Origin of the sequence: Kitasatospora sp. NPDC057595 (assembly GCF_042800875.1) — a bacterium.
Lineage (GTDB): Bacteria > Actinomycetota > Actinomycetes > Streptomycetales > Streptomycetaceae > Kitasatospora.
In genome coordinates this window covers 115,343-221,161 of sequence record NZ_JBHVGL010000016.1, presented here as the reverse complement: position 1 = coordinate 221,161, position 105,819 = coordinate 115,343, and the positions used below count along the sequence as shown (strand labels likewise).

Genomic DNA, 105,819 nt, shown 5'->3' with positions numbered 1-105,819 from the left:
GGCCGGGGCCCCGGCCCGGCGGCGCCCGCGCGGGCGCGTACGGCGGATCCCGGGGCCGGGCACCCGGCCGGGGGCGAACCCGCGAGCTGGCAGTACCGGCAGGCGCTGGTCGCGATGGGGGTGGCGGCGGTGTCGGGACCGGGGAGCATCGACGGTCTGCTGAGGAGCGGTCGCGCGCCGGCGGGTCCGGTTGCTCGGGCGGGGCGGACGGGGCGGCCCGCGCCGGGGGCCGCGGTGCCCCCGGCAGCCGGCCGGCCGCGGCCGCGACCCGGAGCAGAACCGGATGCGGAGGCGCGGCCGGGCCGGCCGGCGCTGACCACCGCCGAGCGGCGCGTCGCCGCGCTCGCCGCCGAAGGACTGGCCAACCGCGCCATCGCCGCCGAACTCTCGGTGACGCTTCGCACCGTCGAACTTCATCTGACCAAGGCCTACCGCAAGTTGGGCATATCCGGGCGGCCGGAGCTGGCCCCGGCACTGGCCTCGGAGCCGGCCCCGGTGCCGGGACGCGACGAAAGGACCGAGGATGGCGCGCCTGTTCGGCCGGCGGCGTGAACTCGCCGCACTCACCGCGGCGATGGAGGCGGCCGGGCGGGGCCGGGGCTCGCTGCTCGTCGTCACCGGCGGGATCGGGACCGGCCGGACGGCGCTGCTGAGGGCGCTGCCGCCGCTCGCGCGCCGGCGCGGTCTGCGGGTGCTCAGCGCCAGCGGGGCCGTCCTGGAACGCGAGCTGCCCCTCGGGGTGGTGGACCAGCTGCTGGAGCCGCTGCTGCCCGGGGCGGCCCTGGAACCGCCGCACGACGCCCGGTTCTTCGCGGAACTGCTCGCCTCGGTGGCCGGGTTCAGCGCCCGCGAGCCGCTGCTGCTCCTGGTGGACGACCTCCAGTGGGCCGACGCCGACTCGCTGCGCTGGTTCGGCCGGCTGGCGCGGCGGCTGGCGAGCCTGGGCATCCTGCTCGTCGTCGCCGTCCGCGACGGCGATCCGGACGCGGAGCAGCCGCGGATCCACGCGCTGTCCGACAGCGCCTCGCAGGTCCTGCGGCTGGAACCGCTCCTCGCGGCGGACACGGCGGCGCTGGTGGCCGATCGGCTGGACCGGCTGGCGGACCCGGCGCTGGCCGCCGCCTGCCACGAGGCCTGCGCCGGCAACCCGATGCTGCTGACCGCCGTGCTGGCCGAGCTGGTCGAGGCGGGCGGTGTGTTCGCCGACCCGGTGGAGGCGGTGGCGGGGCTGCGGCTGCCGGCCGTGCGCGAGCGGCTGCTCGTCGCGCTGGCGGCCCAGCCCGCACCCGTCGGCGCCCTGGCGAAGGCGCTCGCCGTGCTCGGCGAGGACGCGGACCCGGAACTCGCGGGCCGGCTGGCCGGGCTCGACGGCACCGGCTGCTCCGAGGCGGTCGGGGTGCTGTGCCGCCTCGGCCTGCTGAGCCGCGGCCGGACGCTGAACTTCGTCCACCGGTACGTCCGGGAGACGGTCGAGGAGTCGATGTCCCCGGCGGAGCAGGAGGACAGCCGCCGTCGCGCCGCCGTCCTGCTCCACGAAGCGGGCTACCCGGTCGAGCGGGCGGCGGCCCAGCTGCTGGCCACCACCTGGTGCCAGGACGGCTGGGCGGCCGAGGTCCTGCGCTCGGCCGCGGTGGCGGCGGTGCGCCGGGCCGCGCCGGCGGAGGCCGCGCGCTACCTGCGGCGGGTGCTGCTGGACGGGGCGGCGACCGGACCGGAGCGGGCCGCCCTGCTGCTGGACCTGGCCGCCATCGAACGGACCTTCGATCCGGCGGCGGCCATGCGGCACGTCGTACAGGCCCTGCTGCTGCTCCCGTCGGCCGAGCAACGGGCCCTGGCGGTACGGTGGCTGCCTCCCGCGCTGCTCGGCGGCTGCCCGCCGCCCAGCGTCGAACTGGTCGCGAAGGCGGCCGAGGAGCTGGCCGGGGCGCCCGCGCCGGCCGACGGCGACCGCGAACCGGCCCTGCGGATCGAGGCGCGGCTGCGGCACGTGACGGTGGCCGGCCCCGGACTGCTCGCCGGCTCCGTCGAGCGGCTGCGCGCGCTCGGCCCCACGCCGCCGCTGGAGACGGCGGCCGAGCGCGAGCTGGTCACCGTCCTGCTGCACGGCGCCACCGTGGCCCAGCGGCTGACCGCCGCGGAGGTCGCCCCGCTGGCGAACCGGATCCTGTGCTACGAGCCCGCCTCGCCGGCCCATGTGTACACCACTCTGCCGCTGCTGACCGACACCCTGATCGCGGCGGACTCGATCGAGACCCTCGGCCCCTGGCTGGAGGCCGCCGGGGAGGCGGCCCGCCGCGAGCGGGCCCCCGTGCCGCAGGCGCTCATCGGCCTGGAGCTCACCCAACTGCTGGTGGCTCAGGGCCTGTTCGCCCGGGCCCGGGCGCAGGCGCGCGAGGTGCTGGAGCTGGGGGCGGCGCGGTGGGCGCCGATCCAGTCGATGGCCGCCGTGGTCCGGGCCGCCATCGAGACCACCGACGGCGAGCTGACGGAGCGCCTGCTGGAGGCCTACGGCGAGAGCATCGACCACGGCCACAGTCCCTCGATGCTGCAACTGGTGCGCGCCTCGGGCGCGGCGGCCCGCGGCGACCTGCCCACCGCGCTGGAGTACGTGCTGGACTGGGGGCGTTCGGTCGAGCGGGCCGACTGGCGCAACCCCGCGGTGGTCCCCTGGCGGACCTGGGCGGCCGGCCTGTGGCTGCGGATGGGCCAGGGCGCCCGGGCCCACGAACTGGTCGACGAGGAACTGGCCCGGGCACTGGCCTGGGGCGCGCCCGGGCCGATCGGACGGGCGCAGCGGGTCAAGGGCGAACTGACCGAGGGCGAGGGCGGCATCGAACTGCTGCGGGCCTCGCTGGCCACCCTGGAAGGGGCGGTCAACGGCATGGAACGGGCCAGGACCGGCGTGCTGCTCGGCCGGCGGCTGCGGGCGCAGGGGCAGCCGGAGGCCGAGGCGCACCTGCGCCGGGGCCGGGAGCAGGCGCTGACCGGTGGCGCGCCCCGGCTGGCGGACCTGGCCGCGCGTGAACTGCGGGAGCTGGCCCAGTCGCTGGGGCCGGCCACGCTGACCCGGGCCGAGCGCCGGGTCGCCGCGCTCGCCGCCCAGGGGGTGTCCAACAAGGAGATCGCCGGCCGGCTGGAGGTGAGCACGCGGGCGGTCGAGAAGCACCTGACCCAGGCCTACCGCAAGCTGGACGTCGCGGGGCGGGCCGAACTCGCCGGGGTGGCGCACCTGCTGCCGAGTGACGCGGGGCCGCCGGCCTGAGCCGGTGGGACCCCGGTCACCCCGGGGCCGTACCGCACCGGAGCGCGCCGGGCCGCCCCGCGGCCGACCGTACCGAACCGAAGCGGCCCAGGTCACACCGTCCACCGACCGTACCGAACCGAACCGAAGTCCCCGCCGAACCCCCGGGTAACCGAACCCCGGCGCCGCCTCCACAGGGTTAGTGCCGCGGGTATTGGATTTCGTTGACAGTCTTCCTTTCGCCTTCATAGTGTCATGACCGCGGCTGACACGGCACATTGCGGCACGGGGTGAGGCGGCCCCCGTGCCCGTGCGAATCTTCGGGAACTCCTGGAAGGCGAAACATGACCGCGGCACAGCCCACGACTTTCACGACGGTCCGCGAGGGATTCTTCAATCCGCCGGCCGAGATCCGGAAACTGCGGGAAGCGGCCCCGATATCCCGGATGGCATTCGCGGACGGCCACCTCGGCTGGCTGGTGACCGGATATTCCACCGCCCGGGCGGTGCTCTCCGATTCCCGGTTCAGTGCCCGGGGCGAACTCAAGCACCCGCCGGTTCCGCGCTCCGCGGTGCTGGAGGAATCGCCGGCGGCCCCGCCCGGCATGTTCATCCAGCACGACGCCCCCGAGCACCAGCGCTACCGCAAGCTGCTCGTCGGCCAGTTCACCGTCCGCCGGATGCGCCTGCTCACCGAGTGGATCGAGCGGATCATCGAGGAGCGGCTGGACGAGATGGAGCGGATCGGCTCCCCGGCCGACCTCTTCGAGCACTTCGCGCTGGCGATCCCCACCCTGGTGATCACCGAACTGCTCGGCGTGCCCTACGAGGACCGCGCCAAGTTCCACCACGACGCCGAGGTGTGGAGCAGCTTCGGCGCCTCCATCGAGGACGTCACGGCGGCCTTCGGCAGCCTCGGCTCGTACCTGTACGGCCTGGTCCTGGCGAAGCGGGCCGAGCCCGGCGACGACCTGCTCAGCGGCCTGATCACCGGTGAGGGCGACCTCACCGACGAGGAGGTCACCTCGATCGCCTTCCTGCTGCTGGTCGCCGGGCACGAGACCACCGCCAACCAGATCGGTCTGAGCACCTTCGCCCTGCTCAACCACCCCGAGCAGCTGGCCGCGCTGCGCGCCGACCCCTCGCTCGTGGAGGGCGCGGTGGAGGAACTGCTGCGTTACCTGAGCATCGTGCACCACGGCCCGACGCGCGCCGCGCTGGAGGACGTCGAGATCGACGGCACCCTGATCAAGGCCGGCGAGGTGGTCATGATCTCCCTGGCGGCGGCCAACCGCGACCCCGAGCGTTACCCCGACCCCGAGGACCTGGACATCACCCGGGAGATGGCCAACCACCTCGCCTTCGGCCACGGCGTCCACCAGTGTCTGGGCCAGCAGCTCGCCCGGATCGAGCTGCGCTCCGGCCTGACCGCGCTGCTGCGCCGCTTCCCCGGGCTGCGCCTGGCCGTGCCGGCCGAGGAGGTCGGACTCCGCCACGACATGCAGGTCTACGGCGTCTACCGACTCCCGGTGGCCTGGTAGCCCGTCCGATGCGGATCGAGATCTCCGAGGACCTCTGCTGCAGCTCGGGCATGTGCACGCTGACCGCGCCCGAGGTGTTCGACCAGGACGACGCGGACGGCACCGTCGTCCTGCTCGACCCCGAGCCGCCCGCCGCCCTCCACCCCGCCGTCCGGGAGGCCGCGCACCGCTGCCCGTGCACGGCCATCACGGTGCACGAGAACGGCTGAACGCCGGCGGCCGAACGCCCAGACCCCGTTTCCACGAGGACCCGGTTCCCCGGGTCGGAAGGCCAGGTACCGAGAGCGTGTCCGAGAACCAGAGCCTGTCCCGTCGCCGCCTGCTCGGCATGGCAGCGCTGAGCGCCGCCGCCCTCAGCGGCACCACCACGATCGCCACCGGCCGGCGCGCCTTCGCCGCCCCGGCCTCCTCCTCCGGCACCGGCGCCACCTTCGTGCCGGCGGTGGTGATCGGCACCGGCTACGGTGCGGCGGTCTCCGCGCTGCGCCTCGGCGAGGCCGGTGTCCAGACGCTGATGCTGGAGATGGGCCAGCTGTGGAACCAGCCCGGCCCGGACGGCAACGTCCACTGCGGGATGCTCAGCCCGGACAAGCGCTCCAGCTGGTTCAAGACCCGCACCGAGGCCCCGCTGGGCTCCTTCCTCTGGCTCGACGTGGTCAACCGCGACATCGAGTCCTACGCCGGCGTGCTGGACCGGGTCGCCTACGACCAGATGTCCGTCTACGTGGGGCGCGGCGTCGGCGGCGGCTCGCTGGTCAACGGCGGCATGGCCGTGCAGCCGCGGCGCAGCTACTTCGAGGAGGTGCTCCCGCAGGTCGACGCCGCCGAGATGTACGCGCGGTACTTCCCGCGCGCCAACACCATGCTCAAGGTGAACCACATCCCGAAGGACTGGTTCGAGCAGACCGAGTGGTACCAGTACGCCAGGGTCTCGCGGGCGGCCGCCGCCCGGGCGGGCCTGGGCACCGTGTTCGTGCCCAACGTCTACGACTTCGGCCACATGCAGCAGGAGGCGGCCGGCACCGCGCCCAAGTCCGCGCTGGCCGGCGAGGTCATCTACGGCAACAACCACGGCAAGCAGAGCCTGGACAAGACCTACCTGGCCGCCGCGCTCGGCACCGGCAAGGTCACCATCCAGACCCTGCACCGGGTGCGGACGATCACCCGGCAGGCGGACGGCACCTACCTGCTCGGCGTGGACCGGATCGACACCGCCGGGAAGGTCCTGGAGACCAGGCAGGTCTCCTGTCGCCACCTCTTCCTGGGTGCCGGCAGCCTCGGCTCCACCGAACTGCTGCTGCGCGCCCGCGACACCGGCACGCTGCCGAACCTCAACGCCGAGATCGGGGCCGGCTGGGGGCCCAACGGCAACATCATGACCGCGCGCGCCAACCACCTGTGGGACACCACCGGCGCCCGCCAGTCCTCGATCCCCGCGATGGGCATCGACGACTGGGACAACGCGGCCGCCCCGGTCTTCGCCGAGATCGCGCCGATGCCGGCCGGCCTGGAGACCTGGGTCAGCCTCTACCTGGCGATCACCAAGAACCCCCAGCGCGGCACCTTCGTCTACGACGCCGCCACCGACCGGGCGAAGCTCCAGTGGACCCGCGCCCAGAACGCGCCCGCCGTGGCCGCCGCCAAGTCGCTGTTCGACCGGATCAACGCGGCCAACGTCACGATGTACCGCTACGACCTCTTCGGCGGCTCGGCGAAGAACTTCGCCGACGACTTCTGCTACCACCCGCTCGGCGGCTGCGTGCTCGGAAAGGCGACCGACGCGTACGGCCGGGTCGCCGGTTACCAGAACCTCTACGTCACCGACGGTTCGCTGATTCCGGGATCGATCGGCGTCAATCCTTTCGTGACCATCACCGCGCTCGCCGAGCGCAATATCGAGCGCATCATCCAGCAGGACATCACGGTCGTCTAGGCCGGCCGGCCTCGGCGGATTTCCTCCCGGGCGCGGCGCTGCGTCCGTGCGGAAAAGCACGGTTCTGGCTGTCATTCATCAGGTCGATGGAGCATGGTAATGAGCGAGTTCGATTCGGTTGTGCCCGCGTTCGGAACGGCGACCGGGGAAGCGATCGCGGTCATCGGTGCGGCCCGTCGCCCGGCGCGGCCGTCGGGCGAGATCGATGCGGAGTTCTTCGGCCTGCCGTCCGCCGGGCCCGCGGTGGCGGGCCCGGGCCGGGCCGTGCTGCTGGAACCGCTCTGGGAGGCCCTGGAGGACGCCGGTGTCGTCCCCGCGACGGCGGCGGGCGAGGGCGTCGGTGTCTTCCTCGCCCTGCCGCCGGCGGTGAAGGACGAGTCCGAGGTGTCGGACTCCGACCCCGACGTCGCCTCTGTCCTCGCCTTCGCCGAGCTGGTGGGCACCGTGCTGCGTTTGGCCGACGGCGGCGCGGCCGTCACCGTCACACGGTCCGCGCGGGCGGCCGTGGACGCCGCCCGCGCGAGCCTGCGGGGCGGCGGGCGCGGTCTCGCGCTCGTCGCGGGCCCGGACCCGCTGCTCCCCGGGGCGGAGGAGCCGGACGGGTCGTCGGAACCCGGCGGCCACGCTGCCGTCCTGCTCAAGCCGCTCGCCCGGGCGCTCGCCGACGGCGACCGGATCCACGCGGTGCTCCACGGGGACGGCCGCCTCGTGACGCCCGAGACCGACGCCACCGAGACCGGGGCCACCGAGACCGAGGCCACCCAGATCGGGGCCACCGAGACCGAACCCGCGGCCGCCCCGGCCCCGGTGGCCTGGGTCGTCTCCGCGGCGGACCCCGAGGCGCTGCGCGCCCAGGCACAGCGCCTCCACGAGCACCTGACGGCCCGTCCCGAGCTGCGCCCGGCCGACGTGGCCCACGCCCTCGCCACCACCCGCCACCGGTTCGCCCACCGCGCCGTCGTCCTCGGCGAGGACCGCGCTGAACTGCTCGCCGGACTGGCGGCCACGGCACACGGCGACCTCGCCGCCAACCTGGTCCGGGGCACCGCCGGCCCGGCGCGGACCGCCTTCGTGCTGCCGCCCCAGGGCGCGCAGTGGGTCGGCATGGGCGCCGGACTCCTCGACACCTGCGCCCCGTTCCGCGAGGCCGCCGAGGCGTGCCGGGAAGCCCTCGCCCCCCACCTGGACTTCGACGTGCTCGATGTGCTGCGCGACGCCCCCGGCGCGCGGCCCCTGGCGGGCGTGGACGTCATCCAGCCCGCGCTCTTCACCTTCCAGGTCGCCCTCGCCGAGACCTGGCGCGCCTGCGGAGTGCGGCCCGACGCCATCGCGGCGCACAGCCTCGGCGAGCCGGCCGCCGCCCACCTCGCGGGCGCGCTCACGCTGCCCGACGCGGCCCGGGTGATCGCCGTCTGGAGCCGCGCGGAGGCGACGCTGGCGGGCCGCGGCGCGATGGTCATGGTGCCGCTGTCCGAGGCGCAGCTGGCGCCCCGCCTGGCCCGGCACGACGGCCGCCTGGTGGTCAGCGCGTACAACGGCCCCACCTCCGTGGTGGTCTCCGGCGACACCGGCGCCGCCCTCGACCTGCTCGCCGAGCTGAACGCCGAGGGCGTGCGCGCCCGGCAGGTAGCCGTGGACGTCGCCGCGCACTCACCCCACATCGAGGAGCTCCGCGACCAGATGCTGGACGGCCTGGCCGACCTGCGCCCGCGCACCGCCCACACCCCCCTCTACTCCTCGCTGGACGGCGCCCGCATCGACGGCCGGGAGGCGGACGCCGCCCACTGGTACGCGCTGCTGCGCCGGCCCGTCCGCTTCGAGCGGACCACCGCCGCGCTGCTCGCCGACGGCCACGACCTGCTGATCGAGATCGGCCCGCACCCCTCACTGACCGCGGCGATGCAGGAGAGCGCCACCCTCGCCGACAGCCCGGCCGTCGCGCTCGGCTCGCTGCGCCGCGACCAGGGCGGGCCGCGCCGCCTGCACACCGCGCTCGCCGAGGCCCACGTCCGGGGCGCGGACGTCGACTGGACGGCGGCCTTCGACGCCCCGGCCCGGCGCCACGTCCCGCTGCCCACCTACGCCTTCCGCCGGCCCGGCGACGCTCCCGCCCCGGCGGCCGGGCGCCCGGGCCTGCGCGAGCGGCTGCTCGCCCTGCCCGCGAGCGAGCACGAGCGCGTCGCCACCGACCTGGTCCACGCCGTGACCGCCGCGCTGCTCGGCCGTGCCGCCGGCGGGGCCGGCGTCGACCGGACCTTCCGCGACCTCGGCCTCGACTCGGTCGGCGCCGTCGAACTGCGCAACCGGCTGGGCGAGGCCACCGGACTGACCCTCCCGCACACCGTGGTCTTCGAACACCCCACCCCCGGCTCCCTGGCGCGCCGCCTGGTGGCCGAGGCGCTCGGCCGGGGCGAGCGGACGGCCGACGACGAGACGGTGGCCGCCTGGGACGAGCCGATCGCGATCGTCGCGATGAGCTGCCGCCTGCCCGGCGGGATCGACACGCCCGAAGAGCTGTGGCGGGTGCTCAGCGCCGGCGAGGACACCGCCTCCGCCCTCCCGCGCGACCGCGGCTGGGACGTCGACGCGCTCTACGACCCCGAGCCTGGCCTGGCCGGGCACTACTACCAGCGCGAGGGCGGCTTCCTGCACGACGCCGCCGACTTCGACCCCGAGTTCTTCGGCATCTCGCCGCGCGAGGCGCTGGCCATGGAACCGCAGCAGCGCCTGCTGCTGGAGACCGCCTGGGAGACGTTCGAGCGGGCCGGCATCGTCCCGCGCAGCCTGCGCGGCAGCCGCACCGGCACCTTCGTCGGCGTCATGACCCCGGACTACGGCCCGCGCCTGCACCTGGCCGACGAGGAGCTCGGCGGCTACCTGCTGACCGGCAGCACCGCCAGCGTCGCCTCCGGACGCCTCGCCTACTCCTTCGGCCTGGAGGGGCCGGCGGTGACGGTGGACACCGCCTGCTCGTCCTCCCTGGTGGCACTGCACCTGGCCGCGCAGTCGCTGCGCTCGGGCGAGTGCTCGCTGGCACTGGCCGGCGGCGCCACCGTCATGCCCACGGTGGGCATGTTCCTGGAGTTCAGCCGTCAGCGGGCGCTCGCGCCCGACGGCCGCTGCAAGGCCTTCTCGGACCGGGCGGACGGCTTCGGCCTCGCCGAGGGCACCGGCATGGTCCTGCTGGAGCGGCTGTCCGACGCCCGGCGTAACGGCCACCCCGTGCTGGCGGTGCTGCGCGCCACCGCGATCAACCAGGACGGCGCCAGCAACGGGCTGACCGCCCCCAGCGGCAGCGCCCAGCAGCGCGTCATCCGCCAGGCCCTGGCCGGGGCCGGGCTCACCCCGGCCGACGTCGACGCGGTGGAGGCGCACGGCACCGGCACCACGCTCGGCGACCCGATCGAGGCGCAGGCGTTGCTGGCGACGTACGGTCAGGACCGGCCCGCGGACCGGCCGCTGTGGCTCGGCTCGCTCAAGTCGAACATCGGCCACACCCAGGCCGCGGCGGGCGTCTCCGGCGTCATCAAGACGGTCCTGGCGCTGCAGCACGGAGTCCTGCCGAAGAGCCTGCACGCGGCCGAGCCCTCCACCCGGATCGACTGGGCGTCGGGCGCGGTGCGGCTGCTGGCCGAGCCGGTCGACTGGCCCTCCCTCGACCGCCCGCGCCGGGCCGGCGTCTCCTCGTTCGGCATCAGCGGCACCAACGCCCACGCCATCCTCGAACAGGCACCGCCGGCCGACCAGGCCGACCAGGACGACCCGGACGACCCGGACGAGCCCGCCGAGCTTGCCGAGCTTGCCGAGCCCAACGAGCCCTCGGCCGAGGACGGCCCGCGGAGCGCGGCGCAGCCCGTGCCGTGGCTGCTGTCCGCCCGCGGCCCCGAGGCGCTCGCCGTCCAGGCCCGCGCCCTGCTCGCGTTCGCCGACGCCCACCCCGGGCTGCGCCCCGACGAGGTCGGCCACGCCCTGGCCCGCACCCGCACCGCCTTCGAGCACCGCGCGGTGGTGGTCGGCGCCGGACACGCCGAACTGACCGCCGGACTGCGGGCGCTGGCCGACGGCGGCGACGCCCCGAACACCGCCCGGGGCCTGGCCGTCGAGGGACGGCGGGTGGTCTTCGTCTTCCCCGGCCAGGGCTCGCAGTGGGCCGGCATGGCGGTCGACCTGCTGGACGGCTCGGCGGTCTTCCGCGAGCGGATGCGCGCCTGCGCCACGGCGCTCGCCCCGTACGTGGACTGGTCGCTGGAGGACGTGCTGCGCGGCGCGCCGGGCGCGCCGACGCTGGAGGCCGCCGCCGTCGTGCAGCCCGTGCTGTGGGCCGTCATGGTGTCGCTGGCGGAGCTGTGGACCTCCTGCGGCGTCCGGCCCTCGGCCGTCGTCGGCCACTCCCAGGGCGAGATCGCCGCCGCCTGCGTGGCGGGCGCCCTGGACCTCGACGACGCGGCCCGGGTCGTCGCGCTGCGCAGCCAGGTGCTGGGCCGGCTCGCCGGACTCGGCGGCATGGTGGCCCTGCCGCAGTCGCTGCCGGAGGTCACCGAGCGGCTGGCCCGCTGGGAGGGGCGGATCGGCGTCGCCGCCCTGAACGGCCCCCGCTCGGTCGTGGTCTCCGGCGACGCGGACGCGCTGGACGAATTGATGGCCGGCTGCGAGCTCGACGGCGTACGGGCCCGGCGGGTGCCGGTGGACTACGCCTCGCACTGCGCCCACGTCGAGGCGATCGAGGACGAACTCGCCGAGGCCCTGGCGGGCATCACGCCGCGCGCCCCGCAGGTGCCGTTCTACTCCACCGTCACCGGCGAGCCGGTCGAGGGCGCGCTGCTGGACGCCGCCTACTGGTACCGCAACCTGCGCCGCACCGTGCGGTTCGAGCCCGCCACCCGGCGGCTGCTGGACGACGGCCACCAGGTGTTCGTCGAGGTCAGCCCGCACCCGGTGCTCGCCATCGGCGTCCAGGAGAGCGCCGAGGCCGCCGGGACGCCCGTCGAGGTGGTGGGCTCGCTCAACCGTGGACAGGGCGGCCCGGACCGCTTCCTGCGGGCCCTGGGCGAGGCCCACGTCCGCGGGGTGGACGTCGACTGGCCGGCGGTCTTCCCCGGCAGTCCCGCCCGCACTCCCGCCCTGCCCACCTACCCGTTCCAGCGCCGGCGTCTGTGGCTGGACCCCGAGGCGCCCGCCAGCGCGGCCCCGGCGGTCCGCGACGCGGCCGAGACCCGCTTCTGGGAGGCCGTCGAGAGCGAGGACCTCCAGGCCCTGGCCGACACCCTGGCGCTGGACGCCGACGCCGCGCTCGCCGACCTGCTCGGCGGCCTGGCCGCCTGGCGCCGGCAGGCCGACGAGACCGCCACGGTCGACGGCTGGCGCTACCGGATCGACTGGCAGCGCCTGCCGCGCACCCCGGCGGCGGTGACCGGGAACTGGCTGGTCGTCGCCGCCGCGTCCGCGGACGAGCGGCCCCGGCTCACCGCGATCCGCGGCGCGCTGTCCGCGCACGGCGCGCGCAGCCACCTGCTGGCCGTCGAGGCGACCGAGGACCGCGGGCAGCTGGCGGCCCGGCTGGGCGCGCTGGACACCACCGGCTTCACCGGAGTGCTGTGCCTGCTGGCGGAGGAGGAGCACGAGCTGGCGGACCACCGGGTGACGGCCGGCCTCGCCGCGACCGTCGCCCTCGTCCAGGCGCTCGGCGACGCCGACCTCGGCGCCCCGCTCTGGTGCCTCACCTCGGGCGCCGTCTCCACCGGACCGGACGACCCGGTCCGCAGCCCGCTGCAGGCCCAGCTGTGGGGCCTCGGGCGGGTGGTGGGCGCCGAGTACCCGCACCGCTGGGGTGGGGTGATCGACCTGCCGGAGCAGCTGGACGACCGGGCGCTCGCCGTGCTGACCGGTGCCCTGGGCGGGTCGCGCGGCGAGGACGAGCTGGCGGTCCGCGACGGCGCCGCGCTCGGCCGGCGCCTGGTCAGGGCCGCCGCGAGCGCCGCCCCCGCCCGGGCCGGACTGCGCCCGCGCGGCACCGTCCTGCTCACCGGCGGCACCGGCACCCTCGGCGCCCACGTGGCCCGCTGGCTGGCGCACGAGGGGGCCGAACACCTGGTGCTGACCAGCCGCGCCGGTCAGGCCGCGCCGGGCGCCGCCGAACTGCGGGCCGAACTGGAGGCCGTCGGTACCCGCACCACGATCGTCGCCTGCGACGTCGCCGACCGGGAGCAGCTGCGCGAACTGCTCGACTCGCTCGCCGGGGAGCCGGGGGAGCGCGGGGACCTGGCGGTTCCGCCCCTCACCGGCATCGTGCACGCCGCCGGCGTACTGGACGACGGCGTGCTCGACGCGCTGACCGTCGAGCGCCTGGAGCGGGTCCTGCGCCCCAAGGTGGACGCCGCCGTCAACCTGCACGAGCTCACCGCCGACCGCGACCTGGACTTCTTCGTCCTGTTCTCCTCCGTCGCCGGCGTCGTCGGCAACGCCGGCCAGGGCGGCTACGCCGCCGCCAACGCCTTCCTGGACGCGCTTGCCCACCGCCGCCGCGCCCAGGGCCTGCGCGCCACCGCCGTCTCCTGGGGCTCCTGGGGCACCGGCGGCATGATGGGCAGCGCCGTCGAACAGCACCTCAGCCGGCGCGGCATCGTCCCGATGCGGGCCGATCTCGGCATCGAGGCGCTGCGCCGCGCCATGGAGCACGACGACACCGCGGTCACCCTCGCCGACATCGCCTGGGACCGGTTCGTGGCGGCCTTCGCCGTCACCGGCCGCTACCCGCTGCTGGACGACCTGCCCGAGGCGCGCCGGCTGCTGGACGGCGGCCGGGCCGCGGCGGACGCCGACGGCGGCGCCGGGGCGGCGGGCGGCGCGGGCCGGCCGGGGCTCGCCCAGCGGCTGGCGGGCCTGTCCGAGGCCGAAGGGGCGCGTACGGTCCTGGACCTGGTGCGGGCCCAGGCCGCCACCGTGCTCGGCCACGCCGGCCCGTCCGCCGTCCAGCCCGGGCGCGCCTTCCGCGAGGTCGGCTTCGACTCGCTGACCGCCGTCGAACTGCGCAACCGGCTGTCCGCGGCGACCGGCATGCGGCTGCCGACCACCGTCGTCTTCGACCACCCCACCCCCGCCGCCCTGGCCGACTACCTGCACGGCGAGGCCGGCGGGCAGCGGGCGGAGAGCAGCGGGGCGGCGCGCCCGGCGGCCCCGGGCGCCGACGGGGAGCCGATCGCGATCGTCGCGATGAGCTGCCGGTTCCCCGGCGGGGTCCAGTCGCCCGAGCAGCTGTGGCGGCTGCTGGCCGACGGCACCGACGCGCTGGGCGGATTCCCGGAGGACCGCGGCTGGGACCTCGACACCCTCTACCACCCCGACCCGGAACACCTCGGCACCACCTATGCCCGCGAGGGCGGCTTCCTGCACGACGCCGCCGAGTTCGACGCCGGCTTCTTCGGAATCTCGCCGCGTGAGGCGCTGGCGATGGACCCGCAGCAGCGGCTGCTGCTGGAGACCTCCTGGGAGGCCTTCGAGCGGGCCGGAATCGACCCGGCCACGCTCAAGGGGACGCCGTCCGCCGTCTTCGTCGGCTCCAACGGCCAGGAGTACGCCTCCGGCCCGGGCCGGACCCCGGAGGGTGTCGAGGGCTACCTGCTCACCGGACGCGCCGCCAGCGTCATGTCCGGCCGGCTGGCCTACGTCTTCGGCCTGGAGGGGCCGGCGGTGACGGTGGACACCGCCTGCTCCGCCTCGCTGGTGGCCCTGCACCTGGCGGTGCAGGCGCTGCGCTCGGGTGAGTGCTCGCTGGCGCTGGCCGGCGGCGCGACCGTGATGGCCGACCCCGGCGTCTTCGTGGAGTTCAGCCGGCAGCGCGGGCTGGCCGCCGACGGCCGCTGCAAGGCCTTCGCGGCGGCGGCGGACGGCACCGGCTGGGGCGAGGGCGTCGGCATGCTGCTGCTGGAGCGGCTGTCGGACGCCGAGCGCAACGGGCATCCGGTGCTGGCGGTGGTGCGGGGCTCGGCGATCAACCAGGACGGTGCGTCGAACGGTCTGACGGCGCCGAACGGGCCGTCGCAGCAGCGGGTGATCCGTGCCGCACTCGCGAACGCGGGACTGTCGGCGGCGGACGTGGACGCGGTGGAGGCGCACGGCACCGGCACCACGCTGGGCGATCCGATCGAGGCGCAGGCGCTGCTGGCCACGTACGGGAAGGACCGCGAACGGCCGCTGTGGCTCGGGTCGTTGAAGTCCAACATCGGTCACACCCAGGCGGCGGCCGGGGTGGCCGGCGTGATCAAGATGGTGCTGGCCCTGCAGCACGGGGTGCTGCCGAAGACCCTGCACGTGGACGAGCCGACCCCGCACGTGGACTGGTCGGCTGGCGCGGTGCGGCTGCTGACCGAGCCGGTGGAGTGGTCCCCGTCGGACGGCGACCGCCCTCTGCGGGCCGGCGTGTCGGCGTTCGGGGTCAGCGGGACCAACGCCCACGTCATCCTGGAAGCGGCTCCGGCCTCGGCCGTGGTCGACGGCGACGAGCCCCGGGAGCCGGTGGACCTCCCGCTGCCCTGGGTGGTGTCCGGAAAGGACACCGACGCCCTGCCGTCCCAGGCCCGGCGGCTCGCCGCCCACCTCGACGAGCACCCCGAGCTGGACCTCGCCGACCTGGCGTTCTCGCTTTCCACCGGCCGGGCCGCGCTGGAGCGGCGCGCGGTGATCGTGGGCCGGGACCGGGACGAACTGCTGGCCGGGCTGGCCGCGTTGGCGAACGAGCGGCCGGCGCCGCAGCTGCTGCGCGGCGCGGTCGGGCCGGACGGCGCCCGGGTGGCGCTGCTCTTCTCGGGGCAGGGGAGCCAGCGGCTGGGGATGGGGCGTGAACTGTCCGCGTCCTTCCCGGTGTTCGCGGAGACCTTCGACGAGGTCTGCGCCGCCGTGGACGCTCACCTCGAACGGCCGTTGCGTGAGGTGGTGTTCGGGGAGGACGCGGAGCTGCTCAACCGGACCGAGTTCACGCAGCCGGCGTTGTTCGCGGTGGAGGTGGCGCTGTTCCGGCTGGTGGAGTCGTGGGGTGTGCGGGCGGACTTCCTGGCCGGGCACTCGATCGGTGAGCTGGCCGCGGCGCACGTCGCGGGAGTTTTCTCGCTGGCCGATGCCGCCGAACTGGTGGTGGCGCGCGGCCGGTTGATGCAGGAGCTGCCGTCGGGTGGTGCGATGGTGGCGGTGCAGGCCTCGGAGGACGAGGTGGCGCCGCTGCTGGAAGGCCGTGCGGACCTGGTGGGCATCGCCGCCGTCAACGGCCCCACGTCGGTGGTCATTTCCGGCGCCGAGGAGACCGTGGCGGAGGTCGTCGACCTGCTCGCCGCCGACGGCCGGCGCACCAAGCGGCTCACCGTCTCGCACGCCTTCCACTCGCCGCTGATGGAGCCGATGCTGGCGGGCTTCCGCGCGGTCGCGCAGCGCGTGACCTTCGCCGCGCCCGCCCTGCCGATCGTCTCGACGCTCACCGGAAGGTTCACCACCGCCGAGGAGTTGGCCGACCCCGAGTACTGGGTGCGGCACGTCCGCCACGCCGTCCGGTTCGCCGACGCCGTCGGGACACTGGCGGCCGACGGCGCGACGGCCTTCCTGGAGATCGGCCCCACCGCCGTGCTGACCCCGATGGCCCGGGAGACGCTGGCGGACGGACCCGCAGTCCTGGTGCCCGCCCTGCGCAGGGACCACGCCGAGGCCGAGGCCTTCACCACCGCCCTCGCCCACCTGTACGCCAACGGTGTCGCCCTCGACTGGAACGCGGTCCTCGCCGACCGCGGCGCCCGACGCGTCGACCTGCCGACCTACGCCTTCCAGCGCCGGCACTACTGGCTCCGGATGCCGACGGCCGCCGACGCGACCGCGATCGGCCAGGCCGAGGCCGAACACCCCATGCTGGGAGCCGTGGTGGGCCTTCCGGACGGCACCACGGTACTGACCGGCCGGCTCTCGCAGGCCACCCACCCCTGGCTGACCGACCACGCCGTCTCCGGCGTGGTGCTGGTCCCCGGCACGGCCTTCGTCGAACTCGCCGTCCGCGCGGGCCGGCAGGTCGGCCACGAGCGGGTCGAGGAGTTCACCCTGGAGGCCCCGCTGGTGCTGCCGGAACACGGCGGCGTCCAGCTGCGGCTCACCGTCGGCCCCGAGGACCACGACGGGCGACGCTCCCTCGACCTGCACTCCCGGCCGGAGGACCGGCTCGACGAGCAGGAGTGGACCCGCCACGCCGCCGGGACGCTCGCGAGCGGGCCCGCGCCGGCCGAACCGTTCGACCTGAGCGCCTGGCCGCCCCCGGGTGCCACCCCGGTCGACACCGGCGACCTCTACGACCGGCTGGCCGAGCTGGGCTTCGGCTACGGCCCGGTGTTCCGCGGCCTGCGCGGGGCCTGGCGGCAGGGCGAGCACCTGTTCGCCGAGGCCGCCCTGCCCGCCGTGGCCGCCGCGCAGGCGGGCGCCTTCGGCCTTCACCCCGCCCTGCTCGACTCCGCGCTGCACGCCTCCTGGCTCGGCCTGCTCTCCGGCACCGAGACCGGACAGGGCCTGCTGCCGTTCTCCTGGGGCGAGGTGGACCTGCGGGCCGGCGGCGCCGCCGTCCTCCGCATCAAGCTGACCCCGGCCGGACCGGACACGGTGTCGGTGCTCGTCGCCGACGGCGCGGGCCTGCCGGTCGCCACGGTCGGCCGCCTGGTCCTGCGCCCGGTCGACGCCGAGCAGCTGCGTGCTGCGGCCGGGGCCCGCCAGGACGCGCTGTTCCGGCTCGACTGGGTGAGCGCGCCGCCGAGCGAGGCGGTCCCCGCGTCGGCGGTCCTGACGCTGGAGGCCTCCACCGCCGAGGCCGAGCTGTCCGCGCTCGCGCGGGCCGTCGACGGCGGAGCGCCGGTGCCCGCCTACGTGGCGGTCGTCTCTGCGGCGCCCGACACGACCGAACTGCCGGACGTCGCAGACCTGGCCGACGCCGTCCGCGCGGCCGCCCACCGCACGCTGCGGCTCGTGCAGAGCTGGCTCGCCGACGAACGGTTCAGCGCCGCCCGTCTGGTGGTGGTGACCCGTCACGCCACCGCACCCGACGGCGCACCCGACACGCTCGACCCGGCCGAGGCCGCCGTCTGGGGCCTGCTGCGCTCGACCCAGTCGGAACACCCGGACCGGTTCGTGCTGGTCGACCTGGACCGGGACACCGAAGCGGCCGAGGCGCTGCCCGCCGCGCTGGGCAGCGGTGAGCCGCAGCTCGCCGTGCGGGCCGGCGGCCTCCTGCTGCCCCGCCTGGCGAAGACCGCCGACCCGGGACCGGACACCGGCCGGGCATTCCGGGCCGACGGCACCGTACTGATCACCGGCGCGACCGGAACGCTCGGCCGCCTGGTGGCGCGCCACCTGGTCACCGAGCGCGGCGTCCGGCACCTCCTGCTGGTGGGCCGGCGCGGACTCGCGGCCGAGGGAGCGGAACAGTTCGAGGCGGAGCTCGCGGCCCTCGGCGCCGAGCCCGTCACCGCCGCCTGCGACGTGGCGGACCGCGACGCGCTCGCCGCACTGCTCGCGACCGTCCCCGCCGACCGCCCGCTGTCGGCCGTGGTGCACGCGGCCGGCGTGACGGACGACGGCGTCGTCTCCGCCCTCACACCCGAACGGATGGACCGGGTGCTGCGCCCCAAGGTGGCGGCGGCGCTCAACCTCCACGCGCTGACCCGGCACCTGGACCTGTCCGCGTTCGTGCTGTTCAGCTCGGTCTCCGCCACGCTCGGCGGCGCCGGGCAGGGCAACTACGCGGCGGCGAACGCCTTCCTGGACGCGCTCGCGCAGCGACGCCGGGCGGCCGGACTGCCGGGCGTCTCGCTGGCCTGGGGCCTGTGGGCCGAGGGCAGCGGCATGACCGGCAAGCTCGCCACCGCCGACCTCGCCCGGATCCGGCGGATGGGCCTGGCCGCGATGGACTCCGCCGACGCGCTCGCCCTGTTCGACGCCGCGTGCGCGACCGACGGCGATGTGCTCTTCCCGGTGCGGCTGGACACCGCCGGGCTGCGCGTCAGGGCGGCGGACGGGGAGGTCCCGGCCCTGCTGCGCGGGCTGGTCAGGGCCGGCGGCCGGCGGAGCAGGGCCGTCGACGCCCCGGCCGTGGGCGACTCCGGCACGCTGGCCGGCCGCCTGGCCCCGCTGGCCGAGGCCGAGCGGCTGCGCGTCCTGCTGGATCTGGTCCGGCTGCAGATCGCGACCGCGCTCGGCCACGCCTCCCCGGAGCAGGTCGATCCCGAACGCGCCTTCAAGGACCTGGGCTTCGACTCGCTGACGGCGGTGGAGCTGCGGAACGCGTTGAACGCGGTCTGTGGGGTGCGGTTGCCGGCGACGCTGGTGTTCGATCATCCGACGCCGGGGGCGTTGGCGCGGTACCTGCTGGCCGAGTTGGTGGGCGCGTCGGCGGGCGAGCGGGAGGTTTCCGGTTCCGCTCTGGCGTCGGTGGACGGTGAGGCGATCGCGATCGTCGGTATGAGCTGCCGCTACCCGGGCGGGGTCGCCTCGCCGGAGGAGTTGTGGCGGTTGGTGGCTGAGGGTGGTGACGCGATCGGGGGGTTCCCGGCGGACCGTGGCTGGGATCTGGAGGGGCTGTACCACCCGGATCCGGAGCATGCCGGTACGAGTTACACGCGTGAGGGTGGATTCCTCTATGGGGCCGGGGAGTTCGATCCGTCGTTCTTCGGGATCTCGCCGCGTGAGGCGCTGGCGATGGACCCGCAGCAGCGGTTGCTGCTGGAGACGTCCTGGGAGGCGTTCGAGCGGGCGGGCATCGACCCGACCTCGGTGAAGGGCTCGCGGACCGGCGTCTTCGCCGGCGTCATGTACCACGACTACGGCTCACGCCTGCCCGTCGCACCCGAAGGCTTCGAGGGGTACCTGGTCAACGGCAGCGCGGGGAGCATCGCCTCCGGCCGGGTGGCCTACACCTTCGGCCTGGAGGGGCCGGCGGTGACGGTGGACACGGCGTGCTCCTCGTCGCTGGTGGCGCTGCACCTGGCGGCGCAGGCGCTGCGCTCCGATGAGTGCTCGCTGGCGCTGGTCGGCGGTGTCACCGTGATGGCCACGCCGAGCATCTTCGTGGAGTTCAGCCGGCAGCGCGGGTTGTCGGTCGACGGCCGCTGCAAGGCGTTCGGCGCCGGGGCGGACGGTACCGGGTGGGCCGAGGGTGTCGGCATGCTGCTGGTCGAGCGGCTGTCGGACGCGCGCCGCAACGGGCATCCGGTGCTGGCGGTGGTGCGGGGTTCGGCGGTGAACCAGGACGGTGCGTCGAACGGGCTGACGGCGCCGAACGGGCCGTCGCAGCAGCGGGTGATCCGCCAGGCGCTGGCGAACGCGGGGCTGTCGGCGGCGGACGTGGACGTGGTGGAGGCGCACGGGACCGGGACGACGCTGGGCGATCCGATCGAGGCGCAGGCGCTGCTGGCGACGTACGGGCAGGGCCGCGAACGGCCGCTGTGGCTCGGGTCGTTGAAGTCGAACATCGGTCACACCCAGGCCGCGGCGGGTGTGGCGGGTGTGATCAAGATGGTGATGGCGATGCAGCACGGGGTGCTGCCGAAGACCCTGCACGTCGATGAGCCCTCGCCGCACGTGGACTGGTCGGCGGGCGCGGTGCGGTTGCTGTCGGAGCCGGTGGAGTGGCCTTCCGGCGATCGTCCGCGCCGGGCCGGGGTCTCCTCGTTCGGGGTCAGCGGCACCAACGCGCACATCGTGCTGGAGCAGCCCCCGGCGGCGGTCGTCGACCAGCGGCCGGAGGACGAGCCGGCGTCGGATCTCGCCGTCGCCTGGCCGCTGTCGGCGAAGGATCCGGCCGCGCTGCGGGGCCAGGCCGAGCACCTGCTCGCACACCTCGCCGAGCGTCCGGAGCTGGGACTCGCCGAGGTCGGCCGGTCGCTGGCCACCTCGCGCGCCGCGCTGACGCACCGCGCGGTGGTGGTGGGTCGGGACCGGGAGGAACTGCTGCAGGGCCTGTCGGCGGTGGCGGAGGACCGGCCGTCGGCCGCCGGCCTCGTGACAGGCGAGGCAGGGGCCTCGGGCGGCCGGCTGGCGTTGCTCTTCTCGGGGCAGGGGAGCCAGCGGCTGGGGATGGGGCGTGAGCTGCACGCGTCGTTCCCGGTGTTCGCGGAGGCCTTCGACGAGGTCTGCGCCGCGGTCGACGTCCACCTCGAACGGCCGTTGCGTGACGTGGTGTTCGGCGAGGATACGGAACGTCTCAACCGGACCGAGTTCACCCAGCCGGCGTTGTTCGCGATCGAAGTCGCGCTGTTCCGGCTCGTCGAGTCGTGGGGCGTGCGGGCGGACTTCCTGGCCGGTCACTCGATCGGCGAGTTCGCCGCCGCGCACGTCGCGGGCGCCCTCTCGTTGGCGGACGCCGCCGAACTGGTGGTGGCGCGTGGCCGGTTGATGCAGGAGCTGCCGTCGGGGGGTGCGATGGTGGCGGTGCGGGCCTCGGAGGACGAGGTGGTGCCGCTGCTGGAAGGCCGTGCGGACCTGGTGGGCATCGCGGCCGTGAACGGGCCTACGTCGGTGGTGCTTTCGGGCACGGAGGAGGCCGTGGCGGAGGTCGTCGAGCTGCTGGCGGCCGACGGCCGGCGGACGAAGCGGCTCACCGTCTCGCACGCGTTCCACTCGCCGCTGATGGAACCGATGCTCGCCCGCTTCCGTGGGGTCGCCGAGCGCGTCACGTTCGCCGAGCCGACCCGCCCGATCGTCTCGACCCTCACCGGACAGGTGGTCACCGCCGAGGAGTTGGCGGACCCGGAGTACTGGGTGTGGCACGTCCGGCACGCGGTCCGGTTCGCGGACGCCGTCCAGACGCTCGCCTCGAACGGTGTGACGGCGTTCCTGGAGGTCGGCCCGGGCGGTCTGACCTCGATGGTTCAGGAGACGTCGGCGGACGCCGTCGCCGTCCCGGCTCTGCGCGCCGACCGCGCCGAGGCCGAGGCCTTCACCACCGCCCTGGCCCAGCTCCACACCCACGGCATCACCCTCGACTGGGACGCCGTCTTTGCCGGTCGCGGCGCCCGACGCGTCGACCTGCCGACCTATGCCTTCCAGCGCCGCCACTACTGGCTGGAGGCGCCCGCGACCGCCGGGGACGTGACCTCCGTCGGCCTGGCCGCCGCCGAGCACGCCCTGCTGGGTGCGGCGGTGAGCCTGCCCGACGGCGGCGTTCTGCTCACCGGCCGTCTGTCGCTCCCCACCCACCCCTGGCTGGCCGACCACGCCGTGTCCGGTGTGACCCTGCTGCCCGGCACGGCCTTCCTGGAGATGGCCGTCCGGGCCGGCGACGAGGCCGGGTGCGACCGGGTGGACGAACTGACCCTCGCCGCACCGCTGGTGCTCCCCGCGCGGGACGCGGTGCAGCTGCGGGTGACCGTCGGAGCCGCCGACGCGACCGGGCGGCGGGCACTGGAGATCCACTCGCGCTCCGAGGACGGCGCGGCGGCGGATGCCCCGTGGACCAGCCACGCCACCGGCCTCCTCGCGCGGGCCGTGGACGCGGTCTCGCCGGACACCGTCGACGCGGCCGTCTGGCCGCCCGCCGGTGCGACGGCGGTGGACATCGACGGCTGCTACGAGCGACTGGAGGAGGCCGGCTTCGGCTACGGCCCGGTGTTCCGGGGCCTGCGTGCCGTGTGGCGGCACGGGTCGGCGCTCCTGGCCGAGGTCGCGCTGCCCGAGGACGTCCCGGTGGCCGGCTTCGCCCTGCACCCGGCCCTGCTCGACTCCGCCCTGCACGCGATGGGCCTGGGTGGGTTCCTCGCCGACGGCCCCGAGGGGCGGCTGCCGTTCTCGTGGAGCGGGGTGGGCGTGTCCGCCACGGGCGCGACCGCGTTGCGGGTCCGGCTGGCCCCGGTGACCGGCTCCGCTTCCGGAGCGCACGGCGTGTCGCTGTCGATCGCGGACGGCGAAGGCCGGCCGGTGGCCTCGGTGGAGGCGCTGGGCCTGCGGTCGGTGACGGGCGAGCAGCTCGCGGCCGCCGGATCGGCGGTGGCGGGCTCGCTCTACCGGGTGGAGTGGGTGCCGGGGTCGGTGGCGGCGGGTGAGGTTGTCGAGGTGGAGGTCCGTGAGGGTCTGGAGGCTCCGGGGGCCGATGCGGAGGTGCCCGGGCGTCTGGCGGTGGTGTGCCCGCCGTCGGGGGCAGGCCCCGAGGGTGTGCGTGCGGTTGTCGGCGGCGTGTTGGAGCTGTTGAAGGAGTGGTTGGGAGAGGAGCGCTTCGAGGGTTCGCGGTTGGTCGTGGTGACCCGTGGCGGGGCCGGGGAGGGTGCTGTTGATGCGGGTCAGGCGGCGGTGTGGGGTCTGGTGCGGTCGGCGCAGTCGGAGCATCCGGGCCGGTTCGTGCTGGTGGATGTGGAACCGGGGGCCGGGGACGTCGGGGTGGCGGTGTCGGCGGCCGTGGCGTCGGGTGAGCCGCAGGTCGCGGTGCGTGGTGGCCGGGTGCTGGTGCCGCGTCTGACGAGGGTGGCTGCCGTTGAGAGCGCTGCTGTTCCCTTGGCCGAGGGTGGCACGGTGCTGGTGACGGGCGCCTCGGGCACGCTGGGGCGTCTGGTGGCGCGGCATCTGGTCGCCGGGCACGGCGTGCGTCGGCTGCTGCTGGTGAGCCGCCGCGGGGAGCTGGCGCCGGGTGCGGCGGAGTTCGAGGCCGAACTCGCCGCTCTGGGCGCGGAGGCGGTCACGGCGGCCTGCGACGTGGCGGACCGTGACGCGCTGGCCGCGCTGCTGGCGGCCGTCCCGGCGGAGCACCCGCTGACGGGGGTCGTGCACGCGGCCGGTGTGACCGACGACGGGCTGATCGAGTCCTTGTCGGCGGAGCGGATCGACCGGGTGTTCCGTCCGAAGGTGGATGCGGCGCTGCATCTGGATGAGCTGACGCGAGGCCTGGAGCTGTCGGCGTTCGTCCTCTTCTCCTCCGCCGCCGGTGTGCTGGGAAGTGCGGGGCAGGGCAACTACGCGGCGGCGAACGTCTTCCTGGACGCGCTCGCGCGGCGACGCCGGGCGGCCGGGCTGCCCGCGGTGTCGCTGGCCTGGGGCCTGTGGGCCCAGGACAGTGCGCTCAGCGGCGAGCTGAGCGAGGTGGACCGGCGCCGGATCTCCCGCTCCGGGATGGCCGCGATCGAGACCGAGGACGGCCTGGCGCTCTTCGACGCTGCTCTTCGCAGTGCGGATCCGGTGGTCGTGCCCATCCGGCTGGAGACCGCCACGCTGGCCGCCCAGGCCCGCTCCGGGGCACTGCCGGCGCTGCTCAGCGGCCTGGTGCGCACCCCGCTGCGGCGCACGCTCGACGGCTCCGCCACGACGGCGACCGGTTCGACGTTGGCCCGGCGACTGGCGGGCCGCCCCGCCGCCGAGCAGCTCGACATCGTCCAGGCCCTGGTGCGCGAGCAGGCGGCCACGGTCCTGGGGCACGAGTCGGCGGCCACCGTCGCGGTGGACCGCCAGTTCAGGGAGCTGGGCTTCGACTCGCTGACGGCGGTGGAGCTGCGGAACGCGTTGAACGCGGTCTGTGGGGTGCGGTTGCCGGCGACGCTGGTGTTCGACCATCCGACGCCGGAGGCGTTGGCGCGGTACCTGCTGGCCGAGTTGGTGGGCGCGTCGGGGGCCGAGCGGGAGGTTTCCGGTCCTGCTCTGCCGTCGGTGGACGGTGAGGCGATCGCGATCGTCGGTATGAGCTGCCGCTACCCGGGCGGGGTCGCCTCGCCGGAGGAGTTGTGGCGGTTGGTGGCTGAGGGTGGTGACGCGATCGGGGGGTTCCCGGCGGACCGTGGCTGGGATCTGGAGGGGCTGTACCACCCGGATCCGGAGCATGCCGGTACGAGTTACACGCGTGAGGGTGGATTCCTGTACGGGGCTGGGGAGTTCGATCCGTCGTTCTTCGGGATCTCGCCGCGTGAGGCGCTGGCGATGGACCCGCAGCAGCGGTTGCTGCTGGAGACGTCCTGGGAGGCGTTCGAGCGGGCGGGCATCGACCCGACCTCGGTGAAGGGCTCGCGGACCGGCGTCTTCGCCGGCGTCATGTACCACGACTACGCGTCGCAGCTCGCGAAGGTGCCGGACGGCCTCGAAGGCCACCTCGGTATGGGGACCTCCGGCAGCGTGGCGTCCGGCCGGGTGGCCTACACCTTCGGCCTGGAGGGGCCGGCGGTGACGGTGGACACGGCGTGCTCCTCGTCGCTGGTGGCGCTGCACCTGGCGGCGCAGGCGCTGCGCTCCGATGAGTGCTCGCTGGCGCTGGTCGGCGGTGTCACCGTGATGGCGACACCGAACACCTTCATCGAGTTCAGCCGGCAGCGCGGGTTGTCGGCGGACGGCCGCTGCAAGGCGTTCGGCGCCGGGGCGGACGGTACTGGGTGGGCCGAGGGTGTCGGCATGCTGCTGGTCGAGCGGCTGTCGGACGCGGAGCGCAACGGGCATCCGGTGCTGGCGGTGGTGCGGGGTTCGGCGGTGAACCAGGACGGTGCGTCGAACGGGCTTACGGCGCCGAACGGGCCGTCCCAGCAGCGGGTGATCCGGCAGGCGCTGGCGAGTGCGGGGCTGTCGGCGGCGGACGTGGACGTGGTGGAGGCGCACGGGACCGGGACGACGCTGGGCGATCCGATCGAGGCCCAGGCGCTGCTGGCCACGTACGGGCAGGACCGCGAACGGCCGCTGTGGCTCGGGTCGATCAAGTCGAACATCGGTCACACGCAGGCCGCGGCGGGTGTGGCGGGTGTGATCAAGATGGTGATGGCGATGCGGCACGGGGTGCTGCCCCGCACGCTGCACGTCGATGAGCCCTCGCCGCACGTGGACTGGTCGGCGGGCGCGGTGCGGTTGCTGACCGATCCGGTGGAGTGGCCTTCCGGTGATCGTCCGCGCCGGGCCGGCGTCTCCTCGTTCGGGGTCAGCGGCACCAATGCGCACGTCGTGCTGGAGCAGCCCCCGGCGGCGGTCACCGACGACCGGCCGCCGAGTGCGCCGGTGCGCGACGGGGCCGTCGTGCCATGGACACTGTTCGCCAAGGACGAGCCCGCGCTGCGGGCGCAGGCGCGACGCCTGGCCGCGTTTGTCACCGAGTACCCGGAGCTCGACCCGGTGGACCTCGGCTACTCGCTGGCCACCTCGCGCGCCGCGCTGGAGCACCGTGCGGTGGTGGTGGGCCGGGACCGGGAGGAACTGCTCCAGGCCGTGGCCGCGACAGCCGAGGACCGGCAGCCCGTCGGGTCGGCGCGGGGCTCTGCCTCGCCGGACGCCGGGCTCGCGGTTCTCTTCTCGGGGCAGGGGAGTCAGCGGCTGGGGATGGGGCGTGAGCTGTACGCTGCGTTCCCGGTGTTCGCGGAGGCCTTCGACGAGGTGTGTGCAGCCTTGGACGTTCACCTTGAACGGCCGCTTCATGGCGTGGTGTTCGGCGAGGACGTGGAGCTGCTGGGGCGGACGGAGTTCACGCAGCCGGCGTTGTTCGCGGTGGAGGTGGCGCTGTTCCGGCTGGTGGAGTCGTGGGGTGTGCGGGCGGACTTCCTGGCCGGGCACTCGATCGGCGAGTTCGCCGCCGCCCACGTGGCCGGCGTCCTTTCGCTGGCCGACGCCGCTGAACTGGTGGTGGAACGCGGCCGGTTGATGCAGGAACTGCCGCCCGGCGGCGCGATGGTGGCGGTGCAGGCCGCTGAGCACGAGGTGGCGCCGCTGCTGGAAGGCCGCGAGGATGTGATCGGTATCGCGGCCGTCAACGGCCCTGCCTCGGTAGTGCTTTCGGGCGCCGAGGACGCGGTGGCGGAGGTCGTCGAGCTGCTGGCGGCCGACGGTCGGCGGACGAAGCGGCTCGCGGTTTCGCACGCGTTCCACTCGCCGCTGATGGAACCGATGCTGGCGGGCTTCCGCGAGGTCGCCGAGCGCGTCACGTTCGCCGAGCCGACCCGCCCGATCGTCTCGACGCTCACCGGGCAGCTCGTCACCGCCGAGGAGTTGGCCGACCCGGAGTACTGGGTGCGGCACATCCGCCAGGCGGTCCGGTTCGCGGACGCCGTCCAGACGCTCGCGGCCAAGGGTGTGACGGCGTTCCTGGAGGTCGGCCCCGGCGGCCTGACCTCGATGGTCCAGGAGAGCCTGGCCGAGACCGTCGCCGTCCCCACCCTGCGCGGCGACCGCGCCGAGGCCGAGTCCTTCACCACCGCCCTCGCCCGGCTCCACACCCACGGCATCACCCTCGATTGGGACGCCGTGTTCAGCGGCACCGGCGCCCGGCGCGTGGACCTGCCGACCTACGCCTTCCAGCACGAGCGGTACTGGTTGGAGTCGGGCCGGCCGGCGGGTGACATCACGGCGGCGGGTCTGACAGCGGCCGAGCACCCCTTGCTGGGAGCGGCTGTGGCGCTCGCAGGCGGTGAGGGCGCGCTGCTGACCGGCCGGTTGTCGCTGGCGGCGCAGCCGTGGCTGGCGGACCACGTCGTGACGGGCGCGGTCCTGCTGCCCGGGACGGCGCTGGTGGACCTGGTGCTGCGGGCGGGTGACGAGGTGGGCTGCGACCTGCTGGAGGAGCTGACCCTCCGGGCGCCGCTGGTCCTTCCCGAGCGGGGCGCGGTGCAGCTGCAGATCACGGTCGGCGGCGCCGACGAGTCCGGCCGCCGCGCGGTGAGCGTGTACGCGCGGGCGGAGGCGGGCGATGGCGCCGAACCGTGGATCTGCCACGCGACCGGAGCGGTCGCACCGGGGCGGGGCGAGGCGTTCGACCTCGTGGAGTGGCCGCCGAGTGCGGCGGAGGCCGTGGCGACCGAGGGCTGCTACGACCGCCTCGCCGAACTGGGCTTGGACTACGGCCCGGTGTTCCGGGGGCTGCGCAAGGTGTGGCGGCGCGGGGAGGAGGTGTTCGCCGAGGTCGTGCTGCCGGAGGGCACGGAGGCCGGCGGCTTCGGTGTCCACCCGGCGCTGCTGGACGCGGCCCTGCACGCGGTCGGCTTGGGCGGGTTGCTGCCCGACACCGGTCAGGGGCGGATCCCGTTCTCCTGGAGCGGGGTGCGGCTGGCGGCGACCGGCGCACACGCGCTGCGCGTGCGGCTGGCCCCGGCCGGGCAGGACGCCGTCTCGCTGCTGGTCGCCGACGCCACCGGCCGCCCCGTCGCCTCGGTCGAATCCCTAGTCCTGCGCCCCTTCTCCGGCGAGGAGTTGAGCGCTGCCCGCAGTGGCCGGCCGGACTCGCTCCACCGCGTCGACTGGACGGTGCTGCCCGTCGAGTGGCGGTCGATGGGCGAGTCGTGGGCCGTCATCGGAGAGGACGACGGCCTGCGCGCCGCCGTCGAGGAGACCGGAGCACGCGCCGACTTCCACCCGGACCTGCCCGCCGTGCTGCGGCGGCTGGAGAGCGGTGGCCGGGCGCCCGAGGTGGTCCTGGCCGCCGCGGGCGGCAAGGCCGACAGCGACCACCCCGCCGAGCACGTGCACCGCAGCGTCCACCGGATGCTGGAGCTGTTGCAGCGGTGGGTGTCCGACGAGCGGCTCACCGACTCCCGGCTCGTGGTGCTGACCGGCAACGCCGTGGTCGCGCGGGACGGCGACAAGGAGGTCGACCCGGCCCAGGCCGCCGTCCGGGGCCTGGTGCGCTCCGCGCAGTCGGAACACCCGGGCCGCTTCCTCCTGGTCGACCTGGACCGGGACGCGGACTCGGTGCGCGCCCTGCCCGCACTGCTCGACGCGGGCGAGGAGCAGGTCGCGGTGCGCGACGGCCAGGTGCTGGTGCCCCGGCTCGCAAGGATCGGCACGACGGACGAGGATCCCGCCGTCCCCTTCGTCGAGGGTGGCACGGTGCTGGTGACGGGCGCGTCGGGCGCGTTGGGGCGTGTGGTGGCGCGGCATCTGGTGGCCGAGCGGGGTGTGCGTCGGCTGTTGCTGGTGAGCCGTTCGGGTGCGGGTGCCGAGGGCATGGCCGACTTGGTCGGGGAGTTGACGGCGGCGGGTGCCGAGGTCGCTGTCGAGGCCTGCGACGTGGCGGATCGTGACGCGCTGGCCGGCCTGCTGGCGGCCGTCCCGGCGGAGCATCCGCTGACGGGGGTCGTGCATGCGGCGGGTGTGACGGACGACGGGCTGGTCGAGTCGTTGTCGTCGGAGCGGGTCGACCGGGTGTTCGGTCCGAAGGTGGATGCGGCGCTGCATCTGGACGAGTTGACGCGGGACTTGGAGCTGTCGGCGTTCGTCCTCTTCTCCTCCGCCGCCGGTGTGTTCGGCAGTGCGGGGCAGGGCAACTACGCGGCGGCGAACGCGTTCCTGGACGCGCTCGCGCTGCAGCGGCGGGCGGCCGGGCTGCCCGCGGTGTCGCTGGCCTGGGGCCTGTGGGCCGAAGGCAGTGGGATCACCGGTCGGATGACGGCGGCGGACCACGCCAGGATGGCCCGCGGTGGAGTGCTGCCGCTCGCCACCGAGGAAGGCCTGGCGCTCTTCGACGCCGCCGCCTCCGGCCGGGTCGGGACGACCGTCGTGCCGCTGCGGCTGGACCCCGCGGGCCTGCGGGCCCAGGCCGCGGACGGCTCGCTGCCCGCGCTGCTGCGGGGGCTGGTGCGGACGCCGGCCCGGCGGGCGGCCGCGAGCGCGACGCCGGACGCGGCGGTGACGCTGTCGGCCCGGCTGACCGGCCTGGGCGAGGCCGAGCAGCAGAAGCTGCTGCTGGACGTGGTCTGCGAGCACGTGGCGTCCGTCCTCGGGCTCGCCTCGCCCCAGGCGGTGCGTCCCGAGCGGCAGTTGCGCGAACTCGGGTTCGACTCGCTGACCGCGGTCGACCTGCGCAACCGCCTCGCCACGGCGAGCGGACTGCGGCTGCCGCCCACGCTGATCTTCGACTACCCGACGCCCAACGAGCTCGCCGAGTACCTGCGCGCCGAGACCGCGCCGGCGGTGCCCGGGGTCGGTGCGCTGCTCGCCGAACTGGACGACCTGGAGGCGACGTTGCGCACGGTGGCACCGGACGACGAAGGCCGGACGGCCGTCGCCTCGCGGCTGCGGGCGCTCGCGGCGCTGTGGGCGGACGCCGCCCCGGCGGAGCGGACCGGAATCGCCGACGAGCTCGGCGGAGCGACCGACGACGAGATGTACGACTTCATCGGCAAGGAGTTCGGCATCTCCTGACCCCCGGAGAGTTGGCGGACAACTCCCTTTCCCCACAACGAATCTGCCGGATCCCGGCTCCACGAGATATCTGCAAGAGGGTGGCCTCAGGTGAACAACGAGGATAAGCTCCGCTACTTCCTCCGACGTGTGACGGCGGACCTGCACGAGGCCCGCGAGCGGCTCCAGAAGATCGACGACTCCCAGCAGGAGCCGATCGCGATCGTGGCGATGAGCTGCCGCTATCCCGGCGGCGTCGACTCGCCGGAGGACCTCTGGCGACTGCTGGCGGACGGCGGCGACGCGATCTCGGAGTTCCCCGCCGACCGCGGCTGGGATCTGGACGCGCTCTACGACCCCGACCCCGACACCCGCGGCACCAGCCATGTGCGGGAGGGCGGATTCCTCGACGGCATCGACCTCTTCGACGCCGGCCTCTTCGAGATCTCACCCCGTGAGGCCCTCACCATGGACCCGCAGCAGCGGCTGCTGCTGGAGACCTCGTGGGAGGCTTTCGAGCGGGCGGGGATCGACCCGACCTCGCTGCGGGGCAGCCGGACCGGCGTGTTCGCCGGCGTGATGTACCACGACCACTCGGCCGTCCTGCAGCAGGCCGTCGAGGACGTCGAGGGCTACATCGGGACGGGCAGCGCCGCCAGCGTCGTCTCGGGCCGGGTGGCCTACGTCTTCGGCCTGGAGGGGCCGGCGGTGACGGTGGACACGGCGTGCTCCTCGTCGCTGGTGGCGCTGCACCTGGCGGTGCAGGCGCTGCGGCAGGGGGAGTGCGCGCTGGCGCTGGCCGGCGGTGTCACCGCGATGTCCAACCCCACGGCGTTCGTGGACTTCAGCCGGCAGCGCGGGCTGGCCGCGGACGGCCGCTGCAAGGCCTTCGCGGCGGCGGCGGACGGCACCGGGTGGGCCGAGGGTGTCGGTGTGCTGCTGCTGGAGCGGCTGTCGGACGCGGAGCGCAACGGGCATCCGGTGCTGGCAGTGGTGCGGGGTTCGGCGGTGAACCAGGACGGTGCGTCGAACGGTCTGACCGCGCCGAACGGGCCGTCGCAGCAGCGGGTGATCCGCCAGGCGCTGGCGAACGCGGGGCTGTCGGCGGCGGACGTGGACGTGGTGGAGGCGCACGGGACCGGGACGACGCTGGGCGATCCGATCGAGGCGCAGGCGCTGCTGGCGACGTACGGGCAGGGCCGCGAACGGCCGCTGTGGCTCGGGTCGTTGAAGTCCAACGTCGGCCACACCCAGGCGGCGGCCGGGGTGGGCGGCATCATCAAGATGGTCCAGGCGCTGCGGCACGAGCTGCTGCCGAAGACCCTGCACGTGGACGAGCCGACGCCGCACGTCGATTGGTCGGCGGGCGCGGTGGAGCTGCTGACCGAACCGGTGGCCTGGCCGGCGGGCGAGCGTCCGCGGCGCGCCGCCGTCTCCTCCTTCGGCTTCAGCGGGACCAACGCGCACGTCATCGTCGAGCAGGCCCCCGAAGCCGGGGCCGGCGAGCCGGCCACCGAGGCCCCGCAGGTCCCCGGGCCGCTCCGGCCGCTGGTTCCCGTGCTGCTCGCGGCCAAGAGCCCGGCGGCGCTGCGCGAACAGGCCGCACGCCTCCTCGCCCGTACGGATGCCGACCCCGGGCTCACGGTGGCGGACCTCGGCTTCTCCACCGCGACGACGCGGGCCGCTCTCGACCACCGGGCGGTGATCGTCGCGGCGGACCGCGAGGACCTGTGCGAGGCCCTGGGCGCGCTAGCGGGGGACGAGCCCGCCGCGGGGGTGGTCACCGGGGCGGTGGCCCCTCGGAGTCTGGCTGCCCTGGTCTTCTCGGGGCAGGGGAGCCAGCGGCTGGGGATGGGGCGTGAGCTGCACGCTGCGTTCCCGGTGTTCGCGGAGGCCTTCGACGAGGTCTGCGCCGCCGTGGACGCTCACCTTGAACGGCCTTTGCGTGAGGTGGTGTTCGGGGAGGACGTGGAGCTGCTGAACCGGACGGAGTTCACGCAGCCGGCGTTGTTCGCGGTGGAGGTGGCGCTGTTCCGGCTGGTGGAGTCGTGGGGTGTGCGGGCGGACTTCCTGGCCGGTCACTCGATCGGTGAGCTGGCCGCGGCTCACGTCGCGGGCGTGTTCTCGCTGGCCGACGCCGCCGAACTGGTGGTGGCACGTGGCCGGTTGATGCAGGATCTGCCGTCGGGCGGCGCGATGGTGGCAGTGCAGGCCTCGGAGGGCGAGGTGGCGCCGCTGCTGGCCGGCCGTGCGGACCTGGTGGGCATCGCGGCCGTGAACGGGCCTACGTCGGTGGTGCTTTCGGGCACGGAGGAGGCCGTGGCGGAGGTCGTCGAGCTGCTGGCGGTCGACGGTCGGCGGACGAAGCGGCTCGCGGTTTCGCACGCGTTCCACTCGCCGCTGATGGAGCCGATGCTGGCCCGCTTCCGCGAGGTCGCGCAGCGCGTGACCTTCGCCGAGCCGACCCGCCCGATCGTCTCGACCCTCACCGGGAAGCTCCTCACCGCCGAGGAGTTGGCCGACCCCGACTACTGGGTGCGGCACGTCCGGCACGCCGTCCGGTTCGCCGACGCCGTGCAGACCCTGGAGGACCAGGGAGCGACGGCGTTCCTGGAGATCGGCCCCGGCGGCCTGACCTCGATGGTCCAGGAGAGTCTGGCCGAGACCGTCGCCGTCCCGGCTCTGCGCGCCGACCGCGCCGAGGCCGAGGCCTTCACCATCGCCCTGGCCCAGCTCCACACCCACGGCATCACCCTCGATTGGGACGCCGTGTTCAGCGGCACCGGCGCCCGGCGCGTGGACCTGCCGACCTACGCCTTCCAGCACGAGCGGTACTGGCTGGACACCCGCCCGGCCGCCGGTGACCTCACCGGCTCGGGCCTGTGGTCGGCGGACCACCCGCTGCTGGCAGCGGCGGTCACGCTGGCCGACGGTGACGGTGTGCTGCTGACCGGCCGGCTGTCGCTCGCGACGCACGCGTGGCTGGCGGATCACGTCGTGATGGGAACGGTCCTGCTGCCCGGCACGGCGCTGGTGGAGTTGGCGATCCGGGCCGGCGACCAGGTGGGCTGCGACCGTGTCGAGGAGCTGACCCTGGAGTCGCCGCTGGTGCTGCCCGAGCAGGGCGGTGTTCACGTCCAGGTCCAGGTGGACGGCGCCGACCCGTCGGGCCGTCGCGCCGTGCGGCTCTACTCACGGCTGGACGACGCCACCGCCGCCGTGCCGTGGACCTGCCACGCCTCCGGTGTGCTCGCGACGGCCCAGCCGTCGGCGGCGGAGCGCGTGGAGTCCGAGCCGGCCGCGTGGCCGCCCGCGGGCGCCGTCGGGGTCGACGTCGACGGGCTGTACGACCGTCTCGCCGAACTGGGCCTGGCGTACGGCCCCGTGTTTCGGGGTGTGCGGGCCGGGTGGCGACGTGGCGACGAGGTCTTTGCCGAGGTCGCGCTGCCGGAGGGCGTCGCGGCGACGGGCTTCGGTGTGCACCCCGCTCTGCTGGACGCGGCCCTGCACGCTGTCGGCCTGGGCGACTTCGTCGCGGAGCCGGACGAGGGGCGGATTCCGTTCGCGTGGAGCGGGGTCAGCGTGTCCGCCACCGGGGCGACCGCGCTGCGGGTCCGGCTGACCCCGGCGGCCGGCTCCGGCGTCGGCACGGGCACGGTCGCGCTCCTGGCTGCGGACGGTACCGGCCGGCCGGTGCTGTCGGTCGAGTCGTTGATGTTGCGCCCGGTGGCCGCGGAGCAGCTGGCCGCCGCGCGCGACGAGCAGCGCGACACGCTCTACCGGGTGGAGTGGGTGCCGGGGTCGGTGGCGGCGGGTGAGGTTGTCGAGGTGGAGGTCCGTGAGGGTCTGGAGGCTCCGGGGGTTGATGCGGAGGTGCCCGGGCGTCTGGCGGTGGTGTGCCCGCCGTCGGGTGCGGGTGCCGAGGGTGTGCGTGCGGTTGTCGGCGGCGTGTTGGAGCTGTTGAAGGAGTGGTTGGGAGAGGAGCGCTTCGAGGGTTCGCGGTTGGTCGTGGTGACCCGTGGCGGGGCCGGGGAGGGTGCTGTTGATGCGGGTCAGGCGGCGGTGTGGGGTCTGGTGCGGTCGGCGCAGTCGGAGCATCCGGGCCGGTTCGTGCTGGTGGATGTGGAACCGGGGGCCGGGGACGTCGGGGTGGCGGTGTCGGCGGCCGTGGCGTCGGGTGAGCCGCAGGTCGCGGTGCGTGGTGGCCGGGTGCTGGTGCCGCGTCTGGCGCGGGTGGCTGCCGTTGAGAGCGCTGCTGTTCCCTTGGCCGAGGGTGGCACGGTGCTGGTGACGGGCGCCTCGGGCACGCTGGGGCGTCTGGTGGCGCGGCATCTGGTCGCCGGGCACGGCGTGCGGCGGCTGTTGCTGGTGAGCCGTTCGGGTGCGGGTGCCGAGGGCATGGCCGAGCTGGTGGCGGAGTTGACGGCGGCGGGTGCCGAGGTCGCTGTCGAGGCCTGTGACGTGGCGGACCGTGACGCGCTGGCCGCGCTGCTGGCGGCCGTCCCGGCGGAGCATCCGCTGACGGGGGTGGTGCATGCGGCGGGTGTGACGGACGACGGGCTGATCGCGTCCTTGTCGTCGGAGCGGATCGACCGGGTGTTCCGTCCGAAGGTGGATGCGGCGCTGCATCTGGACGAGTTGACGCGGGACTTGGAGCTGTCGGCGTTCGTCCTCTTCTCCTCCGCCGCCGGGGTGTTCGGCAGTGCGGGGCAGGGCAACTACGCGGCGGCGAACGTCTTCCTGGACGCGCTCGCGCGGCGGCGCCGGGCGGCCGGGCTGCCGGCGGTGTCGATGGCGTGGGGCCTGTGGGCCCAGGACAGTGCGCTCAGCGGCGAGTTGAACGATGTGGACCGGCGCCGGATCTCCCGGTCCGGGATGACCGCGATCGAGACCGAGGACGGCCTGGCGCTCTTCGACGCCGCCCTGCGCACAGCGGATCCGGTCGTGGTGGCGGCGCGTTGGGATGCCCGGGTCCTGCGGGAGTCGGCCCGATCCGGGGACCTGCCGGTCGTGCTGCGGAACCTGGTGCCCGCCTCGGTGCGTCGCGTCGCCGCTTCCGAGGCCGGGCGGTCCGGGGCGTCGTCGGCGACGGCGCTCCGGTTGGCCGGGCAGTCCGAAGCGCAGCAGTACGAGCTGCTGGTGGAGCTGGTGCGCACCCATGCCGCCGCGGTCCTGGGCCACGGCCGCGCCGAGTCGATCCAAGCGGCGCAGGCGTTCCGCGAGTTGGGATTCGACTCGCTGACGGCCGTCGAACTCCGCAACCGGCTCGGTGCCGCCACCGGTGTGCGACTGCCGGCCGGCCTGGTCTTCGACTACCCGACGCCCGCCGCGCTGGCCGGCTTCCTGCGGGATCAGCTGGCCGAAGCACCGCGCCCCGCCGCTGCCGCCGTCACCGCGGCCCGGGCGGACGAGCCGATCGCGATCGTCGCGATGAGCTGCCGCTACCCCGGCGGAGTGAGCTCGCCGGAGGAGCTGTGGCAGCTGCTGGCCTCGGGCACGGACGCCATCTCCGAGTTCCCCGTCGACCGCGGCTGGGACCTCGGCCTGCTCTCCGCCGACGGTCCCGACGAGGCCGGCACCAGCCACACCCGCGAGGGCGGGTTCCTGCACGACGCGGGCGAGTTCGACGCGGCGTTCTTCGGAATCTCGCCGCGTGAGGCGCTGGCGATGGACCCGCAGCAGCGGCTGCTGCTGGAGACGTCCTGGGAGGCGTTCGAGCGGGCGGGGATCGACCCGACGTCGGTGAAGGGCTCGGACACCGGAGTCTTCGCCGGGGTGATGTACCACGACTACGCCTCCTCGCTGCAGACGGTCCCCGAGGGTGTGGAGGGCTTTCTCGGCACCGGAAACTCGGGCAGCGTCATCTCGGGGCGGCTCTCCTATTCCTTCGGCCTGGAGGGGCCGGCGGTGACGGTGGACACGGCGTGCTCGTCCTCGTTGGTGGCCCTGCACCTGGCCGTGCAGGCGCTGCGCTCGGGCGAGTGCTCGCTGGCGCTGGCCGGCGGCGTCACCGTGATGGCCGGGCCGGGGGCGTTTGTCGAGTTCAGCCGGCAGCGCGGGCTGGCGCCGGACGGCCGCTGCAAGGCGTTCGGCGCCGAGGCCGACGGAACGGGCTGGGGCGAGGGCGTCGGCATGCTGCTGGTGGAGCGGCTGTCGGACGCCGAGCGCAACGGACACCCGGTGCTGGCGGTGGTGCGCGGCAGCGCCATCAACCAGGACGGTGCCTCCAACGGTCTCACGGCACCCAACGGCCCCGCCCAGCAGCGGGTGATCCGGCAGGCGCTGGCCAACGCCGGGCTCGCCCCCACGGACATCGACGCGGTGGAGGCACACGGCACGGGCACCCGGCTGGGTGACCCGATCGAGGCGCAGGCGCTGCTGACGACGTACGGGCAGGACCGTGAACGGCCGCTGTGGCTGGGCTCGTTGAAGTCGAACATCGGTCACACCCAGGCGGCGGCCGGGGTCGGCGGCGTGATCAAGATGGTTCAGGCGCTCCAGCGCGGCGTCCTGCCCAGGACCCTGCACGCGGAGCGGCCGTCCCCGCACATCGACTGGTCGAGCGGTGCGGTGCGACTGCTGACCGAACCGGTCGCATGGCCCTCCGGCGACCGTCCGCGCCGGGCCGGCGTCTCCTCGTTCGGCTTCAGCGGGACCAATGCGCACGTCATCATCGAGCAGGCCCCGGTCGTGTCGGCCCCGCGCCGTGACGGTGGTGTGACGGTGCCGTGGGTGCTGTCGGCGAAGTCTCCCGAGGCGCTGCGGGACCAGGCGGCACGGCTGCTCGCGTACGCCCGGGAGCGTGACGACCTGGTGGCGGTCGATGTGGCGTACGCGTTGGCCACGTCCAGGGCAGTGCTGGAGCACCGCGCGGCGGTGGTCGCGCCGGATGTGGCGGCGGCGCTGGAGGGCCTGGGCGCGCTGGCGAACGGTGAGCCGTCGGGGGCGCTGGTCGGTGGTGTCGCGGTGCCGGGAGCGAAGGTCGCGCTGCTCTTCTCGGGGCAGGGGAGTCAGCGGCTGGGGATGGGGCGCGAGCTGGAGGCGGCCTTCCCGGTGTTCGCGGAGGCCTTCGACGAGGCCTGCGCCGCGGTCGACGCCCACCTTGAACGGCCTTTGCGCGAGGTGGTGTTCGGCGAGGAAGCGGAGCTGCTGGACCGGACGGAGTTCACTCAGCCGGCGCTGTTCGCGATCGAGGTCGCGCTCTTCCGCCTGGTGGAGTCGTGGGGCGTGCGGGCGGACTTCCTTGCCGGTCACTCGATCGGCGAGTTCGCCGCCGCGCACGTCGCGGGAGCCCTCTCGTTGGCCGACGCCGCCGAACTGGTGGTGGCGCGTGGCCGGTTGATGCAGGAGCTGCCGTCGGGTGGCGCGATGGTGGCGGTCCAGGCCGCCGAGCACGAGGCGGCGCCGCTGCTGGCCGGCCGCGAGGACCTGGTGGGCATAGCAGCGGTCAACGGCCCTGTCTCGGTGGTCCTTTCGGGTGCCGAGGACGCCGTGGCGGAGGTCGCCGAGCTGCTCGCGGCCGACGGCCGCCGCACCAAGCGGCTCGCCGTCTCGCACGCCTTCCACTCGCCGCTGATGGAGCCGATGCTGGCGCGCTTCCGCGAGGTCGCGCAGCGTGTCACCTTCGCCGAGCCGACCCGCCCGATCGTCTCCACCCTCACCGGGGAGCTCCTCACCGTCGAGGAGTTGGCCGACCCCGACTACTGGGTGCGCCACGTCCGGCACGCCGTCCGGTTCGCCGACGCCGTGCAGACCCTGGAGGACCAGGGAGCGACGGCGTTCCTGGAGGTCGGCCCCGGCGGTCTGACCTCGATGGTCCAAGAGACGTCGCCCGACACCGTCGCCGTCACGGCCCTGCGCGCCGACCGCCCCGAGGCCGAGTCCTTCACCACCGCCCTCGCCCGGCTCCACACCCACGGCATCACCCTCGACTGGAACGCCGTCTTCGCCGGCACCGACGCCCGACGCGTCGACCTGCCGACCTATGCCTTCCAGCGCCGCCGCTTCTGGCTGGAGTCCGGTCCGGCGGTCGGCGACGTCACCTCGGCGGGCCTGTCGGCGGCCGAGCACCCCTTGCTGGGAGCCGCCGTCACACTGGCCGGCGGCGAGGGCGTGCTGCTCACGGGTCGGCTGTCCCTGCCCACCCATCCCTGGCTCGCCGATCACGCGGTGCTGGGCACCGTACTGCTTCCCGGCACCGCTCTGGTGGACCTCGCGCTGCGGGCCGCCGACGAGGTGGGTTGCGACCTCCTGGAGGAGCTGACGATCCAGGCGCCGCTCGCCCTGCCCGAGCAGGCCGGTGTCCAGCTCCAGGTGGTCGTGGCCCCCGCCGACGGCGCCGGCCGCCGCACGCTGACGATCTACTCCCGCGCGGCCCACCCTGACGCGCCCGACCAGCCGTGGACCGGTCACGCCACGGGCGTGCTCGGTGCCGGCGGCCCGGGCGCGCAGTTCGAGCTGTCCGCCTGGCCCCCGCCGGGGGCGGGCGTGCTCGACACCGAGGCGCTGTACGAGCGGTTGGCGGGTTCCGGGCTCGACTACGGCCCGGTGTTCCGGGGCCTGCGGGCGGCCTGGCGGCAGGGTGACACCGTGTTCGCGGAGGTCGCCCTGCCCGAGGGCACGCAGACCGCCGGGTTCGGTGTCCACCCGGCGCTGCTGGACGCGGCACTGCACGCCGTCGCCCTGGGCGGGCTGCTGCCCGACACCGGCCGGACCCGCGTTCCCTTCTCCTGGAGCGGGGTGCGCCGGTACGAGTCCGGCGCGGTCGTGCTGCGGGTGCGGATCGCCCCGGCCGGAGCGGACGCGGTGTCCCTGCTGGCCGCGGACGGGGCGGGGCGGCTCGTCGCCTCGGTCGACTCCCTCGTCCTGAGGCCGGTCTCCGCGGAGCAGTTGGCCGCTGCCCGCACCGGGCAGCCGGACGCGCTCTACCGGGTGACCTGGGTGCCCCTCCCGCTCGCCGAACCCGCGCGCACCGCCGGCGAACCGTCGCAGTGGGCGCTGGTGGGCGGCGCGGAGAACGGACCGGCCACGGCCCTGCGTGCCGCCGGCCGCGCCCCCGAGGTCCACGCCGACCTGTCCACCCTCTTCGCCGGGCCGGCCCTGCCCGACACCGTGGTCGCGCTGCTGCCCCCGGCCCCCGGCGCGGCGCCGGGTGGTCCGGAGGCGGCCCGGGTCACGACCGGGTACGTGCTGGCGCTGGTGCGCGAGTGGCTGGAGGAGGCCGGTTCCGACGCCGCCCGGCTGGTGGTGCTGACGCAGGGCGCCGTCGCACCCGACGTCCCGGCCGACAGCGCACTGGAGCGGCCGGATCCGGCCCAGGCGGCGGTCTGGGGCCTGGTCCGCTCCGCGCAGTCCGAGCACCCGGGCCGCTTCGTCCTGGTCGACCTGGACGACGACGAGCAGTCCGCGCACGCCCTGCCGGCCGTGCTGGCGGCCGCCGTGACGGCGGACGAACCGCAACTGGCGGTACGGGCGGGCCGGACGTTCGTACCCCGGCTGGCGCGTACGGCGGCCCCCGACCCGACGACCTCCGACACGTCGGCAGCCGGCACCGCGACGGAGGCCGCAGACGGCACCGTCCTGGTGACCGGCGCGACCGGGGCGCTGGGCCGGCAGGTGGCGCGGCACCTGGTCGCGGTCCACGGTGCGCGCCACCTGCTGCTGACCAGCCGGCGCGGGCCGGAGGCGGACGGCGCGGGCGAGTTCGAGGCCGAACTGGCCGCCCTGGGCGCCCGGGTGACGACGGCGGCCTGCGACGTGGCCGACCGCGCCGCGCTCGCCGCGCTGCTCGACTCGGTGCCGGCCGAGCACCCGCTGACCGCCGTCGTGCACGCCGCCGGTGTGCTGGACGACGCGCTGGTGGACTCGTTGACGGCGGAGCGGCTGGACCGGGTGTTCCGTCCGAAGGTCGACGCGGCCTTCCACCTGCACGAGCTGACCCGGGACCGCGCGTCGACCGCGTTCGTGCTCTTCTCCTCCCTCGCCGGCACGCTCGGCACCGCCGGGCAGGCCAACTACGCGGCCGCCAACGCCTACCTGGACGCGCTGGTGGAGCTCCGCCGCGCGCAGGGCCTGCCGGGCGTCTCGCTCGCCTGGGGGCCGTGGGCCGGAGACGAGGGGATGCTGGGCGAGGCGGGCGCCGAGACGCTCGGGCGGATGGCCCGCGGCGGGGTGGCACCGCTGTCGGGGCGCGAGGGCCTGGCCCTCTTCGACACGGCCCGCGCGGCGGCCACGACCGGTGGCCCCGGCGTCCTCCTCCCGGTGCGGCTGAACCTCGCCACCCTGCGCGCCCGGGCCGGGAGCCATCCGCTGCCCGCCGTGCTGCGCGGCCTGGTGCCGGTCCCGGCCCGTCGGCCGGACCGGCCGGGCGCGGGCGAGCTGGCCGAGCAGCTGGCCGGGGCGTCGCAGGACAAGCGCCGGCGGATCCTGCTGGCCACCGTCCGCGGTGAGGTCGCCGCCGTCCTGGGCCACGCCTCCGCCGAGGCGGTGGGCGCCGGCCAGGCGTTCCGCGACCTCGGCTTCGACTCGCTCACGGCCGTCGAACTGCGCAACCGCCTCGGCGCCGTCACCGGACTGCGCCTGCCGGCGAGCCTGCTGTTCGACCACCCGACGCCGACCGCCCTGGCAGAGCACCTCGGCGCCTCGCTGCCGGCCGGGGGAGAGGCGGAGCCCCCGTCCGTGCTCGCGGAGATCGACCGCCTCGAAGCCGCGCTGGCCGCCTCCCCGTCCGACCGCGGGCTGCGCAGCACCGTCACCATGCGCCTGGAGGTCCTGCTCGCGAAGTGGAACGGGGCGCAGGACGGGCAGCGCGGCGCCGACCACGACACCTCCGCGGTCGAATCGGCCACCGACGACGAACTCTTCGAGCTGCTGGACAACGAGCTCGGCACCTGACCGACCGGCAATCGACGGCAAGCGATGGCAAGCGATGGCAAACCGACCGGCACGTACTCCCCTCGGCATCGCGGAACGGAATTTCAGATGACTGACGAGAACAAGCTCAGGGACTACCTCAAGCGTGCCACCGTCGACCTGCGCCATGCGCGTCAGCGGCTGCGGGAGGTCGAGAGCCGGAACCACGAGCCGATCGCGATCGTGGCGATGAGCTGCCGCTTCCCCGGCGGGGTCAGCTCGCCCGAGGACCTCTGGCAGCTGGTCGCGGAGGGCGGCGACGCGATCTCCGGCTTCCCGGCCGACCGCGGCTGGGACCTGGAGTCGCTCTACCATCCGGACCCCGGGAACCCCGGCACCACCTACACCCGCGAGGGCGGCTTCCTGCACGACGCGGCCGAGTTCGACGCCGGTTTCTTCGGCATCGGCCCGCGCGAGGCGCTGGCGATGGACCCGCAGCAGCGGCTGCTGCTGGAGGCGTCCTGGGAGGCGGTGGAGCGGGCCTCGATCGACCCGCGCTCGCTGCGCGGCAGCGACACCGGAGTCTTCGCCGGCGTCATGTACCACGACTACGCCTCCCGGCTGCCGCAGTTGCCCGAGGGCATCGAGGGCTACGTGAGCACCGGCAACTCGGGCAGCGTGGTCTCCGGCCGGATCGCCTACACCCTGGGACTGGAGGGCCCGGCGGTGACGATCGACACCGCCTGCTCGTCCTCGCTGGTCGCCCTGCACCTCGCCGTCCAGGCGCTGCGTCAGGGCGAGTGCTCGCTGGCCCTGGCCGGCGGCGTCACCGTGATGGCCGGGCCGACCACGTTCACCGAGTTCAGCCGCCAGCGGGGCCTGTCGCCCGACGGCCGGTGCCGGGCGTTCTCCGCCTCGGCGGACGGCACGGGCTGGGGCGAGGGCGTCGGCGTGCTGCTGGTGGAGCGCCTCTCGGACGCGCGGCGCAACGGGCACCCGGTGCTGGCGGTGGTGCGCGGCAGCGCGGTGAACCAGGACGGCGCCTCCAACGGTCTGACGGCGCCGAACGGGCCGTCCCAGCAGCGTGTCATCCGGCAGGCGCTGGCCAACGCCCGGCTGTCGCCCGCCGAGGTGGACGCGGTGGAGGCGCACGGCACCGGCACCGCGCTCGGCGACCCGATCGAGGCGCAGGCGCTGCTGGCGACCTACGGTCAGGACCGGCCCGCCGACCGGCCGCTGCGGCTGGGTTCGATCAAGTCGAACATCGGCCACACCCAGGCCGCGGCCGGTGTCGCCGGTGTGATCAAGATGGTGCAGGCGATCCGGCACGGGGTGCTGCCGCCCACGCTGCACGTCACGGAGCCCTCGCCGCACGTCGACTGGTCGGCCGGCTCGGTGACGCTGCTGACCGAGGCGACCGCCTGGCCCGAGACGGGCGCGCCCCGGCGGGCCGGCGTGTCGGCCTTCGGCGTCAGCGGCACCAACGCGCACCTCGTCCTCGAACAGCCGGAGCCCCAGCCGGACACGGAGGGCGAGCCGGCCGACGGCGAGCCGTCGGCGCCCGGGCAGGCGCTGCCGCTGATCCCCTGGGTGCTGTCCGGCAAGGACCAGGCCGCCCTCGTCGCCCAGGCTGGACGCCTGCACGCACACCTCGCCGCGGAGCCGGAACTCGACGCCCTCGACGTCGCCCTCTCCCTGGCCACCTCCCGCTCGGCCTTCGAGCACCGCGCCGTGCTGCTCGCCGCCGACCGGGCCGGGCTCGACAGGGCGCTGGCCGCGCTGGCCGCCGGCTCGCCCGAGCCGGACCTGGTGCGCGGCGTCGCCGAGGACGTCCGCCAGGTCGCACTGGTCTTCCCCGGCCAGGGCTCGCAGTGGGCCGGAATGGCCGTCGAACTGCTCGACGCCTCCGCGGTGTTCCGCGAGCGGATCGGCCAGTGCGAGGACGCCCTCGCCCCCTACGTGGACTGGTCGCTGACGGCCGTGCTGCGCGGGGAGGAGGGAGCGCCCGGACTGGACCGGGTGGACGTCGTGCAGCCGGTGCTGTTCGCCGTGATGGTCTCGCTGGCCGAGCTGTGGCGCTCCTACGGGGTGAGCCCCGAGGCGGTGGCCGGGCACAGCCAGGGCGAGATCGCCGCCGCCTGCGTGGTGGGCGCGCTCTCCCTGCGGGACGCCGCGAAGGTGGTGGCGCTGCGCAGCCGCGCGCTGACCGTCCTGGCCGGCCTGGGCGGCATGATGTCCGTCAACCTGCCGCTGGAGAGCCTGACCCCGCGCCTCGCGCCCTGGGGCGAGCGGCTGTCGGTGGCCGCCGTCAACAGCCCCTCGTCCATCGTCCTGTCCGGAGACCCGCAGGCGCTGGCCGAACTGCGCGACGGCCTGGTCGCCGACGACGTCCGGGCCCGGATGATCGCCGTCGACTACGCCTCGCACTCGGCGCAGGTCGAAGCGGTGCGCGAGCGGGTGCTGGCCGAGCTCGCGGACATCGTTCCGCGCTCCTGCGACGTGCCGTTCTACTCCACCGTGACCGGCACGGCGCTGGACACGGCCGAGCTGGACGCCGACTACTGGTACCGGAGCCTGCGGCAGACCGTGCGGTTCGAGGAGGTCACCCGCGCGCTGGTGGCCCACGGCCACGGCGTCCTGATCGAGGTCAGCGCCCACCCGGTGCTGACGATCGGCATGCAGGAGACCGTCGACGCCCTGGGCGGCGGGGCCGTGGCGCTGGGCACCCTGCGCCGCGGCGAGGGCGGCCCGGCCCGGGTGCTGCGCGCCGTCGCGGAGGCCCACGCACACGGGGCCGGAGTCCACTGGCCGGCGGTCCTCGCCGGCACCGGCGCCCGCACCGTCCCGCTGCCCACCTACGCCTTCCAGCACCAGCGGTACTGGCTGGACGCCCCGCACACCGCCGGTGACGCCGCCGGCCTCGGGCTCGGCGCGGCGGACCACCCGCTGCTGGGCGCCGTCGTCACGCTGGCGGACTCCGACGGCCTGCTGCTCACCGGCCGGCTCTCCGCGCACACCCACCCCTGGCTCGCCGACCACGTCGTGCTGGGCACGGTGCTGCTGCCGGGCACGGCCTTCGTCGAGCTCGCGATCCGGGCCGGCGACCAGGTCGGCTGCGGCCTGCTGGAGGAACTGACCCTGGAGGCGCCGCTGCTGCTGCCCGATCACGGCGGCGTGGTGGTGCAGGTCTCGGTCGGCCCCCCGGACGGGAACGGCCGGCGCTCCTTCGGCCTGTACTCGCGGCCCGAGGACGCCCCCGCCGAGGACGAGTGGACCCGCCACGGCACCGGCGTGCTGGGCACGGGCCCCGCCGACGCGGGCGAGGACCTCACCCACTGGCCGCCCGCCGACGCCACCGCGATCGACCTCACCGGCTTCTACGACCGCCTCGCCGAGCGCTCCTTCGACTACGGCCCGGTCTTCCAGGGCCTGCGGGCCGCCTGGCGGCGCGGCGAGGAGGTCTTCGCCACCGTCGCCCTGCCCGCCGAGGCGCAGCCCGAGGCGGCCCGGTTCGGCCTGCACCCGGCGCTGCTGGACGCGGCGCTGCACGCCGTGGGCTTCGGCCCGCTCGGCGACATGGGCACCGGACGGCTGGCGTTCTCCTGGGAGGGGGTGCGCCTGCACGCCACCGGCGCCGCCGAACTGCGCGTGCGGCTGGCCCCCACCGGCACCGACGCCGTGTCGGTGACCGTCGCCGACGGCACCGGCCGGGCGGTGGCCGGGGTCGGCACGCTCTCCTTCCGCACGGTCGGCGACGAACAGCTGCGCCCGGCCCGCGGCGGACACCACGACGCCCTCTACCGGGTGGACTGGACGGCGCTGCCCGTGCCGGCCACCGCACCCGAAGGCCCCTGGGCGGTGCTCGGTGACGACGCCTCGGCGGCCGTCCGGGCGCTGCTGGACGGTCCCCGGCCGCCGCGGGCCTTCGCCACCCCGGCGGCACTGACCGAGGCCGTGGCGACGGGCGCAGCGCCGCTGCCCGAGGTGGTGGTGGCCGTCCTGCCCACCGGCGGGGCCGGCGCGCAGGCCGTCCGGGCGACGGCGCGCGACACCCTCGCACTGCTGCACGACTGGCTGGCCGAGGAGCGCCTCACCGGCTCCCGGCTGGTGCTGCTGACCAGCGGCGCGGTGGCCACCGGGGCCGGGGCCGACACCCCGGGCCTGGACCACGCGCCGGTCTGGGGCCTGGTCCGCTCGGCGCAGTCCGAGTACGCCGACCGGCTGGTCCTGGCGGACATCGACGACCACCCCGACTCCTACCGGCTGCTGCCCGCCGCGATCGCCACCGGCGAGCCGCAACTGGCCCTGCGCGCCGGGACGGCGGCCGTCGCCCGGCTGGCCCGCGTCCCGCTGCGCACCGCGCCGGACGCCGCCGGGGACGTCACCGCGGCGCCGCTCGACCCGAACGGCACCGCCCTGATCACCGGCGGCACCGGCGCGCTGGGCGGGCTGGTCGCCGAACACCTCGTCACCGAGCACGGCATCCGCCACCTCGTGCTGACCGGCCGCCGCGGACCCGATGCCGAGGGCGCGGCCGAGCTGCGCGCGCGGCTGACGGCCCTCGGCGCGTCCGTCACCCTCGCCGCCTGCGACGCGGCCGACCGCGACGCCCTCGCCGACCTGCTGGCGGGCATCCCCGAGGACCGGCCGCTGACCGCCGTCGTGCACGCGGCCGCCGTGGTCGCGGGCGGCCTGGTCGACTCGCTGACCCCCGAGGAGCTCGACCAGGTCCTGCGCCCCAAGGTCGACGCGGCACTCAACCTGCACGAACTGACCCGGGACGCCGACCTGGCCGCCTTTGTCCTCTTCTCCTCCTTCGCCGGCACCCTCGGCGGCGCCGGCCAGGGCGCCTACGCGGCGGGCAACGCCTTCCTGGACGCGCTGGCCCACCACCGCGCGGCCGAGGGGCTCGCCGCCTCCTCGCTGGCCTGGGGCGTCTGGGAGGAGCGCGGCGCGCAGACCCGGCTGGCGGACGGTGACCTCCAGCGGATGGCCCGTGCCGGCCTGGTGCCGCTCGCGGCCGACGAAGGCCTGCGCCTGCTCGACCTCGCCCGCACCCTGGACGACCCGGTCCTCGCGCCGGTGCGGCTGGACCTCGCCGCGATGCGCGCCCGGGCGGCCGGCGGCACCGTGCCCGCCCTGCTGCGCGGACTGATCAGGACGCCGGTCCGGCGGGCGGCCGGGGCGGCGGCCGGTGAGGCCTCCGCCGAGCTGGGGCGGCTGGCCGCACTCGCGCCGGCCGAGCGCCGGGAGGCGCTGCTCGCCCTGGTCCGAGGCCAGGCCGCGGCCGTGCTCGGGCACAGCGCCGCCGAGCTGGTCGACCCCGGCCGGGCGTTCCGCGAGCTGGGCTTCGACTCCCTCGCCGCGCTGGAGCTGCGCAACCGGCTGATCGCCGCGACCGGCGTGCGGCTGCCGGTCACCGCGGTCTTCGACCACCCGACCCCGGCCGCCCTGGCCGGGCACCTGCTGGAGGAGGCCTTCGGCGGCGAGCAGGACCTCGTCACCGCCGCCCCCGTCCGCGTCGGCCGCTCCGGCGACGACGCCGAGCCGATCGCGATCGTCGCGATGAGCTGCCGCTTCCCGGGCGGGGTCGCCGACCCCGAGGAGCTGTGGCGGCTGGTGGCCGACGGGACCGACGCGATCACCGGCCTCCCGGCGAACCGCGGCTGGGACCTGGACGGTCTCTACGACCCGGACCCCGACGCCCCGGGCCGCTGCTACACCCGCGAGGGAGGATTCCTGCACGACGCCGACGAGTTCGACGCGGGCTTCTTCGGGATCTCGCCGCGCGAGGCGCTGGCCATGGACCCGCAGCAGCGCCTGCTGCTGGAGACCACCTGGGAGGCGTTCGAGCGGGCCGGCATCGACCCGGCCGCCCTGCGCGGCAGCCGGACCGGCGTCTTCACCGGCACCAACGGCCAGGACTACGCGGCCGGGTTGCGCGAGGCGGACGCGGAGGGACTCGAAGGCCACCTGCTCACCGGAAACTCGGCGGCGGTCGTCTCCGGCCGTCTCGCCTACACCTTCGGCCTGGAGGGGCCGGCGGTGACCGTCGACACGGCGTGCTCCTCGTCGCTGGTGGCCCTGCACCTGGCGGCGCAGGCGCTGCGCTCGGGTGAGTGCGAGCTGGCCCTGGCCGGCGGTGTCACGGTGATGTCGACCCCGGGCGCGCTCATCGCCTTCAGCCGACAGCGCGGCCTGTCCGAGGACGGGCGCTGCCGGGCCTTCGGGGCCGGGGCCGACGGCACCGGCCTCGCGGAGGGCGTGGGCATGCTGCTGGTCGAGCGGCTGTCGGACGCGCGGCGCAACGGGCACCCGGTGCTGGCGGTGGTGCGCGGCAGCGCGGTGAACCAGGACGGCGCGTCCAACGGTCTGACGGCGCCGAACGGCCCCGCGCAGCAGCGGGTGATCCGGCAGGCGCTGGCGAACGCCGGGCTGTCGGCGGCCGATGTCGACGCGGTGGAGGCGCACGGCACCGGGACGACGCTGGGCGACCCGATCGAGGCGCAGGCCCTGCTCAAGGCCTACGGCCAGGACCGGCCCGAGGAGCGGCCGCTCTGGCTCGGGACGGTGAAGTCCAACATCGGTCACACCCAGGCGGCGGCCGGGGTGGCGGGTGTGATCAAGATGGTGATGGCGATGCGGCACGGGGTGCTGCCGCCCACCCTGCACGTGGACGAGCCGTCGTCGCACGTGGACTGGTCGAGCGGTGCGGTGCGGCTGCTGGCCGAGTCGGTGGAGTGGCCGTCCGGCGATCGTCCGCGCCGGGCCGGTGTCTCCTCGTTCGGGGTCAGCGGGACCAATGCGCACGTCATCATCGAGCAGGCGCCGGCTGCGGCGGCCCCGCGTCGTGAGGCGGACGGGGGTGGCCAGGCCGCGAGGCCGTGGGTGCTGTCGGCGAAGTCTCCCGAGGCGCTGCGGGACCAGGCCGCGCGGCTGCTCGCGTACGCGCAGGGGCGTGAGGATCTGGTGGCGGCCGATGCGGCGTACTCGCTGGCCGTGTCCAGGGCGGTGCTGGAGCACCGTGCGGCGGTGGTCGCGCCGGATGTGGCGGGGGCGCTGGAGGGCCTGCGTGCGCTGGCGAACGGCGAGTCGTCCGGGGCGGTGGTCCGTGGTGTCGCGGTGCCGGGGGCGAAGGTCGCTCTGCTCTTCTCGGGGCAGGGGAGCCAGCGGCTGGGGATGGGGCGTGAGCTGCACGCGGCGTTCCCGGTGTTCGCGGAGGCCTTCGACGAGGCCTGCGCCGCTCTCGACGTCCACCTCGAACGCCCTTTGCGTGAGGTGGTGTTCGGGGAGGACGCGGAGCTGCTGGGTCGGACGGAGTTCACGCAGCCGGCGTTGTTCGCGGTGGAGGTGGCGCTGTTCCGGCTCGTCGAGTCGTGGGGCGTGCGGGTGGACTTCCTGGCCGGTCACTCGATAGGCGAGTTCGCCGCCGCCCACGTCGCCGACGTCCTCGCGCTGGCCGATGCCGCTGAACTGGTGGTGGCGCGTGGTCAGTTGATGCAGGAGCTGCCGTCGGGTGGTGCGATGGTGGCGGTGCAGGCCTCGGAGGACGAGGTGGCGCCGCTGCTGGCCGGCCGTGAGGACCTGGTGGGCATCGCGGCCGTCAACGGCCCCTCCTCGGTGGTCATTTCCGGTGCCGACGAGGCGGTGACGGAGGTCGCCGAACTGCTCGCCGCCGACGGTCGTCGTACGAAGCGGCTCGCCGTCTCGCACGCGTTCCACTCGCCGCTGATGGAGCCGATGCTGGCCCGCTTCCGCGAGGTCGCCGAGCGCGTGACCTTCGCCGAGCCGACCCGGCCGATCGTCTCCACCCTCACCGGGGATCCCCTCACCGCCGAGGAGTTGGCCGACCCCGACTACTGGGTGCGGCACGTCCGGCACGCGGTCCGGTTCGCCGACGCCGTCCAGACGCTCGCGGCCAACGGTGTGACGGCGTTCCTGGAGGTCGGCCCGGGCGGCCTGACCCCGATGGTTCAGGAGACCGTGGCCGACACGGACACCGTCGCCGTCCCGGCCCTGCGTGCCGACCGCCCCGAGGCCGAGGCCTTCACCACCGCCCTCGCCCTCCTCCACACCCACGGCATCACCCTCGACTGGACCGCCGCCCTCACCGGCACCGACGCCCGGCACATCGACGACCTGCCGACCTACGCCTTCCAGCGCGCGTCCTACTGGCTCAAGGCGTCCGCCCCGGCGGCCGGCGGAGCCGTCGCGACGGACCCGGCCGACGCGGAGTTCTGGGACGTCGTCGAGCGCGCGGACCTGGCCTCGCTGTCCGAGCGGCTGGAGGTGGACGGGGAGGCACCGCTCAGCTCGGTGCTCCCGGCGCTGTCCAGCTGGCGCCGCCGTCAGCGCGAGCACTCGGTGGTGGACGGCTGGCGCTACCAGGTCCAGTGGAAGCCGCTGACCGTCCGTGGTGATGCCGGACTGACGGGCAGCTGGCTGCTCGTGGTCCCGGACGGCGAGCAGGACCACCCGGTCGCCGTGGCGGTCCGGGCGGCGCTCGGCGCGCACGGCGCCGACGTCGTCGAGCTCTCCGCGAGGGGTGACGACGACCGTGCGGCGCTCGCCGGGCGGCTGGCCGAGACGGTCGACGCCCCGCCCGCCGGTGTGCTGTCGCTGCTCGCCCTCGGTGAGGACCGGCACCCCGGTCACCCGGTGCTGCCCCTCGGGCTGGCGCTGACCACCCTGCTGGTCCAGGCCCTGGGCGATGCCGGGGTGGACGCACCGCTGTGGTGCGCCACCCGGGGCGCGGTGGCGGTCGGCCGGTCGGACGGCGCTCAGAGCCCGTCCCAGGGCATGATCTGGGGCCTGGGCCGCTCCGTGGCGCTGGAGCACCCGCAGCGCTGGGGCGGGCTGGTCGACCTCCCGGAGACGCTGGACGACCGTTCGGTGCGCCGGCTCGTCGCCGTGCTCGCCGGCGGGGGCGAGGAGGACCAGCTCGCCGTCCGCTCCTCCGGCACCTTCGTCCGCCGCCTCCACCGAGCCGCCGCCGCCACGACGGGCACGGGCACCGCCGAGCGCGTCTGGCGCCCCCGGGGCACGGTGCTCGTCACCGGCGGACTGGGCGCGCTGGGCACCCAGGTGGCCCGGCACCTCGCGCAGCGCGGCGCCGAGCACCTGGTGCTCACCGGCCGGCGTGGCCCGTCCACCGCCGGGGCCGCCGAACTCGCCGCCGAGATCGAGGCGCTGGGTGTGCGGGTGACCATCGCGGCCTGCGACGTGTCGGACCGCGACGCGGTGGCCCGGCTGCTCGCCGACCTCCCCGAGGCCGACCGGCCGACCGCCGTCGTGCACGCCGCCGGCATGCCCCAGTTCGCCCCGGTGGAGCGCACGACGCTCGCGGACCTCGCCGAGGTCGTGGCCGCCAAGGTGGCCGGCGCCGTGCACCTGGACGAGCTGCTGGGGGACGGTCCGCTGGACGCGTTCGTGCTCTTCTCGTCCGTCGCCGGTGTGTGGGGCAGCGGCAGCCAGGCCAGCTACGCCGCCGCCAACGCCTTCCTGGACGCCCTGGCGCTGCGGCGCCGGGCCCGGGGCCTGGCCGCGACCGCGGTGGCCTGGGGCCCGTGGGCGGAGGGCGGCATGGTGGACGGCGAGGAGGCCGAGGCCCATCTGCGCCGCCGCGGCCTGCCCGCCATGGCGCCGCAGCCCGCGGTGGCCGCTCTCCAGCGGGCCCTGGACCAGGACGAGACGGCGGTCGTGGTGGCCGATGTGCGCTGGGAGCGCTTCGCCCCCGCCTTCACCGTCACCCGCCCGAGCCCGCTCTTCGGCGAACTGCCCGAGGTGCGGCAGGCGTTGACCGGAACCGAGGACGCGCAGGCCCGGTCCGGTGCCGGACTGCCCTCCCTCGGCCAGGAGTTGGCCGCGCTGCCGAGCGCGGAGCGCGACCGCGTCCTGCTCGACCTGGTCCGCACCGAGGTGGCCGGGGCGCTCGGCCACTCCGGCCCCGAGGCGGTCGCGCCCGATCGGGCGTTCAAGGACCTGGGGTTCGACTCGCTCACCGGCGTCGAACTGCGCAACCGGCTGAACGCCGGCACGGGGCTGCGGCTGCCGACCACCCTGGTGTTCGACCATCCCAACGCGGCGGACCTCGCGGCTTTCCTGGCCACCGAGCTGTCCGGGTCGCAACCGGACGCCGCAGACGCCCCCGTGGCGGCGGCGACCGCGGCCACGGCCGAGGAGCCGATCGCGATCGTCGCGATGGGCTGCCGCTTCCCCGGCGGTGTGCGGTCCCCCGAGGACCTGTGGCGGCTGCTCGCGGACGAGGCGGACGCGGTCGGCCCGTTCCCGACCGACCGGGGCTGGGACACCGAGGCCCTCTACGACCCGGACCCGGAGAAGGCGGGGACCAGCTACGTCAACCAGGGCGGCTTCCTGCACGACGCCGCCTCCTTCGACGCCCGGTTCTTCGGGATCTCGCCGCGCGAGGCGCTGGCCATGGACCCGCAGCAGCGCATCCTGCTGGAGGTGGCCTGGGAGACCCTGGAGCGGGCCCGGCTCGACCCCGTCTCGGTGCGCGGCAGCCGGACCGGTGTCTTCGTCGGCTCCGGCTACCAGGGCTACGGCGCCGGGCTCGCCGAGCTGCCCGAGGGCGTGGAGGGGCACCTGCTGACCGGCAGCTCCTCCTCCGTGATGTCCGGCCGGATCGCCTACACGCTGGGGCTGGAAGGCCCGGCGGTGACGGTGGACACGGCCTGCTCCTCCTCGCTGGTCGCCCTGCACCTGGCGACCCAGGCGCTGCGGCAGGGTGAGTGCTCGCTGGCCCTGGTCGGCGGCGCGGCCGTGATGTCCAGCCCCAACGCCTTCATCGAGTTCAGCCGGCAGCGCGGGCTCGCCGCCGACGGCCGCTGCAAGCCCTTCGCGGCGGCGGCGGACGGCACCGGCTGGGGCGAGGGTGTCGGCATGCTGCTGGTGGAGCGGCTGTCGGACGCCGAGCGCAACGGGCACCCGGTGCTGGCGGTGGTGCGCGGCAGCGCGGTGAACCAGGACGGCGCCTCCAACGGTCTGACGGCGCCGAACGGACCCGCCCAGCAGCGGGTGATCCGCCAGGCCCTGGCCAACGCCCGGCTCTCCACGGCCGACATCGACGCCGTGGAGGCGCACGGCACCGGCACCGCGCTCGGTGACCCGATCGAGGCGCAGGCGCTGCTCGCCACCTACGGGCAGGACCGGCCCGAGGACCGGCCGCTCTGGCTCGGCTCGATCAAGTCGAACCTCGGCCACACCCAGGCCGCCTCGGGCGTCGCCAGTGTGATCAAGACGGTGCTGGCGATCCGGCACGGTTCGCTGCCGCGCACCCTGCACGTGGACGAGCCGACGCCGCACGTGGACTGGTCGGCGGGCGCGGTGCGGCTGCTGACCGCGCCGGTGGACTGGCCGGCGGCCGACCGTCCGCGGCGCGCCGCCGTCTCCTCCTTCGGCGTCAGCGGCACCAACGCGCACACCATCATCGAGCAGGCGCCCGCCGACGCCGCCACGGACGCCGCCTCGCCGGCCCCGTCCGGCGCGGATGCGCCGCGGAGCCTGCCTTGGGCGCTGTCGGCGAAGGACGAACCGGCGCTGCGTGAGCAGGCGCACCGGCTGCTCGCCGCCCTGGACGCCGACCCGGCGGCGGCGCCGGCCGACCTGGCCCTCTCCCTGGCCGTCGCGCGGACCGCCATGGACCACCGGGCGGTCGTCGTGGGACGCGACCGGGCCGACCTCGCCGCCGGACTCGGCGCGCTGGGCCGGGGCGAGTCGGCGGCCGGCCTGGTGCGCGGGGCCGCCGCGCCCTCCCGGGGGCGGCTGGCCCTGCTCTTCTCGGGGCAGGGGAGCCAGCGGCTGGGGATGGGGCGTGAGCTGGAGGCGTCGTTCCCGGTCTTCGCGGAGGCCTTCGACGAGGTCTGCGCGCACCTGGACGTCCACCTCGAACGGCCGTTGCGTGACGTGGTGTTCGGCGAGGACGCGGAACTGCTGAACCGCACGGAGTTCACCCAGCCGGCGCTGTTCGCGGTAGAAGTCGCCCTGTTCCGGCTGGTGGAGTCGTGGGGGGTGCGGGCGGACGTGCTGGCCGGCCACTCCATCGGCGAACTGGCCGCCGTCCATGTCGCGGGCGCCCTCTCGCTCGCCGACGCCGCCGAACTGGTCGCCATGCGTGGCCGGTTGATGCAGGAGCTGCCATCGGGTGGTGCGATGGTGGCGGTGCAGGCCTCCGAGGACGAGGTGGCTCCGCTGCTGGCCGGACGCGAGGACCTGGTGGGCATCGCCGCGGTCAACGGTCCCACGTCGGTGGTCATTTCCGGTGCCGAGGACGCCGTGACGGAGGTCGTCGACCTGCTCGCCGCCGACGGCCGCCGTACGAAGCGGCTCGCCGTCTCGCACGCGTTCCACTCGCCGCTGATGGAGCCGATGCTCGCCCGCTTCCGCGAGGTCGCCGAGCGTGTCACCTTCGCCGAGCCGACCCGGCCGATCGTCTCCACCCTCACCGGGGATCCCCTCACCGCCGAGGAGTTGGCGGACCCCGAGTACTGGGTGCGGCACGTCCGGCACGCCGTCCGGTTCGCCGACGCCATCGGGACGCTCGACGCCAAGGGCGTGACGGCCTTCCTGGAGATCGGCCCGGGCGGTCTGACCCCGATGGTCCAGGAGACCCTGGCCGACGCGGACTTCGTCGCCGTCCCGGCCCTGCGCGCCGACCGCCCCGAATCCGACTCCTTCACCACCGCCCTGGCCGAGCTGCACGTGCGGGGCATCTCCCCGGCGTGGGACGCGGTCCTCGCCGGAACCGGCGCCCGGCGGGTCGACCTGCCCACCTACGCCTTCCAGTACCAGCGGTACTGGCTGCGGGGCGCACCCGGGCGGCCCGGCGCGGCGGCTCCCGCCGACCCGGCCGAGGCCGAGTTCTGGGACACCGTGGAGCGTGGGAAGCCGCAGGCGCTGGCCGAGCGGCTCGGTCTGGACGCCGACGCCCCGCTCGACTCGGTGTTCGCCGCGCTGGCCTCCTGGCGCCGCGAGGCCAGGACGCGGAGCACCGTGGACAGCTGGCGCTACCAGGCCACCTGGAAGCCCTGGACCGACCTCCCGTCCGGGCCGCTGACGGGCGGCTGGCTGGTCGTCGCGGCCGACGACGGGACCGCCGACGCCTGCGCGCGCGTGCTGCGGGAGCGCGGTGCCGAGCCGTCGACGCTGATCGTGGCCGACGCCGGCACCGACCGCGTGATGCTCGCCAAACTGCTGCGCGAGTCCCTGGCGCAGGACACCCCGACCGTCGGGGTGCTCTCCCTGCTGGCGCTGGACGAGCGCGCGCATCCGGTCCACCGGGCGCTGCCGCTCGGGCTCACGGCGACGATGACCCTGGTGCAGGCGCTCGGGGACGTCGAGCTGGACGCGCCGCTGTGGTGCGTCACCCGGGCCGCCGTCTCGGTCGGCCGCTCCAACCCCGTCGAGCATCCGCTGCAGGGGCTGGTGTGGGGTCTTGGCCGCGCGGTCGCGCTCGAACACCCCGACCGCTGGGGCGGGTTGGTCGACCTCCCGCCGTCCGCAGGGTCGGACGCGCGGGCCCTGGGCCGGCTGGCCGACGTGCTCGTCGGCTCCGGGGACGAGGACCAGCTGGCGGTGCGCGACTCGGGCGTGTTCGTCCGCCGGCTGGCGCGGGCCGCGCGCAGCACCCCGGGCCGTGAGTGGCGCCCGCGCGGCACGGTGCTGATCACCGGCGGCACCGGCTCGCTCGGCGGACACGCCGCCCGCTGGCTGGCCCGCAACGGCGCCGAGCACCTGGTGCTGACCAGCCGGCGCGGTGCGGCGGCCGAGGGCGCGGCCGAACTGCGCGAGGAACTGGAGGCGTTGGGGACCTCGGTCACCGTCGCCGCCTGCGATGTGGCCGACCGCGAGGCACTGGCGGGGCTGCTGGACTCGCTGCCGGCCGAACGCCCGCTGACCGCCGTCGTGCACGCGGCCGGTCTTCCGCAGTTCACCGCCGTGATGGAGACCGACCTGACCGAGCTGGCGGACGTGGTCGCGGCCAAGGTGGCGGGCGCCGTGCACCTGGACGAGCTGCTGGCGGACCGGGACCTGGACGCCTTCGTGCTGTTCTCCTCGGTCTCCGGGGTCTGGGGCAGCGGCAGCCAGGCCGCCTACTCGGCCGGCAACGCCTTCCTGGACGCCCTGGCGCAGCGGCGCCGGGCCCGGGGCCTGGCCGCGACGGCGGTGGCCTGGGGCCCGTGGGGCGAGGGCGGCATGGCCGCCGAGGACGGCGCGGCCGAGCACCTGCGCCGGCGCGGCCTGCCGCAGCTGGCGCCCGCGCTGGCCGTCAGCGCGCTCCAGGACGCCCTGGACCGCGACGAGACCGCGGTGGTGGTGGCGGACGTCGACTGGTCGCGGTTCGCGCCGTCGTTCACCGTCGGCCGGGTGAGCCCGCTGCTCGGGGACCTGCCGGAGGTCCGGGAGGCGCTGGCCGGGGCCGTCGGCGGCGAGGAGGCCGCCGGCGGCGGGGCGTCGGAACTCGTGCGGCGCCTCGCGGAGCTGCCGCCGGCCGGTCGGCACGCGGCGCTGCTCGACGTCGTCCAGGTGGAGGCCGCGGCGGTGCTCGGCTACGTTGGGGGCGAGTCCATCGAGCCGGACCGGGCGTTCCGGGAGCTCGGCTTCGACTCGCTCACCGCGGTCGAGCTGCGCAACCGCATCGCCACGGCGACGGGGCTGCGACTGCCCACGACGATGGTCTTCGACCACCCCACGCCCGGCGCGCTCACCGACCACCTGTGCGCCGAACTCCTGCCGGACGCCGGCGAGGGCGGCGGCACGGGCATCGGCGCGGGCACCGGCGACGGCAGCGCCTCCGACGGCGTGCCGGAGGCGCGGTTGCGGCAGACCCTGGCGACCGTCCCGCTCTCCCGCCTGCGGGAGAGCGGACTGCTGGAGGCGCTGCTGCGGCTGGCGGAGCCCGGCACGGGAGAACCGGCACCCGACGACCCCGGCACGGCGGAGTCCATCGAGACGATGGACGTCGACGATCTTGTCGAACTTGCGCTCGGCGACAGCGATTTCTGAGACGGCCTGAGTACGGAGCAGATGATGACCACCTCGAACGACAAGATCGTTCAAGCACTGCGGGCCTCCCTCCAGGAGACCGAGCGGCTGCGTCGCCAGAACCGGAAGCTGGTGGAGGACGCCGCGGAGCCCATCGCGATCGTGGCGATGAGCTGCCGCTTCCCGGGCGGCGTCGCGTCGCCCGAGGACCTGTGGCGGCTGGTCGCCGAGGGCGGCGACGCGATCGGCGGCTTCCCCGACGACCGCGGCTGGGACCTGGAGGCGCTCTACGACCCCGACCCGGACCACGCGGGCACCTGCTACGTCCGCCAGGGCGGATTCCTGCACGACGTCGCCGAGTTCGACGCCGGCTTCTTCGGGATCTCGCCGCGCGAGGCGCTGATGATGGACCCGCAGCAGCGGCTGCTGCTGGAGACCACCTGGGAGGTCTTCGAGCGGGCCGGCCTCGACCCGGGCACGCTGCGGGGCACCCGGACGGGTGTCTACGCCGGTACCAACGGGCAGGACTACGCGCGGCTGTCCAACTCGCCGGAGGACTTCGACGGTTACCTCGGCACCGGCAACGCCGCCGCCGTGGTGTCGGGCCGGATCGCCTACTCCTTCGGCCTGGAGGGGCCGGCGGTGACGGTGGACACGGCGTGCTCGTCCTCGCTGGTCGCCCTGCACCTGGCGGCGCAGGCGCTGCGGCGCGGCGAGTGCTCGCTCGCCCTGGTGAGCGGTGTGACCGTGATGTCGACGCCCGGCGCGTTCATGGAGTTCAGCCGGCAGCGCGGGCTGGCGGCCGACGGCCGCTGCAAGCCCTTCTCCGCCGCCGCCGACGGTACGGGCTGGGCCGAGGGCGTCGGCATGCTGCTGGTGGAGCGCCTGTCGGAGGCCCGCCGCAACGGGCATCCGGTGCTGGCGGTGGTGCGCGGCAGCGCGGTGAACCAGGACGGCGCGTCCAACGGCCTGACCGCGCCGAGCGGCCCCGCGCAGCAGCGGGTGATCCGGCAGGCGCTGGCGGACGCGGGACTGTCCGCGGCCGAGGTGGACGCGGTGGAGGCGCACGGGACCGGTACCTCGCTGGGCGACCCGATCGAGGCGCAGGCGCTGCTCGCGACCTACGGCCAGGAGCGTGAACACCCCCTCTGGCTGGGGGCGCTGAAGTCGAACATCGGTCACACCCAGGCCGCGGCGGGTGTGGCGGGTGTGATCAAGACGGTGATGGCGATGCGGCACGGCGTGCTGCCGAAGACCCTGCACCTGGACGAGCCGTCGCCGCACGTCGACTGGTCGGCCGGGGCGGTGCGGCTGCTGACCGAGGCCGTCGACTGGCCGGAGCGGGACCGGCCCCGGCGGGCGGGCGTGTCGTCGTTCGGCGTCAGCGGGACCAATGCGCACGTGATCCTCGAAGCGGCGCCCGCGGAGGACCGGGCGGAGGAGCCGGCGGACGAGCGGCCGGAGCCTCCGGTGGTGCTGTGGCCGCTCTCCGCCCGCGGCGAGCAGGCGCTGCGCGGGCAGGCCCGGCGGCTGCTGGCCCACCTGGCGGAGCGTCCGGCGGTGGATCCCGCCGACCTCGGCCGCTCGCTGGCCCTCTCGCGTGCCGCCCTGCCGCACCGGGCGGTGGTCGTCGGCACCGGCCGGGACGGGCTGCTGCGCGGGCTGGAGGCGCTGGCTCGGGACGACGCCGACGCGGGCCTGGTCCGGGGAGTCGCGGGGCGGCGCAACAAGCTCGCGTTCGTCTTCTCGGGGCAGGGGAGTCAGCGGCTGGGGATGGGGCGTGAGCTGCACGCGTCGTTCCCGGTGTTCGCGGAGGCCTTCGACGAGGTCTGCGCGCACCTGGACGTCCACCTCGAACGGCCGTTGCGTGAGGTGGTGTTCGGCGAGGACGCGGAGCTGTTGAACCGGACGGAGTTCACCCAGCCGGCGTTGTTCGCGGTGGAGGTGGCGCTGTTCCGGCTGGTGGAGTCGTGGGGTGTGCGGGCGGACTTCCTGGCCGGTCATTCGATCGGTGAGCTGGCCGCCGCGCACGTCGCGGGTGCGATCTCGTTGGCGGACGCTGCCGAACTGGTGGTGGCGCGTGGCCGGTTGATGCAGGAGTTGCCGTCGGGCGGCGCGATGGTGGCGGTCCGGGCCGCCGAGCACGAGGTGGTTCCGCTGCTGGCCGGCCGTGAGGACCTGGTGGGTATCGCCGCGGTCAACGGCCCGTCTTCGGTGGTCCTTTCGGGTGCCGAGGACGCCGTGGCGGAGGTCGCCGAGCTGCTCGCGGCCGACGGCCGCCGCACGCATCGGCTCGCCGTCTCGCACGCCTTCCACTCGCCGCTGATGGAGCCGATGCTGACCCGCTTCCGCGAGGTCGCCGAGCGGGTGACCTTCGCCGAGCCGACCCGCCCGGTCGTCTCCACCCTCACCGGAAACCTTGTCACCGTCGAGGAGCTGGCCGACCCCGACTACTGGGTGCGCCACGTCCGCCAGGCCGTCCGGTTCGCCGACGCCGTGCAGACCCTGGAAGGCCAGGGAACGACGGCGTTCCTGGAGATCGGCCCCGGCGGCCTGACCCCGATGGTCCAGGAGAGCCTGGCCGAGACCGTCGCCGTCCCGGCCCTGCGCGCCGACCGCCCCGAGGCCGAGGCCTTCGCCACCGCCCTGGCCCGGCTCCACACCCACGGCATCACCCTCGACTGGGACGCCGTCCTCGCCGGTCGCGGCACCCGACGCGTCGACGACCTGCCCACCTACGCCTTCGAGCGTCGCCGCTACTGGCTGGAGTCCTCGGCCTTCTCAGCCACCGAGGACGCCGCCGCGGACCCGGTGGAGGCCGGCTTCTGGGAGGCGGTGGAGCGGCAGGACCTCGCGGCGTTCGCCGACCGCATCCAGGTGACCGAGGACGCCCCGCTGACCTCCGTCCTGCCCGCGCTCTCCAGCTGGCGGCGCACGCACCGGGAGCAGTCCACCGTGGACGGCTGGCGCTACCGGATCACTTGGAAGCCCGCGAGCGACCTCAAGGAGGCCGCTCCGAGCGGGCGCCGGCTCGTCCTGCTGCCCGCCGGGCCGGACGGCGACGGCTGGGGAGCGGCCGTCGTCGGCGCGCTGCGCGAGCACGGCGAGGAGGTCGTCCCGGTCGTCGTGGACACCGCGGCCGGCCGCGAAACCGTCGCCGAGCAGCTGCGCGGCGTCCTCGCCGGTCTTCCCCCCGAGGCCGCCACCGTCACCGGGGTGCTCTCCCTGCTCGCGGTGGACGAGCGGCCGCACCCCGTCCACCCGGTGCTCCCGGCGGGCCTGGCCGCCACCCTCGCGGTGGTCCAGGCGCTCGGCGACACCGGCCTCGACGCCCCGCTCTGGTGTGCCACCCGGGGCGCCGTCTCCATCGGCTCCTCCGACCCGGTCCGCAGCGCCCACCAGGCGCAGGTCTGGGCGCTGGGCCGGACGGCGGCACTGGAGCACGGCCGGCGCTGGGGCGGTCTGGTGGACCTCCCGGAGGTGCTGGACGAGCGCGCCGCCCGCCGGCTGGCGGCCGTGCTGGCCGGCTCCGGCGCGGAGGACCAGCTCGCGGTGCGCGGCTCGGGCGTCTACGTCCGCCGGCTGACGCGCGCCCCGCAGGGCGCCGTCACGGCGGGCGCCGCCCGGCGCCCGCGCGGGACCGTCCTGATCACCGGCGGCACGGGCGCCCTCGGCGGCCATGTGGCGCGCCGGCTGGCCCGCGACGGCGCCGAGCACCTGGTACTGGTCGGCCGCCGAGGCCTCGCGGCCGAGGGCTCGGCGGAACTCCGCGACGAGCTCGTCGGGCTGGGCGCCGAGGTCACCGTCGCCGCGTGCGACGTGGCAGACCGGGAGGCGCTGGCGCGCCTGCTGGACGGGCTGCCCGCCGAGTACCCGCTGACCGCCGTGGTGCACGCCGCCGGTGTGGGCACGCCCGGCCTGCTGGCCGACACCACACCGGAGGAGTTCGCCCGGGTGGTGGCCGCGAAGGTCGCCGGCGCGCGGCACCTGGACGAGCTGTTGGGCGAGCGCGAGCTGGACGCGTTCGTGCTCTTCTCCTCGATCTCCGGCGTCTGGGGCGCCGGGGGCCAGGCCGCCTACGCGGTGGCCAACGCCGCCCTCGACACGCTGGCCGAGCGGCGCCGGGCACGCGGACTGGCCGCGACGGCGGTGGCCTGGGGGCCCTGGGCCGGCGGCGGCATGGTCGAGGACGGCGACGCCGAGGAACGCCTCAGGCTGCGCGGACTGCCGGCACTCGCCCCGGAGTCGGCGATCTCCGCGCTGTGGGGCGCGCTGGACCGCGAGGAGACCGCCGTCACGGTCGCGGACGTCGACTGGGCGCGCTTCGCGCCGTCCTTCACCCTGATGCGGCCCAGCCCGCTGCTCGCCGACCTGCCGGAGGTCCGGTCCGCGCTGGCGGCCGCCGACCCGCAACCGGCCGCCGATGCGGCCGTGCCCGCCTTCGTGCGGCGGGTGACCGCGCTGGCGGAGGCCGAGCAGCGGCGCGCGGTGCTCGACCTGGTCCGGGCCGAGGCGGCCGCCGTGCTCGGTCACGGCGGCTCGGAGCAGGTCGCCGCCGACCGGGCCTTCCGGGAGCTGGGCTTCGACTCGCTGACCGCCGTCGAGCTGCGCAACCGGCTGGCCGCGGCGACCGGCGTGCGGCTGCCGGCGACCCTGGTCTTCGACCACCCGTCGCCCGCCGTGCTGGCCGCCCACCTGCGCGCGCAGCTGACCGGCGCCGTCGAGGCGGCCACGCCGACGGCCGCTGCCACGGGCGTGTCGCTCGACGACGAGCCGATCGCGATCGTCGCGATGAGCTGCCGCTACCCGGGAGCGGTGCGCTCGCCCGAGGAGCTGTGGCGACTGGTGGCCGAGGGCCGCGACGCGGTGGCCGGGTTCCCGGCGGACCGGGGCTGGGACCTGGAGGCGCTCTACGACCCCGACCCGGACCGGCCGGGCACCACCTACGCTGCGGACGGCGGATTCCTCTACGACGTCGCCGACTTCGACCCCGCGTTCTTCGGCATCTCGCCGCGCGAGGCACTCGCCATGGACCCGCAGCAGCGGCTGCTCCTCGAACTGACCTGGGAGGCCTTCGAACGGGCCGGGATCGCCCCGGACGCGATGCGCGGCACCCGGACCGGCGTCTTCATGGGATCCGGCTACCAGGACTACGCCTCACGCCTGTTGAGCGTGCCGCAGGACCTGGAGGGCTACATCGGCACCGGCAGTTCGGCGAGCGTGGTGTCGGGCCGGATCGCCTACTCCTTCGGCCTGGAGGGGCCGACCCTGACGGTCGACACCGCGTGCTCCTCCTCGCTGGTCGCCCTGCACCTCGCGGCGCAGGCGCTGCGGCGCGGCGAGTGCTCGCTCGCCCTCGCGGGCGGGGTGACGGTGATGTCCAGCCCGAACGCGTTCATCGAGTTCAGCCGGCAGCGCGGGCTCGCCGCCGACGGCCGCTGCAAGCCCTTCGCGGCGGCCGCGGACGGCACGGGCTGGGGCGAGGGCGCGGGCATGCTGCTGGTCGAGCGGCTCTCGGACGCCGAGCGCAACGGGCACCCGGTGCTGGCGGTGGTGCGCGGCAGTGCGGTGAACCAGGACGGCGCCTCCAACGGCCTGACCGCCCCCAACGGCCCCGCCCAGCAGCGGGTGATCCGCCAGGCCCTCGCGGACGCGGGACTGTCCGCGGCCGACGTGGACGTGGTGGAGGCGCACGGCACCGGGACGACGCTCGGTGACCCGATCGAGGCGCAGGCGCTGCTGGCCACGTACGGGCAGGAGCGCGAAAGCCCGCTGTGGCTGGGCTCGTTGAAGTCCAACATCGGTCACACCCAGGCGGCGGCCGGGGTCGGCGGCATCATCAAGATGGTCCAGGCCCTGCGGCACGAGGTGCTGCCGAGGACCCTGCACGTGGACGAGCCCACCCCGCACGTCGACTGGTCGGCGGGCGCCGTGGAGCTGCTGACCGAGCCCGTCGCGTGGCCGCGGGACGAGCGGCCGCGCCGCGCCGGGATCTCGTCCTTCGGTGTGAGCGGCACCAACGCACACGTGATCATCGAGCAAGCGCCCGCCCCGGCCGAGCCCGTCCCGACGGCCCCGGACCCGGCAGCCGGCACCGCGACACCGTGGGTCCTCTCGGGAACCACGGCGCAGGCCCTGCGCGGGCAGGCCGAGCGGCTCCACGCCCACCTGGTCGAGCACCCGCGGCTCGGCGCGGCGGACATCGGCCTCACCCTGGCCACCGCACGGGCCGCCCTGGAGCACCGCGCGGTCGTGGTCGCCCCGGACACGGCCGGCGCTCTGGCGGGCCTGCGCGCGCTGGCGGACGGCGAGCCGGCCGGCCCGGTGGTGCGCGGCACCGCGCTGCCGGACGCCGGGCTCGCGTTCCTGTTCTCGGGCCAGGGGAGCCAGCGGCTCGGGATGGGGCGCGAACTGTCCGCGTCCTTCCCGGTGTTCGCGCAGGCCTTCGACGAGGTCTGCGCCCACCTGGACGTCCACCTCGAACGCCCCTTGCGTGACGTGGTGTTCGGTGAGGACCCGGCACTCCTCGACCGCACCGAGTTCACCCAGCCGGCCCTGTTCGCGATCGAGGTCGCGCTGTTCCGGCTGATCGAGTCCTGGGGCGTACGGCCCGGCTTCCTCGCCGGCCACTCGATCGGTGAGTACGCCGCCGCGCACGTGGCCGGGGTGATCCCGCTGGCCGACGCCGCCGAACTGATGGCGGCGCGCGGCCGGTTCATGCAGCGGCTGCCGTCGAACGGGGTGATGGTGGCGGTGCAGGCCGCGGAGGCCGAGGTGCTGCCGCTGCTGGCCGGACGCGAGGACCTGGTGGGCATCGCCGCCGTCAACGGCCCCTCCTCGGTGGTCCTTTCGGGCGCCGAGGACGCGGTCACCGCGATCGTCGAGCTGCTCGTCGCCGACGGCCGCCGCACCAAGCGGCTCGCCGTGTCGCACGCGTTCCACTCGCCCCTGATGGAGCCGGTGCTCGCGGACTTCCGCGCGGTCGTCGAGCGCGTCGCCTTCGCCGCGCCCACCGTGCCGATCGTCTCCACCCTCACCGGACAGCTCGTCACCGCCGAGGAGCTGGCCGACCCCGAGCACTGGGTGCGCCACGCCCGCCACGCGGTCCGGTTCGCCGACGCCGTCGCGGCGCTGGCGGCCCAGGGCGTGACAGCCTTCCTGGAGGTCGGGCCCGGCGGTCTCACCGTCCTGGCCCGCGAGTCGCTGGCCGACAGCGAAGCGGCCACCGTCGCCGTTCCGGCCCTGCGCGCCGGCCGCCCCGAGGCCGAGTCCTTCACCACCGCCCTCGCCCACCTCCACACCCACGGCGTCGCCCTGGACTGGGACGCCGTCTTCGCCGGCCGTGGCGCCCGCCGCGTCGACCTGCCGACCTACGCCTTCCAGCGCCGGCGCTACTGGCTGGACGCCCCGCCCGCGGCCGGCGACCTCACCGGCGCGGGCCTGCGCCCGGCCGAGCACCCCCTGCTGGGAGCGGCGGTCGCGCTCGCCGGAGGAGAGGGCGCGCTGCTGACCGGCCGCCTCTCCCTGGCGTCCCAGCCCTGGCTCGCCGAGCACCTCGTGACGGGCGCGGTCCTGCTGCCCGGCACGGCGCTGGTGGACCTGGTGCTGCGGGCCGGTGACGAGGTGGGCGACGACCTGCTGGAGGAGCTGACGCTCCAGGCGCCACTGGTCCTTCCCGAGCGGGGCGCGGTGCAGCTGCAGATCACGGTCGGCGGCGCCGACGAGACCGGCCGCCGCACCGTCCAGGTGCACTCCCGGCCGGACGGCACCGGGACCGGTGACCCGTGGACCTCGCACGCCACCGGCACCCTGGTCACCGCCGGCCCGGCCGCCGACGAGGAACTGTCGGCCTGGCCGCCGGCCGCGGCGGAGGCCGTGCCGACCGAGGGCTACTACGAGCGCCTGGCGGAGCTGGGGTTCGGGTACGGCCCGGTGTTCCGGGGGCTGCGCAAGGTGTGGCGGCGCGGGGAGGAGGTGTTCGCCGAGGTCGCGCTGCCGGAGGGCACGGAGGCCGGCGGCTTCGGTGTCCACCCGGCGCTGCTGGACGCGGCCCTGCACGCGGTCGGCCTGGGAGGGTTGCTGCCCGACACCGGTCAGGGGCGGATCCCGTTCTCCTGGAGCGGCGTGCGGCTCGCGGCGACCGGCGCACACGCGCTGCGCGTGCGGCTGGCCCCGGCCGGGCAGGACGCCGTCTCGCTGCTGGTCGCCGACGCCACCGGCCGCCCCGTCGCCTCGGTCGACTCCCTCGTCCTGCGCCCCGTCTCCACCGGCGGGCTCGCCCGGGCGCGCCGCACCGAGCAGCAGGACGGGCTGTACCGGATCGCCTGGCCCACGGTTCCCCTGTCGACCGCACCCGTCGAGGGCGTCGAGTGGGCCCTGCTCGGCGCGGACGACCCCGCCGCCCCGGCCGCGACCGCCCTGGCGCCGGCCGGCGTGCACCTCACCGCCCACCCGGACCTCACCGCGCTCGCCACCGCCCTGGACGCCGGAGCCACGCCCCCGCCGGTGGTGCTCGCCCCGGTGGCCCCCGGCGGGGAGAGCGCCGCCGACGTCCACCGGACGACCCGTGAGGTCCTCGCCCTGGTCACGGCCTGGCTGGCCGAGGAACGCACCGCGCGCTCCCGGCTGGTCCTGCTCACCCGCGGCGCGGTCGCCGCCGAGCCCGGCGAGTCCGTGGCCGACCCGGCCCAGGCCGCCGCCTGGGGCCTGGTGCGCTCCGCCCAGTCGGAGAACCCCGACCGGATCCTGCTGGTCGACCTGGACGGCCACCCGGACTCCGTCGGCGCCCTGCCGGCCGCGCCGGCCGCCGGCGAGCCGCAGCTCGCGCTGCGCCGCGGGGCCGCCCACGCCCCCCGGCTGGCCCGCACGGAACCCGGCGCCGCCCTGCGCCCCGCCCCCGGCGCGGCCGGCTGGCGGCTGACGACCGACGGCACCGGCACCCTGGACGGCCTGGCGCTGACCGAGAACCCGGCCGCCACGGCCCCGCCGGCCCAGGGACAGGTCCGGATCGCCGTGCGCGCCGCCGGGGTGAACTTCCGAGACGCGCTCATCGCCCTCGGCATGTACCCGGGCGCGGCGACACTCGGCAGCGAGGCCGCCGGCGTCGTCGTCGAGACCGGGCCCGGAGTCACCGGAACGGCCGTCGGGGACCGCGTCTTCGGCATGGTCGCCGAGACCTTCGGCCCGCTCGCGGTCGCCGACCACCGGATGGTGGCCCGCATGCCGCGCGGCTGGACCTTCGCCCAGGCCGCGTCCGCGCCGATCGCCTTCCTCACCGCCCACTACGCCCTGGTCGACCTGGCCGGCCTGCGCCCGGGCCAGTCGCTGCTGGTGCACTCCGCGGCCGGCGGCGTGGGCATGGCCGCCACCCAGCTGGCCCGCCACCTCGGCGCCGAGGTCTACGGCACGGCGAGCCCCGGCAAGTGGCCGGCGCTGCGGGCCGACGGCCTGGACGAGGCGCACCTCGCCTCCTCCCGGACGCTCGACTTCGAGCCGCACTTCCTGGCCGCGACCGGCGGCCGCGGCGTGGACGTCGTGCTGAACTCCCTGGCCGGCGAGTACGTCGACGCGTCCCTGCGGGTGCTCGCCGACGGCGGGCACTTCCTGGAGATGGGCAAGACCGACGTCCGTGACGCCGCGCAGGTCGCCGCGGCCCACCCGGGCGCCTCCTACCGCGCCTTCGACACCATCGAGGCGGGACCGGACCGGATCGGCGAGACGCTCCGCGCCCTGGTGGACCTGTTCGAGGCGGGCGTGCTGCGGCCGCTGCCGGTCACCGGCTGGGACGTCCGGCAGGCACCCGACGCGCTGCGCCACCTCAGCCAGGCCCGCCACACCGGCAAGCTGGTGCTCACCGTGCCCGCGCCGCTCGACCCGCAGGGCACGGTGCTGATCACCGGAGCCACCGGCGCGCTCGGCGGCCACGTCGCCCGGCACCTGGTCACCGAGCACGGTGTGCGGCGGCTGCTGCTGACCGGCCGGCGCGGCCTCGCGGCCGAGGGCGCCCGCGAACTGCGCGACGAACTCGCCGAGCTGGGCGCGGACGTGACCGTGGCCGCCTGCGACGCGGCCGACCGGGAGGCCGTCGCCGCGCTGCTCGCGACCGTCCCGGCCGACCACCCGCTGACCGCCGTGGTCCACGCGGCCGGGGTGCTGGACGACGGCACGGTGACCTCGCTGACCCCCGAGCGGCTGGCGGCGGTGCTGCGCCCCAAGGTGGACGCGGCCCTGGTGCTGGACGAGCTCACCCGCGACCTCGACCTGTCGGCCTTCGTCCTGTTCTCCTCGGTCGCCGCCACCCTCGGCAGCGCCGGGCAGGGCAACTACGCGGCGGCCAACGCCTTCCTCGACGCGCTGGCCCTGCGCCGACGGGCGGCCGGCCTGCCCGCGACCGCCCTGGCCTGGGGCCCCTGGGCCGAGGGCGGGATGGCGGCCGGGATGGACGAGTCGGGCCGGGGACGGATGGCACGCTCGGGGCTGGTCCCGTTCCGGGTGAAGGAGGGCCTGGAACTCTTCGACGCCGCCCGGTCGGGGGAGGGCGCCCTGGTGGTCCCGGTGCGCTTCGACACCGCGGCCGACCGCGGCGCCGGCACGGCCGCCGTTCCGGCGATCCTGCGCGGCCTGGTCCGCACGCCCGCCCGGCGCACGGCCGAGGCCCCGACGGGCGGCGCGGACACCCTGCGGCAGAAGCTGAGCGGCCTGCCGCAGGCCGAGCAGACCCGCACCCTGCTGGACGTCGTGCGCACGCACGTGGCGGCGGTGCTCGGCCTCGGCGGTCCGCAGGACGTCGAGCGGGGCCGCGAGTTCAAGGCCCTGGGCTTCGACTCGCTGACCGCCGTGGAACTGCGCAACCGGCTCGGAACCGCCACCGGGCTCCGGTTGCCCGCGACGCTGGTGTTCGACTTCCCGAACCCCCTCGCACTGGCGGACCGGATCCGGACCGACCTCGCACCCGAGCCGCCGGCACCGGCGGTGGCGGTCTTCGGCGAGATCGACCGGCTGGAGGCGGTCCTCGCCACCCTCGGATCGGACGACGAACCTCTGCGGGCCGGCGTCCGGACCCGCCTGCAGGCCGTGCTCGCCGGACTCGCCGACACCCCGGCGGCCGAGGCGGCCGGAACGGACGCCGACGGGTCGGACGAGCGGCTCCGGAGCGCGACCATCGACGACATCTTCGAGCTGATCGACCAGGAGCTCGACCCCTCCTGACCCTGCGGCTCCACCGGATCGCAGAACGACGGCACTTCCTGACTCACATGGCGGGTGAACGAGACATGCAGAATGAGCAGAAGCTGCTCGACTACCTCAAGCGCGTGACGGCCGATCTCAAGCAGACCCGGCGCCGGTTGCAGGAGGCCGAGGCCAAGGACCAGGACCCGATCGCCATCGTGGCGATGGGCTGCCGCTACCCCGGGCAGGTCAACAGCCCGGAAGAGCTCTGGCAGTTGGTCGAGCGCGGCGGCGACGCGGTCTCCGGCTTCCCCGACAACCGCGGCTGGGACCTCGACGGGCTCTACGACCCGGACCCGGCCACCCCGGGGAAGTGCTACACCCGGGAGGGCGGATTCCTGCACGGGGCCGGGGAGTTCGACCCCGGCTTCTTCGGGATCTCACCGCGTGAGGCGCTGGCCACCGACCCGCAGCAGCGGCTGCTCCTGGAAGTCGCCTGGGAGACCTTCGAGCGCGCGGGAATCGACCCCGTCTCGGTCAGGGGCTCCAACACCGGCGTCTTCGTCGGCCTCGCCTACCAGGGGTACGCGGGCGACGCCGAGAACGCCCAGGAGCTGGAGGGCTTCCTGCTGACCGGCACGGCGCCGAGCGTCGCCTCCGGCCGGCTCTCCTACACCTTCGGGCTCGAAGGCCCGGCGCTGACCGTGGACACCGCCTGCTCCTCCTCGCTGGTCGCCCTGCACCTGGCGATCCAGGCGCTGCGCCGGCGGGAGTGCACGCTCGCGCTGGCCGGCGGCGCGGCGGTCATGGCGAGCACCGGGATGTTCACCGAGTTCAGCCGTCAGCAGGGCCTCGCCGTGGACGGCCGCTGCAAGTCCTTCGCCGCCGAGGCGGACGGCACGGGCTGGGGCGAGGGCGTCGGCATGCTGCTGGTCGAGCGGCTCTCGGACGCGCGGCGCAACGGGCACCCGGTGCTCGCCGTGGTGCGCGGCAGCGCGGTGAACCAGGACGGCGCCTCCAACGGCCTGACCGCGCCCAACGGCCCCGCCCAGCAGCGGGTGATCCGGCAGGCGCTGGCGAGCGCCGGGCTGTCGGCGGCGGACGTCGACGTGGTGGAGGCGCACGGCACGGGCACCACGCTGGGCGACCCGATCGAGGCGCAGGCGCTGCTGGCGACCTACGGCCAGGACCGGTCCGGGGAACGTCCGCTGTGGCTGGGCTCGTTGAAGTCCAACATCGGTCACACCCAGGCGGCGGCCGGGGTCGGCGGCATCATCAAGATGGTCCAGGCGCTCCGGCACGAGGTGCTGCCCAGGACCCTGCACGCGGAGCGGCCGTCCCCGCACATCGACTGGTCGACCGGGGCGGTGCGACTGCTGACCGAGCCGGTGGCCTGGCCGGCGGGCGAGCGTCCGCGGCGCGCCGCCGTCTCCTCCTTCGGTGTCAGCGGCACCAACGCGCACACCATCATCGAGCAGGCCCCGGCCGTCCCCGTGGCGGACGACGACCCGTCGGCCGGCTCCGCGCCGGTGCCCGCCCCGCCGGTGGCGAGGCCGCTGCCCTGGGTGGTCTCCGCGCGCAGCCGGGCCGCCCTGCGCGGGCAGGCGGAGCGGCTGCTCTCGCACGTGACCGGCCTGCCCGACGTCCGGCCGGTCGACGTCGCCCACACCTTGGCGACCTCGCGGGCCGCGCTGGAGCACCGTGCCGTGGTGGTCGGCTCGGACCTCGTCGAACTCCTCGACGGCGTCCGGGCGGTGGCCGCGGGGACCGCGGCGCCGCACGTGGTCCAGGGGGTGACCGGCCGGGACGGCGGGCCGGCGTTCCTGTTCTCGGGGCAGGGGAGTCAGCGGCCGGGGATGGGGCGTGAGCTGCACGCGTCGTTCCCGGTGTTCGCGGCGGCTTTCGACGAGGTCTGCGCGCATCTGGACGTCCACCTCGAACGGCCGTTGCGTGAGGTGGTGTTCGGCGAGGACGCGGAGCTGTTGAACCGGACGGAGTTCACCCAGCCGGCGTTGTTCGCGGTGGAGGTGGCGCTGTTCCGGCTGGTGGAGTCGTGGGGCGTGCGGGCGGACTTCCTTGCCGGGCACTCGATCGGCGAGTTCGCCGCCGTCCACGTGGCCGGTGTCCTCTCGCTGGCCGACGCTGCCGAACTGGTTGTGGCACGCGGCCGGTTGATGCAGGAGTTGCCGCCCGGCGGCGCGATGGTGGCGGTCCGGGCCGCCGAGCACGAGGTGGTGCCGCTGCTGGCCGGCCGTGAGGACCTGGTGGGTATCGCTGCGGTCAACGGCCCGTCCTCGGTGGTCCTTTCGGGTGCCGAGGACGCCGTGGCGGAGGTCGCCGAGCTGCTCGCGGCCGACGGCCGCCGCACGCATCGGCTCGCTGTCTCGCACGCCTTCCATTCGCCGCTGATGGAGCCGATGCTGGCCCGCTTCCGCGAGGTCGCGCAGCGTGTCACCTTCACCGAGCCGACCCGCCCGATCGTCTCCACCCTCACCGGAAACCTTCTCACCGCCTCGGAGCTGGCCGACCCCGACTACTGGGTGCGCCACGTCCGCCAGGCCGTCCGGTTCGCCGACGCCGTGAAGACCCTGGAAGGCCAGGGAACGACGGCGTTCCTGGAGGTCGGCCCCGGCGGCCTGACCCCGATGGTCCAGGAGGCCCTGGCCGACACGGACGCCGTCGCCGTCCCGGCCCTGCGTGCCGACCGCGCCGAGGCCGAGGCCTTCACCACCGCCCTCGCCCGGCTCCACACCCACGGCATCACCCTCGACTGGGAGGCCGTTCTCGCCGGCACCGACGCCCGCCGGATCGACCTGCCGACCTACGCCTTCCAGCGCGAGTCGTACTGGCTGGAGTCGGCCGCCCGCGAGCAGCGCGAGCAGTCGGCGGCGGACCACTGGGAGTACGAGGTCACCTGGACCCCGCTGCCGGACGCGACGGACGCCACGGACGCCGAGCCCCTCACGGCCCAGGGACGCTGGCTGCTCCTGACGCCCACCGACACGGGCGCGCGGGCCACCGGCGACGCGCTGCAGGCGGCCCTGGCGGCACGAGGCGCGCAGGTCGCACGACTGGAGGTCGACGAGTCCGCGGACCGCGGGACCCTCGCCGCCCGCCTGCGCGAGGCCGCCGACGGCGGGACGCCGCCGCGCACCGTCGTCTCGCTGCTGGCCCTGGGCGACGACCGGGGGAGCGCGGCGGCGGACGCCGCACTGCCCGCCGGCGTGGCGCCGACCCTCACCCTGGTGCAGGCCCTGGGCGACGCGGACGTCGAGGCGCCGCTCTGGTGCGTGACCCGGGGCGCGGTCTCCGTCGGCGGGTCCGACGAGCCGACCGATCCGGCCCGGGCACAGATCTGGGGCCTCGGCCGGGTCGCCGCCCTGGAGCACCCCGACCGCTGGGGCGGCCTGGTCGACCTGCCGTCGGACGCCGACGCGCGGGCGCTGACCCGGCTGGTCGCCGTCCTCACGGCGGACGGCGACGAGGACCAGGTGGCCGTCCGCGCCGACGCCGTCCTGGCCCGGCGGCTGACCCGCCTCACGCCCACCGCACAGCCCGCCGACGGCCCGTCCGCCGCACGGCCTGCCGACGGGTGGACGCCGCGCGGCACCGTCCTGGTCACCGGCGGCACCGGCGCGCTCGGCGGCCACGTCGCCCGCTGGCTGGCCGGCCGCGGCGCCGAGCACCTGGTGCTGACCAGCCGGCGCGGCCCCGCAGCCCCGGGCGCGGACGAGCTGCGCGCCGAGCTGGAGGCCGCCGGCGCCCGCGTGACGATCGCCGCCTGCGACGTGACGGACCGGGAGGCGCTGGCGCGGCTGCTGGCCGGACTCCCGGCGGAGCACCCGCTGACCGCCGTGGTCCACACGGCCGGCGTCGACACCGCGGCGATGCTCGCCGACACCGACCCGGCGGCCTTCGCCGCCGTGGTCGCGGCGAAGGCCGCCGGCGCGGCCCATCTGGACGAGCTGCTGGGCGGGCGCGAGCTGGACGCGTTCGTGCTCTTCTCCTCGATCGCCGGGGTCTGGGGCGGCGGCGGCCAGGGCGCGTACAGCGCCGCGAACGCCCACCTGGACGCGCTGGCCCAGGCGCGCCGGGCCCGCGGTCTGGCGGCCACCGCCGTCGCCTGGGGCCCGTGGGCCGAGTCGGGCATGGCCGGTTCCGCCGAGGTCGCCGACGGCCTGCGCCGGCGGGGCCTGCGGCCGATGGCGCCGGACGCCGCGATCGCCGCGCTGGCCGGGTTGCTGGAGCGCGGCGAGACCGCCGTGACCGTGGCCGACGTCGCGTGGGAGCGGTTCGCGCCCGCGTTCACCGTGGCCCGCCCCGGCCCGCTGCTGGCGGACCTGCCGGAGGCCCGGGCGGCCCTGAGGACGGCCGCCGAAGCACGCCCCGACGACCTCTCCGAGGAGGCCGCCGGGCTGCGCCGCACCCTCGCCACCGCCGAGCCCGCCGAGCGGGACCGCACCCTGGTGGAGCTGGTCCGCGCCGAGGCGGCCGCCGTGCTCGGGCTGCGCGGTCCCCACCTGGTCGAACCCGGCCGGCCGTTCCGGGAGCTTGGCTTCGACTCGCTGACCGCCGTGGAGCTGCGCGACCGGCTGACCCGGGTCACCGGGGTGCGGCTGTCCACCACCGTGGTGTTCGACCACCCCACGGCCGTCGCGCTGGCGGGCCTGCTGCTGGTCGAACTGCTGGGCTCGGCCCCCGAGTCCGACGCCGGCGACGGGCACAGCGACGGGACCGTGCGCGCCGACGACGAGCCGATCGCGATCGTGGCGATGAGCTGCCGCTACCCCGGGGGCGTGCGCAGCCCCGAGGACCTGTGGCAGCTGGTGGCGGCGGAGACCGACGCGATGTCGGCGTTCCCCGCCAACCGCGGCTGGGACCTGGACGCGCTCTACCACCCGGACCCCGACCACCCGGGCACCACCTACGCGCGCTCCGGCGGCTTCCTCCACGACATGCCCGACTTCGACGCCGCCTTCTTCGGCATCTCGCCGCGCGAGGCGGTGGCGATGGACCCGCAGCAGCGCCTGCTGCTGGAGACCTCCTGGGAACTGTTCGAGCGGGCGGGGATCGACCCGACGACGGTACGCGGCAGTTCCACCGGCGTGTTCGTCGGCACCGGCTACCAGGACTACCTCCAGCGCGGCCTGGAGGTCTCGGAGGACGTGGTGGGCTACCTGGGCACCGGCAACGCGGCCAGCGTGGTGTCGGGGCGGATCTCCTACACCTTCGGCCTGGAGGGCCCGGCCGTCACGGTGGACACCGCCTGCTCCTCCTCGCTGGTGGCCCTGCACATGGCCGTCCAGTCGCTGCGCCAGGGCGAGTGCACGATGGCGCTGGCCGGCGGCGTCACGGTGATGTCCAACTCCGGCGCGTTCGTGGAGTTCGGCCGCCAGCGCGCGCTCGCCGCCGACGGCCGCTGCAAGGCCTTCGCGGCGGCGGCGGACGGCACCGGCTGGGGTGAGGGCGTCGGCCTGCTGCTCGTGGAGCGGCTCTCGGACGCCGAGCGCAACGGTCACCGCGTGCTGGCGGTGGTGCGCGGCAGCGCGATCAACCAGGACGGCGCGTCCAACGGCCTGACCGCCCCGAACGGTCCCGCCCAGCAGCGGGTGATCCGCCGGGCGCTGGCCGGCGCCGGCCTGAGCGCGGACCAGGTCGACGTGGTGGAGGCGCACGGCACGGGCACCACGCTGGGCGACCCGATCGAGGCGCAGGCGCTGCTGGCGACCTACGGCCAGGACCGGCCCGGGGAACGTCCGCTGTGGCTGGGCTCGTTGAAGTCCAACATCGGTCACACCCAGGCGGCGGCCGGGGTCGGCGGCATCATCAAGATGGTCCAGGCGCTGCGGCACGGGCTGCTGCCGAAGACCCTGCACGTCGACGAGCCCACCCCGCACGTCGACTGGTCGGCCGGGGCGGTGCGGCTGCTGACCGAGGCCGTCGACTGGCCGGAGCGGGACCGGCCCCGCCGGGCCGGCGTCTCCTCCTTCGGGATGAGCGGCACCAACGCCCATGTGATCATCGAGGAGCCTCCCGTCGCGCGCCCGGCCCCGTCGGCCGGCACCCCCGCACCCGTTCCGGCGGCCGAGGCCGTCGCGCGCCAGGTGCCGCTGGAGCCGGTGGCGGTGGCCCTGCCGCTGGCCGCCCGGACGGTCGGTGCGCTGGAGGAGCAGGCGGCCTCGCTCGCCTCGCTGCTGCGCGCCCGGCCCGAGCTGCGCGTCCAGGACCTCGGCCACTCGCTGGCCACCACGCGCTCGGCCTTCGAGCAGCGGGCGGTCGTGGTGGGCGCCGACCGGGCGGAGCTGACCGCCGGGCTGGAGGCGCTGGCGAGCGGCGGCTCCGATCGCCTGGTCGCGCGCGGGACCGCCGGCGGCGAGCCGAAGGCGGTGTTCGTCTTCCCCGGCCAGGGCTCCCAGTGGTCCGGCATGGCCGTCGAGCTGCTCGGCGGCTCCCCGGTGTTCCGGGACAGCGTCGCCGCCTGCTCCCGGGCGCTGGCCCCGTTCGTCGACTGGCGGGTGGAGGACGTGCTGCGCGAGGCACCCGGCGCGCCCGGGTTCGACCGGATCGACGTGGTCCAGCCGGTGCTCTGGGCCGTCATGGTGTCGCTCGCCGAGCTGTGGCGCTCGTGCGGGGTGCGGCCCGCCGCCGTGGTGGGGCACTCGCAGGGCGAGATCGCGGCCGCCTGCTGCGCGGGCGCGCTGTCGCTGGAGGACGGCGCGCGGATCGTGGCGCTGCGCAGCCGGCTGCTCGCCAGGCTGCCGGGCGGCATGGTCTCGGTGCCGCTGCCGGAGGCGGAGACCGCCGGGCGCCTGGAGCGGTGGCAGGGGCGGCTGAGCATCGCCGCGGTCAACGGCCCGCGCAGCGTGGTGGTCGCCGGCGACCTCGACGCCGTGGACGAGCTGCTGGCCGCCTGCGAGGCCGAGGGGGTGGCGGCCAAGCGCGTCCGGGTCGACTGCCCCTCGCACTGCCCCCAGGTCGAGGTCCTGCGCGAGGAACTCGCCGGCATGCTCGCCGGGATCACCCCGAAGGCGCCGGTCGTGCCCTTCCACTCCACCGTCACCGGCGAGCTGATCGAGGGCGCGGTACTGGACGCCGAGTACTGGTACCGCAACCTGCGCCGCACCGTGCGGTTCGAGCAGGCCACCCGGCTGCTGCTGGACGACGGTCACCAGGTCTTCGTCGAGGTCAGCCCGCACCCGGTGCTGGCCTTCGGCCTCCAGGAGACCATCGACGCCGTCACCCAGGAGGAGGACCGGGCGCGGACCGCCGGCGCGCGGCGCGGCCTGCCACCGGTCGTGGTGCCCACCCTGCGGCGCCGCGACGGCGGCCCCCGGCGCTTCCTGACCTCGCTGGGCGAGGCGCAGGCCAACGGCGTGCGGCCCGACTGGTCCGCGGTCTTCGCCGGCTGGGACGCCCGGCAGGTGGACCTGCCGACCTACCCCTTCCAGCGTCGGCGCTACTGGCTGGAGGCGGCGGCCGGCCGGCCCGCCGAGTCGGCGGCGGGCCCGGCGGTGGACGCCGAGTTCTGGGCGACCGTCGAGCGCGAGGACCTGGCGGCGCTGGCCGGGGACCTCGGGCTGGCGGAGGACGCCACGCTGCGCTCGGCCCTGCCCGCGCTCTCCTCCTGGCACCGGCGCCGCCGCGAGGAGTCCGCGGCGGACGGCTGGCGGTACCGGATCGACTGGCAGGTGCTCCCGGAGCCGGCGCCGCCCGCGTCGGCCGGGACCTGGCTGGTGCTGCTGCCGCAGGAGCCGGCGGCCGATCCCGCCGTCGAGCTGGTGTTGAACGCCCTGGCCGGGCACGGCGGCGAGGCCGTCCGGTTGACGGTGGCCGACGGCGAGGACCGGGCGGCGCTGGCCGGGCGGCTGCACGAAGCCGCCGACGGCCTCGGCGAGCGCGGCCCCGGCGGCGTGCTGTCGCTGCTCGCGCTCGACCAGCGGCCCCACCCCGACCACCCGGGCCTGTCCCGGGGCCTGGGTGGCACCCTGACGGTGGTGCAGGCGCTCGGCGACGCCGGCGTCCCGGCCCCGCTGTGGTGCGCCACCCGCGCGGCGGTCTCCACCGGCGCCCACGACACCACCGCCCACGACACCGGCGCCCACGACACCACCGCGCTCGACACCGGCGCCCTCGCTCCGTCGCGCGGCACCGCCCAGGCGCAGGTCTGGGCCCTGGGGCGGGTCGCCGCCCTGGAGCTGCCCGCCCGCTGGGGCGGCCTGGTCGACCTGCCCGCCGGCGCCGCGGCCACGGACGGCCGGATCGCCCGCCGCCTGGCCGCCGTGCTCGCCGGAACCACGGCCGAGGACCAGGTCGCGGTGCGGGCCGAGGGGACGTACGCCCGGCGGATGGTGCGGGCCCCGCGCCCGGCCGGCGCCCCCGTCAGGCCCTGGCGGGTGCGCGGCACCGTGCTGGTGACCGGCGGCACCGGCTTCATCGGCGGCCAGGTGGCCCGCGGGCTCGCGGCCGACGGCGCCGAGCACCTGGTGCTGGCCAGTCGCGGCGGGGCCGACGCGGCGGGCGCCGAGCGGCTGCGTGCCGAACTGGAGGCGCTCGGCGCCAAGGTGACGATCACCGCGTGCGACCTGGCCGACCGGGCGGCGGTGGCCGAGCTGGTGGCCTCGCTGGACGACCTGGCGCCGCTCAGCGCCGTGGTGCACGCCGCCGGAGTGGGCGGCGCGCCCGCGCTGCTCGCGGACACCACCGAGGCGGACCTGGCCGCCGTGCTGGGCGCGAAGGCGCTGGGCGCCGCTCACCTGGACGAGCTGCTGGGCGAGCGCCCGCTGGACGCGTTCGTGCTGTTCTCCTCCGGCGCCGCCGCCTGGGGCAGCGGCGCCCAGGCCGGCTACGCGGCCGCCAACGCCTTCGTGGACGCGCTGGCCGAGGACCGCCGCGCCCGCGGGCTGGCCGCCACCTCCATCGCCTGGGGCGCCTGGGGCGGCGGCGGCATGGTCGACGCGGCCGCCGGGGAGCGCCTGCGGCTGCGCGGTCTGGAGCCGATGAGCCCCGAGCCGGCGGTGCTGGCGCTGCGCCGCGCGGTGGAGAACGAGGACACCACACTGGTGGTGGCCGCCGTGGACTGGGAGCGCTTCGTCCCGGGCTTCACCGCGGCCCGGCCCAGCCCGCTGATCGGCGAACTGCCCGAGGTGGCCCGGATGCTCGCCGCCCGGGAGGGCGGGGACACCGCCGAGGACGGTGCCGAGCCGCCGCTGCTGCGCCGGCTGGCCGGGCTGGACGCCACCGAACACGCCTCGGAGATCGTGGAGTTCGTCCGTGGCGAGGCCGCCGCCGTGCTCGGCCACCCCTCGAAGGAGGCGGTCCAGGCCCAGCACGTCTTCCTGGAGCTGGGCTTCGACTCGCTCACCGCGGTCGAGTTCGGCAAGCGGCTCAGCCGGGCCAGCGGCCTGCGGCTGCCGAGCACGCTGGCCTTCGACCACCGCACCCCGGCCGAGGTCGGACGGCGGCTGCTGTCGCTGCTGGCGGAGCGCGGCGGGCCGGAGTCGCCGCAGCCCCGGACCCAGGAGCCCGCGGACCCCCGGGCGCCCCGGGAGTCGGAGTCGCCGGAGTCGCCGGAGTCGCAGGACCTGCTCGTCTCGCTCTACCGCCGGGCCGGCGAACTCGGCCGGATGGCCGAGGGGATCGAGCTGGTCACCGCCGCCGCCCGGCTGCGCCCGGTCTTCACCGCCGCGTCGGCCGCCGACCACCTGCCCACACCGGTGCGCTTCGCGCAGGGCCAGGACGGACCGCAACTCGTCTGCCTGGGGCCGTACATGGCGCCGTCGGGGGTCCACCAGTACGCCCGCTTCGCCGCCGCGTTCGGCGGCCGGCGCGGCATCTGGGCGCTGCCCGAGCCGGGCTTCGTCCCGGGCGAGGCGCTGCCCGAGGACGTCGCCGCGCTGGTCGAGGTGCACACCACGGCCATCGAACGTTCCGTGGGCCGCGGGCCGGTGGTGCTGCTCGGCTACTCCTCCGGCGGCTGGGTCGCGCACGCGGTCGCCTGCCACCTGGAGCGGCTCGGCCGTCCGGTGGCCGGAATCGTCATGCTGGACAGCTTCACCCGGCGCGAGCGGATGGGCGAGCGCTTCCAGTCGGCGGTGGTGGAGGGGCAGTCGGAGCGCTTCGGCTTCGTCTCCGCGCCGAGCACCCAGCTCACCGCGATGGGCGGCTACCTGCGGATCTTCGAGGACTGGGACGCCCCGCGGGCCGTGGCCCCGACGCTGGTGGTCCGGGCCGCGGAGTGGATGGCCCGGGACGACGCGGACACCGACGACCGCCCCGCCGCCCCCGAGCACGCCCAGACCGTGACCGAAGTCTCCGGCAACCACTACACCCTGATGGAGCGTCATGCCGACGAGGCCGCCGCGGCGGTCGACGCGTGGCTGGACGGGATCGGCCCGGTGGGCGAGTGACCACCACCGGCCGCGCGCCCTCCGCCCGCACCCCCCTGCCACCCACGACCGAAGGAACAACACCTCCCGTGAACCCTCCCGTTGACGCCGACCGGTGGATCCGCAGGTTCGACCCGCGCCCGGACGCCGAGGTCCGCCTGGTCTGCCTGCCGCACGCCGGCGGCTCCGCGAGCTTCTTCCTCCCGGTCGCCCGGGCGATGCCGCAGTCCGTGGACGTCCTGTGCGTCCAGTACCCCGGACGCCAGGACCGCCGCACCGAACCGCTGCTCGACACCGTCCCCGAGCTCGCCGACCGGATCGCCGCCGCGCTCCTGCCGTGGATCGACCGGCCGTTGGCGTTCTTCGGCCACAGCCTGGGCGCCACCCTGGCGTTCGAGGTCGCCCGCCGCCTGGAACGGGACAAGGGGCTGGTCGCGGCCGCGCTCTTCGCCTCCGGCCGCCGCGCCCCCTCCACCCATCGCACCGAGACGGTGCACCTGCGCGACGACGACGGCCTGATCGCCGATATGCGCGGTCTCAGCGGCACCGACGCGCGGTTGCTGGGCGACGAGGAGATCCTGCGCATGATCCTGCCCGCCACCCGCGCCGACTACCGGGCCGCCGAGACCTACGTCTACGAGCCCGGCGAGGCCCTGCGCTGCCCGCTGGTCGCCCTGGTCGGCGACGACGACCCCAAGGTCACCGTCGACGAGGCCGCCGCCTGGGCCGACCACACCGAGGACCGCTTCGACCTGCGGGTCTTCCCCGGCGGCCACTTCTACCTGGCCGACCACCAGGCCGCGGTCATCAAGGTGATGACCGACCGCCTGGCCGCCCCCTGAGTGACCGGCCCCCGCGCCACCTGACGGCCCGGAGCGGCACCCCCGCTCCGGGCCGACCGGGGCCCCGCCCCGCGCCGACCGCTACAGGGTCCGGCGCACCCCCGCCTGCGTCTCCAGCCGCCGCAGCTGGCCGGGCAGCGCCGCGTGCATGGCCTCCTGCACGGGACCGCTGCGCCCGATCCACAGCACCTCCTTGCCCCGGAGCTCCTCCAGCAGCAGGGCGTGGGCGGCGTACATCGCGACCGCCGCGAGCAGCATGCCGAACGCCCCGGCGGCCTGGCCCAGCCAGTGCACGCCCGTGACCCCGTGGAGGCCGGCGACGAAGTAGCGCGGTACGGCGATCATCAGGAGCACCCACAGCACCCGCTTGGGCCGCGCCACCGAGGCCATCAGCGCGGCGAAGACCGTGAACGCCAGGTTCATCACCCCCAGCACGTGCGTCCCGCCGTGGGCGTTGCTCGCCATCACCAGGCCGTTGGACAGCCAGGCACCGGCGAAGCCGGCCATCAGCGTCGCGGCGATGACGTCCCGGGCGCCGAACGCGAGGATGCTGACCAGCAGTTGGAGCACGAAGGCGGCGAAGAGGGTGAGCCCCACGGCCTGCCGGTACGCCCCGTCGATCAGGCCGAGCTGAAGGCTGCTGGCCACGGCGGAGGAGATGGCCACCGTGAAGAAGCCCAGCGGCATCGGTGAGGCGATGGGCCGCAGGGTGATCCGTGTCATCGCGTGCAGGTCGGGCGCGGAGCCGCCGCCGGCCTCCGGCGCGTCCGTGCGCGCCGCCGCCCCGGCCACCTCCGGTTCCGGTCCCCGCACCGGGGTCTCCTCCGTCGCCACTGCCGCCATGGTCTCGCTCCCTGCTCTCGGTGCTGCTCGGGTACTCGGCCCACGAGGCTATGGGCGGGTGCGGAGCGGGATTTGCCCCGATGCGTACGGTCGCTGTCGCACCCGTGCAGGGCAGCACGGCGGCCCGGCCCGCGGAGCGTTCGAACGCCCCGCGGGCCGGACCGGGGAAGCGGAGGAGCGGTCAGTCCTCCGTCTCGTCGTAGCGGCCGTGGCCGAGGCGGCGCAGGTCGAAGGACCGGATGCCGCGCCCGAAGGTGGCGGCGTAGAGCTTGCCGTCGGGGCCGGTCCTGAGCTGCTGCACCGCGGTGGTGGGCAGGTTGCGGCCCAGGACGCGCCAGTCGGCGGTGCCGGGGGCGCGGTAGAAGGCGGCGAGGTCGGTGCCGAGGGCCAGGCCGCCGTTGGGCAGGATCCGCACCGAGGTGGCGGGGACGTCGGGCAGGTTGGCCGACACGTCGGTCCAGGTGGCGCCGCCGTCACGGGTCTCGAAGACGTGGCCGACGCCCGCGCCGGGGCCCTCGGTCCAGGTCCGGGAGAAGCCGTTGAAGGCGACGAAGACGTGCTGGGCGTTGCTCTCGTCGACGGCGAAGGAGGAGATGTAGCGGTTCGGCAGCGTGCCCTCGACCGGCAGGTTCAGCTGGTGCCAGCCGGTGCCGTCGGTGTGCCCGACCGCGATGCCGCGGCTGAAGCCCTGGTTGTTGCAGGGGCCGCACCAGCCCGCGTACACGGTCCCGCGGACGGTCGCCACGGCGGTGGCGACGTGGCCCTCGCCCAGGTCGTAGGCGCTGGTCCACTCCTCGCCGCTGCGGATCGCGTAGCCGTTGTGCTGCACCCAGACGTGCCGGCCGCCCGCGATCCAGGTCTTGACGTCCTTCGGGTCGCTGGTGAGCGGCGCGATGAAGCGCGCGGCGTTGCTCTCCTTGTCCGGCGGGGCGACCTCGTAGGAGGTGGCCTTGGCCGGGTCGGTGGTCCAGGCGCCGTTGTTGACGGCGCAGTTCTGGGTGACCCAGACGTCGAGGTAGACGTACTCCTCGGCGATGTTGCAGCCGTTCTCCGGGTCGACGAGGGTGTCGGCGCCGTCGCCGCCGAAGTTGGAACCCATCACCTTGTCGCGGGCGCGCAGGACGGACTCCCCGTTGTCCTGCAGGCCGCCGCTGACGATCACGCCCCGGCCCGAGCGGTCCGCCGGGTCCTTGCCGACGCCGACCGAGTAGTACTGAAGGGTGTCGATGGTGCCGTCGGCCAGGGACTTCCAGTCCGTGGCGTGGCCGGAGGCGTCGGCAGCGCCGTCGACCGGGCGGCTGTAGACGCCGCCGTCGTTGCCGACGTACACGGTGGGCCTGCCCTTGTCCGTGCCGATGGCGACGGCGTGCTGGTCGGAGTGGGTGGTCGGCGAGCAGTCGCCGGTCTGCTTGGCCGGGTCGATGCTCCAGCAGGGGAAGCCGAAGTTCCAGTACGGGCCCGGGACGGTCCAGGAGGAGCCGCCGTTCCTGCTCTCGAAGACCTCCTCCAGGCCCGCGTAGACGTGCTCCGGGTCGGCCGGGTCGACCTGCAGGAACTGGTTGTACCAGGCCTGGATGCCGGGCTGGTAGCCCTCGCCCTGGAGCGCGGAGCCGGAGTTCTTGAGCTTGTCCTTGTCCGCGATCAGGGTCCACGGCCCGAACGGGGAGCCGGACCGGGAGACGTAGACGCCCTTGAGGCCGGTGTCCGGGTCGCTCGCCGCGACCGCCGGGGACTGGTCGATGGCGTAGTAGCGGGAGCCGTCCGCGGAGGCGGCGAAGGTCACGTTGCCGACGTTCGCGGCGTCGGTGGGCAGCTCGCCGAGCGAGCCGATCCGCTGCCAGCTGCCGTCGGCGGCCTTGCCGTAGAAGCCGTTGTAGGTGTCGCCGCCGCGCCAGCCGACGGCGAGGACGACCTTGGACGGGTCCTTGGGGTCGACGGCGATGTCGTTGGCGATGTTCCGGTACGGCGCGGACGGGTCGGAGGCCTTCGAACCGCCGGGCAGGTACTCGGGGTTGGGGGCGAACTCCAGGGTCCACGGGCCGGACAGGTCGGTCGTCGAGTGGCTCCAGACGCCCCGGCTGGTGGCCGCCCACACCTTGGCGCCGCCGAACCGCAGCGCGTGGATGACGGTCGACTCCAGTTCGGCGCCGCCGACCCGGTCGCCGGGCTGGAACTCGCCGTGCGCGGGGTCGGCGAGCACGTAGACGCCGGTGCCGACGTACGAGGTGGCGCCGGTGTTGGACTCGCCGGTGGCGTACCAGAGGCGTCCGCCGGCGTCCAGGTCCAGGGTGCCGGTGGAGAGCGACGGGAGGCGGTCCGAGATGGACTGCCACTGGCCGCCGCCGGTGCGGGAGCGGAACACCCCGCCGTTGGCGCCGCCCGCGTAGACGTGGCCGTCGGCGTCGGCGGCGATCCCGGTGATCCGGCCGGTCACGTGGCCGGAGCCGCCGCTGGAGTTGGAGTTGACGTCGCGGTAGCGCGGGTCGTCGGAGTTGTAGGGCTTGTCGGTGACGTGGTCCCAGGTGCCGCCGGTGTGCGGCAGCGACTGGAGCTGGGCCCAGGCCGCGCCGTAGGCGCCGGGCGCGACCACGCCGGGCGCGGTGCGGGCCTCGGTGTACTGCGCGGTGCCCTCGGCGGAGTTCTCCGCCTCGTCGCCCTCGTCCTCGCCGGGCGTCGCGGACCCGGCGGTGAGCGACGGGCCGGTGGCGCCGGCGCCCCGGACCTTCTGCGCGTGCTTCTGCCCGATCTCGGCCTGGTGCCGGGCCTGGTGCGGACGCTGTCCGGGCGTGTCGGGCGGCGCGGCGAGCGCCTGGGTGGTGGTCAGCCCCAGGGCCGTCAGTGTGACGGCGCTCAGCAGAAGCTTGCTACGTCGCCTCTTGGGCACGTGAAGTCCTCTCCGTGCGGAGCCGGCGGCGCGGTCGCGCCTTCCGGCGGAAACAGTGCGAAAGCCTGGTGCTTCTGCCGCCGCCGAGGAAGGCAGGTGAGCCTAAAGACTTATTAAAAGCATTACTGTTCAAGGCGATTGCATTCACCGAATGAACCGCATGAGGCTTCGTCGGCGGGCCACAGGCTAACCGGGCCGCCCCGGACACCTGCCGTCCCGCGCCCGACGGCGCCCCGCCGTCCCACCACCGGACGCGCCGCCACCCGGTACCACCGGCCCGCCACCCGGTACCACCGGCCCGGCGGGCTGGGCCGTTCGGCCCGTGCGCGCGGGCCGGGTGCGGGGCAGGGTGGGGGAGCGGCAGTCCGGTTCGCGGCGGCCCGGCGCGGGAACCATGGAGCCGCGCTCATCACGGGAGGTGGAGCATGTCCGCTGAGGGTACGGCGGTGATCGAGCTCAGATCGCTGACCAAGCGCTACGGGCGCAGCGTCGGCGTCGACGGCCTGGACCTCGACATCGGCGCGGGCGAGGTGTTCGGTCTGCTCGGGCCCAACGGCGCGGGGAAGACCACCACGCTGCGCTGCCTGGTCGGGCTGCTGAAGCCGAGTGCCGGCGCGGTCCGGGTGCTGGGCCTGGACCCGGTGGCCGACCACCGCCGGGTGTCGCCGTCCATCGGCTACCTCCCGGGCGAGCTGCGGCTCTACCCCGAACTCACCGGCCGCCAGACGCTGGACCTGCTGGCGAACCTCCAGGGCGCGAGCGCGCCGCGGCAGGCCGAGCTCTGCGCCCGGCTGAAGCTGAGCCGGGCCGACCTGGACAAGACGGTGGGGGCGTACTCGCGGGGCATGAAGCAGAAGCTGGGCCTCGTCCAGGCGCTGCAGCACCGGCCGGCCCTCACCGTGCTCGACGAGCCCACCGAGGGGCTGGACCCGCTGGTCCAGGAGGTCTTCTTCGAACTCCTCGCCGAGGAGACCGCGGCCGGCCGTACGGTGCTGCTCTCCAGCCACGTCCTGCCCGAGGTGCAGCGGGCCTGCGGCCGGGTGGCGATCATCCGCGGCGGGCGGCTGGTCGCCGTCCAGTCGGTGGCCGCCCTGCGGCAGGCCCGGGCCCGGAGGATCCGGCTGGTGCTGACCGACGGGCGGGGCGAGCGGCCGCTGGGCGCGGCCGAGCGCTGGTCCCCGCGCTGGGACGGCTCGCGGGTGGAGCTCCTGGTGCCGCCGGACGACGTCGTACGGGCGGTCCGCGAACTGCTCGCGGCCCTGCCGGTCGGCGACCTCACCGTCGAGGAGGCCGGTCTGGACGAGGCCTTCCTCGACCTCTACCGCACCCGCGAGGAGCCGGAGGACCCGCCCGCGCCGCCCGGTCCGTCCGGACCACCCGCGGTGCCCGGCACCGACGCCCACAGCGGCACCGGCACCGACCCGGAGCAGCGGTCATGAGCCGGGCCACCGTCAGCCGACGGCTTCCCCTGGTCTGGCTCGCCCTGCACCGCCGCCGCCGGATGCTGCTCTCACTGGTGTTCGGCATGGTCGTCTTCGAGGCCCTGATCGTCGTGATCACCGGGACCGTGCCGCCCACCGACCTGTTCGGCGGCGGGAAGAACCCGCCGGACGCCTTCAAGGCGTTCAGCGGCTCCAACGGGGACGTCTCCATCGCCAGCTACGCCGGCCTGCTCGGCGCCGGACTCACCCACCCGTTCTGGATCGCGCTCCAGCTGACCGCGATCGGAGCGCTGGGCGCGGCCGCCGTCGCCGCCGACGTCGAGTCCGGCACCATCGAGCTGCTGATGACCCGCCCGGTCTCCCGCCGCCGGCTGCTGGCCGAGCGCACCGCCGCGCTCGCCGCCGCCTCCGTCCTGCTGAACGCGGCGGCCACCGCCACGGTGGCGCTCGGGGTCGCGCTCTCGGCCGACCTGCGGGCCGCCGTCCCGATCGGCGGGGTGTTCGCCGCGGGACTGCTCGGGTGCGGCTTCACGCTCTGCCTGACCGGGCCGGTGCTGGCCGTCTCGGCGGTGAGCCGGCGCCGGGCGCACGTGATCGGGGCCGCCGTCGCGTTCGGCGCGGTCGGCTTCGCGCTCAACTTCGTGGCCCTCGCCTGGGAGCCGGCCGCGCCGCTGCGCTACCTCAGCCCCTTCCACTACTACACGCCCGGCGACGCGCTGGCCCACGGGACCGTCCCCTGGTCCTCGCTCGCCGTCCTCTGCGGCGTGGGCGTGGCCGGGCTGGTCGCCGCCTTCGCCCTGCTGGATCGCCGCGACCTGGCGATCTGAGGGTTCGCCACCGCCGGAGGGCGGGCGCCGCACCGGTCGGCCGCACCGGTCGGCCGCACCGGTCAGCGTCCGCCCTCCGGCGGTTCCGGGACGGTGATCACGGGGCAGCGGGCCCGCCGCAGCAGCCCGTGCGGGACGGAGCCCATCCGCATGCCGGTGAACCCGCCGTCGCCGCGCCGGCCGACCACGACGGCGAGCGCGTGCTCGGACACCCGCGCGAGTTCCTCCACCGGGTGGCCGTGCAGCACCTCGTGGGTGAGATCGACCTCGGGGTGCCGCGCGTGCGGTTCCTCCGTGGTGGCGATCAGCGCCCGCCGCAGTTCCCCCTCGGCGGTGAACGGATCGGTCCGGTCGAAGGCGGCGCGCGGCCGGACCCGGACGGCGCGCAGCGCGGCCCCGCGCCGCGCGGCGAGGTCCAGCGCGAACCGCAGGGCGGTCACCGAGGCGGGGCTGCCGTCCACACCGGCCACCACGACGGGCGGCTCCTGGGTGGAGTGCTCCGGTCCGAGCACGACCACCACCGGACAGCGGGCCTGCGCGCTCACCGGGACGGTCACCGAGGCCAGGCTGAGCACCTCCGCGACCCGGCTCAGCCGCCGGGTGCCGAGCACCACCAGCGAGGCGCGCGCCGACTCCCGGCAGAGCGCCGGCGCCGGGACGTCCTCCTCGACCACCGTGGTCACCGCCAGCCCGGGATGACGCGCCCGGGCCTCGGCCGCCGCCCGGTCGAGCGCCTCGTCGGCGCGGGCGCGCAGCGCCTTGTGGTAGGAGCCCTCGTCGGAGGGACGGAACTCCCGGGCCGCCGACGGGACGGCGTGCACCAGCCGCAGCGGGAGCCCACGGCGCTCGGCCTCGTCGGCGGCCCAGGCGGTGGCCATCGGCCCGGGCTCCGGGTCCACACCGAGGACGATCGGGCCGCTCGCGGGGCCGGGGGTCGTGGCTGTCATGGTTCCTCCACACGCTGTCGTCGCACGGTGCCGTCGTCGACGGAAGGCCGGCCGACCGGCACCTGTTCAGCCGACCGGGGGCGGGTCACAGGTAGCACCGCCGGTGTCTGGCGCTGCCGACGGCGCGGCCCGCGCGCAGGGCGAGCTGGGCCAGCAGGGCGGCGCGCCGGTCGGCGGGGCCGAGCAGGTCGACGGAGCGGCGCAGCAGTGACCACCAGGCGCCGGCCGCGTCGCCCGGCCGCGAGCAGGGCATGCCGTGGGCGGCGAAGTCGCGGTACAGCTTGGGGTGCGAGCGCCCGTAGCCGTAGGACTGGCGGACGATGGACCGGGTGTCGCCGCGGTGCCGGTAGTGCACGACGGCGTGCGGGGCGAAGGCCAGCCGGTACCCGGCCAGTTGGGCGCGCCAGAAGAACTCGGTGTCGTCGCCGCCGCCGCGGTAGCTCTCGTCGAAGCCGCCCAGCCGGCTCCACAGCTCCTTGTGGAACCCGCAGTTGGCGCCCGCCGGGTAGGGCAGGAAGCCGAAGGTGTCGAGCAGTGCGGGGGACTTCTTCGCCGGCCGCGCGGCGAGGGCCACCGGCCCGTTGAGCAGCCGGCGTTCCAGCGCGCCGCCGACGGCCGGGCTGGAACGCAGGGCGTCGACCATCCCGGCCACCCAGCCGGGGGCCGCGATGTCGTCCGCGTCGCAGAGCAGCACGAACTCGCCGTCGGCCTGCCGGCAGCCGAGGTTGCGGGCGCGGTTGACGCCGGGCTCGTCGGTGACGGTCACCCGCAGCCGCGGCATCCGCCGCTGCCAGCGCCGCAGCAGCGCGCGGGTGCCGTCGCCGGATCCGTTCTCGACGACGACCACCTCCCACGGATCCGGATAGGTCTGCGCGCACAGTGCCTCCAGCTGCGCGGCCAGCGTCGTCTCGGCGTTGCGCGCGGGCATGACGACCGAGACCAGGCCGACCGGGCGGGGGCCGCCGTTCATCGCGGGCTCCGCACGGCCGGCCCCGGCGCCCGGACGGCCCGGACCACCGCGGCGGTGTCGCGGAGATCCGCCAGCACCACGTCCGCCCCCGCCTGCCGCAGCACCTCGGCGCTGCTCGCGCCGGAGGCGACGGCGATCACCCGTGCCCCGCCGCTGCGCCCCGTGTGCACGTCCCGAGGGGTGTCGCCGATCAGGACGGTGGCGTCGGCGGCGAAGTCGGTTCCGTGGGCGGCCGTCGCGCGCCGCCGGGCGACCGGGAGCAGCGCGGCCCGCTCGCGGCCGTCGTCGCCGTACGCGCCGACGGCGGGATCCACGAACCCCGCCAGTCCGAACAGTCCCAGTTTGAGCGCGGCGTTGTCCCGCAGGTTCCCGGTCAGCACGGACTGGGCCACCTCGGGCCGGGCGCCCAGGGCCCGCAGGGCCTCGGCGGCGCCGGGCAGGGCCCGTCCGACGGTCCGCAGCTCGGCGGCCCGCCGGCGCAGCTGGGCGGAGAGCTCGGCGCCGACCCGTTCCGGTGCGGGTGGGTCGACGCCGTGCCGGGCGAACAGCTCGTCCATGATGTCGAGTTCGGTCCGCCCGGCGATGGCGACGCGGTGGCGGGCCGGCCGGCCGGTGAGCCGTTCGAAGGCGAGCGGGTAGATCGACCCGACGACGTGGGCGCCGTCGATCAGTGTGCCGTCGATGTCCCACAGCAGCAGGATCCGCTTGCCCGTGGGCACGGCGCGCGCGCCCGTCCTCATACCCCGACCGCCCGTCGCCGAGGGGCGGGCCGGGCCGCGAACGGGCCGCGCTGCGTCGTGCAGGCCGCGCCGTGCCGGGCGGCGAGGTCGAGGGCCTCGGCCGTGGTCGCGCCGGTGGCGAGCGCGTAGGTGAGGACGGCCGCGAAGTTGTCCCCGACCCCGTAGGTGTCCACCAGGGGGCCCGGTGCGCGGGCGGGCCGGTAGCGCCGGGGCGGCTGGTCGTTGCGGGTGAAGACGCCGCCGCGCCGGCCCTCGGTGCGGACCACCAGGTCCGGCAGGCTGCGCAGCAGCGCCGGGTCGCAGCGCTCGGCCGGGTCGGCGCCGCTGCCGATCAGCGCGTCGACCCTGACGCCGGACTCCCGTACGGTGCCGAACTCCCGCGCGGTCACCACGAGGACCGAGGCCCGGCGTGCCCGGCGCAGCAGGGCGGCGTCCCCTGCGGTGAAGAACACCGCGTCGTAGTGGGCCAGTTGCCCCCAGTCGACGGGATCGGCCGCGGCCGGCTGCAGGCGTTCGCCGAGGGTGACGGTGGTGCGCTCCCCGGAGCGGTCGACCATGCTCACCGCCGTCCGGGTGGGGCCGGGCCTGGTGGCGGCCAGGACCTGGACTCCGCGGCGTTCGAGTTCGGCGCGCGACCGCCGCCCGGCGTGGTCGTCGCCGAGGGCGGTGAAGAAGGTGCAGGTGCCGGCCAGTTCGGCGAGCCGGACGGCCGCCACCGCGCCTCCGCCGGCCGGGCCCTGCCAGAGCCGGTCGGCGTGGGTCACCTCGCCGGCGGCGGGGACCTCGTCGAGACCGGCGATCGTGGTCCATTCGACGTGCCCCACCACGGCGACCCGTGGCCCGCTGCCCGGGGGAGCCGCCGTACCGGTCGGGGGAGCCGCCGAGCCGGCGGAGCGGGTGTCCTCGTCCATCGTTCCTCGACTCTCGCGACGGCCCGTCGCCGGCGCCACTCCAATCCGAGCACCATCCGCGCGCCCCCGCACCGTTTTGTCCGCCGATCGTGGGTGCGTCGACGAACCATGAATGGCGGGAGCGGAGCGGCTCGGCGATGATGGACGCTCGGTGCCTCGGCTCCGTGCACCGACCCCTGGCCGCGCGGCCGTCCGCCGCTCGACGGAGGTGTCCGTGGATGAAGGACGTGGATGCGTTTCTCTTCGATTTCGACGGGACGCTGTGGGATCCGGAGTCCGAGATATTCCGCGCGCACGCGGAGGTTTTCCTGGAATTCGGCCACCGGCTCCCGGTCGAGGTGTGGTCTTCGCTCGTCGGCACCATCGGGTCCGAGCTGTGGACGCGGCTCGAACGGGCCACCGGATGCACGGCGGACCGCCGTGAGCTGCAGGAACGGGTCCACCGGCGGCAGCGCGAACTGCTCGGCGGGCTGTGCGGCAGGCCCGGCGTGCACCGGATCCTCGGTGCGGTAGACGCCCTGGGGATCTCCCGGGGGATCGTCAGCAACTCCACCCGGGAATGGGTCGCCGAATATGCGCGGCAGTGCGGTGTGGCCGAGGGTTGGAGCATCGTCCAGTGCGCCGACGGGAACCGCGCCGGCGCGAAACCGGAACCGGATCTCTATGTCGCGGCGCTGGCCTCGCTGGGAATTCCCGCCGAGCGGGCGGTGGCGTTCGAGGATTCCCCCAGCGGCGTACGCGCCGCGAAAAGGGCCGGAATCCGGTGCGTCGCGATACCGAACGCGATGACCGCCGCGCTCGATCTCCAGGAGGCGGATCTGCGGTTCGAATCGTTCGAGCAGGTCGATCTGCCAGGAATTGTCGGAGCGATCGGAGGAAGACCGATGCGACAGACGAGGACCGCGGCACGCACCGCAGCACGCACCGCCGCACCGAAGGCTCCGCCCGACGGGGAGGCCGGATCGGCGCTGCGGCACTACTACTACCGGCCGGACGACCTCCGGGTGGTCGGCGGCGAGGGCGTGTACCTCCGGGCCGACGACGGCCGGCGCTATCTCGACTGCTCCTCGGGGACGTTCAACCTGAGCCTGGGTTACGCGCACCCCGAGATCGTGGAGGTGGTCCGCGAACAGGCCGGCCGGCTGATCCACGTCACCTCCAAGTTCCAGACCGAGCCGCTGAACGCCCTGGTGGCGAAGCTGGCCGAGGTCTCGCCGGCGAACCTCACCCGGGTGCACCTGAAGTCGGCGAGCGGCTCCGACGCCAACGAGAGCGCCGTCAAGATCGCCCAGGTGCACACCGGCAAGTCCGACGTGGTCACGCTCTTCCGCGGCCACCTCGGCCAGACCCTCGGCATGATCGGCGCCTCCGGCGCCGCCTTCCGGCGCGCCCCCTTCCCCTCCCACCTGCCCGGCATCGTGCACGTCCCCGACCCGCACTGCCTGCGCTGCTTCTACCGGCAGGAGCGGGCCACCTGCGGCCTGCTGTGCGTCGAGCGGATCAACGACTTCATCGACTACGCGAGCACCGGCCGGGTGGCCTGCGTGGTGCTGGAGCCGATCAGCGGCAACGGCGGCAACGTCGTTCCGCCGGACGGCTATCTGCAGGCGCTCAAGGACCTCTGCGAGGAGCGCGGCATCCTGCTGGTCTTCGACGAGATCCAGACCGGGTTCGGGCGCACCGGCCGGATGTTCGCCGCCGACCACTTCGGCGTCGCCCCGCACCTGATGACCTTCGGCAAGGGCCTCGGCGGCGCGGGCATGCCCATCGCCGGCATCCTGACCGAGGAGCGGCTGACCGGGGTGGAGGGACACCACATCAACTCGACCTTCGGCGGCAACGTACTGGCCGCCGCGGCCGCCCTGAAGACCGTCGAGATCATCGGCCGCCCCGGCTTCCTGGAGAACGTGCGCGACGTCGGCGGCCACGTCCTGGAGCGGCTGCGCGCCCTCGCCACCAGGGTGCCGTTCGTCCAGGAGGTCCGCGGCGTCGGGCTGATGATCGGCATCGACATCGTGGACCGCGACGGCCGCCCCGACCCCGCGCTCACCAACCACCTCGCCGAACGCGGCCTGGACCACGGACTGCTGCTGCGGACCTCCCTCTACGGGCACGGCAATGTGCTCAAGGTCCGCCCGGCACTGATCATGACCCGTCAGGAGGCGGACGAGATGTGCGATCTGCTGGAACGGCTCTTCCTGGAGGCCGCATCATGAGGGGCCTCGTCCAGGAGCTGTCCGGGCGCATCCGGACGGCCGTGCGCGAGGGTCTGCACGAGGTCGGCAGCCGCTACGTGGCGGGCACGGCGAAGGGCGGGGACGCCGAGTTCCCGGTCGACGTGCTCGCCGAACGGGCCGCCTGGGACTTCCTGCGCGAGCGCGGCGAGCCGGTGGCCGTCTACACCGAGAGCGAAGGGCTGCGCACCATCGGCCGGGCGCCCGGGCACGTGCTGGTCATCGACCCCGTCGACGGCACCCGCGGCGCCGCCGCCGACCTGGAGATGGCCTGCGTCTCCATCGCCGCGGCCCCCTTCACCGAGGCGCCCACCATCGGCGACATCCGGTACGCGATGCTCCAGGAGATCAAGACCGGCCACTGGCTGTACGCCGACGCCGACGGCACCGGCATCGAGTCCGGCGGCTTCCCCGCGCCGGTGCCCCGGCTGTCCGCCGTCACCGAGCCCGAGCGGATGTTCTGGTCGCTGGAGTTCAACGGCCACCCGGCGGCACTGATGACCGACGCCTACGGCCACCTCATCGACGCCTCGGCCAACACCGGCGGCGTGTACGTGTTCAACAGCGCCTCCTTCTCCATCTCCCGCATCATCACCGGCCAGACGGACGCCTACGTCGACATCGGCAACCGGCTGCTGCGCGACCGCCCCGCCACCGAGGCGGACTTCCGTCGGGTCGGCCACGGGAGCATCCTGCACCTGTTCCCGTACGACATCGCGGCCTCGGTGTACCTGGCGGAACGTGCCGGGGTCACCATCACCGACGCCTACGGCAAACCGCTGCGGGACACCCTGCTGCTGGACATCGGCCCGCTGAACCAGCGCTCCTGCATCGCCGCCTGCACCCCCCAGCTGCACGCGGCGCTGATCGACTCGATCCGCTGGTAGCGGACACCGAGGAGGCCGCCGCGATGACCGACCACCGGCACGTCACCCGCCCCCGCCCGCCCGGCGGATGGACCGACGCGGCGGCCCTGGCCGCCGTCGCCGACACCCTCGGCCTCACGGTCGGGCCGGAGATCCTGGACGGCGGCTCACCGGCCCGGGTCCACCGGGCCACCACCTCCGGCGGGGAGGAACTGGTGGTCAAGGTCCTGGTGCCGGCACCCGGCGCCGTGGACGGCCACGACCTGGTCTCCTTCCGCCACAAGCTGCGCCAGATCGACCTGCTGCGCACCGTGGCCCCGCGGCTGGCGGCGCACTACCTGCCGGTCCCGCACGTCCTCGACGGCGACGGCTGGGCGGCCTGCACCACGCCGTTCTACCCGTCCGCGGACCTGGCGGCCCCGCTGCGGGAGTCGCCGCAGGGCACCCGGGAGTTCTTCCGCCGCTACCCGGCCCTGCTCCAGGCCCTGGTCCTGGACGGCTACGCCGCGCGCTCCCACCCCGCCCCGGCCGCCCACCTCGCGGAGGTCGTCGTGGGCCGGTTCCTGCGACGGCTGCCGCTGCTGGCCCGCGCCCTGCCGGGGGAGCTGACGGCCGCCGAGCGGATCACCGTCAACGGCGTGCGGTGCCGGGCCCCGCACCTGGTGCTGGAACGGCTGAGCGGACGGCTGGCACGGCTGGCCCCCGCCCGCCTGATGGCCCCCGCCCACGGCGACGCCAACACCCGCAACGTCCTGCTGTCCACCCGCCCCGGCGCGGCGCCCGAGGACTTCCGCCTCATCGACCCGCGCGGCTCCGTCGAACCCTGGGACCCGGTCTACGACCTGGCGAAGACGCTCTTCAGCCTCACCGTCTGGGATCCCGCGCTGCGCACCGGCTTTTCGGTCCGCCGCGGGCCGGACCACCGCTACCAGGTGGGCTTCCGGCAGCCGGTGTACCCGGGCTACCGCGCGGCGATCCACGACTTCCTGCCCCGGCTGGCCGCCCACGAGGGCCTGCGCGCGCTGTTCCGCGACGATCCGGGCTGGTGGGAGCGGCTGCTGCTGACCCACGACCTGCACGTCCTGGCGGAGGCGCCGTGCCGCCTCTCCGACCGCAAGCCCAAGCCCGACCTGCGGGGCGGGAACTCCACCCCCGTCGAACTCGCGCTCGGCCACTACCTCCTGGGCACCCTGCTGATCAACGACCTCGCCGCCCGGCTCTCGAGCCCCGGCGGCGTGGACCCCACCGGCCACCTCGCCCTGGTGACCGACCACCTGCCCTGACACGCGCCGGCCGCGGCCCCGCGGGAAGCGCGGGGACCGCGGCCGGCCGGTCCGCCCGGTCGGAGCCGGCTCAGCCGAACTGGCCGGGCCGGTAGTCCCCGGCGGGCTGCCGGTTGATCACGTTGATCCGGTTGTAGGCGTTGATCACGGCGATCAGCGAGATCAGCGCGGCCAGCTGGTCCTCGTCGTAGTGCTCGGCGGCCTTCGCCCAGACCTCGTCGGAGACGCCGCCCGCGGCGTCCGCGATCCGGGTGCCCTCCTCCGTCAGCTCCAGCGCGGCGCGCTCGGCCTCGGTGAAGACGGTGGCCTCCCGCCAGGTCGCCACCAGGTTCAGCCGCAGCGAGCTCTCGCCCGCGTGCGCGGCGTCCTTGGTGTGCATGTCGGTGCAGAAGCCGCAGCCGTTGATCTGGCTCGCGCGGATCTTCACCAGCTCCTGCGTCGCGTGCGGCAGCCCCGAGTCGGACAGCGCCCGGCCGGCCGAGTTGATGTGCCGCAGGACCTTGGCCCCGACGGCGTTGCCGAAGTAGTCGAGACGGGCATCCATGGTGTGCTCCTCGTCGTGGAACGGATTCACCTGTCTGACGGGACGGCCCCGCGGAGTGTGACAGGTCCCGGCCTGTGTCCCGCGTCACATCGGGGGTGGGGGGTCACCCGCCCTCGGTGAACGCCTCGCGCAGCCGGGCCTCCTCGTCCGCCGACAGGTCGGTCTCGATGAGCTCGGCGTGCAGCCCTCCGAGCGCGGCCCTGACCGGGTCGAGCACGGCGTCCGAGCTGAGGACGAACAGCGCGGAGCTGCCGGGCGTCACCTTGCGCCGCACCTGCCGGATGAAGTCGTCGTCGATGCCGACATGGGCGAGGTGGCCGCCCAGGGCGCCGCCGGCCGCGCCCACCGCGGCGCCGAGCACGGGGACAAAGAAGATCATCCCGAGCAGGAAGCCCCAGAAGGCCCCGCCCAGGGCGCCCATGCCGGCCATGTCGCCCAGGTGGCGCGTCCTGGGCTTGCGGGCGTCCCCCGGCCAGCTGACCACGGCTCCGTCCTGGAGCGTGATCAGCTCCTGGCGCTGCAGCCGCTTCAGCGTGTCGAGGGCTTCGTCGGCTCCCGCCGCGGTGGGGAAGCGCCATACCGTCAGGGTCGCCATCAGGGCCTCCGGCCGTAGGGGGGACGCGGGACAGCCCCATCGTCGGCCCGGACCCCGGGCGCCGCCACACACGGGCACCGGACGAGCGACCGGCGCCACCGGAAGGACGCCGCCGGATTGCCGGGGGCACCCGGTGGGCGCAGCGTGGCAGGAAGCCCTCCCGCGGGCCGGGCGGCGCGGCGGCCCGCGGGAGGAGCGCCGGACGCAGCAGCACCGGACCCGGCGGCCCCGGTGCGGGCGGAGCCGGCCGGGGGCGCCGGCGGACCGACCGCGGATCTTGAGGAGCAGCGATGGCGGAGCAGGCCGGTCCCTCGGGGCGCGGAGCGCCGGGCCCGTGGTACGCGCGGTCCCCGCAGGAGGTCGCCGACCGGCTCGGGGTCGACCCGGCGGTGGGGCTCACGGCCGCCCGGGCGGCCGAACTGCTCGCCGCCAACGGGCCGAACGCGCTCCCCGAGGAGAAGCCGAGGCCCGGCTGGCTGCGCTTCCTCGACCAGTACCGCAGCTACATGCAGATCATCCTGGTGGCGTCGGCGGTGGTCTCGCTGGCGATCGGGGAGTGGACCACCGCCGTCCTGCTCCTGGTGCTGACGCTGTTCAACGCGGTGGTGGGCCTGCGCCAGGAGGGCAAGGCGGAGAGCGCGATGAACGCGCTGAAGTCGATGATGGAGGCGACCGCCCGGGTCCGGCGCGACGGTACCGAGACCGAGATCCCGGCGGAGCGGCTGGTCGTCGGCGACGCCGTGCTCCTCTCGGCCGGCGACGAGGTCCCGGCGGACGGGCGGATCGTCGCCGCCAGCGCCCTGCAGATCGACGAGTCGGCGCTGACCGGCGAGAGCGTCCCGGCGGTGAAGGACGCGGGCACGCTCACCGCCGCGCGGCTGGGGCCCGGCGACCAGACCAACATGGCGTTCATGAACACCCCGGTCACGCACGGCAGCGGGCTGCTCGTCGTCACCGCGACGGGCTCCGGCACCGAGCTGGGGAAGATCTCCGGGATGCTCTCGGCCACCGAGAAGGAGCAGTCGCCGCTCACCCGGGAGCTCAACACCCTGACGCTGTGGATCGCGGCGGCGGCGGGCCTGACCATGGTCGTGATGTTCGCCCTCGGCCGCAGCCGCGACCAGGCCTGGGACGCCCTGTTCGTCAGCGCGGTCTCGCTGGCCGTCGCCGCCATCCCGGAGGCGCTGCCGACGGTCAGCCAGGTGATCCTCTCGGTCGGCAGCCTCAACCTGGCCAGGCGCCACGCGATCGTCAAGGAACTGCCGTCCGTCGAGACCCTGGGATTCACCTCGGCCATCAACTCCGACAAGACCGGCACCCTGACGATGAACCAGATGACCGTCGTCGAGGTCCTCAGCCCCACCGACCGCTACACCGTCTCCGGTACCGGCTACCGCCTCGACGGCAAGGTCCACCACGCGGTGGGCACCTCGGCGGGCATCGAGGACGCCGTCCTGCCCTACCTGATCGCCAACGACGCCAAGCTGGTGGAGGGCCAGGTCGTCGGAGACCCGACCGAGGGGGCCCTGCTCGTCCTCGGCCACAAGGCCGGCCTGGACATCGAGGCCACCCGGGAGCGCTTCCCCCGGCTCGCCACGCTGCCCTTCGACCCGGGCTACAAGCTGATGGCCACCTTCAACGCGGCGAAGGACGCGGACGGCCGGCCGGTGGTGCGGTGCTTCGTGAAGGGCGCCGCCCCGGCGGTGACGGCCCGCGCCACCACCGCGCTCGCGGCCGGGGCGGGCGTCCCCTGGGACGGGGACCTGGAGGCCCGCGCCCGGGCGCAGACCGAGCGGATGGGCGGCGAGGGCCTGCGGGTGATGGCCGGGGCCGTGCGCGACCTCGACCCGGCCGGCTTCGACCCGGCCGGCGACCTGCTGGCGCTCGTCACCGACCTGCGGATGACCAGCCTGGTCGGCATGGTCGACCCGCCGCGCGAGGAGTCCAGGGCCGCGGTCGCCAGCGCGCAGGCCGCGCACATCCGGGTCCGCATGGTGACGGGGGACGACGTCACCACCGGCGCGGCCATCGCCCGCCAACTCGGCATCGACGGCGAGGCGATGCTGGGCGCGGACTTCGCGGCCCTGCCCGAGAGCGAACGGCTGGCGCGGATCGACGCCATCGGCGTGGTCGGCCGGGTCGCGCCGGAGCACAAGGTCCTGCTCGCGGACACGCTCAAGCGCAAGGGTGACGTCGTCGCGATGACCGGCGACGGGGTGAACGACGCCCCGGCCATCAAGGCCGCCGACATCGGCATCGCCATGGGCAGCGGTACCGACGTCGCGAAGAACGCGGGCCGCATGGTGCTCGCCGACGACAACTTCGCCACCATCGTGCACGCCGTGGCGGAGGGCCGGAAGCTCTACGACAACCTCACCAAGTACATCCGCTTCGTACTGGTGCTCCTGGTGACCTTCGTGCTGACCTTCCTCGGCGCCACGGTGTTCAACCTCGCGGCGGGGGAGCCGTTCACCCCGGCGCAGGTGCTGTGGATCCACTTCGTGGTCAACGCCCCGTTCGGCTTCGCCCTGGGCTTCGACCGGGAGAGCCCCGGCCTGATGCGGCGCGTCCCGCGTCCGCGCGGCGAGTCGGTGCTGACCGGGCCCGTCGTGCTCACGGTGGGGCTCGCCGGGCTGGCGATCTCGATCGCCCTGCTCGGGCTGATCAAGCTGGGCGAGTCGCACTACGACAGCCTGCCGGTCGGCAACTCGATCGCGTTCACCGCCTTCGCGCTCTGCCTGGTCGTGGCCGCCTACGAGTGCCGCAGCGAGCGCGGGTCGGTGCTGACGGTCAGCACCTTCGACAGCCGGCAGATGAACATCGCGGCCCTGGCGGAGTTCGTCCTGGCCATACTGGTCACCCAGATGGACGCGTTCCACCGCATCCTCGGGACCACCGACCTCGACGCCCGGCAGTTCGGCTGGGCGCTGCTGGCCGCCGTCGCGCTGCTCCTGCTGTGGGAGCTGGGCAAGCTGCTGGCCCGTGCGGCCCGCGCCCGCCCGGCCCGCGCCCGTCCGGCGGCCCCTGCCGGGTGACGCGGGGTCAGCGCGGCCGGGGTCAGGAGGCGGTGACGTCCGTCGAGGCGCGGACGACGAGCTGGGGCTGGAAGCGCTCCACCCGCTCGGTCCGTTCGCGGCTGGGCGCCTGAAGCAGCGTCAGCGCCCGTTCGGCCATGGCGGACAGCGGGTGGCGGATGGACGTGATGGGCGGGTCGAAGAGTTCGAGTATCTCGGTGTCGTCGAAGCCGGTGACGGCGATCTTCCCGGGCACCGCGACCGAGCAGCGGTGCAGCGTGCTCACCAGGCCGACGGCGAGCACATCCGCGCCGCAGACCACCGCGTCGATCCGGTCGCGCTGCTCGACGATCCGCCGCCCCGCCGTCCGCCCGGCGTCGGTGGTGAAGTTGGGCAGCAGGACGGTGGTGGCGCCGTCGCCCTGCAGCTCGGTGAAGGCCGCGAGCCGCTCGGCGCCGGAGGAGGAGGCCTGCCCCGCGGCGACCAGCGCGATCCGGTGACGGCCCGTCCGTTCCAGGTGGTCGACGAGCAGTCGGACGGCGGCCGCGTTGTCGAGGGTGACGGCGACGGTGCCGGAGCCGGTGGCCCACCGGTCGAACAGCACCACCGGGCGGCGGGCGGCGGCCTTGCGGATCGCGGGACCGGACTCGGTGGCCGACACCGGGACGACGAACAGGCCGTCGACCCGGCCGGCGAGCAGGGTGTCGATCTGCTCGGCCTCGATCGCGGGGTCGTTCGCCGCGTCGGAGACCATCAGCGTGCCGCCGGCGGCCCGGACGTGCTGGGCGATGGCGTCGGCGAGCTGCACGAAGTACGGGTTGGCGAGCGTGGGGACGACGACGCCGACGGTGCCGGTGGTACCGGTGCGCAGGGCCCGCGCGGAGTGGTTGGCCTGGTAGCCGAGCCGGTGGGCGGCTTCCTCGACGCGGCGGGCGAGCTCGGGGTCGACGTTGCGCGGCGTGCCGGCGAGGACCCGTGATGCCGTCGCGCGGGAGACGCCGGCGGCCTCGGCCACGTCGAGGAGTCGGGGCGCAGTCACGTGGAGTGTCCTTCGGGATGGGGGGACGGTGGGGGCCACGACATCGGGGCGGTCTTTTCATGAGGAGGCTACTTGACGGCCGGGGGGTGCTGGTACAGCATGTCGGAAATCGATCTCCCAAAGGAGCGCCAATGCCGTCCATCACCGTCGTCGGTTCGGTGAACCGCGACCTCGTGCTGAGCGTCGAGGGCCTGCCGCACCCCGGCGAGACCGTGCTCGCACGGCACTTCGCCGAGGGCGCCGGCGGCAAGGGCGCCAACCAGGCGGTCGCCGCCGCCCGGCTCGGATCGCGGGTGCGGCTGGTGGCCCGGGTCGGTACCGACGCGGCCGCCATCCTGGCGGCGCTCGCCGCCGAGGGCATCGACGTCACCGAGGTGCGCTCCGACGAGAAGCACCCGACCGGGCTCGCCGCGGTGGTCGTCGACGGCGCGGGCGAGAACACCATCGTCGTGAACCCGGGCGCCAACGCCGCGCTCGGCGTCGAGGACCTGCCCGCGCGGCTGGTTCGCTCGCCGGGCGAGGTCGTCCTGGTGCAGAACGAGATCGTCCCCGAGGTGGTCGACCTGGCGGTCCTGCGCGCCCGTGAGCAGGGCGGGACCGTCGTGTTCAACCCCGCGCCGGCCCGCCCGGTCGACCCGGGGGTACTCGCGGCGGTCGACGTCCTGGTGCCCAACCTCGGCGAACTCGCCTCCCTGCTCGGGACCGCCCGGCCCGCCGGTCTGTCCGAAGCGCGGGAGCTGCTGGAGCACGCCGCGCTCCCGTCCCGGGCCGTCGTGGTGACGCTCGGGGCGGACGGCGCCCTGCTCAGGGAGGGCCGCGGCGCCGGCGTCACCCACGTGCCCGCGCCGCGGGTGCACGCGGTCGACACGGTGGGCGCCGGCGACACCTTCTGCGGCGCCCTCGCCGATTCCCTCGGCCGCGGTGCCACCCTGCCGGCCGCCGTCCGGCGCGCCGTGCGCGCGGCCTCGCACGCCGTCACCGGCCTCGGGGCGCAGTCCTCCATGCCCTACGCGGCCCAGCTCGACGCCCCCGCCCTCCCTTCCGCTTCCTGACAACTCCCCCCACGGGTCCCTCACCAGCACTACGGAGAACCACCCCATGAAGAACCTCAAGATCGGCCTGTTCGAGAACGCCCAGACCAACGCGAGCGGCACCGCCACCTGGCGCCACCCCGACAGCCGGCGGCACCTCTTCGACACCCTCGGCTACTGGCGCGAGCTCGCCACCCTCTGTGAGGACGCCAAGCTGGACTTCCTGTTCCTGGCCGACGCCTGGGGCTGGTCGGAGATCGACGGCACCCGCCCGCCGATCGCCACCGAGGAGACCCTCGACCTGCCGCGGCTCGACCCGGTGGTGGTGGCCTCCGCACTGCTGTCCACGACCACCAACCTCGGCCTGGTGATGACCGGCTCCGTCCTGGTCGAGCCGCCGTACGCCTTCGCCCGCCGGATGGCCACCCTGGACCAGCTCTCCGGCGGCCGGATCGGCTGGAACGTGGTGACCACCGGCACCGCCGACACCGCCGTCAAGGCCTTCGGCATGGAGATGGTGGCGCACGACGACCGCTACCGGATGGCCGAGGACTTCCTGGAGCTCGTCTACAAGTACTGGGAGGGCGCCTGGGAGCCGGACGCGCTGGAGAAGGACAAGGACGGCCGCTTCGCGGACCCCGCCAAGGTCCACCTGGTCAGCCACGAGGGACCGTTCTTCCGCTCGCAGGGCTACGGCAACACCGCGCGCTCCCCGCAGGGCACCCCGGTCCTCTTCCAGGCCGGCGCCTCGCCCGCCGGCCGCCGGGTCGGCGGCCGGCACGGTGAGTGCATGTTCGTCGGCAGCGGCTCCGTCGAGCAGCTCGCCGGGCACACCGCCTCCATCCGCGAGGAGGCGGTCAAGGCCGGCCGCCGGGCCGACCAGGTGAAGGTGATGTCGGCGTTCTCCTGCGTCGTCGGCGCCAGCACCTCCGACGCCGAGCGCCGCTACCAGCGGATCCTGGACGCCCAGCGGCCCGAGGTCACCGTCGCCAGCTACGCCATGTTCACCGGGCTCGACCTCTCCTCCTACGCGCCCGACACGCCCATGACCGAGCTGTCCACCGAGATGTCGCAGACCCAGGTGGCCCGCTTCGCCGGCAAGACGGTCGGCGACGTCCTCGCCGACTGGCACACCCACGGCGTCGGCGCCCGTCCGGTCGTCGGCACGGCCGAGGAGATCGCCGACGAGATCTGCGCGCTCGCCGAGGGCGCCGACCTCGACGGGTTCCTGCTCTCCCCGGCCGTCCAGCCGGCCTCGACGGTCGAGTTCGTCGAGTCGGTGCTGCCGATCCTGCGCAAGCGCGGCGTCTTCCGCGGCGAGTACACGGCCGGCGAGAGCCTGCGCGAGCGGCTCACCGGCGCGGACGACCGGGCGCTGCCGGCCAGCCACCCGGCCGCCCGCTACCGGCACTGAGAACCGCACCCGCGACGAGACGATGACGAGAGGATGTCGATGACCATGGCCACCCTTGCCCACGATCCGGCCGGCACGTCCACGCCGGCGGAACTGGACGCCGCGACCCTGCGACAGGCCTTCGGGGCCTACCCCACCGGCGTGGTCGCGATCAGCGCGCTGCGCGGGGACGAGCCGGTCGGGTTCGCGGCGAGCTCCTTCGTCTCGATCTCGCTGGAGCCGCCGATGGTCGCCGTCAGCGTCGCCCGCACCTCCACCACCTGGCCGCGGCTGGCGTCGGCACCGGTCGTGGGGCTGAGCGTGCTCAGCCACGGCCAGGGCGCGCTGTGCCGGCGCCTGGCCTCCCGCGAGGGCAAGCGCTTCGACGGCGTCGGGTGGACGGCGACGCCCGAGGGCGCCGTGCTCATCGAGGACGCCGCGCTGTGGCTGACCGCCAGGGTCGGCGCGACGTACGACGGTGGCGACCACGAGATCGTGCTCCTGGAACTGCTGAGCGCCGAACTCTTCGCCGGCGTGGAGCCGCTCGTCTTCCACACCAGCCAGTTCCGCGAGCTCCTGCCCCATGCGTGAGACCCCCGTGCCCGTGACCCCGGCCGCCCGCCCGCACCTCACCGGCACGGTGGTGCACGGCGCCGGCCGGGGCCACGGGCTCGGGTTCCCCACCGCCAACATCGCCGCCGGCCCGGACTCCCCGGTCCCGCCGGCCGCGGTGTACAGCGGCTGGGTGGTCCGCCACCGCACCGGCGCCGTCCACCCCGCGACGATCAGCGTCGGCTCCAACCCCACCTTCTGCGACACCGCCGACGTCCACGTCGAGGCGTACTGCCACGACCTCGACGAGGACGTCTACGGCGAGCGGGTCACCGTCTGGTTCGCCGGACGGATCCGCGACACCGTCAAGTTCCCCTCTCCCGCCGCCCTGGTACGGGCCGTGCGGGAGGACGTCCGGCGCTCCGAGGCCCTCCTCGCCTCGGCGCACGGGCAGAGCGTCCGCGAGGACGCGCTCGCCGCACACCGCGGCACCGCTCCCTGAGGCACCCGCGCACGGTCCTTCCCCCCCACCACCGTCGCTCCACGCCTCGTCACCGGCCCCGTCCCGGGCCGCAGCTCACACCCAGGCTTGTTCCCCCAGCAAACAAAGGTGTTTGGTCATGAGCGCACTCCAGTGGCTGAACGAGCAGTTCAGCTTCTTCGGCATCCCCGTCTACTGGTCCGACTTCTTCGGCAACATCCTGGCGCTCGCGACCGTCTGGCTCGCCCTGCGCCGCTCGCTCGTCGCCTGGCCGGTGCAGATCCTCGGATCGGTCCTGCTGCTGATCGCCAGCCTCAACGTCCACCTCGGCGGCAACGCCGCCCGACAGGTCGTCATCATCGCCTCGGCGTCCTGGGGCTGGGCCACCTGGCGGCGCAGCCGCCAGCAGGAGGGCACGATCAACGTCCGCTGGGCCTCCTGGCAGGAGCGCTCGGCCCTGATCGGCGTCATGGCCGTCGGCACCTTCGGGTTCGCCGCGCTGCTCAAGGCGACCGACGCCTCCTTCTACCCGGGCGCCCCCTGGTGGATGGTCCTCGCCGACGCCTGGATCTTCGTCGGCTCGATCCTGGCGATGTACACCCAGGCCCGCCGGTACGTGGAGTTCTGGTTCGTCTGGCTGGCCGTCGACCTGGTCGGCGTGCCGCTCGCCATCCACTCCGAGCTGTACTTCTCCGGCATCGTCTACGGGATCTTCTTCATCATGGTCCTCGTCGGCATCCGCGACTGGGCCTCGCACAGCAAGGGCCAGGAGATCGCCTCCCCGCTGGAGCCGGCCGTCGTCCTGGAGGGCCGCAACGACACCACCAGCACCAGCGCGTAGCCGGCCACGGCGCTCCTGCGGAGCCCCGGCCCACGCCACGTCCTGCGAGCGCTTCCCGGCTCGCAGGGCGTGGCGTCGGCGGTTCACGTGGTTCTGCCGATGAGCCGTCGTACGGAGTCGAGGCCGTCCGGTCCGTCCGGCGACGGATCACCCGCGCCGGTCGAACAGCGGCACCCGCACCGGTTCCGGCTTGGCGGCGTCGCCCCGGCCCGACAGCGAGGTGTCCTGCGGCGACAGCATCAGCGCGATCCCGCCGAGGGCGAGCAGTACCAGGATCGCCACCGCGAGCGGGGTGATGAACTGCGAGGCCGGCAGGCCGGCGGCCGGAGTGCGGCCGTCCAGCACGACCGAGACCGCCGCCATGCCGGTGTAGTGCATGGCGACCACGGCGACTCCGGCGATCAGCGCCGAGGCCAGCGAGGCGAGCAGACCGGTGATGTTTAGCGTCATCCACAGCGCGACGGTGGACGCGGCCACCGCGATCGCGACCGAGGCGGCCACCGTGGCCGTGTCGTAGGAGACCTGCCCCTGGACGTGCATCGCGGCCATGCCGAGGTAGTGCATCGCCGCGACGCCCAGACCCATCACCGTGCCGCCGACCAGCAGGGTGGACAGGCGGCGCGGCCGGTAGCCGACGTAGAGGATGCCGAGGCCGCAGACCGCGATCGCCAGCAGCAGGCTGCACAGTGTCAGCGGCACGTTGTAGAGGATGGTCGAGCCGGTGACGGTGAACCCGAGCATCGCGATGAAGTGCATCGTCCAGATGCCGCAGCCGATCTCGGCGGCGCCGAGCAGCAGCCAGCCGAGCCGCCGGCGCGGCGGCAGGTCCAGGGCGCGGACGGTGCAGCGGAGGCCGAGTGCGGCTCCGAGGCAGGCGACCAGGTAGGACAGGACCGGGTTGATCCAGCCGTAGTGGAAACCGTCGATGGGGGCGGTATGGGGGTGCATGGAGGTACCTGAGCTGACGTTCGTTGGCGGATGCGGACGGGAACGGACCGCGCCGGGGAAGGGGCGGCGCGGGCCTCCCGGGTCCAGGGGTACACGAAGGACTCGAACCCCCGGGGAAGCCGGGTTGAAGGGGAGTGGTCCACCGGTCGGCGGGCCCGGGCACCCGGGCCGCGGCCGCACCCGCTCCGGTCGGTGTGCCGTCACCTCGCTGCTCGAAGGCCCGGATTCGGTGAACCTCGTGGTGCGCCCGGCGTCGAGGGTCACGGGCGGTGCCACGGGAGGTCGGCAGAGCTCCGCCGGGCCTTGCGTGCGGACACATACTAACGACCCCCGCCGGTCAAGGACCTCACGGGGGTTCTTCGGGGATTGTTTCGTGAAGGGTTTCGGGTGGACGGGTCGTCGGCCGTGCTCCGGGGCCAGCCGCACCGGCGTCGGGTCAGTGCGAGGTGGTCCGGCCCAGGCGGGCCGTCAGGAGGTTCGGGTCCTGCCGGGTGACGTACGCGGCGTCCGCGATCCAGACGCGGTCGCCGCGGACGGCGAGGGAGGTGGGGTTCTGCAGGCCGTCCGCGTGGTCGAGCACGATGGTGTGGCTGCCGTTGCCGGTGATCAGCGCGATCTCGCTGCTGCCGTTGAGGGCGGCCAGGATCTGGTCGCCGCGGCCGGTGAAGGCGAAGTCGTCGATGCTGGGCAGGCCGGTGGCGACGACCCGGGCCGGGCCGGCGGTGCCGTCGCCCCGGATCGGGATGCGCAGCAGGGTGCCGTTGTCCAGGTTGGACACCCAGGCGGCGTGGTCGTGGATCTTGATGCCGTTGGCGCCGAGGAAGCCGTTCGGCTGCAGGGCGGTGTCGGTGGCCCACCGGACGGCGGTGCCCCCGCCGGCGGGGATCCGCCAGACGGTGCCGAGGACGGAGTCCGCGGCGTACAGGAAACCGGTGCGCTCGTCCCGGGCGAGGCCGTTGGGCAGGGCGTCGGCGGGCAGGGCGGTGACGCGCTCGGGGGCGCCGCCGGGGGCGAGCCGCCAGATGCCGGTGAGGTCGGCGGTCCCGGTCGCGTAGATGAAGTAGAGGACGCCGTTGTCCGCGCGCACGACGCCGCCGAGGAACGGGGCCGTCAGGGCCGGGGTGGCCGAACCCGGCGCGGGGGCGGGCAGGGTGGCGAGGACGCGGACGGCGCCGTGGCGGTCGATCTCGGCCAGCTCGCGGGAGAAGGCGAAGGTCACCACGGTGTTGCCGTTCGGCAGCACGGTGATGTTCTCCGGCTGCTGGCCCCGGGCGAGGTCGAGGTGGGCGATCGCCGTGGGCGTGCTCAGTGGGGGAGCGGCGGCCCGGGCGGGTGTCACGGCGACGGTCGAGGCCATCGCGGCCAGAGCCACCGCGGAGATCCGGAGGAGGGGAGTGATGCGCATGGTGCGGTTCCTTAACGTTGGGGCCTACGAGGAATCAGGAATCGACGCCACGTGTGGAGTCGTCTCAGCCTAGGGAGGCACCGCCCCGCGTGTTCGCCTTTCGGCGTACGGGGGTTGGCCCTGCCGGGTTCTTCCGGGCAGGGCCGGGCAGGGCCGCGCCGGGCCGGCCCACAAAAACTTAGAAACTCAAGGTTTTGGGCTTCCCGGCGCTCCGGGTGCCTCGTAGACTCCGCTCATGACCAAGCCGAGAGGCCCCTACGCCAAGACCTCCTCGAAGCGGCAGCAGATCATCGAGGCCGCGCTCGCCGCCTACGCCGAGGCGGGCAGCCGCAAGGTGTCGGTGCGCGACATCGCCCAGCGGGTCGGGATGACCGACGCCGGGGTCCTGCACCACTTCGGCGGCCGGGAGGCCCTGCTCACCGCCGTGCTCGCCGCCCGCGACGCCGCCGCGGAGGAGCGCTTCGGAGCGTTCGAGGCCCGCGGCGCGGACGACTTCCTGCAGGTCCTGGCGGCCAACGCGTCGACCCCCGGACTCGTCAAGCTCTTCGTGGACCTCGCCGCGGCCGCCGCCGAGCCGGACCACCCGGCCCACGACTACTTCGGCGAGCGTTACGACCGCTACCGCCGGCGGTTCGCCGAGCAGCTCGTCGAGCAGGCCTCCGCCGGGCCGGTCCCGGACGGGCCGGTTTCGGACGGGCCGGTGCCCGACGCGCGGGCGGGCGCCGTGGACGCGGACCGCGCCGCCGAAGCCGCCTGGGCGGCCCGGATCCTGATCGCCGCGACGGACGGCCTGCAACTCCAGTGGCTGCTCGATCCCCGGATCGACATGGCCGACGACATCCGCCGGCTCGCCGACGTGCTGCTGAACTCCCCGGGGGAGCGCGACCGCCCGGCCGGCTGACCGCAGGCCGCAACAGACCCCCGTCGGCAGTGCGCCTTCCCCTCACCACCCTCCCTCGCCACCCTCCCGCACCGCCCGGGCCCACTGCCCCGCCCCCCCGAGCGGGCCCGTGACGGCACTTCCCCGAGGACACCCATGGACACGGACGTCATCATCGTCGGAGCCGGCCTGGCCGGACTCACCGCCGCCCACGAACTCACCTCCCGGGGGCGCCGGGTGATCCTGGTCGACCAGGAGAACGCCGCCAACCTCGGCGGCCAGGCCTGGTGGTCCTTCGGCGGACTCTTCCTGGTCGACTCGCCCGAACAGCGCCGGATGCGCGTCAAGGACTCCTTCGAGCTCGCCTGGAGCGACTGGCGGGGCAGCGCGCAGTTCGACCGCCAGGAGGACGAGGACAGCTGGGCGGTGCGCTGGGCCCGCGCCTACGTCGAGTTCGCGGCCGGGGAGAAGCGCTCCTGGCTGGCCGGGCACGGGCTGCGCTTCCTGCCCACGGTCGGCTGGGCCGAGCGCGGCGACCTGCGCGCCGACGGGCACGGCAACTCGGTGCCCCGCTTCCACGTCGCGTGGGGTACCGGCACCGGCGTGGTCGAGCCCTTCGCCCGCTACGCCCGGCAGGCCGCCGCCGACGGGCTGCTGACCTTCCGCCACCGCCACCGGGTGGACGAGCTCGTCGTCACCGACGGCGCGGTGACCGGTGTGCGCGGCCGTGTGCTGGCGGCCGACGACTCGGTGCGCGGCGCGGCCTCCAACCGCGAGGAGACGGGCGACTTCGAACTCACAGCCCAGGCCGTCGTGGTGGCCGCCGGTGGTATCGGGGCCAACCACGACCTGGTCCGCGCCCACTGGCCCGCCCGCCTGGGCAGCCCGCCCCGGCGCATGGTCACCGGCGTCCCCGCCTACGTGGACGGCCGGATGCTCGCGATCACCGCCGAGGCCGGGGCCCGGCTGGTCAACAGCGACCGGATGTGGCACTACACCGAGGGCCTGCACAACTGGAACCCCATCTGGCCCGGCCACGGCATCCGGATCCTGCCCGGCCCCTCCTCGATGTGGTTCGACGCGCTCGGCCGCCGCCTGCCCGAGCCCTGCCTGCCCG

General features: G+C 75.3%; 34 protein-coding genes and 1 pseudogene (1 of these 35 running past the window's edge). 24 read left to right on the top strand and 11 right to left on the bottom strand.

Features of this window, described 5'->3' with window-relative positions; genetic code table 11:
* Positions 1–234 precede the first annotated feature (234 nt).
* From ACFU9E_RS23895 to ACFU9E_RS23845, 11 genes and pseudogenes are all read left to right on the top strand, one after another.
* Positions 235–552, top strand: coding sequence for a helix-turn-helix transcriptional regulator (locus ACFU9E_RS23895; RefSeq protein ID WP_380715329.1), 318 nt, complete (start codon positions 235–237; stop codon positions 550–552).
* Positions 524–3,262 carry an ATP-binding protein gene (locus tag ACFU9E_RS23890; RefSeq protein ID WP_380687437.1) on the top strand — a complete coding sequence of 913 codons (2,739 nt, stop codon included), beginning with the start codon at positions 524–526 and terminating at the stop codon, positions 3,260–3,262. The genes ACFU9E_RS23895 and ACFU9E_RS23890 overlap by 29 nt, the downstream gene beginning before the upstream one ends.
* Positions 3,263–3,687: 425 nt before the next feature.
* Complete coding sequence (locus tag ACFU9E_RS23885; protein ID WP_380687439.1) at positions 3,688–4,782, top strand: cytochrome P450; 1,095 nt, start codon at positions 3,688–3,690, stop codon at positions 4,780–4,782.
* Positions 4,783–4,790: 8 nt separating this feature from the next.
* A complete protein-coding gene (locus ACFU9E_RS23880) occupies positions 4,791–4,991 on the top strand; it encodes a ferredoxin (RefSeq protein WP_380687441.1) in 201 nt (66 codons plus the stop codon).
* A gap of 119 nt (positions 4,992–5,110) precedes the next feature.
* Positions 5,111–6,715, top strand: coding sequence for a GMC oxidoreductase (locus ACFU9E_RS23875; protein WP_380687445.1), 1,605 nt, complete (start codon positions 5,111–5,113; stop codon positions 6,713–6,715).
* 99 nt (positions 6,716–6,814) lie between these two features.
* On the top strand, positions 6,815–29,803 hold the full coding sequence (locus ACFU9E_RS23870) for a type I polyketide synthase (protein WP_380715326.1): 22,989 nt from the start codon (positions 6,815–6,817) through the stop codon (positions 29,801–29,803).
* Between the two features lie 90 nt (positions 29,804–29,893).
* Positions 29,894–40,675, top strand: a complete 10,782-nt coding sequence (locus ACFU9E_RS23865) for a type I polyketide synthase (RefSeq protein ID WP_380715324.1) — start codon at positions 29,894–29,896, stop codon at positions 40,673–40,675.
* A gap of 24 nt (positions 40,676–40,699) precedes the next feature.
* Positions 40,700–55,657 (top strand): type I polyketide synthase, encoded by a 14,958-nt coding sequence (locus tag ACFU9E_RS23860; RefSeq protein WP_380715322.1) that lies wholly within the window; start codon positions 40,700–40,702, stop codon positions 55,655–55,657.
* A gap of 6 nt (positions 55,658–55,663) precedes the next feature.
* Positions 55,664–66,844: a type I polyketide synthase gene (locus ACFU9E_RS23855; RefSeq protein ID WP_380715331.1), complete on the top strand. Its 11,181-nt coding sequence runs from the start codon at positions 55,664–55,666 to the stop codon at positions 66,842–66,844.
* A 104-nt stretch (positions 66,845–66,948) separates the two neighbouring features.
* Positions 66,949–77,211, top strand: a pseudogene (locus ACFU9E_RS23850) (type I polyketide synthase); the annotation flags it as partial.
* Between the two features lie 68 nt (positions 77,212–77,279).
* A complete protein-coding gene (locus ACFU9E_RS23845; protein WP_380689588.1) occupies positions 77,280–78,032 on the top strand; it encodes a thioesterase II family protein in 753 nt (250 codons plus the stop codon).
* Between the two features lie 81 nt (positions 78,033–78,113).
* Here ACFU9E_RS23845 and ACFU9E_RS23840 read toward each other — a convergent pair whose 3' ends face one another.
* Both ACFU9E_RS23840 and ACFU9E_RS23835 read right to left on the bottom strand, forming a co-directional pair.
* Positions 78,114–78,875 (bottom strand): GPR1/FUN34/YaaH family transporter, encoded by a 762-nt coding sequence (locus ACFU9E_RS23840; protein WP_380689590.1) that lies wholly within the window; start codon positions 78,873–78,875, stop codon positions 78,114–78,116.
* Between the two features lie 181 nt (positions 78,876–79,056).
* Positions 79,057–81,759, bottom strand: a complete 2,703-nt coding sequence (locus ACFU9E_RS23835) for a glycosyl hydrolase (protein ID WP_380688581.1) — start codon at positions 81,757–81,759, stop codon at positions 79,057–79,059.
* Positions 81,760–82,205: 446 nt separating this feature from the next.
* Between ACFU9E_RS23835 and ACFU9E_RS23830 the strand changes: the two genes are divergently transcribed.
* Together ACFU9E_RS23830 and ACFU9E_RS23825 are read left to right on the top strand one after the other, a co-directional pair.
* Positions 82,206–83,198, top strand: a complete 993-nt coding sequence (locus ACFU9E_RS23830) for an ABC transporter ATP-binding protein (RefSeq protein ID WP_380715320.1) — start codon at positions 82,206–82,208, stop codon at positions 83,196–83,198.
* Positions 83,195–84,028 carry an ABC transporter permease subunit gene (locus ACFU9E_RS23825; protein WP_380715318.1) on the top strand — a complete coding sequence of 278 codons (834 nt, stop codon included), beginning with the start codon at positions 83,195–83,197 and terminating at the stop codon, positions 84,026–84,028. The genes ACFU9E_RS23830 and ACFU9E_RS23825 overlap by 4 nt, the downstream gene beginning before the upstream one ends.
* 62 nt (positions 84,029–84,090) lie before the next feature.
* Here the strand turns inward: ACFU9E_RS23825 and ACFU9E_RS23820 are convergent, their stop codons facing one another.
* The 4 genes from ACFU9E_RS23820 to ACFU9E_RS23805 all read right to left on the bottom strand — a co-directional run bounded on the left by ACFU9E_RS23820 (position 84,091) and on the right by ACFU9E_RS23805 (position 87,596).
* Positions 84,091–84,975, bottom strand: a complete 885-nt coding sequence (locus tag ACFU9E_RS23820) for a universal stress protein (RefSeq protein ID WP_380686662.1) — start codon at positions 84,973–84,975, stop codon at positions 84,091–84,093.
* A gap of 85 nt (positions 84,976–85,060) precedes the next feature.
* The gene (locus ACFU9E_RS23815) at positions 85,061–85,945 is read right to left on the bottom strand and encodes a glycosyltransferase family 2 protein (RefSeq protein WP_380686664.1); all 885 of its coding nucleotides are present in this window, start codon (positions 85,943–85,945) and stop codon (positions 85,061–85,063) included.
* Entirely contained in the window at positions 85,942–86,664 is a 723-nt protein-coding gene (locus ACFU9E_RS23810; RefSeq protein WP_380686667.1) for an HAD family hydrolase, read from the bottom strand. The genes ACFU9E_RS23815 and ACFU9E_RS23810 overlap by 4 nt, the downstream gene beginning before the upstream one ends.
* Before the next feature lie 17 nt (positions 86,665–86,681).
* Positions 86,682–87,596, bottom strand: coding sequence for a PfkB family carbohydrate kinase (locus ACFU9E_RS23805; RefSeq protein WP_380686669.1), 915 nt, complete (start codon positions 87,594–87,596; stop codon positions 86,682–86,684).
* Between the two features lie 218 nt (positions 87,597–87,814).
* On the opposite strand from ACFU9E_RS23805, the gene ACFU9E_RS23800 reads away from it, so the two are divergent.
* From ACFU9E_RS23800 to ACFU9E_RS23790, 3 genes are read left to right on the top strand one after another with little or no spacing between them, the layout of a single operon-like run.
* Entirely contained in the window at positions 87,815–89,812 is a 1,998-nt protein-coding gene (locus ACFU9E_RS23800) for an aminotransferase class III-fold pyridoxal phosphate-dependent enzyme (RefSeq protein ID WP_380686671.1), read from the top strand.
* Positions 89,809–90,717, top strand: coding sequence for an inositol monophosphatase family protein (locus tag ACFU9E_RS23795; protein WP_380686673.1), 909 nt, complete (start codon positions 89,809–89,811; stop codon positions 90,715–90,717). The genes ACFU9E_RS23800 and ACFU9E_RS23795 overlap by 4 nt, the downstream gene beginning before the upstream one ends.
* Positions 90,718–90,740: 23 nt before the next feature.
* On the top strand, positions 90,741–91,979 hold the full coding sequence (locus tag ACFU9E_RS23790) for a hypothetical protein (RefSeq protein WP_380686675.1): 1,239 nt from the start codon (positions 90,741–90,743) through the stop codon (positions 91,977–91,979).
* Between the two features lie 70 nt (positions 91,980–92,049).
* Here ACFU9E_RS23790 and ACFU9E_RS23785 read toward each other — a convergent pair whose 3' ends face one another.
* Complete coding sequence (locus tag ACFU9E_RS23785; RefSeq protein ID WP_380690366.1) at positions 92,050–92,523, bottom strand: carboxymuconolactone decarboxylase family protein; 474 nt, start codon at positions 92,521–92,523, stop codon at positions 92,050–92,052.
* A gap of 103 nt (positions 92,524–92,626) precedes the next feature.
* Complete coding sequence (locus ACFU9E_RS23780) at positions 92,627–93,118, bottom strand: DUF1269 domain-containing protein (protein WP_380690364.1); 492 nt, start codon at positions 93,116–93,118, stop codon at positions 92,627–92,629.
* A gap of 290 nt (positions 93,119–93,408) precedes the next feature.
* Between ACFU9E_RS23780 and ACFU9E_RS23775 the strand changes: the two genes are divergently transcribed.
* Positions 93,409–96,153 carry a cation-translocating P-type ATPase gene (locus tag ACFU9E_RS23775; RefSeq protein WP_380685800.1) on the top strand — a complete coding sequence of 915 codons (2,745 nt, stop codon included), beginning with the start codon at positions 93,409–93,411 and terminating at the stop codon, positions 96,151–96,153.
* 22 nt (positions 96,154–96,175) lie between these two features.
* On the opposite strand, the gene ACFU9E_RS23770 is transcribed toward ACFU9E_RS23775, so the two are convergent.
* On the bottom strand, positions 96,176–97,171 hold the full coding sequence (locus tag ACFU9E_RS23770) for a LacI family DNA-binding transcriptional regulator (protein ID WP_355359705.1): 996 nt from the start codon (positions 97,169–97,171) through the stop codon (positions 96,176–96,178).
* Between the two features lie 131 nt (positions 97,172–97,302).
* On the opposite strand from ACFU9E_RS23770, the gene ACFU9E_RS23765 reads away from it, so the two are divergent.
* The 5 genes from ACFU9E_RS23765 (at position 97,303) to ACFU9E_RS23745 (ending at position 101,469) form a co-directional block, all read left to right on the top strand.
* Positions 97,303–98,223 carry a ribokinase gene (locus ACFU9E_RS23765; protein ID WP_380685798.1) on the top strand — a complete coding sequence of 307 codons (921 nt, stop codon included), beginning with the start codon at positions 97,303–97,305 and terminating at the stop codon, positions 98,221–98,223.
* A 46-nt stretch (positions 98,224–98,269) separates the two neighbouring features.
* Complete coding sequence (locus ACFU9E_RS23760) at positions 98,270–99,616, top strand: NtaA/DmoA family FMN-dependent monooxygenase (RefSeq protein WP_380685796.1); 1,347 nt, start codon at positions 98,270–98,272, stop codon at positions 99,614–99,616.
* Between the two features lie 45 nt (positions 99,617–99,661).
* A complete protein-coding gene (locus tag ACFU9E_RS23755) occupies positions 99,662–100,186 on the top strand; it encodes a flavin reductase family protein (protein ID WP_380685794.1) in 525 nt (174 codons plus the stop codon).
* Positions 100,179–100,649, top strand: coding sequence for a riboflavin kinase (locus tag ACFU9E_RS23750; RefSeq protein WP_380685792.1), 471 nt, complete (start codon positions 100,179–100,181; stop codon positions 100,647–100,649). The genes ACFU9E_RS23755 and ACFU9E_RS23750 overlap by 8 nt, the downstream gene beginning before the upstream one ends.
* A 118-nt stretch (positions 100,650–100,767) precedes the next feature.
* Positions 100,768–101,469, top strand: coding sequence for a nicotinamide riboside transporter PnuC (locus tag ACFU9E_RS23745; RefSeq protein ID WP_380685790.1), 702 nt, complete (start codon positions 100,768–100,770; stop codon positions 101,467–101,469).
* Between the two features lie 147 nt (positions 101,470–101,616).
* On the opposite strand, the gene ACFU9E_RS23740 is transcribed toward ACFU9E_RS23745, so the two are convergent.
* Positions 101,617–102,417, bottom strand: coding sequence for an MHYT domain-containing protein (locus ACFU9E_RS23740; protein WP_380685788.1), 801 nt, complete (start codon positions 102,415–102,417; stop codon positions 101,617–101,619).
* Between the two features lie 436 nt (positions 102,418–102,853).
* Entirely contained in the window at positions 102,854–103,822 is a 969-nt protein-coding gene (locus ACFU9E_RS23735; protein WP_380684448.1) for a hypothetical protein, read from the bottom strand.
* Between the two features lie 235 nt (positions 103,823–104,057).
* Between ACFU9E_RS23735 and ACFU9E_RS23730 the strand changes: the two genes are divergently transcribed.
* Together ACFU9E_RS23730 and ACFU9E_RS23725 are read left to right on the top strand one after the other, a co-directional pair.
* Positions 104,058–104,723 (top strand): TetR family transcriptional regulator, encoded by a 666-nt coding sequence (locus tag ACFU9E_RS23730; RefSeq protein WP_380684449.1) that lies wholly within the window; start codon positions 104,058–104,060, stop codon positions 104,721–104,723.
* Positions 104,724–104,858: 135 nt separating this feature from the next.
* A protein-coding gene (locus ACFU9E_RS23725) for an FAD-binding dehydrogenase (RefSeq protein ID WP_380684450.1) crosses the window boundary here: on the top strand, positions 104,859–105,819 show its 5' portion. It continues 713 nt past the right edge of the window; the window shows 961 of its 1,674 coding nt (coding positions 1–961); it begins with the start codon at positions 104,859–104,861; the stop codon falls past the right edge of the window.

Coding starts and splice junctions, on each gene's coding strand:
- ACFU9E_RS23775 (WP_380685800.1), top strand. CDS start 93,409: ATGGCGGAGCAGGCCGGTCCCTCGGGGCGCGGAGCGCCGGGCCCGTGG.
- ACFU9E_RS23780 (WP_380690364.1), bottom strand. CDS start 93,118: ATGGCGACCCTGACGGTATGGCGCTTCCCCACCGCGGCGGGAGCCGAC.
- ACFU9E_RS23750 (WP_380685792.1), top strand. CDS start 100,179: ATGCGTGAGACCCCCGTGCCCGTGACCCCGGCCGCCCGCCCGCACCTC.
- ACFU9E_RS23790 (WP_380686675.1), top strand. CDS start 90,741: ATGACCGACCACCGGCACGTCACCCGCCCCCGCCCGCCCGGCGGATGG.
- ACFU9E_RS23745 (WP_380685790.1), top strand. CDS start 100,768: ATGAGCGCACTCCAGTGGCTGAACGAGCAGTTCAGCTTCTTCGGCATC.
- ACFU9E_RS23880 (WP_380687441.1), top strand. CDS start 4,791: ATGCGGATCGAGATCTCCGAGGACCTCTGCTGCAGCTCGGGCATGTGC.
- ACFU9E_RS23735 (WP_380684448.1), bottom strand. CDS start 103,822: ATGCGCATCACTCCCCTCCTCCGGATCTCCGCGGTGGCTCTGGCCGCG.
- ACFU9E_RS23765 (WP_380685798.1), top strand. CDS start 97,303: ATGCCGTCCATCACCGTCGTCGGTTCGGTGAACCGCGACCTCGTGCTG.
- ACFU9E_RS23875 (WP_380687445.1), top strand. CDS start 5,111: ATGGCAGCGCTGAGCGCCGCCGCCCTCAGCGGCACCACCACGATCGCC.
- ACFU9E_RS23815 (WP_380686664.1), bottom strand. CDS start 85,945: ATGAACGGCGGCCCCCGCCCGGTCGGCCTGGTCTCGGTCGTCATGCCC.
- ACFU9E_RS23840 (WP_380689590.1), bottom strand. CDS start 78,875: ATGGCGGCAGTGGCGACGGAGGAGACCCCGGTGCGGGGACCGGAACCG.
- ACFU9E_RS23885 (WP_380687439.1), top strand. CDS start 3,688: ATGGCATTCGCGGACGGCCACCTCGGCTGGCTGGTGACCGGATATTCC.
- ACFU9E_RS23805 (WP_380686669.1), bottom strand. CDS start 87,596: ATGGACGAGGACACCCGCTCCGCCGGCTCGGCGGCTCCCCCGACCGGT.
- ACFU9E_RS23820 (WP_380686662.1), bottom strand. CDS start 84,975: ATGACAGCCACGACCCCCGGCCCCGCGAGCGGCCCGATCGTCCTCGGT.
- ACFU9E_RS23800 (WP_380686671.1), top strand. CDS start 87,815: ATGAAGGACGTGGATGCGTTTCTCTTCGATTTCGACGGGACGCTGTGG.
- ACFU9E_RS23785 (WP_380690366.1), bottom strand. CDS start 92,523: ATGGATGCCCGTCTCGACTACTTCGGCAACGCCGTCGGGGCCAAGGTC.
- ACFU9E_RS23795 (WP_380686673.1), top strand. CDS start 89,809: ATGAGGGGCCTCGTCCAGGAGCTGTCCGGGCGCATCCGGACGGCCGTG.
- ACFU9E_RS23755 (WP_380685794.1), top strand. CDS start 99,662: ATGGCCACCCTTGCCCACGATCCGGCCGGCACGTCCACGCCGGCGGAA.
- ACFU9E_RS23730 (WP_380684449.1), top strand. CDS start 104,058: ATGACCAAGCCGAGAGGCCCCTACGCCAAGACCTCCTCGAAGCGGCAG.
- ACFU9E_RS23825 (WP_380715318.1), top strand. CDS start 83,195: ATGAGCCGGGCCACCGTCAGCCGACGGCTTCCCCTGGTCTGGCTCGCC.
- ACFU9E_RS23760 (WP_380685796.1), top strand. CDS start 98,270: ATGAAGAACCTCAAGATCGGCCTGTTCGAGAACGCCCAGACCAACGCG.
- ACFU9E_RS23870 (WP_380715326.1), top strand. CDS start 6,815: ATGAGCGAGTTCGATTCGGTTGTGCCCGCGTTCGGAACGGCGACCGGG.
- ACFU9E_RS23740 (WP_380685788.1), bottom strand. CDS start 102,417: ATGCACCCCCATACCGCCCCCATCGACGGTTTCCACTACGGCTGGATC.
- ACFU9E_RS23860 (WP_380715322.1), top strand. CDS start 40,700: ATGGCAAGCGATGGCAAACCGACCGGCACGTACTCCCCTCGGCATCGC.
- ACFU9E_RS23890 (WP_380687437.1), top strand. CDS start 524: ATGGCGCGCCTGTTCGGCCGGCGGCGTGAACTCGCCGCACTCACCGCG.